Source organism: Neomicrococcus aestuarii (assembly GCF_014201135.1).
Taxonomy (GTDB): Bacteria; Actinomycetota; Actinomycetes; order Actinomycetales; family Micrococcaceae; genus Neomicrococcus; species Neomicrococcus aestuarii.
This window is the reverse complement of the sequence record NZ_JACHDR010000001.1, coordinates 173,015-288,357: the sequence shown is the minus strand read 5'-3', so window position 1 is coordinate 288,357 and position 115,343 is coordinate 173,015. Positions and strand designations below refer to the sequence as shown.

Annotated in this window: 107 protein-coding genes, 2 tRNA genes, 1 pseudogene and 2 riboswitches (2 of these 112 running past the window's edge); of the genes and pseudogenes, 46 read left to right on the top strand and 64 right to left on the bottom strand. The window is 58.4% G+C overall.

Annotated features, from left to right (window positions below; translation table 11 throughout):
- The 3 genes from pdhA to HD598_RS01280 all read right to left on the bottom strand — a co-directional run.
- Positions 1–364, bottom strand: partial view of a pyruvate dehydrogenase (acetyl-transferring) E1 component subunit alpha gene (pdhA, locus tag HD598_RS01290; protein WP_183666460.1) — the 5' end (the start) only. The gene continues 785 nt to the left of window position 1, outside the view; 364 of the gene's 1,149 nt are visible here — the first part of the coding sequence; it begins with the start codon at positions 362–364; its stop codon lies off the left edge, out of view.
- Positions 365–695: 331 nt separating this feature from the next.
- On the bottom strand, positions 696–2,318 hold the full coding sequence (locus HD598_RS01285; RefSeq protein WP_183663277.1) for a solute symporter family protein: 1,623 nt from the start codon (positions 2,316–2,318) through the stop codon (positions 696–698).
- Positions 2,319–2,675 carry a DUF485 domain-containing protein gene (locus tag HD598_RS01280; RefSeq protein WP_071893854.1) on the bottom strand — a complete coding sequence of 119 codons (357 nt, stop codon included), beginning with the start codon at positions 2,673–2,675 and terminating at the stop codon, positions 2,319–2,321.
- Positions 2,676–2,842: 167 nt separating this feature from the next.
- Between HD598_RS01280 and HD598_RS01275 the strand changes: the two genes are divergently transcribed.
- The 4 genes from HD598_RS01275 to HD598_RS01260 are packed head-to-tail and all read left to right on the top strand — an operon-like array spanning position 2,843 to position 6,646.
- Positions 2,843–4,039, top strand: coding sequence for a sensor histidine kinase (locus HD598_RS01275; RefSeq protein ID WP_183663275.1), 1,197 nt, complete (start codon positions 2,843–2,845; stop codon positions 4,037–4,039).
- Between the two features lie 5 nt (positions 4,040–4,044).
- Complete coding sequence (locus HD598_RS01270; RefSeq protein WP_183663274.1) at positions 4,045–4,764, top strand: LytR/AlgR family response regulator transcription factor; 720 nt, start codon at positions 4,045–4,047, stop codon at positions 4,762–4,764.
- The gene (locus tag HD598_RS01265; RefSeq protein WP_221244568.1) at positions 4,761–5,171 is read left to right on the top strand and encodes a hypothetical protein; all 411 of its coding nucleotides are present in this window, start codon (positions 4,761–4,763) and stop codon (positions 5,169–5,171) included. Before HD598_RS01270 ends, HD598_RS01265 begins: the two co-directional genes overlap by 4 nt.
- Positions 5,168–6,646, top strand: a complete 1,479-nt coding sequence (locus tag HD598_RS01260) for a sodium/solute symporter (RefSeq protein WP_183663272.1) — start codon at positions 5,168–5,170, stop codon at positions 6,644–6,646. Before HD598_RS01265 ends, HD598_RS01260 begins: the two co-directional genes overlap by 4 nt.
- Here the strand turns inward: HD598_RS01260 and HD598_RS01255 are convergent.
- The 6 genes from HD598_RS01255 to rpsB form a co-directional block, all read right to left on the bottom strand.
- Positions 6,643–7,284 carry a DivIVA domain-containing protein gene (locus HD598_RS01255; RefSeq protein ID WP_183663270.1) on the bottom strand — a complete coding sequence of 214 codons (642 nt, stop codon included), beginning with the start codon at positions 7,282–7,284 and terminating at the stop codon, positions 6,643–6,645. The two genes, HD598_RS01260 and HD598_RS01255, sit on opposite strands and share 4 nt — an antisense overlap.
- A gap of 63 nt (positions 7,285–7,347) precedes the next feature.
- The gene (locus tag HD598_RS01250) at positions 7,348–8,193 is read right to left on the bottom strand and encodes a phosphatidate cytidylyltransferase (protein ID WP_232318114.1); all 846 of its coding nucleotides are present in this window, start codon (positions 8,191–8,193) and stop codon (positions 7,348–7,350) included.
- Between the two features lie 74 nt (positions 8,194–8,267).
- Positions 8,268–8,825, bottom strand: a complete 558-nt coding sequence (gene frr / locus HD598_RS01245; protein WP_071893859.1) for a ribosome recycling factor — start codon at positions 8,823–8,825, stop codon at positions 8,268–8,270.
- A 59-nt stretch (positions 8,826–8,884) separates the two neighbouring features.
- Positions 8,885–9,655, bottom strand: coding sequence for a UMP kinase (gene pyrH, locus HD598_RS01240; RefSeq protein WP_183663268.1), 771 nt, complete (start codon positions 9,653–9,655; stop codon positions 8,885–8,887).
- Between the two features lie 173 nt (positions 9,656–9,828).
- The gene (tsf, locus tag HD598_RS01235; protein WP_183666455.1) at positions 9,829–10,668 is read right to left on the bottom strand and encodes a translation elongation factor Ts; all 840 of its coding nucleotides are present in this window, start codon (positions 10,666–10,668) and stop codon (positions 9,829–9,831) included.
- Positions 10,669–10,803: 135 nt separating this feature from the next.
- The gene (gene rpsB, locus HD598_RS01230) at positions 10,804–11,652 is read right to left on the bottom strand and encodes a 30S ribosomal protein S2 (protein ID WP_071893861.1); all 849 of its coding nucleotides are present in this window, start codon (positions 11,650–11,652) and stop codon (positions 10,804–10,806) included.
- A 442-nt stretch (positions 11,653–12,094) separates the two neighbouring features.
- Here rpsB and HD598_RS01225 point away from each other — a divergent pair, with 442 nt between their 5' ends.
- On the top strand, positions 12,095–12,643 hold the full coding sequence (locus HD598_RS01225) for a M23 family metallopeptidase (protein ID WP_183663267.1): 549 nt from the start codon (positions 12,095–12,097) through the stop codon (positions 12,641–12,643).
- On the opposite strand, the gene HD598_RS01220 is transcribed toward HD598_RS01225, so the two are convergent.
- The 6 genes from HD598_RS01220 to HD598_RS01195 form a co-directional block, all read right to left on the bottom strand.
- Positions 12,640–13,848: a glycosyltransferase gene (locus HD598_RS01220; protein WP_311538910.1), complete on the bottom strand. Its 1,209-nt coding sequence runs from the start codon at positions 13,846–13,848 to the stop codon at positions 12,640–12,642. The two genes, HD598_RS01225 and HD598_RS01220, sit on opposite strands and share 4 nt — an antisense overlap.
- A gap of 95 nt (positions 13,849–13,943) precedes the next feature.
- Positions 13,944–14,020, bottom strand: a tRNA-Ile gene (locus HD598_RS01215).
- A 98-nt stretch (positions 14,021–14,118) separates the two neighbouring features.
- Positions 14,119–15,324: a glycosyltransferase gene (locus HD598_RS01210; protein WP_221244567.1), complete on the bottom strand. Its 1,206-nt coding sequence runs from the start codon at positions 15,322–15,324 to the stop codon at positions 14,119–14,121.
- An 88-nt stretch (positions 15,325–15,412) separates the two neighbouring features.
- Entirely contained in the window at positions 15,413–16,348 is a 936-nt protein-coding gene (locus tag HD598_RS01205) for a DMT family transporter (RefSeq protein ID WP_311538909.1), read from the bottom strand.
- Entirely contained in the window at positions 16,348–17,007 is a 660-nt protein-coding gene (locus tag HD598_RS01200; RefSeq protein ID WP_183663262.1) for a CDP-alcohol phosphatidyltransferase family protein, read from the bottom strand. The genes HD598_RS01205 and HD598_RS01200 overlap by 1 nt, the downstream gene beginning before the upstream one ends.
- 157 nt (positions 17,008–17,164) lie before the next feature.
- The gene (locus HD598_RS01195) at positions 17,165–18,052 is read right to left on the bottom strand and encodes a phage holin family protein (RefSeq protein ID WP_183663260.1); all 888 of its coding nucleotides are present in this window, start codon (positions 18,050–18,052) and stop codon (positions 17,165–17,167) included.
- Between the two features lie 200 nt (positions 18,053–18,252).
- Here HD598_RS01195 and HD598_RS01190 point away from each other — a divergent pair, with 200 nt between their 5' ends.
- Together HD598_RS01190 and HD598_RS01185 are read left to right on the top strand one after the other, a co-directional pair.
- A complete protein-coding gene (locus HD598_RS01190; protein ID WP_183663258.1) occupies positions 18,253–19,392 on the top strand; it encodes an alanine racemase in 1,140 nt (379 codons plus the stop codon).
- Between the two features lie 246 nt (positions 19,393–19,638).
- The gene (locus HD598_RS01185) at positions 19,639–20,685 is read left to right on the top strand and encodes an acyltransferase family protein (protein WP_183663257.1); all 1,047 of its coding nucleotides are present in this window, start codon (positions 19,639–19,641) and stop codon (positions 20,683–20,685) included.
- Between the two features lie 105 nt (positions 20,686–20,790).
- Here the strand turns inward: HD598_RS01185 and HD598_RS01180 are convergent, their stop codons facing one another.
- Genes HD598_RS01180 through HD598_RS01165 form a run of 4 tightly spaced genes read right to left on the bottom strand, consistent with a single transcriptional unit; the run spans position 20,791 to position 24,294 of the window.
- On the bottom strand, positions 20,791–21,180 hold the full coding sequence (locus HD598_RS01180) for a universal stress protein (protein WP_071893867.1): 390 nt from the start codon (positions 21,178–21,180) through the stop codon (positions 20,791–20,793).
- Positions 21,177–22,772, bottom strand: coding sequence for a tripartite tricarboxylate transporter permease (locus HD598_RS01175; RefSeq protein WP_183663255.1), 1,596 nt, complete (start codon positions 22,770–22,772; stop codon positions 21,177–21,179). Before HD598_RS01175 ends, HD598_RS01180 begins: the two co-directional genes overlap by 4 nt.
- Entirely contained in the window at positions 22,772–23,275 is a 504-nt protein-coding gene (locus HD598_RS01170; RefSeq protein WP_183663252.1) for a tripartite tricarboxylate transporter TctB family protein, read from the bottom strand. The genes HD598_RS01175 and HD598_RS01170 overlap by 1 nt, the downstream gene beginning before the upstream one ends.
- Complete coding sequence (locus HD598_RS01165; RefSeq protein ID WP_183663249.1) at positions 23,272–24,294, bottom strand: Bug family tripartite tricarboxylate transporter substrate binding protein; 1,023 nt, start codon at positions 24,292–24,294, stop codon at positions 23,272–23,274. The genes HD598_RS01170 and HD598_RS01165 overlap by 4 nt, the downstream gene beginning before the upstream one ends.
- A gap of 145 nt (positions 24,295–24,439) precedes the next feature.
- Between HD598_RS01165 and HD598_RS01160 the strand changes: the two genes are divergently transcribed.
- Positions 24,440–26,146 (top strand): sensor histidine kinase, encoded by a 1,707-nt coding sequence (locus HD598_RS01160; RefSeq protein ID WP_260170453.1) that lies wholly within the window; start codon positions 24,440–24,442, stop codon positions 26,144–26,146.
- Positions 26,143–26,808: a response regulator gene (locus tag HD598_RS01155; RefSeq protein WP_183663246.1), complete on the top strand. Its 666-nt coding sequence runs from the start codon at positions 26,143–26,145 to the stop codon at positions 26,806–26,808. Before HD598_RS01160 ends, HD598_RS01155 begins: the two co-directional genes overlap by 4 nt.
- 6 nt (positions 26,809–26,814) lie before the next feature.
- Here HD598_RS01155 and HD598_RS01150 read toward each other — a convergent pair whose 3' ends face one another.
- A complete protein-coding gene (locus HD598_RS01150; protein WP_183663243.1) occupies positions 26,815–27,879 on the bottom strand; it encodes a DUF2332 domain-containing protein in 1,065 nt (354 codons plus the stop codon).
- Positions 27,880–27,916: 37 nt separating this feature from the next.
- Between HD598_RS01150 and HD598_RS01145 the strand changes: the two genes are divergently transcribed.
- Positions 27,917–28,375 carry a GNAT family N-acetyltransferase gene (locus HD598_RS01145; protein WP_221244566.1) on the top strand — a complete coding sequence of 153 codons (459 nt, stop codon included), beginning with the start codon at positions 27,917–27,919 and terminating at the stop codon, positions 28,373–28,375.
- Between the two features lie 2 nt (positions 28,376–28,377).
- Here the strand turns inward: HD598_RS01145 and HD598_RS01140 are convergent, their stop codons facing one another.
- Positions 28,378–28,653, bottom strand: a complete 276-nt coding sequence (locus HD598_RS01140; RefSeq protein ID WP_183663237.1) for a hypothetical protein — start codon at positions 28,651–28,653, stop codon at positions 28,378–28,380.
- Between the two features lie 414 nt (positions 28,654–29,067).
- Complete coding sequence (locus HD598_RS01135; protein WP_183663234.1) at positions 29,068–30,264, bottom strand: IS110-like element ISAar17 family transposase; 1,197 nt, start codon at positions 30,262–30,264, stop codon at positions 29,068–29,070.
- 677 nt (positions 30,265–30,941) lie between these two features.
- Here HD598_RS01135 and aqpZ point away from each other — a divergent pair.
- Complete coding sequence (aqpZ, locus tag HD598_RS01130) at positions 30,942–31,706, top strand: aquaporin Z (RefSeq protein ID WP_183663231.1); 765 nt, start codon at positions 30,942–30,944, stop codon at positions 31,704–31,706.
- A gap of 139 nt (positions 31,707–31,845) precedes the next feature.
- Here the strand turns inward: aqpZ and HD598_RS01125 are convergent, their stop codons facing one another.
- Complete coding sequence (locus HD598_RS01125) at positions 31,846–33,042, bottom strand: IS110 family RNA-guided transposase (protein WP_183663228.1); 1,197 nt, start codon at positions 33,040–33,042, stop codon at positions 31,846–31,848.
- 260 nt (positions 33,043–33,302) lie between these two features.
- Here HD598_RS01125 and HD598_RS13275 point away from each other — a divergent pair, with 260 nt between their 5' ends.
- The 5 genes from HD598_RS13275 (at position 33,303) to HD598_RS01110 (ending at position 38,401) form a co-directional block, all read left to right on the top strand.
- A complete protein-coding gene (locus HD598_RS13275; protein WP_221244565.1) occupies positions 33,303–34,304 on the top strand; it encodes an AMP-binding protein in 1,002 nt (333 codons plus the stop codon).
- A 400-nt stretch (positions 34,305–34,704) separates the two neighbouring features.
- Positions 34,705–36,537, top strand: coding sequence for a hypothetical protein (locus tag HD598_RS13270; protein ID WP_221244564.1), 1,833 nt, complete (start codon positions 34,705–34,707; stop codon positions 36,535–36,537).
- Positions 36,534–37,193 (top strand): hypothetical protein, encoded by a 660-nt coding sequence (locus HD598_RS13265; protein WP_221244563.1) that lies wholly within the window; start codon positions 36,534–36,536, stop codon positions 37,191–37,193. The genes HD598_RS13270 and HD598_RS13265 overlap by 4 nt, the downstream gene beginning before the upstream one ends.
- Entirely contained in the window at positions 37,186–37,683 is a 498-nt protein-coding gene (locus HD598_RS01115; RefSeq protein ID WP_183663224.1) for a heparan-alpha-glucosaminide N-acetyltransferase domain-containing protein, read from the top strand. Before HD598_RS13265 ends, HD598_RS01115 begins: the two co-directional genes overlap by 8 nt.
- Before the next feature lie 34 nt (positions 37,684–37,717).
- Entirely contained in the window at positions 37,718–38,401 is a 684-nt protein-coding gene (locus HD598_RS01110; RefSeq protein ID WP_183663222.1) for a hypothetical protein, read from the top strand.
- A gap of 81 nt (positions 38,402–38,482) precedes the next feature.
- On the opposite strand, the gene HD598_RS01105 is transcribed toward HD598_RS01110, so the two are convergent.
- The 8 genes from HD598_RS01105 to dusB form a co-directional block, all read right to left on the bottom strand.
- Positions 38,483–39,952 carry a cytochrome b/b6 domain-containing protein gene (locus HD598_RS01105; protein WP_183663219.1) on the bottom strand — a complete coding sequence of 490 codons (1,470 nt, stop codon included), beginning with the start codon at positions 39,950–39,952 and terminating at the stop codon, positions 38,483–38,485.
- A 5-nt stretch (positions 39,953–39,957) separates the two neighbouring features.
- Positions 39,958–40,953: an electron transfer flavoprotein subunit alpha/FixB family protein gene (locus HD598_RS01100; RefSeq protein WP_183663216.1), complete on the bottom strand. Its 996-nt coding sequence runs from the start codon at positions 40,951–40,953 to the stop codon at positions 39,958–39,960.
- An 11-nt stretch (positions 40,954–40,964) separates the two neighbouring features.
- The gene (locus HD598_RS01095; protein ID WP_183663213.1) at positions 40,965–41,741 is read right to left on the bottom strand and encodes an electron transfer flavoprotein subunit beta/FixA family protein; all 777 of its coding nucleotides are present in this window, start codon (positions 41,739–41,741) and stop codon (positions 40,965–40,967) included.
- Positions 41,742–42,066: 325 nt separating this feature from the next.
- On the bottom strand, positions 42,067–42,768 hold the full coding sequence (locus HD598_RS01090; RefSeq protein ID WP_183663209.1) for a reprolysin-like metallopeptidase: 702 nt from the start codon (positions 42,766–42,768) through the stop codon (positions 42,067–42,069).
- A gap of 320 nt (positions 42,769–43,088) precedes the next feature.
- Positions 43,089–43,164 (bottom strand) — tRNA-Asn (locus HD598_RS01085).
- Positions 43,165–43,287: 123 nt separating this feature from the next.
- Positions 43,288–45,192 carry a DNA primase gene (gene dnaG / locus HD598_RS01080; protein ID WP_183663206.1) on the bottom strand — a complete coding sequence of 635 codons (1,905 nt, stop codon included), beginning with the start codon at positions 45,190–45,192 and terminating at the stop codon, positions 43,288–43,290.
- Between the two features lie 72 nt (positions 45,193–45,264).
- On the bottom strand, positions 45,265–46,569 hold the full coding sequence (locus HD598_RS01075) for a deoxyguanosinetriphosphate triphosphohydrolase (RefSeq protein WP_221244562.1): 1,305 nt from the start codon (positions 46,567–46,569) through the stop codon (positions 45,265–45,267).
- Between the two features lie 4 nt (positions 46,570–46,573).
- Positions 46,574–47,752: a tRNA dihydrouridine synthase DusB gene (gene dusB / locus HD598_RS01070; RefSeq protein WP_221244660.1), complete on the bottom strand. Its 1,179-nt coding sequence runs from the start codon at positions 47,750–47,752 to the stop codon at positions 46,574–46,576.
- A gap of 282 nt (positions 47,753–48,034) precedes the next feature.
- Here dusB and HD598_RS01065 point away from each other — a divergent pair, with 282 nt between their 5' ends.
- From HD598_RS01065 to HD598_RS01045, 5 genes are all read left to right on the top strand, one after another.
- A complete protein-coding gene (locus tag HD598_RS01065) occupies positions 48,035–49,213 on the top strand; it encodes a TM2 domain-containing protein (RefSeq protein ID WP_183663197.1) in 1,179 nt (392 codons plus the stop codon).
- A 220-nt stretch (positions 49,214–49,433) separates the two neighbouring features.
- Positions 49,434–49,526, top strand: a riboswitch (SAM riboswitch).
- 90 nt (positions 49,527–49,616) lie between these two features.
- On the top strand, positions 49,617–50,810 hold the full coding sequence (sfnG, locus tag HD598_RS01060) for a dimethylsulfone monooxygenase SfnG (protein ID WP_183663193.1): 1,194 nt from the start codon (positions 49,617–49,619) through the stop codon (positions 50,808–50,810).
- Positions 50,811–50,967: 157 nt separating this feature from the next.
- Positions 50,968–52,038 carry a methionine ABC transporter ATP-binding protein gene (locus HD598_RS01055; protein WP_183663190.1) on the top strand — a complete coding sequence of 357 codons (1,071 nt, stop codon included), beginning with the start codon at positions 50,968–50,970 and terminating at the stop codon, positions 52,036–52,038.
- On the top strand, positions 52,029–52,787 hold the full coding sequence (locus HD598_RS01050) for a methionine ABC transporter permease (RefSeq protein ID WP_311538907.1): 759 nt from the start codon (positions 52,029–52,031) through the stop codon (positions 52,785–52,787). Before HD598_RS01055 ends, HD598_RS01050 begins: the two co-directional genes overlap by 10 nt.
- Positions 52,788–52,850: 63 nt before the next feature.
- Positions 52,851–53,762, top strand: coding sequence for a MetQ/NlpA family ABC transporter substrate-binding protein (locus tag HD598_RS01045; protein WP_183663187.1), 912 nt, complete (start codon positions 52,851–52,853; stop codon positions 53,760–53,762).
- 105 nt (positions 53,763–53,867) lie between these two features.
- On the opposite strand, the gene HD598_RS01040 is transcribed toward HD598_RS01045, so the two are convergent.
- The 4 genes from HD598_RS01040 to HD598_RS01025 all read right to left on the bottom strand — a co-directional run bounded on the left by HD598_RS01040 (position 53,868) and on the right by HD598_RS01025 (position 58,433).
- Entirely contained in the window at positions 53,868–54,866 is a 999-nt protein-coding gene (locus HD598_RS01040; RefSeq protein ID WP_183663184.1) for a GNAT family N-acetyltransferase, read from the bottom strand.
- Positions 54,867–54,872: 6 nt separating this feature from the next.
- Entirely contained in the window at positions 54,873–56,261 is a 1,389-nt protein-coding gene (locus HD598_RS01035; RefSeq protein WP_183663181.1) for a glycine--tRNA ligase, read from the bottom strand.
- Between the two features lie 129 nt (positions 56,262–56,390).
- On the bottom strand, positions 56,391–57,371 hold the full coding sequence (locus HD598_RS01030) for a DMT family transporter (protein WP_311538906.1): 981 nt from the start codon (positions 57,369–57,371) through the stop codon (positions 56,391–56,393).
- Positions 57,372–57,416: 45 nt separating this feature from the next.
- Positions 57,417–58,433 (bottom strand): DMT family transporter, encoded by a 1,017-nt coding sequence (locus HD598_RS01025; protein ID WP_183663178.1) that lies wholly within the window; start codon positions 58,431–58,433, stop codon positions 57,417–57,419.
- On the opposite strand from HD598_RS01025, the gene HD598_RS01020 reads away from it, so the two are divergent.
- Complete coding sequence (locus HD598_RS01020) at positions 58,432–58,671, top strand: RNA-binding S4 domain-containing protein (protein ID WP_071893885.1); 240 nt, start codon at positions 58,432–58,434, stop codon at positions 58,669–58,671. The genes HD598_RS01025 and HD598_RS01020 overlap by 2 nt on opposite strands.
- 32 nt (positions 58,672–58,703) lie before the next feature.
- Here HD598_RS01020 and HD598_RS01015 read toward each other — a convergent pair whose 3' ends face one another.
- A complete protein-coding gene (locus tag HD598_RS01015; RefSeq protein WP_183663174.1) occupies positions 58,704–59,375 on the bottom strand; it encodes an alpha/beta hydrolase in 672 nt (223 codons plus the stop codon).
- A gap of 125 nt (positions 59,376–59,500) precedes the next feature.
- On the opposite strand from HD598_RS01015, the gene HD598_RS01010 reads away from it, so the two are divergent.
- The 3 genes from HD598_RS01010 to HD598_RS01000 all read left to right on the top strand — a co-directional run bounded on the left by HD598_RS01010 (position 59,501) and on the right by HD598_RS01000 (position 60,996).
- Positions 59,501–60,358: an SGNH/GDSL hydrolase family protein gene (locus HD598_RS01010; protein WP_311538905.1), complete on the top strand. Its 858-nt coding sequence runs from the start codon at positions 59,501–59,503 to the stop codon at positions 60,356–60,358.
- Positions 60,359–60,398: 40 nt separating this feature from the next.
- Complete coding sequence (locus HD598_RS01005; protein ID WP_183663171.1) at positions 60,399–60,713, top strand: SHOCT domain-containing protein; 315 nt, start codon at positions 60,399–60,401, stop codon at positions 60,711–60,713.
- 142 nt (positions 60,714–60,855) lie between these two features.
- Positions 60,856–60,996, top strand: coding sequence for a hypothetical protein (locus HD598_RS01000; RefSeq protein ID WP_183663168.1), 141 nt, complete (start codon positions 60,856–60,858; stop codon positions 60,994–60,996).
- A gap of 28 nt (positions 60,997–61,024) precedes the next feature.
- Here HD598_RS01000 and HD598_RS00995 read toward each other — a convergent pair whose 3' ends face one another.
- The 3 genes from HD598_RS00995 to HD598_RS00985 all read right to left on the bottom strand — a co-directional run bounded on the left by HD598_RS00995 (position 61,025) and on the right by HD598_RS00985 (position 64,207).
- Complete coding sequence (locus HD598_RS00995) at positions 61,025–61,606, bottom strand: hypothetical protein (protein WP_183663164.1); 582 nt, start codon at positions 61,604–61,606, stop codon at positions 61,025–61,027.
- 79 nt (positions 61,607–61,685) lie between these two features.
- A complete protein-coding gene (gene metX, locus HD598_RS00990; protein ID WP_221244658.1) occupies positions 61,686–62,840 on the bottom strand; it encodes a homoserine O-acetyltransferase MetX in 1,155 nt (384 codons plus the stop codon).
- A 2-nt stretch (positions 62,841–62,842) separates the two neighbouring features.
- Positions 62,843–64,207 (bottom strand): bifunctional o-acetylhomoserine/o-acetylserine sulfhydrylase, encoded by a 1,365-nt coding sequence (locus HD598_RS00985; protein WP_183663160.1) that lies wholly within the window; start codon positions 64,205–64,207, stop codon positions 62,843–62,845.
- A 42-nt stretch (positions 64,208–64,249) separates the two neighbouring features.
- A riboswitch (SAM riboswitch) is annotated at positions 64,250–64,364 on the bottom strand.
- 163 nt (positions 64,365–64,527) lie between these two features.
- Here HD598_RS00985 and HD598_RS00980 point away from each other — a divergent pair.
- Positions 64,528–65,169, top strand: a complete 642-nt coding sequence (locus HD598_RS00980) for a VOC family protein (protein WP_183663158.1) — start codon at positions 64,528–64,530, stop codon at positions 65,167–65,169.
- 94 nt (positions 65,170–65,263) lie between these two features.
- Positions 65,264–65,986 carry a glycosyltransferase family 2 protein gene (locus tag HD598_RS00975; protein WP_183663155.1) on the top strand — a complete coding sequence of 241 codons (723 nt, stop codon included), beginning with the start codon at positions 65,264–65,266 and terminating at the stop codon, positions 65,984–65,986.
- A 71-nt stretch (positions 65,987–66,057) separates the two neighbouring features.
- Here the strand turns inward: HD598_RS00975 and HD598_RS00970 are convergent, their stop codons facing one another.
- On the bottom strand, positions 66,058–66,885 hold the full coding sequence (locus tag HD598_RS00970) for a CPBP family intramembrane glutamic endopeptidase (RefSeq protein ID WP_183663152.1): 828 nt from the start codon (positions 66,883–66,885) through the stop codon (positions 66,058–66,060).
- Between the two features lie 26 nt (positions 66,886–66,911).
- Positions 66,912–67,409: a thiol peroxidase gene (gene tpx / locus HD598_RS00965; protein ID WP_183663150.1), complete on the bottom strand. Its 498-nt coding sequence runs from the start codon at positions 67,407–67,409 to the stop codon at positions 66,912–66,914.
- A gap of 56 nt (positions 67,410–67,465) precedes the next feature.
- On the opposite strand from tpx, the gene HD598_RS00960 reads away from it, so the two are divergent.
- A complete protein-coding gene (locus HD598_RS00960; protein WP_183663147.1) occupies positions 67,466–68,062 on the top strand; it encodes an isochorismatase family protein in 597 nt (198 codons plus the stop codon).
- Between the two features lie 14 nt (positions 68,063–68,076).
- On the opposite strand, the gene HD598_RS00955 is transcribed toward HD598_RS00960, so the two are convergent.
- The 5 genes from HD598_RS00955 to HD598_RS00935 all read right to left on the bottom strand — a co-directional run bounded on the left by HD598_RS00955 (position 68,077) and on the right by HD598_RS00935 (position 74,302).
- A complete protein-coding gene (locus tag HD598_RS00955; protein ID WP_183663144.1) occupies positions 68,077–69,297 on the bottom strand; it encodes an amidohydrolase family protein in 1,221 nt (406 codons plus the stop codon).
- Positions 69,294–70,550, bottom strand: a complete 1,257-nt coding sequence (locus tag HD598_RS00950; protein WP_183663141.1) for a formimidoylglutamate deiminase — start codon at positions 70,548–70,550, stop codon at positions 69,294–69,296. Before HD598_RS00950 ends, HD598_RS00955 begins: the two co-directional genes overlap by 4 nt.
- Positions 70,551–70,552: 2 nt before the next feature.
- Positions 70,553–71,848, bottom strand: a complete 1,296-nt coding sequence (locus tag HD598_RS00945; RefSeq protein ID WP_183663138.1) for an allantoate amidohydrolase — start codon at positions 71,846–71,848, stop codon at positions 70,553–70,555.
- Complete coding sequence (gene hutU, locus HD598_RS00940; RefSeq protein WP_183663134.1) at positions 71,841–73,553, bottom strand: urocanate hydratase; 1,713 nt, start codon at positions 73,551–73,553, stop codon at positions 71,841–71,843. The genes HD598_RS00945 and hutU overlap by 8 nt, the downstream gene beginning before the upstream one ends.
- A gap of 95 nt (positions 73,554–73,648) precedes the next feature.
- Complete coding sequence (locus tag HD598_RS00935) at positions 73,649–74,302, bottom strand: IclR family transcriptional regulator (protein WP_232318086.1); 654 nt, start codon at positions 74,300–74,302, stop codon at positions 73,649–73,651.
- Positions 74,303–74,469: 167 nt separating this feature from the next.
- Between HD598_RS00935 and HD598_RS00930 the strand changes: the two genes are divergently transcribed.
- Both HD598_RS00930 and hutH read left to right on the top strand, forming a co-directional pair.
- Positions 74,470–75,486 (top strand): ABC transporter substrate-binding protein, encoded by a 1,017-nt coding sequence (locus HD598_RS00930; protein ID WP_183663131.1) that lies wholly within the window; start codon positions 74,470–74,472, stop codon positions 75,484–75,486.
- 101 nt (positions 75,487–75,587) lie between these two features.
- Positions 75,588–77,117, top strand: a complete 1,530-nt coding sequence (gene hutH / locus HD598_RS00925; protein ID WP_183663127.1) for a histidine ammonia-lyase — start codon at positions 75,588–75,590, stop codon at positions 77,115–77,117.
- A gap of 243 nt (positions 77,118–77,360) precedes the next feature.
- Here hutH and HD598_RS13820 read toward each other — a convergent pair whose 3' ends face one another.
- Genes HD598_RS13820 through HD598_RS00910 form a run of 3 tightly spaced genes read right to left on the bottom strand, consistent with a single transcriptional unit; the run spans position 77,361 to position 78,023 of the window.
- On the bottom strand, positions 77,361–77,654 hold the full coding sequence (locus HD598_RS13820) for a galactosyltransferase-related protein (RefSeq protein ID WP_409366194.1): 294 nt from the start codon (positions 77,652–77,654) through the stop codon (positions 77,361–77,363).
- 39 nt (positions 77,655–77,693) lie between these two features.
- Positions 77,694–77,831, bottom strand: coding sequence for a glycosyltransferase (locus tag HD598_RS13815; RefSeq protein WP_183666438.1), 138 nt, complete (start codon positions 77,829–77,831; stop codon positions 77,694–77,696).
- A gap of 9 nt (positions 77,832–77,840) precedes the next feature.
- Positions 77,841–78,023 (bottom strand): glycosyltransferase, encoded by a 183-nt coding sequence (locus HD598_RS00910; RefSeq protein WP_183663121.1) that lies wholly within the window; start codon positions 78,021–78,023, stop codon positions 77,841–77,843.
- A gap of 427 nt (positions 78,024–78,450) precedes the next feature.
- Here HD598_RS00910 and HD598_RS00905 point away from each other — a divergent pair, with 427 nt between their 5' ends.
- The 4 genes from HD598_RS00905 (at position 78,451) to HD598_RS13810 (ending at position 82,831) form a co-directional block, all read left to right on the top strand.
- Entirely contained in the window at positions 78,451–79,149 is a 699-nt protein-coding gene (locus HD598_RS00905) for a glycosyltransferase family 2 protein (protein WP_183663117.1), read from the top strand.
- A gap of 66 nt (positions 79,150–79,215) precedes the next feature.
- Complete coding sequence (locus tag HD598_RS00900; RefSeq protein ID WP_183663112.1) at positions 79,216–80,472, top strand: polysaccharide pyruvyl transferase family protein; 1,257 nt, start codon at positions 79,216–79,218, stop codon at positions 80,470–80,472.
- A gap of 379 nt (positions 80,473–80,851) precedes the next feature.
- Entirely contained in the window at positions 80,852–81,712 is an 861-nt protein-coding gene (locus HD598_RS00895) for a glycosyltransferase family 32 protein (protein ID WP_183663109.1), read from the top strand.
- A gap of 561 nt (positions 81,713–82,273) precedes the next feature.
- Complete coding sequence (locus tag HD598_RS13810; RefSeq protein ID WP_409366163.1) at positions 82,274–82,831, top strand: polysaccharide pyruvyl transferase family protein; 558 nt, start codon at positions 82,274–82,276, stop codon at positions 82,829–82,831.
- Between the two features lie 118 nt (positions 82,832–82,949).
- Here HD598_RS13810 and HD598_RS00885 read toward each other — a convergent pair whose 3' ends face one another.
- Positions 82,950–83,801, bottom strand: a complete 852-nt coding sequence (locus HD598_RS00885) for a hypothetical protein (RefSeq protein ID WP_183663103.1) — start codon at positions 83,799–83,801, stop codon at positions 82,950–82,952.
- Between the two features lie 163 nt (positions 83,802–83,964).
- On the opposite strand from HD598_RS00885, the gene tdh reads away from it, so the two are divergent.
- The gene (gene tdh, locus HD598_RS00880) at positions 83,965–85,008 is read left to right on the top strand and encodes an L-threonine 3-dehydrogenase (RefSeq protein WP_183663101.1); all 1,044 of its coding nucleotides are present in this window, start codon (positions 83,965–83,967) and stop codon (positions 85,006–85,008) included.
- Positions 85,009–85,010: 2 nt separating this feature from the next.
- On the top strand, positions 85,011–86,249 hold the full coding sequence (locus tag HD598_RS00875; RefSeq protein WP_409366162.1) for a glycine C-acetyltransferase: 1,239 nt from the start codon (positions 85,011–85,013) through the stop codon (positions 86,247–86,249).
- A gap of 73 nt (positions 86,250–86,322) precedes the next feature.
- Here HD598_RS00875 and gatB read toward each other — a convergent pair whose 3' ends face one another.
- The 10 genes from gatB to HD598_RS00820 form a co-directional block, all read right to left on the bottom strand.
- Positions 86,323–87,834 carry an Asp-tRNA(Asn)/Glu-tRNA(Gln) amidotransferase subunit GatB gene (gene gatB / locus HD598_RS00870; RefSeq protein WP_183663099.1) on the bottom strand — a complete coding sequence of 504 codons (1,512 nt, stop codon included), beginning with the start codon at positions 87,832–87,834 and terminating at the stop codon, positions 86,323–86,325.
- Positions 87,835–89,394, bottom strand: a complete 1,560-nt coding sequence (gatA, locus tag HD598_RS00865; RefSeq protein WP_183663097.1) for an Asp-tRNA(Asn)/Glu-tRNA(Gln) amidotransferase subunit GatA — start codon at positions 89,392–89,394, stop codon at positions 87,835–87,837.
- Positions 89,384–89,680, bottom strand: a complete 297-nt coding sequence (gatC, locus tag HD598_RS00860) for an Asp-tRNA(Asn)/Glu-tRNA(Gln) amidotransferase subunit GatC (protein WP_071893907.1) — start codon at positions 89,678–89,680, stop codon at positions 89,384–89,386. The genes gatA and gatC overlap by 11 nt, the downstream gene beginning before the upstream one ends.
- 42 nt (positions 89,681–89,722) lie before the next feature.
- Positions 89,723–91,117, bottom strand: coding sequence for an inositol monophosphatase family protein (locus HD598_RS13680; protein ID WP_311538903.1), 1,395 nt, complete (start codon positions 91,115–91,117; stop codon positions 89,723–89,725).
- Positions 91,114–93,345 (bottom strand): NAD-dependent DNA ligase LigA, encoded by a 2,232-nt coding sequence (gene ligA, locus HD598_RS00845; RefSeq protein ID WP_183663095.1) that lies wholly within the window; start codon positions 93,343–93,345, stop codon positions 91,114–91,116. The genes HD598_RS13680 and ligA overlap by 4 nt, the downstream gene beginning before the upstream one ends.
- On the bottom strand, positions 93,345–94,124 hold the full coding sequence (locus HD598_RS00840; protein ID WP_183663093.1) for a PP2C family protein-serine/threonine phosphatase: 780 nt from the start codon (positions 94,122–94,124) through the stop codon (positions 93,345–93,347). The genes ligA and HD598_RS00840 overlap by 1 nt, the downstream gene beginning before the upstream one ends.
- A 96-nt stretch (positions 94,125–94,220) precedes the next feature.
- Positions 94,221–95,372 (bottom strand): adenylate/guanylate cyclase domain-containing protein, encoded by a 1,152-nt coding sequence (locus tag HD598_RS00835; protein WP_409366161.1) that lies wholly within the window; start codon positions 95,370–95,372, stop codon positions 94,221–94,223.
- Complete coding sequence (locus tag HD598_RS00830) at positions 95,369–95,884, bottom strand: PH domain-containing protein (protein ID WP_183663086.1); 516 nt, start codon at positions 95,882–95,884, stop codon at positions 95,369–95,371. The genes HD598_RS00835 and HD598_RS00830 overlap by 4 nt, the downstream gene beginning before the upstream one ends.
- Positions 95,885–95,954: 70 nt before the next feature.
- A complete protein-coding gene (locus HD598_RS00825; RefSeq protein ID WP_183663073.1) occupies positions 95,955–96,767 on the bottom strand; it encodes a biotin--[acetyl-CoA-carboxylase] ligase in 813 nt (270 codons plus the stop codon).
- A 34-nt stretch (positions 96,768–96,801) separates the two neighbouring features.
- On the bottom strand, positions 96,802–97,638 hold the full coding sequence (locus HD598_RS00820) for an SDR family oxidoreductase (RefSeq protein ID WP_183663070.1): 837 nt from the start codon (positions 97,636–97,638) through the stop codon (positions 96,802–96,804).
- 206 nt (positions 97,639–97,844) lie between these two features.
- Between HD598_RS00820 and HD598_RS00815 the strand changes: the two genes are divergently transcribed.
- Genes HD598_RS00815 through HD598_RS00800 form a run of 4 tightly spaced genes read left to right on the top strand, consistent with a single transcriptional unit; the run spans position 97,845 to position 102,896 of the window.
- Positions 97,845–99,476 (top strand): acyl-CoA carboxylase subunit beta, encoded by a 1,632-nt coding sequence (locus HD598_RS00815; protein WP_183663066.1) that lies wholly within the window; start codon positions 97,845–97,847, stop codon positions 99,474–99,476.
- On the top strand, positions 99,473–99,730 hold the full coding sequence (locus HD598_RS00810) for an acyl-CoA carboxylase subunit epsilon (RefSeq protein WP_183663063.1): 258 nt from the start codon (positions 99,473–99,475) through the stop codon (positions 99,728–99,730). Before HD598_RS00815 ends, HD598_RS00810 begins: the two co-directional genes overlap by 4 nt.
- A gap of 60 nt (positions 99,731–99,790) precedes the next feature.
- Entirely contained in the window at positions 99,791–101,467 is a 1,677-nt protein-coding gene (locus HD598_RS00805) for a DUF885 domain-containing protein (RefSeq protein ID WP_183663061.1), read from the top strand.
- A gap of 52 nt (positions 101,468–101,519) precedes the next feature.
- On the top strand, positions 101,520–102,896 hold the full coding sequence (locus tag HD598_RS00800) for a dicarboxylate/amino acid:cation symporter (protein WP_183663058.1): 1,377 nt from the start codon (positions 101,520–101,522) through the stop codon (positions 102,894–102,896).
- A 60-nt stretch (positions 102,897–102,956) separates the two neighbouring features.
- Here the strand turns inward: HD598_RS00800 and HD598_RS00795 are convergent, their stop codons facing one another.
- Complete coding sequence (locus HD598_RS00795; protein ID WP_183663055.1) at positions 102,957–104,645, bottom strand: ABC transporter ATP-binding protein; 1,689 nt, start codon at positions 104,643–104,645, stop codon at positions 102,957–102,959.
- A 275-nt stretch (positions 104,646–104,920) separates the two neighbouring features.
- On the opposite strand from HD598_RS00795, the gene HD598_RS00790 reads away from it, so the two are divergent.
- The 5 genes and pseudogenes from HD598_RS00790 to HD598_RS00770 all read left to right on the top strand — a co-directional run bounded on the left by HD598_RS00790 (position 104,921) and on the right by HD598_RS00770 (position 112,705).
- Positions 104,921–105,904, top strand: a complete 984-nt coding sequence (locus tag HD598_RS00790) for a glycosyltransferase family 2 protein (protein WP_183663052.1) — start codon at positions 104,921–104,923, stop codon at positions 105,902–105,904.
- A gap of 45 nt (positions 105,905–105,949) precedes the next feature.
- The gene (locus tag HD598_RS00785) at positions 105,950–106,573 is read left to right on the top strand and encodes a TetR family transcriptional regulator (RefSeq protein ID WP_183663049.1); all 624 of its coding nucleotides are present in this window, start codon (positions 105,950–105,952) and stop codon (positions 106,571–106,573) included.
- Between the two features lie 1,625 nt (positions 106,574–108,198).
- Positions 108,199–110,190: pseudogene (locus tag HD598_RS13885) on the top strand (MMPL family transporter); the annotation flags it as partial.
- Complete coding sequence (locus HD598_RS00775) at positions 110,187–110,813, top strand: Maf family protein (protein WP_183663042.1); 627 nt, start codon at positions 110,187–110,189, stop codon at positions 110,811–110,813. The pseudogene HD598_RS13885 and the gene HD598_RS00775, both read left to right, overlap by 4 nt.
- 110 nt (positions 110,814–110,923) lie before the next feature.
- Positions 110,924–112,705 carry an acetyl/propionyl/methylcrotonyl-CoA carboxylase subunit alpha gene (locus tag HD598_RS00770; protein ID WP_183663039.1) on the top strand — a complete coding sequence of 594 codons (1,782 nt, stop codon included), beginning with the start codon at positions 110,924–110,926 and terminating at the stop codon, positions 112,703–112,705.
- Here the strand turns inward: HD598_RS00770 and HD598_RS00765 are convergent.
- From HD598_RS00765 to HD598_RS00755, 3 genes are read right to left on the bottom strand one after another with little or no spacing between them, the layout of a single operon-like run.
- Positions 112,702–113,631, bottom strand: coding sequence for a glycosyltransferase family 2 protein (locus tag HD598_RS00765; protein WP_183663036.1), 930 nt, complete (start codon positions 113,629–113,631; stop codon positions 112,702–112,704). The genes HD598_RS00770 and HD598_RS00765 overlap by 4 nt on opposite strands.
- Entirely contained in the window at positions 113,628–114,164 is a 537-nt protein-coding gene (locus tag HD598_RS00760) for a DapH/DapD/GlmU-related protein (protein WP_183663033.1), read from the bottom strand. Before HD598_RS00760 ends, HD598_RS00765 begins: the two co-directional genes overlap by 4 nt.
- Positions 114,161–115,126 (bottom strand): glycosyltransferase family 2 protein, encoded by a 966-nt coding sequence (locus tag HD598_RS00755; RefSeq protein ID WP_183663030.1) that lies wholly within the window; start codon positions 115,124–115,126, stop codon positions 114,161–114,163. The genes HD598_RS00760 and HD598_RS00755 overlap by 4 nt, the downstream gene beginning before the upstream one ends.
- Before the next feature lie 78 nt (positions 115,127–115,204).
- On the opposite strand from HD598_RS00755, the gene HD598_RS00750 reads away from it, so the two are divergent.
- Positions 115,205–115,343, top strand: partial view of an alpha-1,2-fucosyltransferase gene (locus HD598_RS00750; protein WP_183663028.1) — the beginning only. 683 nt of this gene lie beyond the right edge of the window; the window shows 139 of its 822 coding nt (coding positions 1–139); the start codon lies at positions 115,205–115,207; its stop codon lies off the right edge, out of view.

The window sequence follows — 115,343 nt, the reverse complement described above, 5'->3', positions numbered from 1 at the left end:
TAGTGGTACTGGATCCTCGCCACACTCGCATCAACTCCGTGGGGCTGACGCCCCGAAGCACTAGGACGCCGCTTTCGCGATACGAGGGGAAGATGAAGTCTTTATTTTGCAGGGCCCGGGCCGCTCCCACCTGGGAGGCTTCTTGACCTAGCAGTGGCGGCCAGAGGGCTAGTTCGCCTTGCCGCTGAAGCGCCGTCGCCTCAGTGTCTAGCCGGCGAATCACCACCATGTCCTGGTAGAGGCTGGCTAAGTCTGCGTCGGTGAGATCGTTGATCCACCGGTCATTGAGTGGGTTGGGGACTCGTTCGCCGCACGGTTTCAGCATCTGCTCGAAGTGGTCATCTCCGGCAGCGCTCAATTCCATATGTGCTGATCGATCAGTTTGTAGGGACACGGTTAGCACCCTTCTTCAGGTCGGAACCGCCTGGTGCTTGTAAGCCCAAGACAGTCGCAAGTACGCGGGGGTACCCGCGATGATGTGACCCTACTCACAAAATACCGGCTTGGCAACGTTCCCCCGCCCAGCCCCACGAAAACTCGCGCTCGGGCACTCGCGCACGCCTGCGTCGTCGTACTCCCAAAAAGAAAGTCCGCTGCCGCACCCCTTGCGGGATGCGAACAGCGGACTGTCAGCGGGAGTTCCACACACGATCAACGCGACCAACGTGCCGGAAAGGAAAACCCTGATGGAGTGCTTAGTGAGACGTAGCCTTTTCAGCACCCACGCCGGTCAGCGAGCGAACTTCCATTTCGGCCTGCTTCGCAGGATCCTCGCCCGTCTTATCCAAGACCGAGACAATCCAGCCCACGAAGAACGCGAGCGGAATCGAGACGATGCCAGGGTTCTTCAGTGGGAAGATCGCGAAGTTCGCGCCCTGGATCATGGAGGTTGCATCGCCGGAAACCACTGGGGACAGTGCGATCAGCAACAGCGCCGAGATCAAACCGGTGTACATCGAGGCAACAGCACCCTTGGTGGTGAAGCCCTTCCAGAACAGCGAGTAAAGGATCGTCGGAAGGTTAGCCGAAGCAGCCACCGCGAAGGCCAAGGCCACGAGGAAGGCGATGTTCTGCCCCTGCGCACCAATGCCGCCGATGATGGACAAGATACCGATCACCACAACGGTGCGGCGAGCAACCTTGACTTCAGTCTCCGGGCTGACCTTGTCCTTGGCGATCACCGAGGAGTAGATGTCATGCGCGAAGGAGGCAGCCGCGGTAATGGTCAAACCTGCGACCACCGCGAGGATGGTTGCGAATGCCACGGCGGAGATGATGCCCAAGAGGATCGGTCCGCCGAGCTCGAAGGCCAGCAACGGAGCCGCGGAGTTCACGCCACCCGGAGCAGCCTTGATGGTGTCTGGGCCAATGAGTGCGCCAGCGGCGTAGCCAAGGACCAAGGTGAAGAGGTAGAAAGCGCCAATGAGCCAGATCGCCCACACCACGGAACGACGAGCTTCCTTAGCAGTCGGAACCGTGTAGAAGCGCATGAGCACGTGGGGAAGACCAGCGGTACCCAAAACTAGGGCGAGGCCCAGAGAAATGAAGTCCAACTTGGTGGTGGCGTTCTTGCCGTATTGAAGACCTGGGTTCAAGATGGCCTCGTTGCCGCCGGCCGTGACAACTGCGTCAGAGAGCAAAGCGGAGAAGTTGAAGCCGTACATTGCCAACACCCAGACCGTCATCACAGCAGCGCCAGCGATGAGCAAGCACGCCTTGATGATCTGCACCCAGGTGGTGCCCTTCATGCCGCCCACGAGTACGTAGAGGATCATGAGTGCGCCAACAACGGTGATAACGATCGACTGGCCGGCCTTGTCATTGATGCCGAGCAAGAGCGACACGAGTCCGCCAGCGCCGGCCATCTGAGCCAAGAGGTAGAACAAGCAGACCGCAAGGGTGGTGATAGCCGCAGCAATGCGGATAGGGCGCTGCTTCAAACGGAAGGAGAGCACATCGGCCATGGTGAACTTGCCGGTGTTGCGCAAGAGCTCGGCGACGAGCAACAGGGCCACCAACCAGGCTACGAGGAAGCCGATCGAGTACAAGAAGCCGTCGTAACCGTTGACGGCAATAGCGCCAACAATGCCCAAGAAGGAAGCGGCGGAGAGGTAGTCACCAGCGATGGCGGTACCGTTCTGTCCGCCAGAGAAGGAACGACCACCAGCGTAGTAATCTGCGGCGGTCTTGTTGTTTCGGCTAGCGCGGAGCACCACGAACAACGTGACACCCACGAACAAACCGAAGATCAGCATATTGAGCCAGGGTTCGCCCACGCTGGCTGGAGCGCCAGCGGCGAGGAGGCGTGAAGCGTCCATTTACTTTCCTTCCTCAGCCAAACGGGCTTCAAGATCGTTGCGGATAACTTCCGCTTTAGGGTCTAGCTTCTTGTTTGCAAAGGACACATACATCGCCGTAATGATGAACGTTGAAACGAACTGAAGCAGACCAAGAACAATTCCGAGGTTGATATTTCCCAGGACCTTGATGGCCATAAATTCTGGGAAGTACGCGGCGACGAAGACGTACGCCAAGTACCAGACCAAGAAGACAACTGTCATAGGGAACACGAAGCTACGGTGCGTCGTGCGTAGTTCTTGAAATTCAGGGCTTGCTTGGACTTCTTGGAAGTCCACCCCTGGGGTGGCATTCACGCCATTGTGGATCTGGGTCATTTTTCCTCCTGATTACCACTGTGATCAGTACCACAATGCGGCATGACGTAGGTCACAGCTAACTCCAAGGAAGAGGTTTCCGCTGAACGGCTCAATGTGTGCGCTAAGTGGTCACTGATGACGACGAACGGCGCGCGAACACGGGCGTTTGCCGCATAGGCTAAAGCATGCCCGAATCCGCTTTTCAGACGATCCTGCTCACTTCCGTGGTGGCGATCGCCGTAGCGCTGGTGTTCTTGGTGGGTTATCACTGGGTGAAATCCCAGCGCGATCTTGGCACCGACGCCGACCGCGCCACCTTTGAGACCCTGCACATCGTGTCCCTTGCCGCACCGTACTTCCGCGCCGGTCTGACGCGCGAGGGTTCCTCGAAAGCGGTCAAACATTTGCGCACGCTGCTGGGGTCCCGAGGCGTCGCGATCACCGATGCCGCGCGGGTACTGGCAACGGACGGCGACTTTCCGGTGGGCGTGCGGAGCGAGGGAGATTCCACGGACGCTGCCCTCTTCGGGTTGGCCCAGAAAACGCTCGAAGGCGGGCGGACGCGGGTGATTCGTAAGGGAGATTACGACGCCGTGTGCGCACCTATCCAGATCCAGGACCGGTTAGTGGGAACTGTCATTGCAGTAACTGACCGTGCAGATCCTGGATTGGTGCGAGCCGTGACGGAAACCGCGGCGTGGGTTGCTTCGCAGATTGCGGTGGCTGAGCTGAACGAGTCGCGCGCGAAACTGACCGAGGCTGAGCTCAAGGCGTTGCGCGCCCAGATCAGCCCGCATTTTATTTACAACTCCCTCAACGCCATCGCGTCCTTCATCATCACGGATCCGGATCGCGCACGGGATTTGGTGGTGGAATTCGCCGATTTCACGCGCTACTCGTTTCGGCGCCACGGCGACTTCACCACCTTCAAAGAAGAGCTCGAAGCCATCCACCGCTACCTGTTGTTGGAGCAGGCGCGGTTTGGCGAGCGCATCAAAGTGAAATTGGCCATCGCGCCTGAAGTGTTGCCGATTGTCATTCCGTTCTTGAGCATCCAACCGCTCGTGGAGAACGCCGTCCGCCACGGCCTCGAGAAAAAGCCCGAGGGCGGTACCGTCATCATCACAGCTCACGATGTGGGAGAGTTCGCTGAAATTTCCATTGAGGATGACGGTGTGGGCATGGATCCAGGATCCCTCAAAGCGACGCTCGCGGGGACCACGGAAGGCATCCACGTGGGCCTTCGCAACGTCGACGTACGCTTGCGCCAAATCTATGGGCCGCAGCATGGTTTGGTAGTGGAAACCGCGCCCGGGCACGGAACACTGATCACGTTACGCATCCCGAAGTTCCACCCTGAAGCCACTCCGGCGCTAACCTAATATTCATGATCAATGTGATCGTCGCCGATGACGAGATCCCCGCCGTTGAAGAGATCAGCTATCTCTTGGCTCAGGACCCGCGGATCGGAGAAATTCACCGTGCCTCGAGCGGCGCCGCGGCACTCAAAGCCCTCGAAGAATTCCCAGTGGACGCCATGTTCTTGGACATCCACATGCCCGCTCTCTCCGGCCTGGATATTGCCCGCGTTATTTCCCGTTTCGCCAAACCACCGGTCATCGTTTTTGTCACCGCGGATGAAGCTCAAGCGCTCGAGGCTTTCGAACTCGCAGCCGTGGATTACATCCTCAAGCCCGTACGCCGTGAACGCCTCTACGAATCCGTGCGACGCATCGCCGAAATTGTGGAGGATTCAACGCCCGCTCGGGCAGACCTAGTAACCGTGGATCAGGGCGGCGTCACCAAAATGATTCCCCGATCCGAGATCCGCTTTGTGCAGGCCCAGGGCGACTACGTCCAGCTCCACACCAAGGACGCAAAATACTTAGTCCGCGTCACCCTGAATGATCTCGAAGAACAGTGGGCTGCTCGCGGATTCCTGCGCATCCACCGCTCCTTCTTGGTTTCGATTGATCACGTAGACCACATCCGCATCCGAGACGGCAAAGCGACCGTCGCGATCAACGGCGCCGAACTCCCAGTCAGCCGTCGCTCGCTGCCGAGCGTCCGCGACCGGCTCGAAGCAACCCGCGTGAGGCCCTCGTGAGCCAGCCACCGTCTGACGCTCAAGCAACACCCGAGCCGCAGGGTGCCCCGGAGACTGTCGCTGCGCCGTCGTACCGCGTCCGCGTTGTGGCACCCGCTGACTACTTCCCCGCGACCGCACCGAAAGCAAAAACCGGTGCCGACGAGGCTTACTTCGTGCGATCCCTCGTGCGCGCGCAACTACGGCTAGCGCTCATGGTGGCCGGCGGCTTTGTGGTGATTCTGGTGGGCATCGCGCTCATCGTGGCGTTTTGGCCCGAAATCCGGGAGCTCACGCTGTTCCACATTCCGCTGTCCTGGCTGGTGCTGGGCGTAGGCGTGTACCCGATTCTGATGTTCGCCGCGGTGCTGTTTTCACGCGGCGCCACCAAGAATGAGCGCATGTACCGCGACTTGGTGAAGCGGTGACGCCGGAAGGATCGCTCATTGCGATCGCCGTCGTGTGCGCCGCCACCGTCCTCATCGCCGGCTATGGACTGCGTTTTTCGCGCACCACCAGCGATTTCTACGTGGCCTCCCGCACGGTCAAACCGTGGTGGAACGCCAGCTCGATTGGCGGCGAATACCTTTCGGCCGCGAGCTTCCTCGGCGTCGCCGGGCTCATTGTGCTTTCCGGCCAGGATGCGCTCTGGTTTCCCATCGGTTACACCGCCGGCTACTTGATGCTGCTCCTGTTCGTGGCCGCTCCCCTGCGCCGCTCCGGCGCCTACACCCTGCCCGACTTCGCGCAGATCCGCTTCAACTCACGGGCCGTCCGCTCAAGCATGAGCGTCCTGGTGGTGTTGGTGGGATGGATGTACATCATTCCCCAATTGCACGGAGCCGCGCTCACCTTCCGCGTCGCCACGGGCCTGCCTGGCTGGTCCGGCGCACTGCTGGTGTCGCTGGTGGTGTGCTTGACCGTGCTGGCCGGCGGCATGCGCTCCATCACCTTCGTGCAGGCATTCCAGTACTGGCTCAAGCTTTGCGCGCTCGCGATCCCCACCTTCATGATCTTGGAAACCCTCGGCGCCAGCAGCAGCCTCGAGACGGTCCTGCAGGACGGCTTCGGCCCCGAATCCGTGAGCGATGACATGGGACTCTTGGGCACCATCTCCCTCATCATTGCGCTGCTGTTCGGGACGCTCGGCCTGCCGCACGTCCTGGTCCGGTTCTATACCAATCCGGACGGCCCCTCGGCCCGCCGCACCACGGTGATTGTGTTGGCGCTCGTCTCCTTCTTTTACCTCTTCCCGGTCACCTTGGGGACACTGGGGCGCGGGCTTTTGCCGGGGCTTTCCCCGGACGACGCCGATGCTACCGTCCTGCTTCTGCCCTCGGCTGTGTTTTCTGGCCCGGTAGCGAGCGTGCTGTCGGCAATCGTGATGGGTGGCGCGTTCGCGGCCTTCTTATCCACGAGCTCGGGGCTGGTGGTGTCTCTGGCAGGAGTGCTGAGCCAAGGCTTGTTCAAGGGAACCGTCAATGGGTTCCGGGCCGGAACGGTCATCGCGGTAGCGGTCCCCACCTTCTTGGCGCTGCTGGCAGAAACGGCTGGTCTCGCCGGTGCGGTGGGGGCAGTGTTTGCCTTTACGGCGTCCACCATTGCGCCGGTGCTCTTGCTGGGGATCTGGTGGCGTGGGCTCACGAGTGTCGGTGCGATTAGCGGCATGGTCACCGGTGCTGTGACGTGTTTGGTGCCGCTTGGGCTGTCCGTCGTGGAGCTGGGTTGGGATAGCGAAATCGTGAGCGTTCTGTCTCAGCCAGCGGTATGGTCCGTACCGGCGGCCTTCGCGGCTGCCGTGCTCGGTTCCTTGGTCGGCAAGAGCCGCCGACCGTCATCCGATGCCGTGGACGCCGTTATGCGTCGACTCCACGTTCCCGAGGAATTCGGGAGTAGGAACTAGCGGGCGTCGAGCTCTTCGGCGACGCGCTCCAAGAATCCATCAACCTGAGCTTCTTCGTAGCCTTCGGCGCCTCGAGTCACGCGGAACGTGACAGCCCGAATAGCCCTGGACGTCAACGCCCCGGGCTCGGTCAGCAGTCGGTCACACAGTGCGTCGACGTCTTCGACGTTGTAGGAATTCGCGTTGTCATCGCTCGGTGCGCGGAAGCGCTCCCCCGCGGACCGCTCAAGGCGTCCCTGAACTGCAGCACTGAATTCGACGGGATCCCCGTCAGTAGGTATTTCTGTCACGGCCTGCGTGACGGAAGCTGCGTCGTCGTACTCAGAAACTGGGCTCACCGCGGCCGCTGCACCCGCGGTCTTGCGCTGATTCCGCGCCGCGAAAGCCTCCTCAAGGCGCTCGAGGGCCTCGTCCACCTCGGTGGCGTCGTAGCCGCCCTGCGCCGGGAGGAACGTGATGTCACGAATGTCCTGTGTGCTCAGAATTCCCGCCGTGCCCTCGGGCGCGGAGAAGCTCTCCCGCGCACGCGCAAGGAACGCGTCCACCTCATCCACGGCGTAGCCGTACTCGCTACCGCTCACCTTGCCGAACTGGGCGTGGCGGGAAGCCTGATCTGAAGGGAAATTCTGGGTGCTCACAAACTCAACTTTCTCGAAAATCATGCATCGAGGCAAGACCCACGCCTCACAGGCACATGGGATCTAGATAGAACCTGGCATCGTCAAGAGCGCCAGCACATAAGCGACGGGGGATGCGAAAACAATGGAATCGAGGCGGTCCATCACACCACCGTGACCGGGCAGGATGTTGCTCATGTCCTTGATGCCAAGCTCACGCTTGACGAGGGACTCGGACAAGTCACCGGTGGTAGCTGCCGCAACGGTTGCCACAGCCAACAGGAGGCCGGACCACCACGGGGTGTCCAGAACGAACACGCTTGCGAGAACGCCCACCACAATCGCGCCGGCAACGCTGCCCGCGAAGCCCTCCCACGATTTCTTCGGGCTGATCTTCGGCGCCATGGGGTGCTTTCCGAAGGACGCACCCACCAAGTAGCCGAAGGTGTCATTGGCGACCACGAGCAACAGAAGAGTCGCCACTTTGAGGTGGCCGTCCTGTTCGTTGAACAACAGCACCGCGAAGCTGATCATCAGCGGCACCCACAGGGCCGTGAACGTGCCAGCCATGAGGGAACGCAACAAGTGCGGCGGCCGGGCCACCACGTTCCACAGCAACAACACAGTGATGGACACAATGGTGGCGAAACCCAAACCTTCGGGACCCGCGAGGGCTGCCGCTACCGGCAGCGCACCGGCGGCAAGCACCAGCGGCCTCATGGGAACGCGAGTATTGGAACGCTGGAAAGCGCGTGACACCTCCCAACATCCCACCATCGCGAACATGGTCACGAGGATGATGAAAGCTATCGGAAACCAAAACAGGCCCACCAGTACCACTGCGAGGAGAAAAACTCCCACGAGAATGGCGGCTGGTAAATCACGGCCGGCTTTGGAGGCTCGGCCGCGTTCGGCGCGAGCATCTCGCATCGCTTCATACTCGTGCACAAGGTCCATGGGACCTGTGGAGTGGTGCTGGGGGCGCTGTTGTGGATCGGTCATATTTAGACCTCGAGAAGCTCAGCTTCCTTCTTCTTCAACATTTCGTCGATCTGGTCAACGTGCTTCTTCGTAAGCGCGTCCAGTTCCTTCTCACCACGTGAGCCATCATCTTCACCGATTTCGCTGTCCTTGACGAGCTTGTCGATAGCTTCCTTGGCCTTGCGGCGGTGGTTACGGATGGCAACCTTAGCGTCTTCGCCCTTACCCTTGACGACCTTCACGTATTCCTTGCGGCGCTCTTGCGTGAGTTCCGGCATGACAATACGAATGGTCTTGCCATCGTTAGACGGGTTAGCGCCTACTTCCGAGTCACCCAAAGCCTTCTCGATTTCGCGAAGAGCCGTGGTGTCATACGGGGTGATGAGGATGGTACGAGCATCAGGGGTAGCGAAGGATGCCAACTGCTGCAAAGGCGTCGGGGAACCGTAGTAGTCCACCATGACCTTGGCGTACAGGTTGGGGTTAGCGCGGCCGGTGCGGACCGATGCGAAATCTTCGCGGGCCGCCTCGATAGTGCGTTCCATTTTGTCAGCGGCTTCGCTGAGGGTTTCCTCAATCACGATGTCTCCTTTTGCCCGTCCCAGGGCGTAAATCTACTGAAAATAATACTTACTTCATCCTAGACGGTGACGCGTGTTCCCATGCGTTCGCCCAAGATGGCACGAGTGACGTTGCCCTGGCCTTCCATGCCAAAGACCATCATTTCAAGCTTGTTGTCCTTGCACATGGTCATCGCGGTCTGGTCCATCACGCGAAGGTTGCGCTGCAGCGCCTCGTCGTACGTGAGGTTCTCGATGAGTTCAGCGTCCGGGTTGGTCTTCGGATCTGCGGTGTACACGCCGTCAACGCCGCTCTTAGCCATGAGCACCACGTCAGCGCCCACTTCGAGGGCGCGCTGAGCAGCGACGGTGTCCGTCGAGAAGTATGGCAATCCGGCACCAGCACCGAAGATCACGACGCGGTCCTTTTCCATGTGGCGGATGGCGCGGCGTGGGATGTACGCCTCAGCAACCTGTGCCATGGAGATCGCGGACTGCACACGGGTGTCAACGCCGGCTTGCTCCAAGAAATCCTGCAAAGCCAAGCAGTTCATGACCGTGCCGAGCATGCCCATGTAGTCGGCGCGGCTGCGGTCCATGCCGGCCTGGCTGAGTTCGGCGCCGCGGAAGAAGTTTCCGCCGCCCACCACAATGGCCACTTCAACCTTGCCCACGGTGGAGGCGATCTGTTCTGCGATGTTGCGAACGGTCGTGGTGTCCAAGCCCACCTTGCCGCCGCCAAAAACTTCTCCGGAAAGCTTTAGGAGAACGCGGCGACGCTTCTGTTCCGACTCGTTTCCTTGGGGTGCGTTAGCGGTGGTGTCGGTGTTGGTGGTGTCTGCCGTGCTCATAAGTTTTCCTCCCGTGCCGCGTCAATCGCGGCCAAACGTGCTTCTGCTGCGCAGAGAAAAGGGGCGGTCACTTTCGTGACCACCCCTAACTCTTGCATATTTTTTGCCCGTGACGATGCTGTTGAATCGATCAGACTCTTCAGTGTCTCCGGACGGTTATGGTGTTGGAACCCTTAGGCGCCAACGCGGAAACGAACGAATGCGGTTGCATTTGCGTTTGCTTCCTTAAGAACAGCGCCAACGCTCTTCTTGGCATCCTTAGCGAAGGCCTGGTCAACCAGAACGCCTTCCTTGAAGAAGCCGGTCAAACGGCCTTCAACGATCTTCGTCATTGCAGCTTCCGGCTTGCCCTCGGCGCGAGCGGTCTCTTCAGCGATACGACGCTCGTTCTCAACCAAGTCAGCTGGAACTTCTTCGCGGCTGAGGTAGGTAGGAGCCATTGCAGCGGTGTGCACAGCAACGTCGTGTGCAACGGAGCGTGCAGCGGCAGAGTCAGCGTCTACAGCGATGAGAACGCCAACCTGTGCAGGAAGGTCCTTGGAGGTCTTGTGGAGGTAAGCCTCAACAGCTGCACCTTCAACGCGAGCGGTGCGGCGAACCACAATCTTCTCGCCCAAGACAGCGCCTTCTTCGATCACGTAGTCAGCAAGCTTCTTGCCTTCAACGTCAGCTGCCAAAACGGTCTCGAGGTCGCCGGAGCCGGAAGCCACAGCGGTTTCAAGAACCTTGTTTGCAAGCTGGATGAACTTGTCGCTCTTAGCAACGAAGTCCGTCTCGCAGTTAACCTCTACGAGGTAGCCAATCTTGCCTTCAACAACCTGAGCGGCAACGAGGCCCTCGGCGGTCGAACGGCCTTCGCGCTTGGTAGCGCCCTTAAGACCCTTGATGCGGATGATCTCGATTGCCTTCTCAGCGTCGCCATTAGCTTCGTCGAGAGCCTTCTTGACATCCATCATGCCAGCGCCGGTGCGCTCGCGAAGTTCCTTGATGTCTGCTGCCGTGTAGTTGGCCATGTTCAACCCCATTCGTTGAAAGTAGTAACTGTGGGGCTGGGCTCCTTGTTAGGAGCTCAGCCGTGCCGAACACGCGGACGCATCACGAGTGAGTGGCGCGTCCGCGTGTTCGGTTGGTAGTTGGGTTTTCGCTGGTTACTTTTCTTCCGCAGCAGCTTCAGCCGGAGCTTCAGCGGCTGGTGCGGCCTCTTCGGTGGCAGGAGCAGCTTCTTCAGCAGCCTTGCCTTCGAGCAATTCGCGCTCCCACTCAGCAAGTGGCTCAGCGGCCTGCTCGGTGGAGTTGGAGTTGCGGTTGTGACGAGCGATCAAGCCTTCAGCAACAGCGTCAGCGATCACGCGGGTCAACAGGTTGACCGAGCGGATGGCGTCATCGTTACCTGGGATTGGGAAGTCAACTTCGTCAGGATCGCAGTTGGTGTCAAGGATTGCTACCACTGGGATGCCGAGCTTCTTAGCTTCGTCAACCGCGAGGTGTTCCTTCTTGGTGTCAACAACCCAGATGATGGAAGGCGTCTTGGTGAGGTTGCGGATACCACCGAGGTTTGCCTGCAACTTGTCGAGCTCGCGCTTGAGAAGCAACAGTTCCTTCTTGGTGTGTCCGGAGCCTGCAACGTCCTCGAAGTTGATTTCTTCGAGTTCCTTCATGCGGGAAACGCGCTTGGAAACGGTCTGGAAGTTCGTGAGCATACCGCCCAACCAACGGTGGTTGACGTATGGCTGGTTCACGCGGGTAGCCTGCTCGGCAATTGCTTCCTGAGCCTGCTTCTTGGTGCCGACGAAGAGAACGGTTCCGCCGTGAGCGACCGTTTCCTTCACGAACTCGTAAGCGCGGTCAATGAAGGACAGCGACTGCTGCAAGTCAATGATGTAGATGCCGTTGCGCTCGGTGAAGATGAAACGCTTCATCTTCGGGTTCCAACGACGGGTCTGGTGACCGAAGTGAACGCCGCTATCAAGAAGCTGGCGCATAGTTACGACTGGCATGTCGCATTCCTTTCGGCAGTAGCGGCCGGTTCTTGTGAACCGCGGTAACTGCACTGGTGTTAGTGGTTTGACGGTATCTCCAGTGTGGAGAACCCCTAGCTAACCGCCCCGATAAAACCGAGCACTCCACCCCTTCCGGAAACCGGACCACGGGAGGCGCGTTGCATCGATCGAGATTTCAGGTGAATTCTTGATCTTTGCTCGCGATTAGCGCGAAGTCAGCCCCCTAGCGCATTGAACCCGTGCGGGCACAGTGCATCCAAGGAAAACTGCTGTTCCAATAGTACTACAGCTCTGCTTCACTCACAGCACCGAGAAACGTGCTCCACGGCACGTCGTTATCCCCACTTTGGCGGTGCGATCCCCGCCGATTTCCTGAGCTCGCAAGTATGGTTCCAAACAACCGATTCCTGCGGGTTCAAGACGAGGAAAGGACCACCGAATGCAGTTGCTGCCCCGCTCGCTGATACTTCTTTCGCTCCTGCTGACATCGTGGATGACGACGACGCAGCTTGCGTCTAGTGCGCCGGCAACGGAAGCGCCGGGGTCATGGAAATGGCCCTTGCCCGTGGTGGGTTCCGCATCTGAGGCACCGGGCTATCTCACGCCAGTGATTCTGGAACCCTACGATCAGCCCGAATTCAAGTGGTCTCCCGGGCATCGCGGGATCGACCTCAAAGGCAATACCCCTGAGGTGGCGACGGCTCCCGCGGCGGGCCGGGTCTCCTATCGAGGAACCGTCGTGGACCGCCCAGTGCTGTCACTGGATCACGGCAACGGATACGTCTCTTCGTTTGAGCCGATCTCCTCCGAGCTCAAAGTCGGCGACCCTGTCAGTCAGGGTCAAGCGGTGGGAACCATCTCGACCGGCGGGCATTGCACGAATGCGTGCTTGCATTGGGGCGTTCGCCTCAACGGTGAATACGTGGATCCCATGCTGTTCGTCGTGGATACCAGGCCATCTATTCTGTTGCCGTGGGTCAGCGACTAAGCGTGTGCCCGCTCCCCCAGCGCTTCGCGGTACACCTCAAGCATCAGATCAGTCTTAGCACTTTGGAAGAAGCTGGTCGGATTATACGCAGCGGTCGAAGGGCCGGAACCGTTCCGAATATCGTCAACAGCAACCGCGAGTGCTTGTGCCAGTCCGGGCACGTCATCGCCAGGGGTCAGCCAGAAGCAATCTGCCGGAAGATCGGCCGCGATGCGGTGATCCGCCAACACGGACGGTGTACCGAGAGCCGCCGCTTCAAAGACGGCCATGCCCTGAGACTCAAACCCAATGGACGTCTGAATGAGCGCATCCGCTTTCTGGAGTTCTTCCAGCATGGTGGGGTACGGGACCGAGCCACGGAAGTTGATGGTCGCCGGCTGCATCGAAGCCGCGATAGTTTCGGCTTGTTTGCGGAGCGCGCCGTTTCCGAAGATATGGATATCTGCGTCGATGCCACTGACCTTCACCGCCTCAAGGAATGGAATCAGCCGCTTTTCCTGACTGAACCGGCCCGTCCACACCAAGCGAGGACGCCCGTGATGTTCGGTGCCAGACGCAGTACTCTCCGCAGTCGCGAGCAGATCCTTGGCGATGTCATCATCTAAACCGTTAGACACCACACGCACCGGCGAATACACGCCGCGTTCTTCCAACAGCGCCGCGAAATGCGAGGACGGTGCGGTGACGGCGTTGGCCCGCTTCGCAAAGTTGCCCAAGAACTCCCACGCGGTCTTCGCTCCGGGCCCGCGAATCCCCAGCGTCGCCTTCTGCCACGCACCGAGGCCTCGAACCACCAGCCCGGGTGCTGGCATGGTGGCCTCAATGCCAACATCTACTCGGTTATGCATGGTGTGAACTACGGGGATGCGGCGCTGTTCGGCCAGCTGATACCCGGCGATGGCCGCCCAGAAATCGCCCTGCACGTGAATCAGATCAACCGGCGGCAACGTTGCCAAGGCTTTGTCCAGAGCACGCCGCGTCAGCACGCTGGGAAGGACAATCGAATACTCGCCGGGTCCAGCAGGGAGTGACGGCAACTCGATCGTGTCGGCATCCGGTGCGTGATTTCCCCGAACGCCGGGCGAGACCAGCGTGACTCGGTGCCCGAGTTTTTCGAGAAATTTCTTCTGCAATCGCACGGAGGTCTGCATGCCGCCGAGCGTCTCCGCGTGCTGGTCAATAAAGATGACGATGTGAAGGGACACGTGAATCCTTTTCTGGAGCAGGTGCTATCACCGTATCGAATGTGCCAGAGTGTCCGCTGGACCCTCTCATTGAGCTCATTGAGAGGGTCCATAAGTGGTAGGGAGTGCGGGGCTTGAACCCGCGACCAAAGGATTATGAGTCCTCTGCTCTGACCAACTGAGCTAACTCCCCGAGGTGGTCACGCCCCGCTCTCGCCAAGACGCGACCTCTATCCTATAGGCAATTACCGTGCGCTTTGAGGCATTTGCCGGGTGGTATGACGGCTGGTATTACGACGACGCCGGCTCACTCGTGCGGTTCGGATCCTCGTTGAGGAACGGTTTGGCGCTCGATCCTCGGTAGAGAGCCTCGAAGGTGTCGAGCGTTTTCTGCATCGAGTGGCGGACGGCCTTCTGGTGGCCCTTTTCGCCCATCGCAGCGCGTTCCTCCGGGCTCTTGCCCAAGATTTGGTCAATCTTTTCGGCAAGATCCCGCGTGTTTCCGGGCTCGAACAAGTAGCCGTTCTCACCGTTGTCCACGAGGTGTGGGAGCGCCATGGCGTTAGCCAACACCACGGGACGTGAAGCGGAGAGCGCCTCGAGCGTCACAAGCGACTGCAGCTCGGCGGTACCAGGCTGGCAGAAGACATCGCACGCCAAGTACGCTTCGCGGAGCTCTTGGTCGGACACGTGGCCGCGGAAGTCCACGCGATCGGAGACGCCCAAGTCGGCCGCTTTTTTCTCCAAATGGGGGCGCTGCTCACCGCCGCCAATCACCACGAGGCGAGGCTGCGGCGTCGTCCTAGAAAGTGAAATTGCCTCGATCAACTGATCCACGTTCTTCTCTACCGCAAGCCGGCCCGCGAACAGGACCACCGGGTAGTCCGGCTTCTCGATGACTTCGCCCTCGTGGAGTTCGTAGTGGCTCGAATCGATGCCGTTTGAGAGCGGGAGGACTTCGTTGAGTCGCGCGTAGTCCTTCATGGCTTTGGCAGCAAGCGGGGTGGGGGTGGTGACCACGTCGGCCTTGCCCATGATCTTGCCCATGTCGCGCCACGAGTTCTTCGAAATGAAGTCCAGCACAAACTGTGGGAACGGCAAGAACGGCTCGAGGTTCTCAGGCATGAAGTGGTTGGTGGCGATGACGCGGATGCCGCGGCGCTTGGCTTCCTTCACGGCGGCCTGGCCAATCATGTAGTGGCACTGCACGTGCACCACGTCAGGCTGCACTTCATCAAGAATTTTGCCGATGTCGCGGGTGGCGTCCCACGGCAGGCACAAGCGGTAGCTTTCGTGGGTGAACGCCTTGTGGGACTTCAAGCGGTGAACCATGGCTTCGGGCTGCTGCACCGTGGTGTTGGGGCCGGGCTCGTTGCGTGCCGCAATCACGTGAATTTCGTGGCCACGCGCATGCATGGCAGTGGCGAGCCGGAAGCAAAAAACCGCCGCCCCATTCACATCTGGCGGGTACGTATCCGCTGCAATGAGAATCTTCAAGGACTTCTTTGCGACCACGTGTACGCGCTCCTGAGGCTACCGACGACTGTTTACGGTGCGCGCGGCTCGGGCCGTGAGAGTGGCTGGGCTAATCCTCTGCCCGAATCGTAGCCACCGGATGATGCCCGGCTTCTTGACGACGCCGTTGAATATCCGGATGATGACGAGCCAGCGCGGCGACTCCAACGATAGCAACCAGACCCGCGATGATCATGGATATCGAGACCCAGAGAGGCACATTCGCCTCAAGTTCACCCAAAATGATGATGCCAATCAGGATGCCGACGATCGGGTCAATCACCGTCAATCCAGCAATGACGAGCTCGGGCGGGCCGCTCGAGTAAGCATTCTGGACGAAGTATGTCCCCAAAAGACCGGCTACGGCAATGGCGGCGTATTCCCACCAGGACACGTTCGCGAACATGCGGCCGTTAGGGTCGGTGACTTCAATAGCGAGCGTGCGCACCATGACCGCGCAGAATCCGAAGAGAACTCCCGCCGCCACAATGTAGAAGACCGGCTGGTGATGGTGACGGGTCACGAACCACACAATGATGCTGACAATCACCACCGCCGCGAGGATGTACACGGTGGTGAGTTCTTGGCGTTGTGAAATCCGGTGCACTTCCCGGGTGGCCCGCAAGGCGAGCAGCACGAAGGCCACGGATCCCAGCAAGCATAAGGCGATAGCCCACATGGTCTCTTTGTTGATCTTGTGGCCTTGGTCTTTCGCGTTGACCACGGTGGTAATCACCAGAGCCACCGCCCCCAAAGGTTGCACCACTGTCAACGGCGCAGTCGCGAGGGCGTAGATGTTCAGCACCATGCCGATCACCGTCAAGAGCAAGCCAAAGAGCCACGGCGGATTCTTCACGAGTCCTACAAAGTGTGAGCCGCTGACCCGCAGACTCTTAGAGCCCTTACGTACCGCTTTGGATTGTTGCTGTGCTCCCAGCGCAAGAAACACGGCACCGATCAGCGCGCAGCCGATCGCGACAAACATGGCGATACGTTCTGGAGACACTAGCTCTGCTCTCCCTGCGTTGGGGACGGGGTAGACGCTGCGGACGGCGCGGCTGCCATAGCCTGCGCACGGTGCTTAGCCCGCGCTTTGAAGAAGTAGTCAATCGAGGCCACCCAGTGCAAAATGCACGCAACCGCGAGCAAGAGGGTCGCGACGAGGGTGACGGTTAGCTGATGAGGACCGGCAACGAGCGCCACCATCAGGAAAGGAACGGCGATCATCAGCAGGGCCGTGCGCACTTTTCCGATCACGGTCACGGGGAGATCCGGGGAGCCGCGGAAGAGCAGCCACGAGTTCAGTGCGAGCACCACATCCGGGATCAGGATGGCCCAGACCAACCACATGGGTGCAATGCCGGTCAGTACCAAGGTTGCCGAGACAATCAGCAAGGAGAGTCGGTCCGCGAGAGGATCCAGCCACATCCCAACAGTTGAGATCATGTTGAAACGCCGCGCGATGTACCCGTCTATCCAGTCCGTGGAGAACAGGACTATCAGGACAATGGTTGCCGGCCAATAGTCGGCCGCGAAAGCGGTGAGGTATACGAAAACTGGCACCAAAAGAAAACGCACCACGGTGATGATGTTTGGAATAGTCCAAAATCTGTCAGTCACGGTGTAGTCAAATCCGTCTTGAGTGCCTGCGCCAATCAGTCGCATGTTCCTCCTCCCCCATTACGGCCTATTCTAGGCAAGAAATTGAAATAACAGTTGCTTCTAGGGCGTATTTAGCGCACGAAGAGGGCGGATCATCATTTCGGATGATCCGCCCTCTGACGCTTCCAATCCAGCGATTACCGCTGAGTTGAAGAAGAGACTACTTTTCGCCGAGCTTCCTGATGAAGTACGCCATGGCCGCGAGAGAGCCGCCCATGACTGCTAGCGGCTGCCAGCGATCCTTGACGAGCTTTGCGGCGTCGTCGCGGATGGGCTGGGAGGTGTCAGAGAATGCCACGATTCCGCGGTCAAGCTTCTCTTGTGCCGTTCCTACGAGTGCGGTCGCGCGCTGTGCTGCCGACGGTCCAGAGTTCTGGGGTGCCGTGGTTTTGTGCGCGGCGCGTTCTGCTTGAAAGCGTGCCTTAGTTCCAGCGAACTGGGACTTCACGTCGACCTTTTCGCCCAGACCGTCACGAAGTTCGGTCAGGTGCTGGCGGCGACGATTAGCGCGCGTCAAGAGCTCGTTGTAGGACGGTGCTTGAGGCTTGACCTCGTGAGCCTGGGCAGCCTTTTCACGCTGCTTTGCGGCCTTCTTCTTGGCTTCTTCTGCAGGATCCTTGTCCAACGTGCGAGCGTCGAACGAAGAACCCTCCTTCAGAATGCCGAGGTCGTACTTGATGCCACGGATGGCATCTTCGGGGACCAAGGGAAGTGCTGCTTTCACGCGAGTCGCGGCGATGGCGCCGAGAATCGCAGCGATGATCAGAAATACGCCAGCCACAATGAGCGCTGCGGCCCATGGCTGGAAAATGTTGGAAAGTCCGGCAATGATTGCCACGATGAGCGCGATGGCCATGAAGGCGAGAAGAACCAACGCGACGGCGCCAAAGGCACCAGCAATACCAACCTGCACGCCCTTTTTCTTCATTTGCTGAAGAGCGAGCTGCCCTTCGTCGATCAGCTGCTTTGGCGCAAGGCGTCCAGCAACTTTGACCGTCGAGAGCAAGGACAATCCCAATCGCGATTTTCGTGTTGGGCTGTTTGCCATGAGTAAGTCCTCCTCAAACTTCCGGCCCTTTGGTAGACCGGCACACGTAGCAAAACTACCACTTCGACACGCTCGTAATAACGAAAAATGGCTAATCTGAGCCGATCATGGCACAGGATCACAAATTTTCTTGCGGTTCGCGGAGAAAAGTTCAGTCGCAGACCTGTTCGCTGGGTGAGCTGGTGTGATGTGCTTGGGCCATGTTCCACGATCAGCCCACACCATTCCTGGCCGTCGATAAATCGGTGATGACGGCCAATAGTTTGCGCATGGCTCGCTTCGCAGCAGCACGCGGGGTGAAGCTTCGCCCGCACGCTAAGACGCATAAATCGTGGGAGATTGCTCGGCTTCAGCTCCTGCATGGGGCGGTGGGGCTGACGGTTGCGACCGTCTCTGAAGCAGAGAGCTTCGCTCGCGGTGGCTTCCTCGATATTTTTATTGCCTACCCGCTGTGGGTGGACGCGGCGAAGGCGGCGCGCATCGCAGCCCTTTTAAGTACGACGACGCAGCTCACCCTGGGTGTGGATTCCTCCGAAGGTGCCACTCGGCTCGGCGAGGCTCTGCGCGAGATCAACCTGAGCTCTGAACTTCAGGACCGCTTGCGCGTACGAGTAGAGGTGGATTCTGGTCATCACCGCTCCGGGCTCATCCCGGAGCGCTCCGGTGATGTGGCGCTTGCGGCTCAGCGCGCGGGCCTGACGGTGGACGGAGTCTTCACATTCCCCGGGCACGGTTATGGCTTGGACCGCACGCGTGAACGAGCCGCTCAGGATGAAGCCCGTGCCCTCACCTTGGCACGAGACTCCCTCCTAACCTCCGGAGTGAATTGCAAAGTGGTCAGCGGCGGCTCCACCCCCACGGCTTCGCTCGTGAATCCTGAACAGTCATCGCTCGATCCGGTGATTAACGAAATGCGGCCGGGGGTGTACGTCTTCAACGATGCGCAACAGTGGGAGATGGGATCATGCCAGCCTGATCAGATCGCTCTCACGGTGGCGGCCACGGTGGTGAGCAAACGCGGCCAGAACGTGATCGTGGATGCCGGCAGCAAAATTCTTGGTGCAGACAAAGCGCCGTGGGCGTCCGGCTATGGTCGAGTGCTGGACTTCCCAGACGCACGCATCACGGCACTCTCCGAGCACCACGCGACCATCGAGGTCGCTTCGGAAGAGGAAGCTAACAACCCAGCCTTCGCTCTGGGAACTCGACTTCGGCTAGTTCCCAATCACGTCTGCAACACCGTGAACCTCGTGGATCACTTCTTCACGTTCTCGAGCGCCTCGGACGCGCCCTCCCTCGAGGAACGCTGGCACGTCAACGCTCGCGGGGCCAACACGTAAAGCACACGGCGCAACCACTCATAGTCCGAACCGCCGTGAGATGAGGCGCCGCGGGACCTCGTTAATACTGGGTACTCGTGGTGTGCGTTTTGGTGTTGTGCAGTGATGGTTGCGGTACATTGAATCGCGGTCCGACACGCCTTATCGGGCCGGGATGCTGAGCAGGGGTCGGCTTCCCAAGCAGGACACGCGGGTTCATATCCCGTCGCCCGCTCTCGTTTCTCCCCCGCAGATCGAAGGAGCGGCATGTCCTCTACACGGTTCCGAGAACTCGACGGGCTCAGGGGTATCGCTGCCCTCGCAGTCGTCCTGCTCCACTTCACGGTGGTCTTCGAACAGATCTTTCCTGGTCACGAGCCTCTGGGCGTCTCCTTCCCGTACGGCGGGCTCGGCGTACAACTCTTCTTCTTGATCAGTGGCTACGTGATCCTGATGACCAGCCGCCGGTATGGCCACCCGGGTGAATTCTTGCGGGCGCGAGCCATCCGCCTGTACCCAACCTATTGGGTGTCGCTGACCTTGACCGTGCTGGTGGTCTTCGGCCTCGGAGTCGATCGGCTCTTCCGCCCTTTCTGGGAGATTGCCTCTAACTACACAATGTTCCAGAGCTTCGTGGGGATACGTGACTTCGACGGCGTCTACTGGTCGTTGGCCCGCGAGATGGTCTTTTACCTTCTGATCGCGCTGACCTTGTGGGTCTGCCGTCGCAAGGTCCCAGACTGGTTCGTCCACTGGTTCTCGTTGGCGTGGGCCGTCGGCGGACTGGCCTTGATTGCCGCTTACGCAGCGACCGACAGTTCATTGGTGCGTGTGTTGGTGCTGGCGTCCGTGGCGCAGTACGCCCCGTTATTTGGCTTGGGCATGAACTTCTACCTCTACGCGACCACAGGGAAGATGCATCCGGTCGTCTATCCCCTCGGCGCCCTGGTAATCGTCAACGAAGGGCTAATGACCAACTGGGTAAACGGCTTGCTGTGTGGCGGGCTGGTGTTACTCTTCGCGTGGGTCATCGTGGTGAAGGACGTCCCGGTGCTGCGGAACCCCGTGCTGGTCTGGCTGGGAGCAGTGTCCTACCCGCTGTACCTGCTCCACCAGAACATCGGCTACTCGATCATGGATCAAACGATCGACACCATTGGACCGTGGCCCGCGCGCATTCTGGCTCTAGCGGTCGTGTTGCTGTTGGCATGGGCCGTCCACGAGCTCGTCGAAGTGCGACTGAGCCGCGCCCTCAACCGACGAATTAGCAAGGGACGCAAACCAGCCGTCACGGTGGACAAAGCAGAAGCTTAAAAAGTAAACGCCGCCCACCTTCCGCATTGACCTTTATCCGCAATGAATTGCGAACTAAAGAAAAAGCGAGAAGTGAGCGGCGTCGTCGTAATGGAGTAACTGAAGCTAAGCCTTGACGGCCAGCACCGGGGATTCAGCCTGCAGCAGGATGCGCTGGGCCGTGGAGCCCATGAGCAATTTGCCGACCGGTGAGCGCTTGCGCAAGCCGATCACAATGAGTGACGCGTTGCGGCGCCCGGCCAACTCCAGGATCTCGTCGGCCGGATCGTGACCGCGCAGGGGTTGCAGGATCTCATGATCCAAGCCCTCGGCGGTGAGCCGGGAAGCAACCTCTGCAAGCTCATCTTCTTGAGCGAAATTCTGATCCACGAGTCGGTCGCCACGCGTGGTGTTCAACACCAACAGCTTCTCCCCCGTGAGTTTCGCATGAGAAATGGCAGCCTCGAACGCGGCTTCGCCTTCATCGGATGAAATGTAGCCAACCACGATGGTCATCGGTTGTCCTCCTCAGGGGTGTTCTTGTTGATAGCAGCTGATCGAGTCTCGATTGCGGTGTCAGCATCTGGAATGTCTCCAGCCATGACCTCAGCGAGCGCGGACTGCGGGTGGGACTTGCGGTACATCTTGATGAAGATGGGAGCAATCAGCACCAGGACAATGATCACGTAGCACGCTATGGCTACAGGTTCACTGAACAAGCCGCTGACCTCGCCCGAGCTCAACTGCAAAGACTTACGCAATTGCTCTTCAGCGCGGGGGCCAAGAATCACACCGATGATGAGTGGCAACACGGGCAAGCCGTAGCGGCGCATCAGGAAGCCCAGCGCGCCAAGCACAATCAAGATGATGAGGTCGAAGGTTTGCAGGTTCACCGCGTACGCGCCAAGCGTCGCGAAGAACAAGATGCCGGCGTACAGGTACGGACGCGGGATCTGCAGCAAGCGGGCCCACATGGGTGCTAGCGGCAAGTTGATCAAAAGCAAGAGCGTGTTGCCGATGAAGAGGCTCGCGATGAGCGCCCAAATCAGGTCCGGTTCCTTTTCAAAGAGCAACGGGCCTGGCTGGATGCCGAACTGCACGAAGGCGGCCAGCATGACGGCTGCCGTGGCGTTCGTAGGCAAACCGAGCGCCAACATAGGCGTCAGCGTGCCAGCGGCGGCCGCATTGTTTGCAGCCTCCGGACCAGCAACACCTTCAATAGCGCCGTGACCGAATTCTTCAGGGTGCTTCGAGAGCTTCTTCTCCGTGATGTAGGAGAGGAAGGTAGGAATCTCAGCGCCACCGGCAGGAAGAGCGCCGAATGGGAAACCGTACGCGGTGCCGCGCAACCATGGCTTCCACGAACGCTTCCAGTCCTCTTTGCCCATCCACGGACGGCCCACAGGAATGGTCTTGAGCGGAGTGCGGCGCAAGTGCGCGGCAATCCAGAGAGCCTCGCCGATCGCGAAGATAGCCACGGCGACCACCACAATGTCCAGGCCGTCGTTCAGGAATGGGATGCCGAAGACCAAGCGCTGCTGGCCGGTCACACGGTCAATACCAATCAGACCAATGGCCAAGCCCAGACCCAGAGACGCGAAACCGCGAATCTTCGACTTACCCAGCACCGCGGTGACGGCCACGAGGGCCAACAGCATGATGGCGAGGTAGCTCGGCGAGCCCAGGCTCACCGCGAACTGCACCACGAGTGGAGCGAACGCCACCAGCAGTGCGGTACCGATGGTGCCAGCGACGAAGGAGCCGATGGCTGCGGTGGCCAGCGCTTGAGCAGCGCGGCCGGCCTTTGCCATCTTGTGGCCTTCGAGGGCGGTAATCACCGTTGCTGATTCACCCGGGGTGTTCAGCAAGATGGAGGTGGTCGAGCCGCCGTACATGCCGCCGTAGTAGATGCCCGCGAACATGATGAACGCGCTCGTGGGTTCCATCGCGTAGGTAACAGGCAGGAGCAGTGCAATGGACATGGCCGGGCCGATACCGGGCAGCACGCCAACAGCGGTTCCCAGCATGACGCCGATCGCCGCGAAAAGTAGGTTCATGGGCGTCGCCGCAGTGGCGAAGCCATCCATGAGGAGTCCCCAAGTATCCATTAGAGAATCCCTCCCAACAGGCCGGCAGGAAGCTTAATTCCCAGGCCAAGATAGAAACCATAGAAGGACACGAGGGCCAGAACTATGGAGATGATGGCCATGCGGATGTAGCTGCGTCCACCAAGGGCCCACACGCTAGAGAAGAACAGGATGCTTCCAGAAATCACCCATCCCAGGGTGTCGATGAGCAAAATGTTGAGCACAAACGCTCCCACGAGAGGGAGCAGAGTTTTCCAGTCGGTACCGGAGGCGAGATCTACATCCTCGCCGTCTTCTGCCTCACCGTGTCCGCCGCGCCACACATCGATCGCCAGTAGGACCGCGACCACCACAAGCAAACTGCCAATGATGAACGGGAAGGCGCGCGGCCCTACCGGATCGGTGTGAGAGAACGGTGCCGTCATGGTGGCACCGTTCCAGAGAACGACGGCGCCCACTACAAAGAGGAACGCCGCCACTCCCAGCTCGGACCGGCCTTTGAGGCTGGTCGTTGCGTTGGTCATCCGAGACCCAGTTCCTTCAGAACGTCCGCAACGCGGGTGTCCTGATCGGTCAAGAAGGTCTTGAATTCATCGCCCGTGATGAAGGCGTCGGTCCAGCCGCGCGTCTTGAGCTCGGCCTTCCACTCGTCAGATTCGTGCATCTTGGTCAGTGCGTCGATCCACTTCTGGCGATCCTCATCAGAGACCTCGGGTGGAAGGACAACGCCGCGCCAGTTAGTGAACTCGAAGTCGATGTTGGACTCTTTGAACGTCGGTGCGTCAATGCCCTCAAGTCGCTCGTCGCCCGAGACAGCGAGAACGCGCACGGAGCCCTTCTCGATCTGGTCCACGTACTCGCCAGCGCCGGAGGCTGCGAAGCCCACCTTGTTGCCCAAGATGGCAGGAAGCAAGTCGCCGCCGCCGTCGTAGGACACGTAGTTCACGGTGGTGGGATCAATGCCAACAGCCTGTGCAAGCTGCATCGGGAGCAAGTGGTCCGGTCCACCAGCGGAAGAGCCGCCGCCGACGGAAATCTTGGAAGGATCAGCCTTCCAAGCCTTCACAAGATCATCGATGGTCTTGTACGGGGAATCCTTGGAAACCATGATGGCGCCTGGCTCTTCAATGAGCTTGGCGATCGGCGTGGTGTCCGTCAGCTTCGATGGGGACTTGTTGGTGTAGGAAGCACCCACCACGCCAAGGCCCATGAGCATGCCGAGATCGCCATTGCCCTTTTCGTTGACAAGGCGAGCAAGGCCCACAGTGCCGCCGGCTCCAGCGAGGTTGAACACCTCGGTGTTCTTAGCAACGTCAGCATCTTCCATCACCTTCGCGGCAACGCGAGCGGTGGTGTCATAGCCACCACCAGCAGTGTTGGGCACCATGATGCGCAAGTCGGTAACGGGTCCAGCAGCAGCGGAGGAACCGGAGTTGTTAGCGGAGCTCTGCGTTGAGCCTCCGCTAGTGACGCCACAGCCTGTGACGGCGAGAATCATCGCCGAGGCCACGGCTGCGAGCCGAAGCTTCTTTCCAGCGAACATGTTTTTTCCTTTCAAGGAAAGTGAGAGAGAACACAAGAAATCTACGTTCACTTGTGACCGAGGTCATACTTGCGTTCGCAATGGTCTTTATGAACATTGTGTAAACGCGATCTATGTCACTAAAGCGCGGTAATCTCGAACAGCCATGTCTGCCACCCCAGCACTCCCCCACGCAACGATGCCAGCGGTCCGCCGCGAGCGTCGTCGTACTTCGCGCCATCTCACCCTCGCCAGCCAGTTCTTGCTCTTGCAACTGCTCATCGTGGCAGCCGTCGTCGTGGGCACTATGGGATTCTCCCTTGCCCAGTCAACGGCCGCTTTCGAACGCACGGAAAGCCGGCGAGCGCTCGCCGTCGCCGAGACTTTGGCGAGCGTGCCTACCGTGCGCACGCTCATGCAGGACCCCGCCACGCGTCACAGCGCAGCCCTTCCCGCCGTCACCCAATCAACGTCCGGCACCTCCGGCTTCGAGTACGTGTTCCTCGCCGACTTGGACGGCACCATTGTGAGCTCCTCCCAGCCCACGCTTCTGGATGACACACTCCCTATCGATTCGTGGGCAGAAGACCTCGGCCGCGGCGTCACGGGTTCGCTGGACATCGACCGAACCCAAATCCTGATGGCCCGGGTGCCCATCATGAATGACAGTGGCCGCATGGTGGGCCTCGCGGGTGTCGCGCGCACGTATCCGTCCTTGTCAGAGCGCGTTGAGCAATCCCTGCCGAACGTCATGATTTACGGCGGCCTAGCGCTTGCGATCGGCGCCATTGGATCGCTCTTGCTCTCCCAGCGCATCAAACGCCAGACCTTCGGCATGGAGCCCCAGGAAATCGCGGATTTGGCCACGCACTTGGATACCGTGGTCAACGGCGTCAAGGAAGGCATCGTGGCCCTGGACGCCGCAGAGCGAGTGAGCCTCGTGAACCAGCCGGCGCAGGATCTGTTGCGGCTGCCTACCGAGGTGATCGGCGAGCGCATCGATCAGATTGCGCCGAATCCGTTGGTAGCCAAGCTGCTCACCTCAGACCAGTCCACCCCGGACAGTTTGGTGATTGTGGGTCAACGGCTGCTCGCGTTCAACCGCAAACCGCTGATGTCCTTCGGCAAACCTGTAGGTTCCGTCACCACTATTCGCGACCACACGGAGCTAGCGACGCTGGAACGGGAACTCGGCATGCAGAGTGTGAGCACGGAGATGATGCGCGCGCAGACCCACGAATTCGCGAACCAGCTTCACACCATCTCCGGACTGATCCAGCTGGGCGAGTACGACGAAGTGGTGAAGTTTGTGGACGGTATCCGCTGGAGCATGACGCGCTTGAATGAGGACGTCACCTCCATGATTCACGAACCCGCGATCGCCGCCCTCCTGATCGCCAAGGCCAGCATTGCCGCCGAGCGCAACATCGACTTTGACCTCACCGAAGATTCCTCGCTCCCCCGCTTGCCGGATACCCTGGCTCGCGAGCTTTCCACTGTGGTGGGCAACCTGATTGACAACGCAATGGACGCCGTCCATCATGAGACGGATCGCCATGTCAGCGTCACTATTAGCGCCGAGGAGGACGCGATTCACGTGACGGTTCGCGACTCTGGCGCCGGGGTGGCGGAGGATTTGTTGGACCGCATTTTTGTGCAGGGATTTTCAACGAAGGACGACGCCGCAGCTCCCCACGCGCAGCGCGGCTTCGGTTTGGCGCTAACTAAGTTGGTGTGCGAACGCCACGGCGGTAGCGTGACGGTCCGTAACGGCGGAAACCTGCTCACCTCCGATCATCACGGCCCGGGCGCGATTTTCGAGGCGCACCTTCCGTTCAAACCCGCAACAGTAAGTGAGAACCACTCGTCATGATCAAGGTACTGGTAGTCGATGACGACTTCATGGTGGCCAAAGTCAACGCAGGTTTCGTCAGTCAAGTCCCCGGGTTCACCGTCATTGGGGCCACGCACACGGGTGCTGCCGCTTTGGAAGCGGTGCGCGCGTATGCTCCGGATCTGGTGCTTCTAGATATCTACTTGCCGGACATGAGCGGTCTAGAGCTCTTGCAGAAGCTACGTGAGCTGGACCCGGAGCTTGATGTGTTGATCATCAGCGCGGCCCGCGAAGTGGACACGGTTCGCAAGGCGTTACGCGGCGGCATTGTGCACTACTTGATGAAGCCGTTCTCCGCCGCTGACCTGCGCGAACGCTTAGTCCATTACCAAAACACCTACCACCCGCTTTCCCAGGTCTCTGAGACTGCGGATCAGCAAGACATCGACAAGATCTTTGGCTTCAGCGTCCCGGACAAGAGGCTCCCGAAGGGCTTCAGTTCCGAGACCCTGGAGAAGGTCGTGGAGATCTTGAAAGCAGCAGACGCGAACATCTCTGCAGCCGAAGCCGCCGATCTGTTGGGCACCTCTCGCGTGAGCGCCCGCCGTTATCTCGAGTACCTCAATGAGCAAGGCAAGGTGGAGATTGATCTGCGGTACGGAATTGGTCGTCCTGAGCGCCGCTACGGCTGGAAGCGCTAACGCCTACTAGAGCCGGTCAGCCCAGTACCCCCACGGGTGCGCTTGAAGCACTGGATCACCCTCGCTTGAGAGCACAAAGGCATACCCGGGAACATCGGCGCGATCCTCGGCCAAGCGCTGCTGAATCAGCGGCAATACCTTCTGCCCTTCGAGCGCTTGCCAGCGCACGCGCGATCCCAACGAGTCAATGAGTGTCTCGAATTCGGACGGATCTGGCAAGTACGCAATCACGGCCGTGTGGATCACCACGATGGTGGCCCGTGGCGCTTCGCGTTCGGCGCGTTCCACGAGGGCCGGCAGTTCTTTGAGCAAATCCCCCGTCACTGACACCCAGGGTCCCTTAGCACGCGCTTCGGCGGCGGCTGCCGCGGCGTGCGGCAAAATGCGAGCGCGATGCTCATGCCCTGGCCAGATCAGCGCCTTCATCCACTGGATCTGGTCGCGGCCCGCTTCGGTCTCCGGATTCAGTTCGAGCGGATTCAAGTCAATGCCAGCGCGCCACACAATCTGTGGCACTGAGGTCGGCGCCGACCATGTCTGCGGGAGGTCACCGCGCAGCTCGCACGTCAGCTCTACGGCTGAGGGGCCCTCGCTAGGATCGGCCCGAGCAATTTCCTCACCGGACTCATCCACGTAGCGGTAGGAATAGTGATCAGGGATCAGCGTCAGACCAGCAGAGTGCCCCACCTCAATGAGGGCGATCGGCCCGCTGATCTCCGCAAAGAGCAGGTTATGGATCGCGCAGCGACCGGCCTCGTTCGTTTGCGTTGAGCGTTCCAGGATGATCGGACGAATCTGATCCCACTGCTGCTTCAGGAACGCAATAAAAGCGGCACCGTCCGCGGTATCGAGAGCCCACGCTGCGTCGTCGTGCGGGCCGGAAAGAAACCGCGCCGCCGCGAAAACCAAATTCGGCTGGCGCTTCATCTCGGGAAGCCCCGCAAGCAATTCTTGGGCCGCCGCGGACTCCACCACGGCAAGGCACCACTCCACGTACACGGGCGCGTTGAGGATCTCCCGCTCCGCGAAGCGTCGATAGCTCGAGGCAACGTCCTCGAAGTTCATGTCCATACTGTGACTCTAGTCTCCAATGGGAGAATCTATGGCTATGGAAATCTTTCGCGCCGAAGCATCGCATGCGGCTCTGATTGGGCAACTTTTGTGGGACTTCAACTCAGAATTTGGGAGTACGACGACGCCTGCTAGCGATTTCGCTGCCCGTTTCGAAACGCTGTTGGAGCGCGAGGACGTGCTGGTTTACGTGTCCGGGACCCCGGATTCGCCTACAGGTTTCGCGTATTTCACGCTACGGCCCACCCCCTATTTTGATGGGCCGTTAGCGCAACTCGAGGAACTCTATGTGGTGCCGGAGTTCCGTAACCATGGTCTTGGCACGCTCTTAGTGGGCATGGCACAAGAAGACTTAATGGACCTCGATTGTCGAGAAATTCATATCAATGTTGACGAAATTGATACGGATACCCGCAGGTTTTATGAAGGCTTGGGATTCTCCAATATCCAGCCAGGCGAGGATTACCGCATGCTGTGCTATCTCAAGGAGCTATAGCGCTACGGGTTGACCACTTCATGGCGCAACAAGACCGGAAGCGACAAAGAGACAATGCCTTTTACGGTACGGCGAATATCGGCTCGTGTGGCGGAATCGAGGTCTTCCCACGGGCGTGAAAGGTTCATGCCCCGCGAATAATTGCTGGCGATTTCGTCAATCATTTCCGGAGAAATTTCGTCCATCAGGACTTGCGGGTTTGCGTAAAACGCTTCCCGATCTTCGACTATTGGGCTTGCGAATTCTTCGAAAGTTGCAAGTTTGGTCCCTTGGTTCATGATGCGCTCCTATGTGCATGCCGCCCCGTAGCCCGGGAACGTCCAAGCTTCGAAGCGGCGATCTGAACCCCAACGCAAATATTCTAGGGGCGGAGTCAGCCAAACCGCTTGACCATTCGTCTAAAGATGCCCTGGCACCCCTTTCTCCGTGTATTTCCGGCGCCCCGCGAGACCCTGCTCGATTGTTCCACAATAGTTGGATTACAACGTATATATATCTTCGCATAGGTGACGATTAATATGATGGATGATTTTCCAACTTACCTTTAATCCACTGTTAAACATGCTCTGACTATGAGTTATATGTGCTTCATGAATTTGTTTAACTATTGAGGTGGCGAAAAATTGCACAGTCGCCAAATCCTCCGTTAGGCTACGAGTAATGATCCTGGGGGGGTGCCTCTATGTTCTGTGTCAAGCTATTTTCAGCTCCGGAACATCATAAAGTGAGCCATCCCGGATCATCGCAAACAGGACCGTCGGTCGACGGTGCGCCAACGCGATGAGCGCCTGGTTATGGCGTTTACCTTGAGCTCGTTTCCGGTCGTAATATTCCCGGCTGGCTGGATCGAAACGGATGGCCGCGAACGCCGAAAGGAAGAGCGCACGTTTCAATCCTTTGTTGCCTGAATGGCTGACTCGCTCGGACTTGATCGAAGTCCCTGACTGGCGCGTGGTCGGTGCCAAACCAGCGTAGGAAGACAACGCTGCGGCGCTGGTGAAGGTCTTGCCGGAGATCTCGGCGATGATGATCGCGGCGGTCCTGACAGCGACCCCTGGCATGGATGTCAGGACCGGGTAAAGAGGGTGGGCCTCCACCATGGTTTCAAGATGTGCAGCAACATCAGCTCGCTGTGCGTGCAAGGAAATCATTTGTCGTGCTAGGTGAGGGATGACCAAGCCTGCGGCGTCGGTGCCGACCACGATGACGCTCTGTTCATCCAAGGCGTCGATGACGGTTGAAGCCCACGCTGTGTGCCGGCGAGCTCCGTATTTCTTCAGCTTCGCATCGATCCGGGCTTTGCCGGCATGCCTCAGCGCGGCTGGGGTGGGCCAGGCTGCGAGGACTTCAAGTACCGCGTCGTGTTCCAGCCATGGGCCGAGGATTCGTTCAAGTGGTGGGTGGATTTGGGTCAACAGTCCGCGGATCCTGTTGCTGGTTTGGGTGATCTGCCTGGCTAGATCCAGATCAAATCCGGTGAGCATGCCCAAGGTGGCTTCATCCTCATCAGAGACCTGGATGCTGCGCAGCGTGTGCGGCATGGTGCGGGCCGCGTCCGCGATGATGAACGCGTCTTTTTCGTCGGTTTTCGCCGTGCCGGGATACATATCTGCGATCCGCCGCATCGAAAGTCCGGGCAGGTAGGCCACCGGAATACCGAGGTTCTGGGCGACCGCAACAGCGAGGGCTCCGATGGTAGCTGGCTGGTCCACGACGACCAGGACGGTGCCTTTGGCACTGAGATTCTGGTAGACCGAGACGAGTTTGGCTTCGTCGTTAGGCAGGGTCTTGTTCCAGATTTTGGTGCCGTCCTTAGTGACGGCGCAGGCCCAGTGGTCGGTTTTCCCTACGTCGAGTCCGAGGAAAATATCGATGTCCGTGGTGATCATGGCTAGTGCTCCTTTGAACTAGTTTTTGTTCAAGGTCGACCAACCGTCGGTAGCGAAGTCTTACATCCACGTTATGACAGGCGTCCATTTTCTGGCGCCGCGCCCCTCATCAGCAATCACCACGCTGCCATCCCAATCTCGGTGGCAACACCCCCCGGATCATTGGTTAGACAGGGGCAAGACACCATGCCGAGATTGGTCGGCCGACAGTCCCTATGATCCTCTTTTTAGGGACTATCAAAAAGATAACGAGGCTGCTCCGGCATGTGCATGCCACGGCGGTGGAATGAGTGGTGGGTTCTTGCCATTTCGAACCTGCCGGTGGAGATAGCTCGTACGTTCATTTGCTTCTGAAGCTGTATTTCAGCACGTTCATTCCCATGCGTGCACTTCTGGCACTGGTCACCGGGATCAATCCGGGCGCTCTAGATTGAGCTCTGGGGGGGCGGAATCGGGTTCAGTGCCAATCCCGAGCCAGCCGCCATGACGTTTCTGCGCCGTTCGGGTGGTGCTGTTCATTATGGATTTTGTATCCGAGTTCGAATCCTGGAGGATCCGATGGAAAGGAAAAGAGATTGAAAAACGTGCGACTATTTCCGTTTCGATTTACCGGTAGCAGCGGGTGAAGGTTTACGCTGGTGCTGAACTCGCGAACTCATCGAGGAAGGAAACGAAGCATGTCAGATGAATCAGTGCCGACAACCGGCGCAAAGCTCGCGGCCGAATTCCTGGGCACTTTTGTGCTCGTACTCGGCGGTTGCGGCTCAGCTATTTTCGCCGCAAAAGTTATCGCAGACGACACCGTGAACATGGGGATCGGATTCCTGGGCGTAGCCCTGGCCTTCGGTCTGACCGTATTGATCATGGCCTATGCGGTGGGCCATATTTCCGGTGGACACTTCAATCCAGCGGTTACTGTTGGCACAGCATTAGCTGGCCGTACGCCGTGGAAGGATGTTGCCCCGTACATCATCACGCAAATCATCGCCGCTAGTGTGGCAGGTGCTGCATTGTTCACCATTGCCTCGGGCAAGGACGGATTCAACGCGGTTGAATCAGGATTCGCTTCCAACGGCTATGGCGATCGTTCACCGGATGGCTACTCCCTGATGGCTGGCCTGATTGCGGAAATTATCTTGACCGCGATTTTCCTTTTTGTGATCCTCGGATCCACCGACAAGCGTGCTCCACAAGGATTCGCGCCGATTGCAATCGGCTTGTCCCTGACACTGATCCACCTGGTCGCAATCCCAATCACCAATACCTCGGTGAACCCTGCACGTTCGTTAGGCGTGGCATGGTTTGCGGGCCCGGAAGCGCTGGGGCAGGTATGGCTGTTTATCGTGGCACCAATCATTGGTGCTGCGATTGCCGGCGTCAGCTACAAGATGCTGTTCCCAGCTTTTGTCGATAAGGCGCGTGAGGGATTCGATAAGAACTAGCGTGCATCCGTCAGGTCGTTACCTGCACGGCACGGACTCCCGGAGCAGTTCAAATTTCGCTGCGCCGGGAGTCCGTTTTATGCGTTCGAATAGAAATTCCGCGTCGGACCGGCTCACGGGGGTGCCCCTATGTTCTGTGTCAAGCGATTTTCTGCTCGGGAGTTTCGTATAGTGACCCGTCGCGGATCATGGCGAACAAGACGGTGAGCCGTCGGTGAGCCAATGCGATGAGCGCTTGGTTGTGACGTTTACCTTGAGCTCGTTTCCGGTCGTAATATTCCCGGCTGGCTGGATCGAAACGGATGGCCGCGAACGCCGAAAGGAAGAGCGCACGTTTCAATCCTTTATTGCCTGAATGGCTGACTCGCTCGGACTTGATCGAAGTCCCTGACTGGCGCGTGGTCGGTGCCAAACCAGCGTAGGAAGACAACGCTGCGGCGCTGGTGAAGGTCTTGCCGGAGGTCTCGGCGATGATGATCGCGGCGGTCCTGACAGCGACCCCTGGCATGGACGTCAAGACCGGGTAAAGAGGGTGTGCCTCCACCATGGTTTCAAGATGTGTGGCAACGTCATCGCGTTGGGAATGCAAGGAAATCAGCTGCCGGGCAAGGTGAGGGATGACTAGACCTGCCGCGTCGGTGCCTACCACGACGACGCTCTGTTCATCCAAGGCGTCGATGACGGTTGAAGCCCACGCGGTGTGCCGGCGTGCTCCGTGCTTCTTGAGCTTCGCATCGATCCGGGCTTTGCCCGCATGCTTTAGCAGTGCTGGGGTTGGCCAGGTTGCGAGAACTTCCAACACCGCGTCGTGTTCCAGCCAGGGGCCGAGGATACGTTCTAGCGGTGGGTGGATTTGGGTCAACAGTCCGCGGATCCTGTTGCTGGTCTGTGTGATCTGCCTGGCTAGATCCAGATCAAATCCGGTGAGCATACCCAATGTGGCTTCGTCTTCGTCGGATACCTCAATGCTGCGCAAGGTATGCGGCATGGTGCGGGCCGCGTCCGCGATGATGAACGCGTCTTTTTCGTCTGTTTTCGCGTTTCCTGGGTACATGTCAGCGATGCGCCGCATCGAAAGTCCAGGCAGGTAGGCAACAGTGATTCCCAATTGCTGGGCGACCGCGACGGCCAGCGCACCAATGGTGGCGGGCTGATAAACAACAACCAGCACGCGGCCCTTGGTGCTGAGATTTTCATAGATAGCGGTGAGTTTGGCTTCGTCGTTGGGCAGGGTTTTGTTCCAAATTTTGGTGCCGTCTTTGGAGACGGCGCAGGCCCAGTGATCGCTTTTCCCCACGTCGAGGCCAAGGAATATGTCGATATCCGTGGTTTTCATGGCTAGTGCTCCTTTGAACTCGTTCCTGTTCAAGGTCGACCAACCGTCGGTAGCAAAGTCTTACATCCACGTTATGACAGGCGACCGTATCTTGGCGCCACGCCCCTCATCAGCAATCACCTTGCTGCCATCCCAATCTCGGTGGCAACACCCCCCCCGGATCATTGGTTAGACAGGGGCAAGACACCATGCCGAGATTGGCCGGCCGACAGTCCCTATAATCCACTACTAGGGGCCGTCAACAACATAACGGGAAACTAATGACTGAGTTGTTGGGAAATAAATATGCCGACAATCCGTACTTTGAGGATCTGAGTCGGCATTTGGAAGCTGGCCTGAACGGCACAGACGACCATGAAGATGTCGCCATTTTCGGGGCAGAAGAACCTGTACCAAGCCGCACGTTGCCAGACATCTTCCGGGCAACCGCCAAGGAATTTCCGCACGCTACCGCACTCGAAGGCAGCGATGCATCGCTGACCTATGCGGAGCTCTCTGAACTACTAGACCTGCATGTCAGCCGGCTTCGCGATGCCGGCGTGGGACGTGGCGACCGCGTGGGACTGCGCGTCCCGTCCGGCACCACCGATCTTTACACCGCCATTCTGGCGATCCTCTTCGCCGGAGCAGCTTACGTTCCCGTGGATTGGGATGACCCAGACTCTCGCGCTGACACGGTCTTCACTGAGGCCAACGTGTGCGCCGTCATCGGTGCCAATCTGGAAATCACCCCACGCATTGACGGTCACCGCAACATGGATCACAGCGAGCCGTCCATTCACGACGACGCGTGGATCATCTTCACTTCCGGCACCACCGGTGTGCCCAAAGGTGTGGCAGTCACACACCGATCAGCGGCCGCACTCGTGGACACTGAGGCAACGTTCTATCTCAGCGAGGAGCCACTGAACCCAGATGATCGCGTCATGGCCGGCCTCTCCGTTGCCTTCGACGCCTCGTGTGAGGAAATGTGGCTCGCATGGCGCCACGGCGCCACCTTGGTCGCCGCGTCCCGCGACACCGTCCGCTCCGGCGAAGACCTTGGATTGTGGATCCGAGACCACCACATCACCGCTATCTCCACCGTCCCAACCCTTGCCTCGATGTGTCCGGCCGACTCTATGGAACAAGTTCGTCTCCTGATCTTTTGCGGCGAAGCCTGTCCCCCAGAGCTGATCGAACGGCTCTCCGTTCCCGGTCGCGAAGTATGGAACACCTACGGCCCCACGGAAGCAACCGTCATCGCAACGGCGGCACTGTAGGAACCAGGCGACGTCGTCCGGATTGGCCGCCCCTTGCGGGGCTGGAACCTCGCCGTCGTGGACAGCGAAGGATTCCCCGTGCGCTGGGGCGACACCGGCGAACTGGTAATCGGCGGCGTAGGACTGGGCCGTTACCTCGATGACGCCAAAGACGCGGAAAAGTATGCACCGCTGCTTGCTCTTGGGTGGGACCGTGCTTACCGGACCGGCGACCATGTGGTGGCCGACCCCGAGGGTCTCGTGTGTTTGCCGGCCGCATTGACGATCAAATCAAGATGGGCGGCCGTCGCCTGGAACTTGGCGAGATCGACGAAGCGATCACTTCCCTTCCTGCGGTTCTTGTGGGCGCTGCTACGAAGCAGACACCAACGGTGGCTCAGATGTCCTTGTGGGCTACTTCGTGTCTCGCACCGGCGAAAAATTGGATGTCAGCGAGCTTCGTTCGGCACTGTCCAGCAAACTGCCGGGCGGTGTGGCTCCATCCTTGTGCCAGCTGGATTCCATGCCGCTGAAAACCTCGTGCAAGGTGGACCGTAAGGCGCTGCCGTGGCCGCTGCCCTTCGCCGACGATGTGGATGACGAGCCCATCGATGAATCTCTCGAGTGGCTCCGCGACGAGTGGGTTGACCTGCTAGGGCCCATTCCTTTGAACGCCGAGAGCGACTTCTTTGCCAACGGCGGAAGCTCCGTGTTGGTGGCGAACCTGTTGACCCGCGTTCGCGCGAAGTTCCCGGACGCAACCATCGCCGGGATGTACGCGAATTCGAGCCTCCAAGCTATGGGCTTCTATTTGCAGGGAATCGGAGACGGTTCGGGAGGAGGCGGCGGCGAACGCGCGCCGCGAGACGAACCGCAGGCGCCCCGCGCCTCCGCGGGCTGGTACCAAACCGCGTTTTTGGGCTTCCTCTACGCGATCACCGGCTTGCGCTACGTGGCGGCTGCTCTTGCAGTGGTGTGGATTCTGGCAGCCTTCTTCCGAGCTGGCTGGGTTCCACTGCCCGAGTGTTACATCGCGCTCACACCATGGCTCCTGTTCTTCACGTTGCCGGCTCGCGTGTTCTGGACGTCACTGGGGGTCCGCTTCTTCAACTCCTTCGTCAAGCCTGGGGACGTTGAACGCGGCTCCTGGCCGCACTTGTGCCTCTGGAGCGCCGAACGACTCCTCACGTTCCAGAAGCTTGATGTCCTCTACGGAACTCCGTTCAACACCCCGTTGCACCGTCTCTTTGGCAACAAGGTGGGAGACGACGCGGTGCTCTACAACGCACCTCCGGTAGCGGGACTTGCGAGCATTGGCAATCAAGCGTCCGTTGAAGTGGAAGCAGACTTGAGCGGCTACTGGATCGACGGCGACACCGTGCACGTCGGCAAGGTCACCATTGGGGATCGCGCCCGAATTGGTGCTCGTTCCATCGCCCCGCCGGATGTCACCATCGGTGACGACGCAGAAATTGAATCGGGTTCCCACTTTCACGGCACTGTTCCGGCCGGAGAGTTCTGGGGCGGTTCGCCGTTCCACATCATTGGGGTGGCCGGAGAATCGTGGCCTCGTGAATCCTCCACGGCCGAACCACGTGTTCAGTGCTGGAGCGAACGCAAGTACCGTCGAGCATCCGCTCTGGCGATCTTCTATGTCTCCTTCATTCCGATGCTGGCCATCATCCCTGGTGGCGCCATCATCATGACCTTGCAGATCGACACGCAGTACTACGAAGACGTGTTTGTAGCGTTGGCTTGGTATGTCCCGATTTTCACGATCCTCACTGCGTTGACGTTGCTGACCTTGATTGTGGCAACCGTCCGCGTGGTGACGGGCGACCTTCGGCCAGGGTACTTCTCCGTGCGCAGCCGTGAGGGTCTCTCGGCGTGGATCACATGGTCGTTGTTGCAGAGGTCCTTGATTCAGGCCTACCCCATTTACGCGTCCTGGTTCACCCCCACGTTCTTGCGGTTGTTGGGAGCTCGCGTGGGAAAGAACGTGGAGATTTCCACGATCGAAACCATTCCGCACCTGACCCGCTTGGATGACGGCTGCTTCATTGCCGATCACGCCTCGCTGACCAGTACGCGGCCCCGGACAAGCCAGCTCAGGGCACCACCTGGATTGGCAAGACCGCCACGGAGATCCCGCGCGCTCAGGTGGAAGCGGACGCCGAGAAAACGTACAACCCGTCCCGCTCCCTCAAGAGGAAGCGCGTCTTTGTGGAGTTGTGCCGCCTCATTCCGCTCATGATCACCTCCTGGGTGGATCTGTTCGTGATCTATTGGCTCACGATGATCTACATGAACGGAGACTCTCCGCTGGATGGGCTCATCGCGGCCATCTTGGCATCCCCGTTTGTGGCGATGGTGGCAGCCAGCATCTTTGCCATCATCCCGCTCATCCTCAAATGGGTACTGATTGGTCACTACCCTGTGGGGGATCGTCCGCTCTTTAGCTCCTTCGTGTGGCGAGGAGAGCTTGTGGACGTGTTTGTTGAACAGCTAGCAGTTCCGTCCTTCGTGCGTCATGCCTTGGGTTCACCGCTGTTCAACGTGTATCAGCGCCTCATGGGCGTGAAAATCGGTCGCGGCGCGTGGGTGGAATCGTGGTGGCTTCCTGAATTTGACCTCGTGAACATCGGCGAGCGCGCCACCATCAACCGCGGCACCGTCCTTCAAACCCACCTTTTCCAAGACCGAGTGATGTCCATGGAGCGCGTCTACGTGCACGATGGCGCCACGCTGGGCCCGAACTCCTTCATTTTGCCGGGCTCATCTATTTGCGAACGAAGCACTGTAGGACCGGGCTCTCTGGTCCTAAGACAAGAAGTGATCCCGCCTGATGGCTATTGGGCGGGTAACCCAGCACAACGAGTTAATGAGCAGGAGCTGGTCCACCATGGCTGAACCAAAGACCGAACTCATGGAGCAAGTCTCTTCGTCCCACCCGCAACCAGGACCTCGGCCCGCGCATTCCATTTGGGTGGGCGGCGAAGGACCCGCGCCTCGCGAAGCAACGAATACTGACGCCCGGCCTTTCGCTACGGAAACTCACGACCAGTTCACCGAAGTTAGCCCCAACTACCGCGGTCGGCATAATGCGAAGCGCCGCAAGAGGAAGCGCACCATGAAAGAGAACGTTCCACAGAAACGGTTGCGCGGCGTTGACGTCGCCCGAGGAATCGCCTTTATTGGCATGGTGGTCATTCACACGTTGCCGTCCTACGACCGGACCACGGGCGAACCGACTGCCGCGTGGTCCATCTTCTCCGGCAACGCTTCAGCACTCTTCGCTCTGCTGGCCGGAGTGAGCCTCGCGTTCATGACCGGCGGTTCCAACCCGTACCACGGCGATAAACGCGTTCGCGGTCTACCACGCCTACCAGGCCGGATTTGAACCGCTCACTGGTAATCCCACGTTGACAGATCTGATGGCGAGCCCCGGCGATGTCGCGATGATCTTGACTCTGACGGGTACCTATCCAGCGGTCACGTGGGCTGCCTATGTTTGCTTGGGCATCGCGATTGGCCGTTTGTCTTTGCATCGCGAACGGACTCAGGTTGCCGTGATGATCACTGGCTTGGTGGTTGCTGTTCTCAGCAAGATCGCCACGTACATCTTGCTGATCCGTCAGGACGGCCTGCAGCAAATCATGAATGCCACCGAGGGACTCACTCGCGAAGAGCTCCGCTCCTACCAAATCTTCGGCGCCGAAAGCTACTTCCCTACCACCACCTACTGGTGGCTAGCGCTGGATGCACCGCACACCAACACGGCGTTCTCCATTGCGTTCGGCGCAGGCCTGGCCATGTTCGTCTTGGGCTTGGTCTTGATCCTGAGCAAATACATCATGAGCTGGCTGGGTGTTTTCGCGGCCATGGGCACCATGACCCTGACTTTGTACTCGGCTCACTTGGTGTTCGTCAATCTCATCAACGTCCGCGAGAATTACGTCATCTACTTCATCGCGCAGATTGTTGTAGCTGCGGTCTTCGCCATGGCGTGGGCGAAGATTCGCGGCACTGGCCCGCTGGAATTCTTGGTCTCCAAGTCTTCCAAGGCAGTGGGCGCAGCCTTCGTTCCCGAACGAAAAGATCGGTCTACCAGGGCGTAGTTCTCCGCCAGTAACCACAAAGAGCCGGCAACCAGTCATCCTCACAAGGATCTGGTTGCCGGCTCTTTTGCGCAGTTATCGTTATCGACTACTCACTTTGCCGAACAGTCGAGCGATCGGCGCCACCACACTGGGTCGCGCTACGATCCACGCGCCAGCGATGATCACCATGGCTCCCACGAAGAACCAGAATCCGGTCCAATCCCCCGCGAGCGCCGCCGCATCCACCGAGCCGCGAGCGGCAAACATGTGGTTGAGATTCCTCAGTGCACCCGTGGCGAAGACCAGGGCCACGTGCACCACAATGAACGCGACGAAGTAGATCATGACGGGGAAATGCAGTTTGCGGGCGATCTCCGCTGGGTAGAGCTTCGCGAGCGTCTTGTTCTTTTCCGGCCACAGCGTGCTCATGCGGAAACCGGTGATCGCAGCCAGCGGCGCAGCGATGAACACCGTGACAAAGTACGTGAGTTGCTGAAGCCCGTTGTAATGCACCCATCCGTTCTCGGTGGGCCAGTAGAGCGTCGCGTACTGAAGCCCTGCGGAGATGGCGTTCGGGAACACATCCCAACTGGTGGGCACAATCTTCATCCACTGCCCCGTGGCGAACAGCAGAATCACAAAGATCAGCCCGTTCACCAGCCACAACACATCGAGCGCCTGGTGTAGCCAAATGGTCAGGCTGACTTTCTTGGACGATCCCTTCGGCGTCCAGTACGCGGCCGGCTTAGTTTCGCGGCGAACCTGCAGACCCGATCGAATAATCAGCACCATCAAAAACATGTTCAAGAAGTGCTGCCACGCGAGCCACGCGGGCACTCCCACGGGCGCGCTCTCGGGCAGTTCGGAATGCCCCGGGTACGTCTGCACGAAGTTCTGCACTGCGTCGATCTGCATCAGCCCGCGTGCCACGAGCACCACCACAAGCGCCAGAATCTGGAGTCCCACGATGACCGCGGCGATGGTTCCAATCCACTGCCTCAGCGTGTAGGCGCCGTATCGCTTCGGTTCGGCCTGCTTCGGTTCGGGTTTGCCTGCCGGCTTTGGGTTCGCTTCTGCCTTCTTTACCGGCGAGGACGACGACGCAGCTTGCGTCCGCGACTCCACCTGCGGTGTCGCCGGGCTTACCACCGGTGGTGCAACGACCGGCGCCGCAACCGAAGCCTGAGCCACTGCAGGTTCTGCCACAACGGGCTCTGAAACGAGTGGTTTGGCAACTGCGGGCTCAGCAAAGACGGGCTCATCGACTGCAGGCTCTGCGACGACCGGCTGAGAGACTTCCTGTTTGACCTCGATCGGTTCGGCCGGTGCCGGAACCACAGGAGTCGAAGTTGCCGTTGCGTCCAGCGGCGGCCACGCGGGACCTCCGGCAACGCGAGGCAAGCCCTGACGTAAGGAAATCTGCAGGGCCGGGGCTGCGTCGTCGTACTCAGGTTTTGTACTTGCCGCAACCGTGCTGGTCGCCGCAGAAGCAACAGCGGGCGGCCACGGATCGCCGCCGGGAGTGCGCGGCAAGCCGCGGCGCAAGGACAGTGGCGTGTCAGTAGTCATTTCGCCTACTTCTTCCGCGCATCGAGAGCGTCAATGAGGGCGGGCACTACCGTGAAAACGTCCCCGACCACACCGAAATCTGCGATCTCGAAGATCGGAGCGTCCGCGTCCTGGTTGATGGCGACGATGGTCTTGGCGGTCTGCATGCCGGCGCGGTGCTGAATGGCGCCGGAGATGCCCAAGGCAACGTACAACTGCGGCGAAACATACACGCCGGTCTGTCCCACTTGCGACGACGGTTGCGTGAACCCAGCGTCGACAGCTGCTCGCGAAGCACCGACCGCGGCGCCCAAAGCGTCGGCGAGTTGTTCTACGAGCTTGAAGCCCTCCTCAGAACCCATGCCGCGGCCACCAGAGACTACCTTCTGGGCGCCGCGGAGATCGGGGCGTTCGGAGACTGCAGTCTGCGCCTCAGCCGATTCGATGGTGACCGAACGACGCTGCGTGCGCTCCACCGTCAGGCTCTCCTGAGTTGCCTGTGCCGGTTGTGGACGGTGTTCCACCGTGCCGCGGCGCAGCGTGATGACCGGGGCGTTCAGCGTGACGGCGGCAGTTACTTGGTACGCGCCGCCAAAAGCCGAGTGTTGGGCAATGATGCCCTCTTCGTCCCGTGCAACTCCCACTACGTCCGTGAGGAGACCGCGGCGATGCCTGGCCGCAAAGCGCGCAGCAACGTCACGTCCTTCGGCGGAATGGGCCACCAGGATAGCGTCCGGTTCTGTTTGGGCAGCCACGTGTTTCTCTGCAGCCGTCAGCAGGTCAACGAGTTCGTTGGGATCCTGCAGATGCTGCACCTCGCCGGTGAGGATTGCGGCGGCACCGAACTGTCCAAGCTGCTGGACGGCGTCTTCGGTGGTAGTTCCGGCGGTGTGCGGGAGAACCGCCACAGGGGTGCCGATCTGCGCTGCGGCACCCATCAGCTCCGCGACGGATGCGTCAATGTGCCCGTCCAGCGTGGTGCCGACGAGGACAAGGATGGATTCTTTCGCAAACTCAGTCATGAGAGGTCCTCCTAGGCCAGTCGGTTCGAAATCAAGAAGTCGGCGAGCTGCTGCGCGGCATCGCCTTCGTCAACGATTTTCACGCCGGCCTCACGCGACGGGCGCTCGGAGACGGCCGTCATGATGGCGCGCGGAACGCTGAAATCTTCCGCATCGATCCCGAGCTCTTTGAGAGACATGACCTCAAACGGCTTCTTTTTGGCCGCCATGATGCCCTTGAAGTTGGGGAATCGTCCCTCCGGAAAGGCTTCGGTCACGGCGACGAGTGCTGGGAGTTCGGCGCTGAGCGTGTACGTCGCCGTATCCGTGACGCGGGTGCCACGGACTGTTTGTCCTTCGAGCGCTACTGAGGCCAGATCCGTGAGCGCCGGAAGATCCAGGAGTTCTGAAATCATGGACGGGACCACCCCGCCGGCACCATCTGTGGACTGGTTTCCGGTGATCACGAGGTCAAAAGGTTTGGTCTTCAGAGCCGCGGCAAGAACCTCGGCGGTCAGGGTGTTATCTGCACCCACGAGCGTGGGATCCACGACCTGGACGGCGCTATCGGCGCCCATGGCCAGACCTTTACGGATCACTGACAGTGCCTCCTCTGGAGCCACGGACAACAACTCCACAGTGGAATCCGGCACCGTTGCTGCGATCGTCAGCGCGGCTTCAACGGCGCGCTCATTGATCTCATCTAGCACTTGATCACCCGAGGTGCGGTCTGTGAGACCGGTTTCGAGATTAAGCTTCCGGTCCCCATTCGTGTCGGGAACGCTCTTTACCAGCACGACGATGCGCATCGTCGCTCCTTTCCACAGTCAGAGGTCACGTCCAATGTAGCGGAGGACAGGCCTGTGTTCGCGGCTTGTATGCGCGAGCTTGATCCATCTTTCCAAATTCTGGCGGAAAGTCGGAATTTCCGCGGCGCCGCTTGGATCAGTTCATCCTGTTCCAGACAGTGAATGCTCCGGAAATCCGTGGACTTGCGGGGCATTCACTGCGTTCACCTTAGGGCTGCGGGACAGACTCCACCGAAGCTTCCTGAATGTAGGACTTTCTGGACTTTGATTCACTCACCTCTGCTGCACCGTACGCTCGCTCGAGAGCCGCATATTCATCTGCTGATTAAAGGGTCTCGAATTCGTAGTAGTTCATGACGCCATACGGGCTGTGCTTGTGGGACAGGCCGAATGCGTGGCCGATTTCGTGCGCTATGGTCTTCGCGTTGGATCCGCGCCATGACTGTCGCGTCGTGAAAACGCGTGGGTTGAAAGCCACTTCCACCGCGTTGGTTCCCACCGTCTGCGCGTAGCCCGCGTAGGACGCATCCGTGCTCCAGTAGGTGAAGTCCACAATGGAAATGCACGTGGCCTCTGGATGTGCCGCGCAGGTGCCGGTGGTGACGTTGAGCGCGGTCTTCGAGTTGACCGCGTTCATGACTGGCGCGAAGTCGAGTTTGAAGGTGGCATGCTCCACGCGCCGATCCTCAATCACGAAGTCTTGCTTCCCGGTGTCGTCGGCCTTGCGCGGCTTCATCTCCACCATGGACGCGTACCAATAGTGGGGACCCTCGCCCCAATAGCTGGTATCAAACCAGTTGGACGCCGCCGTTCCGTAGAGGCCCGAATTCATGTCTTCCACCCAGTTGGGCTGAAGATCGTCGTAGAGCGGCTGAACAAATCCCGAGCGCGATGGCCCATAGGGATCATTGACATCTTCCGGTGAGAGCTTGGACGGACCCGCGTGGGCGACGCCCGCGCCCAAGAGAGAAGCGCTCAATACAGCGAGTGAGGCGAGTGCCGCACCAGTCTTGGCAAGCACTGACATAGTGAAGACCTTTCGGATAGTCGGGTTGCCCCGGCGATCCCCCAACCTTCTTTATGTAAGTGCAGTACGTCAGCTAACCCCAAAAAGTTCAGGAATGTGACGTTGACTTGGCTGCTTTCATCTCCGCACGGCTCGTGACCCGCACACATGGTGACGTAGCGATTGTTGCGTCGTCCAATCCACGCGTAGCTGGAGTTGCGTGATCGTCCGTTCAGCGCCGACGTGTACGCAACATTCCGGACGTGCGGGTGATCTGTTGGTCCGCCACACGAGTTTTTGGGCAAAGAAAAACCCCGGAAATCCGTGGATCTCCGGGGCATTGGCTCCCCCGACTGGACTCGAACCAGTAACCCTTCGATTAACAGTCGAATGCTCTGCCAATTGAGCTACGGGGGAAAGCAACAGAGAATACTCTATAACAACTTTGGGCCAGAATAAAAATCGAGGGCTCTTTTCAGCCTATGACCTCCATCACGCGATTGTTCGTGAACAATGAATCGCTGGTGGTCAGCCGCGTTTCTAGGACTGATCTGTTTCGTGGAGGGCTCGTCGTTCCAGCTCAAGCTCGAAAAGCTCCCGGTTCAACTGCGTGAATTTCTCGCCGTCCGCGGTGGGATCAAGACGTTGCAAACGCCCCAGCAAATCTTCCTTGCGATGGCGAATCTGTAGCTCTTGGAGCCGGGACATGATGTCCGAGCAGTACCGCGCGAGCGCATCCTCGTTGCGTGCAGGCAGAGGCTGCACGGCCAGTTCGGACACGTAGTTGTGCAGTTCCGCTGGAGCAGCCTCACGGATGGCTTCTACCCAGAGCGCCGCGGCAGTCCCCGCGGCCGCAGCAGTCCGAATCGCCTCATGAATGGCAGTGTGTGCAGGGGCCACAAATCGCGATCCGTAGAACGCATGCCATTGCGCTTCCGTCACGAGCCCAGGCTGTTGAAGCACCACTTCGAGCGACTCACGTTCCATGCGCACCATGGGATCGCGGGCGTCCGGTTTCTCCAGCAACGGCCGAGGCGCCTCCCCCGGGTTGGGTGCGGGCTCGTTTTCTTCCCGTACGACGACGCTGCTTGCGTCCGCGGCATCGCTCAGTTTGCGGGGTTGCTGGCTTGCGAGGTGGACTGCTCGGTTCACTTCGTTCAGGTCCATGCCCAGCCAGCTGGAGAGCTCGCGCGCGTAAGCGGGACGCATCGCGTGATCGCGGATGGCGGCCACGATAGGCGCTGCCGCGCGTAGCGCGTTGACGCGACCTTCAACGGTGTCGAGGTCGAACTTCTTCAGGCTCGCTTTGATGGCGAATTCGAAGAGCGGGCGTTTGGAATCGATGAGTTCCCGAACGGCGGTGGCCCCGCGTTCTTGGCGAAGATCGCACGGGTCCAGCCCGTTGGGCTCCACGGCCACGTAGGTTTGGGCCAGGAAGCGTTGGTCTTCATCGAACGCGCGGAGGGCGGCTTTTTGGCCGGCGGCATCACCGTCGAAGGTGAAAATCACGGAGCCGCCGGTGCCGTCATCGGAAAGCAGTCGACGAACAATTTTGATGTGGTCGGTTCCGAAGGCAGTGCCACAGGTTGCTACCGCGGTGTCGATGCCGGAGAGGTGGCAGGCCATGACGTCTGTGTAGCCTTCCACCACCACGAGTTCACGGTTCTTGGTGATGGCTCGCTTGGCGAGGTCTACTCCATACAGGACTTGGCTCTTTTTGTAGAGCTGAGTCTCTGGGGTGTTGAGGTACTTGGGGCCTTTGTCATCGTCAAAGAGCTTTCGCGCGCCGAAGCCGATGGTGGCACCGGAGAGATCTCGAATAGGCCAGATGAGTCGACCCCTGAAGCGGTCATAGATTCCGCGCTGGCCTTCGGAGAACATTCCGGTGGCTTGAAGTTCCTCGGTAGTGAAGCCTTTGCCCGTCAGGTGCTTCAGAAGTGCGTCCCAGCCTTGAGGCGCGTATCCCACACCGAATTGAGCGGCTGCAGCGGGATCAAAGCCGCGACCGGCGAGGAACCGTTGAGCGGTGACCGCACGACGATCTTGGAGCTGGGCACGGAAGAATTCTTCGGCAATCTTGTGGGCGTCCAGCAGGCGTTGACGCCGGCCGGTTTCTTGCTTTGAGGGACCGGTACCGCCGTCTTCGTAATGCAGCTCGATTCCCAAGCGACCTGCCAGGCGCTCTACGGTTTCGGAGAACGTAGTGTGGTCCATCTTCATAACGAAGGAGATGACGTCTCCGGATTCGCCGCAACCGAAGCAGTGGTACGTGCCTACTTGTGGGCGGACGTGGAACGAAGGTGAGCGTTCATCGTGGAAGGGGCATAGTCCCTTGAAGGAACCGATGCCTGCGGAACGGAGGGTGACGTAGCCTTCAATGACTTCTTTGATGTCACTGCGGGCGCGGACTTCATCAATATCTTCACGCTTGATCAGTCCCGCCATGGCTTGTGGCCCCGTGTCCTTTCGTTATCTCTGATATCAACAGTCTCATGTGTTCTGACTTTGCCGGAAACGTCAGAACAGTTCAGTGCGGTAGCTCTTTCCCTGCACTAGGGTGGAGTGCCATTCGATGGCGCTCGCATCCGTCAACGACGCCACTTGGTCGATGATCGCTCTCAATCGGGCTTCGTCGGTGTCGGCTTCGTTCCAGTCCGCGGCGAACATCGGCTCCAGGTATTGATCCCCGGTGTCTTGCAAGAGCGCTACGAGCTCCCCGAGTGCTTCGCGCTGGCGCACGTAAATGGGTTGACGCTCTTCCGAGGTCATCACGTACGCGGTAGCGAGACCCTTCATGGCGGCAATCTCAAACTCGGTTTCCCGAGGCACAATCAGTTGGGCGTTGAAGCGCGTCAGGGGCTCATCGCCGTATTCTTTGCGCGTCGCCACGAGGGCAGCGGTGCTGAAGCGGCCAATGAACTGGCTGGTCATATCTTTCAGCGCGGCCAAGGACCGGCGAGATCCGTTGACAGCGGGCACCCACTCTTGGGTTGCTTCGAGGCGTTTGAGCGCGGCGTCGATTTCGTCGTCGTCCGCTCCCGGCAAATACCAACGGCGCGTGTACTCGATAACGCGAGCACGCTGGTCCGGATCTGTAATCCAGCGCAACTGGAAGCGTCCAGCGACAACCGAGTCTTCGACGTCGTGCACAGAATACGAAATGTCATCGGCCAGGTCCATGACTTGGGCTTCAATGCACCGGACGCCGGAGTATTTTTCGTTGCCGGAGCGCAGCCAGTCGAACACTGGAAGGTCATCTTCGTAGACGCCGAACTTCCGGGTTTGACGGCCATCTGCTTGCAGCGGCGCGTCCTGACGCGTCCACGGGTATTTGCAGACCGCGTCCAGGCTCGCGCGGGAGAGGTTCAGGCCGGCGGATCGTCCATCCGCGCGGAACTTCTTGGTTTCCAGGCGCGTGAGCAGACGGAGCGTTTGGGCATTTCCTTCGAAACCGCCAATGCCCGCGGCTAGTTCGTTGAGGGCTGTCTCGCCGTTGTGACCGAAGGGCGGGTGGCCGAGGTCGTGCGAGAGGCACGCTGCGTCCACTACGTCCGGGTCACAGCCGAGAGCTTGACCCAGCTCGCGGCCCACTTGTGCCACTTCGAGGGAGTGCGTCAAGCGGGTGCGCACAAAGTCGTCACTGTAGGGAGCAACAACCTGAGTCTTGGCGCCCAAACGTCGAAGCGCCGACGAGTGAAGGATGCGCGCGCGATCCCGCTCGAACGAGGTGCGGTACGCCTTCTTGGGTGGTTCTTCTACCCAACGCTCTTCATCTGCTGCGGTGTATCCGGGAATGGCCCGGGCATCAGTCCTGTTTGGCAAGCGATTAACCACCCGAAACGTCGAGCTCGGCGGCCGAGATCATGGCGCGGTGGTTCTCGTCCAACTCGCGTGAATTAAGCCAACCGTCCGGTAGTGCTGGGCGCTTTGGCGTTCCGGCACGACCACGCGGACCCTCGGCATCCTTGCCGGGGTAAGGCGCGCTCGAGTCGAGCTGGCTCAAGAGTTCTCGGAGCACTTCGAGGCTAGGAACCGTGGCGAGCGCGGCGCGTAGATCGCCACCCACTTGGTAGCCCTTGAAGTACCAGGCCACGTGCTTGCGGATATCGCGTAGCGCCTGAAGTTCGTCCTCGAAGTAGTCCACCAGAAGTTCCGCGTGGCGGTAGAACGTGTCCGCAACCGTGGAAAGACCTGGCGTGAAGCGATCCTCGCGGCCTTCGAAGGCGGCTTGAAGATCGCCGAAGAGCCAGGGGCGTCCTTGGCATCCGCGGCCAATGACAACACCATCGACGCCGGTCTCGCGGACCAGGCGCACAGCATCCTCGGCGCTCCAAATATCGCCGTTGCCCAGCACTGGAACGTCCGGCAACGCTTCACGCAGTGTTGCGATGGCGCTCCAGTCTGCGGTGCCCGAGTAGAACTGATTGGTGGTGCGGCCGTGCAAAGCTACCGCGGCAACACCGTGATCGCGCGCGATCTTGCCGGCGTCCAGATACGTCAAGTGGTCTTCGTCGATGCCCTTGCGCATTTTGATGGTCAGCGGGATATCACCCTTGGCGGCCTCTTCCGTGGCGGACTTGATGATGGCCGTGAAGAGATCCGTCTTCCAGGGAAGCGCTGAGCCGCCGCCCTTGCGAGTCACCTTGGGGACCGGACAGCCGAAGTTCAAATCGATATGGTCGGCGCGGTCCTCCTCCACCAGCAAGCGCACTGCAGCGCCCACCGTTTTGGGATCCACACCGTAGAGCTGCACTGAACGCACCTTTTCATCATCGTCATGGGAGATGATGCGGAAGGAAGTCTTGTTGCGTTCCACGAGCGCGCGACTCGTGACCATTTCCGTCACGTAGAGACCGCCACCGTATTCGCGGCACAACCGGCGGTACGCCTTGTTAGTAATACCCGCCATCGGCGCCAGGACCACGGGTACGTCAACAGTGAGCTTCCCCAATTTCAGGGGTGGAAGCTCGAGTCGAGCGGTGCTGGCGGAGTTATCGGCGGTCAAAGTCACCTATCCATTCTCCCAAATACCACCAAATCAAACCATCAACGCACGGCGCACTGGGCAAAAGGTGGCGCAACTTACCATTCACCTACCGCCTGTGGGTGAAACAAAAGTGGCGTTTCGCGATTCTCAAAGACCTCCCGAGCCACACTCTCAGTTCTAAATGTCATAGCTCGTTCGCATGCTTGAGAGGTGTTCAGGGCACGGCAGGACAGCGGAAACGCCGCCTCCGTTTTCTGAGAACACGCTTCCCTTTTCACCACTCAATCTAAGGAGCAACAGGTGTCTAACACTTCGTATCCTTCCGGCGCAGCTTCCTCTCCGGACTACGCCGAACAACCAAATCCATACGCGACTAATCCCTACGCGGCTGGCCCGCAGCAGTATCCTTCGGCTTCTGGCAAGTCCTTCCTTGTCACGTGGCTCTTGTCCTTGTTGATCGGCTACTTCGGCGCCGACCGCTTCTACCTCGGCAAGATCGGCACGGGCGTTCTCAAGCTCGTGACCCTCGGTGGGCTCGGCATCTGGTACCTCGTGGATCTGATCATGACCCTCGCGGGTGCCACGCGGGACAAGGCGGGTCGTCGCCTTGAAGGCTATGAGAAGCAAAAGAAGGTCGCGTGGATTGTCTCGGCAATCGTCGTGGTGTTCGGCATGATCACCGGCCAGCAGAACTTTGATGGCGGTACGTCGTCCTCGTTTAGTTCTTCGGCTTCAGATTCCAGTACGACGACGCCTGCTGCGGCCGCGTCGTCAGCTCCGGCTGATGCGGCCTCGGCTTCTGCGGAAACTGCCGTTGAAACGACCGTGACCGAAACTCCGGCAGCGGAAGAAACAGCAGCCGAGGAAACGGTTGCTGAAGAAGCAGTTGCTGAAGAAACTTTGGCCGAGGAGCCCGAAGGCTCTGGTGCCGCCGCCTGGGCCGCCGGAAAGTTCGGCGAGTTCGCCACCATCACCAAGAAAGGCACGGGCGATACCGTCATCAAGTTGCCCGCTGGCGTGACCACCGCGATGGTGACGGCAACCTACAACGGTGAAGGCAACTTCGCGGTGATCGGACTGGATGAGGCGAATGATTCCACCGATCTGCTCGTGAACACTATCGGCTCCTACAAGGGCACCACGGCCCTCGGCGTAAACGCGTTCCAAGAGGTGAAGAGCCTTCAGGTTCAAGCGAGCGGTCCGTGGACTCTGAGCATCGAAACGCTCGGCAACGCCAAGGCTTTCGCATCGAAGGGTTCCGGTGACGCCGTGATGTTGTACGAAGGTTCTTCGGCAACGCTCACCGCAACACATAGGGGCGAAGGCAACTTCGCTGTCTTCGAGGAAAACGACGAGCTCTTCAACATGGGCTTGCTGGTCAACGAGATCGGCAACTACTCCGGCACGGTACCCCTGTCATCCGGACCGTCGTTGATCATCGTCCAGGCGGACGGATCGTGGACACTCGCCACTGAATAACCGCGACGCCGGCGAGTGAGAGTCGCCGGCACCACTGGCTCAACGCCAGAAAACCATGCCGAGAGTGACCGAGTTGGGGTGCGGCCACTCTCGGCACCTTGCGCTTTAACGCAAGCCAGCGTCGTCGTTCTGGAAATCGAATAATCTACGATCCACAACACACAGCGTCACAATTTCCGGAACAAGCTTTCACAATCGCAAGAAATGTGGTCAAATTGTTTCACCATCCCGAGCGGCCGAGAGATCTGGTTCTATGACGCCGCAGCAACTCCCGGCCCACCCGGATAAGTGCTACCGCCAGAAACGATGGAGAAAGCACAAGCTTTCATGGACGTGCGCGCTACCTGCGCACTGACGCCGTTGTACGGGATTCCTCACGAATATTGCCCCAAGGAATCACAACATGAGCCAAGTTGATGTCACCCCAGTAGCCGACCTCGAGACGCCACTGAAGTTCGCGTACTGGGTACCCAACGTCTCCGGTGGACTAGTCATCTCCACCATCGAACAGCGCACCAGCTGGGACTTCGAATACAACAAGAAGCTCGCGCGCATCGCCGAAAACGTCGGCTTCGAATACGCGCTCTCCCAGACCCGCTACGCCGCGAGCTACGGTGCTGCCAAGCAGCACGAGGCCACCGCCTTCACGCTCGGCCTCCTCGGCGCCACCGAACGCCTCAAGATCATCGCCGCCGTTCACCCCGGCATGTGGCACCCCGGCGTGCTCGCCAAGTGGCTCATCACCGCAGATCACATTTCCAACGGCCGCGCCGCCGTGAACATCGTGTCCGGCTGGCTCAAGGACGAATTCACGAACTTCGGTCTTCCGTGGCTTGAGCACGATGAGCGCTACGTTCGCACCGAAGAATTCATCTCCATCCTGCGCGGACTGCTCACGGAGAAGGACTTCTCCTTCGAGGGCAAGTACTACAACATCAAGGACTTCACGCTCTCCCCCGCGCCGCTGGATATCCCAGGTCGCCCGCACCCGGAGATCTTCTTCGGCGGAAACTCCACCGCGGCTCAGGCTGCCGCCGGCCACACCGCTGACTGGTACTTCTCCAATGGCCGCTCGCTGGAAGGTTTCCGCGACAACATCGCAGGCGTCGTGGCGGCCGCCGAATCCGGCAAGCGCACGGCACCGCAGAAGCCACGCTTTGGCATCAACGGTTTCGTGATCGCTCGCGATACGGAGAAGGAAGCCACCGAGACCTTGCGCGAGATCATCGCGAAGGCGCACCGCCCAGCCGTTGAGGGCTTCGCATCCGCGGTCAAGGAAGCCGGCCAGTCCACGAAGGACGGCAAGGGCATGTGGGAGGACTCGAGCTTCGAGGATCTTGTCCAGTACAACGATGGTTTCCGCAGCGAACTCATTGGCACTCCGGAACAGATCGCCGAACGCATTGTGGACTTCAAGAAGATCGGCGTGAACCTGGTTCTCACCGGCTATTTGCACTTCCAGGAAGAGGTTGAGTCTTTCGGTCGCGACGTGCTGCCGATCGTGCGCGAACTCGAGGCTGACTTGGCCCGCAAGAACGGCACCGAGCTCAACACCAGCCTCCTGCCCGTCGTAAACCTCGAAGGCGCCTCCGCTTAGTCGCGATGATCTGGGCGCTGCCTGATTCTTGCGCAGCGCCCTCCAAGCGCCGTTGAGTACCACTTTGTACGACGACGCAGCTCGGTTTTCGAGCGACCCTCAGCTCCCGCTGTCCTTCAGTGCGCCCAGAATCGGGCTCCAACGAGAGAAATTTTTGATGATTAGTCTGCGCCAACTCACGAAAGTGTATGGTCACGGCCCTGATGCCGTGACGGTGCTGGAAAACCTCGATATTGAGGTTGCTTCCGGCGAAATCCTGGCTGTTGTGGGCCCTTCGGGTGCCGGTAAGAGCACCCTTGCCCAGTGCATCAGTCTGCTGGAACGCCCGACGTCCGGCAGCGTGATCGTCAACGGCGAAGAGCTGTCCGGTCTGTCCGAGGCAAAACTACGCGTGGCGCGCCGTCGTATTGGCACCGTGTTCCAATCCGCAAGCCTCCTCTCCCGCAAAACCGCAGCCGAGAATGTTGCGTTGCCGCTCGAGTACTTGGGCGTCACGAAAGCCGAAACTAAGGCTCGCGTGGACGAGCTGTTGGACCGAGTGGGCTTGTCCCACCGCGCCAACCACTACCCGTTCGAACTTTCCGGCGGACAACGTCAGCGCGTGGGCATTGCCCGCGCTCTGGCCTTGCGACCCAGCGTGTTGCTCTCTGATGAGGCCACCTCCGGGCTGGATCCTGAGACCACCCGTTCGGTGGTCAAGCTGGTGCGGGAACTGCGCGATGATCTGAACTTGGCGGTGGTGTTCATTACTCACGAGATGGACACCGTGCTTCAGGTAGCGGACTCCGCGGCGCGTCTTGATCACGGCAGGATTGTGGAGCAGGGGCGTCTGGTCGATCTGCTGACGAATCACGATTCGGCTCTGGGCCGCGCACTTCAGCCCAACCTGAACCCGTCCGCTCCCCTGCTGGGAACTCGCTCCTGGGTGGTCACGTACGATTCGCGCACCGTTCCCGCCGACTGGTTGCAACGGGTCTCGGCGGATATTGGCGAGCCGGTGGCCTTGCTGGCGGCAACTATCCAGAGCATCGACGGCGTCGGCACCGGAAACGCCACGGTTGGCGTTGCTGCCAGCGATGACGTTGCCGTGGAGCTGGCGTTCGCGAGGTACGGATTGCAGGCGACGCTCTTGACGTCGGCCGAAGCCGCCTCCGCGACGAACTCAGCCGCCGGCTCCTCCTCTACCTCTGCAACTCCGGACACGAAGGAGGCCGCGCTGTGGGCGTAACTTCATCACTTCTTCCAAGCACTCTCATCGGCTCCGTTGTCGCCGGAGGCCCTCGGCCTGCGAGCGCGCTCTCTGACACGGCGCTTGCGGATCTTCCGGCGCTGTTGCTTCCCGCGCTCGGGGAAACGTTGACCATGGTGGGCATCGTGATGGTGCTCGTGGTGGCTATCGGCACCCCGATCGCCGTGTGTCTTCACAACATGGCGCCGGGCGGACTGTTTGAGAATCCCAAGGTGTACGGAATTCTCAGCTGGATCGTCAACATTGGCCGGTCCTTACCGTTCTTGGTCCTCATGGCCGCCATCGTGCCGTTCACGCGCTTCATCACGGGAACGAACATCGGCATCGCCGCTGCAGTAGTTCCCATGACGCTGGCAGGTATCCCGTTCTTCGCGCGCATTGTGGAGAACTCGCTGCGCGATGTTCCACGGTCGGTCACCCAGGCTGCGAAAGCGTCCGGAGGTTCCACCCTGCAGATCATCCGTACCGCTCAGCTTGGCGAAGCGGTGCCGGCGATCATGGGCGGCCTGACCATCAACACCATCGCGATGATCGAGTACTCGGCCATCGCAGGAACCATCGGTGCCGGTGGAATCGGCTACGTCGCCGTGACCTACGGCTACCAGCGCTTTGACAACACGGTCATGCTCGCGACCGTCATCCTCTTGATCCTTCTTGTTACCACCGTCCAGTTGGTAGGCGACCGGCTGGTGAAGGTCACCACGCCGCATTTGCGTCGTCGCGCCTAATAACCACCTCCCAAGTTTCACCGTACGTATCTCTCAACCCCTCTCCCGCTGAAAGGCGACATCATGACCATCACAGAAGAACGCACTACCGAGCCTTCGGGCGAACACGGCTTCACCATCACCAAGAAAAAGAAGTGGCCGTGGGCCGTGGGTGGCGTCGTCGCTATCGCGGCGATCGCGGCCGGCATTGCCTTCGGTGCAAACTCAGGCGCCAAGTCCCCTAACGAAATCGCGGGCGCAACCCTCACCGTCGTCACCGCCGAAGGTAACCACGCTGAGCAGGCCCTCGTGAACTACGTTGCCGAGGAAATTGCACCGAAGTACGGCATCAAGGTGGAATTCAAGGGTCTCGCCGATTCCACCACGCTAAACCGCGCGGTCTCCACGGGCGAGGTTGCGGCGACCGTCTATCAGCACAAGCTCTGGCTGGCCCAGGTTCTTGAAGCCAACCCGGATTTCAAGGAAGAAGCAGCCATCCCCGTGTTCCGATGGGGCTTTGGCATCTGGAGTGAGAAGTACAAGAGCGTCGAGGACATCCCGAACGGCGCCACCATCTCGCTCTACTCGGATCCAGCTAATGAGGCTCAGGGTCTCTGGTTGCTCGAGCGCGCCGGCCTGATCACCCTCAAGGATGGCATCAACAAGTGGGAAGCCACCCAGAAGGACATCGCCGAGAACCCGAAGAACATCAAGTTCAAGCTCCTCGACTTCGCGGCACAGTCCCGCTCCTTGCCTGACTTGGGTGCAGCCGTGGGTTACACCGAGTACTACGTCTCCGCGAAGGTGGACATCTCCAAGCAGATCTTCGCCCCACCAGCACCGGATGAGTTCGCCGGCCAGCTGACCATCGGTTCCGAGTACAAGGACACCGAGAACATTCAGAACCTCATCAAGGCGTTCCAGGATCCCGCCGTGCAGGAATACTTGCGCACTGATCCAGCCGTGAAAGATCTCTTGTTGCCGGTGGACAACTAAACCGTTAGTTTCCACTACGAAAATGCCCGCCCCGGCTAGAGCCTAAGTGCTCAGCCGGGGCGGGCGTTGTTTCGTGGGCATCACTCGATGCCACTTGAGAAGGTACTAGTCAGCGTCCGCTTCCGAGGCGTCAACGGAGCTTTCCTCACCGGAGTTCTCCCCGGCATCCGTGGCTACCACAATGGTCGCGGCGATCACGGTGGCTGATCCGCTTACCAAGAGCGCATCCACCAGATCGGAGAGCGGCTCCATGGAATCGTCCACTTCTACCTGCACCGGATATTGGTGGACCAGCATGGCCAGCAGGCCGCGCACGCTGTCGCGGATATCTACGTCGGCGAGCGCGGGATCCCACCCAATGAGCACATCGGCGGGGGCGTCCACGCGAGCGGGCTCGTAGCTCACGGCGAACGTGAGAATCCGGCCGCCCTGCGCCTTGGGCTTGTCGCGAAGAACAATGCAACCCTTGGCGCCGGTGTGATCGCCCAGCAACATGGTTTGCGCGCGGCCTAGCGTCATCTCGGAACGATCCCACGCGTGCGTCGCGTTGTAGAAATCCGCCACCACACGCGTGAGCTCCACGGATCCGGTCGCGATTTCTTCGAGCGTGAGCCCGTTGTCATCGAACACCGGCAAGGACAGTGCCTCGGGTTCCACCACTACCAGGCGCGAACGCATGATGGGTGCCATCCCCATGGCCATCGTGAATACTTCGGCCGGATTCGCGTCCTCACCGGTTCCGGCGGCGAACGTGAAGCGGGTTTTCACTTCGGTGGAGGACGACGACGCAGCTTCAGCACGCAGCTGACGCATCAGTTCCGTACCAATTCCTTGGCGACGGTGCTCGCGAGCGACTTCCACGTAGACCCAGTTGCGGTCCGGGTGCAGTGAGGAAGCGTAGATGGTTCCGGCGGCGACCGGGATTCCCTGATCCTCGACTACAAGAGTGCGCGCCCAGGGTTCGTTCGAGTTGGCGCGCAACATGGTGCGGTCTTCGTGAGCCTGCGGGCTCGTGGGATCGCCCCACACCTCAAGGAGGCGCAGGTCATCCCCGTCTTCCCACGGACGAATCGTAAAACCTTCGGGCAGTGTTGCGGAATCCATGCTCACCTACTTCTGGCCACCTACCAAGCGTGCCGCGAGATAGGACGTCACCTGATCCAAGGACACGCGCTCTTGGGTCATGGTGTCACGCTCGCGAATGGTCACTGCCTGATCTTCGAGGGTGTCGAAGTCAACGGTGATGCAGAATGGCGTACCAATTTCATCTTGGCGGCGGTAACGGCGGCCGATCGCGCCAGCGTCGTCGTAATCAACGTTCCACTGCTTACGCAACTGGGCCGCCAAATCCTTCGCCTTCGGGGACAAATCCTCGTTACGGGACAACGGCAAAACCGCAGCCTTCACGGGAGCCAAACGCGGATCCAACTTCAAGACGGTGCGCTTGTCCACGCCGCCCTTCGCGTTCGGAGCCTCGTCCTCGGTGTAAGCGTCCACGAGGAACGCCATCATGGAGCGGGTCAAGCCGAAGGACGGCTCGATCACGAACGGGGTGTAGCGCTCGCCCGAGGTCTGGTCGAAGAACGCGAGGTCCGTGCCGGAAGCCTTCGAGTGGCTGGAAAGGTCATAGTCGGTGCGGTTGGCAACGCCCATGAGCTCGCCCCACTCGTTTCCGGAGAAGCCAAAGCGGTACTCGAAGTCGATGGTGCCGGCGGAGTAGTGCGCGCGCTCGTCCTCAGGGACGTCGAAGCGGCGCATGTTCTCTGGGTTAATGCCCAAGTCGATGAACCAGTTCCAGCAGTCCTCAACCCAACGCTTGAACCACTCGTCAGCTTCGGTAGGAGCGGTGAAGAACTCGATTTCCATCTGTTCGAACTCGCGCGTGCGGAAGATGAAGTTTCCGGGTGTGATCTCGTTACGGAAGGACTTACCGATCTGGCCGATGCCGAACGGCGGCTTCTTACGGGAGACCGTAAGGACGTTGTTGAAGTTCACGAAGATGCCCTGGGCGGTTTCCGGGCGCATGTAGTGCAGGCCGGATTCGTTGTCCACGGGGCCGAGGTAGGTCTTCATGAGGCCGGAGAACAGCTGTGGTTCGGTCCATTCGCCGCGCGTGCCACAGTCTGGGCAGACGATTTCTTCCATGCCCGTGGCTGGGCGCTTCTTCTTGGCCTCGAACGCCTCCATGAGGTGATCTTGGCGGTGACGCTTGTGGCAGTTGGTGCATTCCACGAGTGGGTCCGTGAAGGTGGCGACGTGTCCGGAGGCTTCCCAGACGGCCTTTGGCAAGATGATGGAGGAGTCTAGGCCCACCATGTCTTCGCGTCCGCGGACAAAGTTCTGCCACCATTCGCGCTTGATGTTCTCTTTGAGTTCGGTACCGAGTGGTCCGTAGTCCCAGGCGGAGCGGGAACCACCGTAGATCTCACCGGCCTGGAAGACGAATCCGCGGCGCTTCGCCAGCGAGATAACCAGGTCGAGGGTGGACTGAGGTGCCATGTAAATACGCTCCCAAAAGTAACGCGGCCGCTGGATGCGGTCCGTTCTGCGGTTGATTGTGCTCGGCGTTCGCATCCGGGTGATGCGGTGACGGGACGAGCGTGCGCCAGCTGGGCGCACCCGTTAAGACTAGCGTTTCTCCCACGGCATGCGCGCGCTGGACGGAATACTGGCGATCATCACGGCCACGAGCGTGAGGGCGGTCCCCCACAAAGTATTCGCATCTACGACGGATCCGGGGACGGGCGCGAACAAGTCCAGGGCTAGGCTGCCTAGCAGCTGGCCGGCGACGAGTCCCAAGCCAGTGAGCAGCACGCCCATGTGGCGGACCAGGATAGCGCCCGTGGCGATGAATACGTTTCCGAAGGCGCCGCCGAGGTACATCCACCACTCAGTTGGGAAGTGGCCCGGTAGCGGATTGCCGAAGGACGTGATGAGAACTACGACGCCGAGCGCTAGCGTTCCTGCGGCAAAGTTGAAGAAGGTAGCTGGTAACGGCGTGCGGTAGTAGCGCGTTTGGGTGCCGTTCATGGCTTGCTGGAAGGCGAAGAGCAGACCTGCGGAGAGCGGGAAAAGCACCGGGAGCAGCCAGTCACCGCTGGCTCCTTGCACCGCGATTTTCGGCCAGACTGCCCAGAGCACGCCCACGATCGCCAGAAATGAACCAATGAACCGGATGCCCGTGATGGGGCGTTTCCCGCCGGGGCCGAAGCCGATCGCGTCCGTGAAAAGCCCGGAGATGGTTTGACCCGCTACGTTCGCCACCGTAAAGAGCGCGACTCCCAAAAGCGTGATGGTCAGGCCCTGACCCAACACAAAGTAGGCGCCGATGACACCGGCGAGCATGTACCACCAAGGGAAGCGCTTTTCATTGAGGAACGTGGGCAGCTGCTTGATGGAAGAGCGGCTCTTGGGAAAGATGAGGACGCCGAGGCCCACGATCACCAGACCTACCGTAAAACTGACGAGCGCCGCGAGCGTGCCGCTACCGAGCTCTGCGGCAAGGGCGCCGTTGACGCGGCCCTGAGCGGGCATCGCGATACCTGCCACTGTGGCGAGCAGAAGTCCTAGCGGGGTAGGAATGGAACGCTCTTGAGCTGCAGTGGTCACGCCGGATCAGCTTTCTCTTGTTTAGCTGTAATTGCCTACTGGTAGTTAGCGGCGCTTAATAAAGCGCTGCGTGGGCAATGATGCCACGATGATCGCGAGCACGGTGATTGCCACTCCCAGCACTTCGGTGACTTGCACGTGTTCGGGCGCTACGAGGTAATCGAGGAGCAGCGATCCCACCAGCTGTCCGGTGACCAAGCCGATTCCGGTCAGCAAGGAACCCAGGATCGGGACCAGGGTGATACCGGTGGTGACAAACAGGATTCCCAGCGGGCCGGCGAGGAAGTGCCACCACTCTGGCGGTTGCTGCGCAAAGGCGGCGGGCACGTGAAGAAGTGCGAGGATCACTCCAATAATCAAAAGTGTCACGACGGCCACGAGGTTGTTGATGGCGGTGACGGTGGTGGTGGATTTGTACGCTTTACCAGCGTGGCCGTTCATGGACTGCTGCACGGAAAGAAGCGCGCCAATAATGGCCGAGAGCACCAGCACCACCCAGGTCATGGGTGAGTTTTCGGCGCGGGCGCCGGCACCGGAGGAAGCCACGACGGCCCCGACTAGTAGCAGCGCGGCGCTGAGCGCACGTTGCCTCGTCAGTGGCTGCTTTCCTGCGGGGCTGAAGCCTTTGATGTCGATCACCATGGAGGAAATGGTGCGCATGGCGACGATGCAGACTGCGAAGATTGCCAGCCCAATGGTGTCCAGCGCGGCGGCCATGATCATGAGGTAGCACGCACCGATCACGCCGGCGAGCAGGAAGTAGCGAGGGATGGTGCGTTCTTTCCAGATGGTCACGCCTCGCGCCCAGGCTTGCCGGCCCTTCGCGGTAAACAGCGACGTGACCAGCAGCAGGACGAACGCCGTACCCAGCGATACCACTGCCGCCCACAGCACGCTTCCCATGTGCGTTCCGGCGCGGCCCACAATGAGTCCCTGCACGGGCATGAGCGCACCGGCGAACGCGGCGAACGCCAGCGGCAACGCGGGCGAAGGGCCTTGCGAGGTGGCTCGCGAGGCGCGTGGCGAAGTGGCGCCCGTGGTTTCTTCTAAACTCTTACTCATGAGCACTTCTCACCCAGATGACATCCTTATTCGCGACGAATCCATTCGACTTGGGCAGTTGCTCAAGCTTGCTAACCTCGCCGAGGACGGTCTGGAAGCCAAAGCGTTCATCGAGCACGGTGCCGTCAATGTCAATGGCGAGGTTGAAACGCGCCGCGGCCGCCAAGTTCGCCACGGTGATGTGGTGGAACTCGACGGCCACGCAATTCGCGTTGTGTCTGAAGCGCAAGCCAACTAACTCTCAGGCTTGCACGTCAGCGCTGGGGAAACTTACGCGGAGAGTACTTTCACGCGCAGGTACTCGTTGATGTGCGCGATCTCCTGAGCGGAGATGGAGTGCATCATGTTGGAGTAGTTGATCTTGGTCAGGTCCACGTGAGCGCGTGACCACTCGTTGGTGTATTCCACCTTGTCCTGGGTGATCACTGGATCTTGCTGATCGCGGCCCCAGAACATGGGCGGCTTGCGCTCGGCTACGGCAGCGTCATTGAAGAAGTCGTCGCCGTGGGCGTCAATGGCGAAGCCCGAGCAACCGATAACAGCTTCGTACTCGTCTGGGCGGTGGCGCAGGAGCGAGGTGGCCATTGCCATACCCATCGAGAAGCCGAAGAGCACAATCTTGGAGTGATTCGCCTTGACCTCATCGAGCCACTTCAGTGCGAGGTTCACGGAGTTCTTGACCTGATCAAACGAGTAGTCCGGGGTGTGCACCAGGCTGAACCACTTGTAACCCATGCCTTCGCGCATGGGGGCACGCAAGGATGCGATCGTGAATTCTTCGGGCAAGTGTGGTGCCAGGCCAATGAGATCAGCTTCGTTGGAGCCGTAGCCGTGGAACATCACCAGCAGTGGGGTGCCAGCGCGCTCTTCTTCGGGCTTGGACCACTGGACAATAAGATCTTCGCCGAGGTTTCCGGCAGCGTATTGCGTGTTTTCAGACATATTGAACATTCAACCATTCTTGCCGCGTGGGCAACAGTGCTAACGGGCTTTCGTGCCCATTCTCACGTATAGGTCGCAAACTCTGCCACTTCCCTACGCGGCGTAATAGGTGCAAGTATGAAGGCGTGAACGATGTATCTCTTCAGCACACCATTCCACCCGTACCTCTTACTACCGAAACTCACCCTTGGCGCCGCTACGTAGCCATCGGAGATTCCTTTACCGAGGGAATCGGCGATCCTGATGAGAATTCACCGGGTGGACATCGTGGCTGGGCGGACCGCGTGGCTGAAGAACTTGGTCAGAGCGTGGACGATTTCGCGTACGCCAACTTGGCCATTCGCGGCCGCTTGCTCCAGCAGATCATGGACGAGCAAGTAGCCCCCGCACTCGAACTCAAGCCGGACCTCATCACCATCTGCGCCGGCGGAAATGATTCATTGCGCCGCGGCGCGGATCCCGACGCGCTCGCCGAACGATTCGATGCCATGGTCCGCATCTTGGGAACCTCCGGCGCCACCATTGTGGTGTTCACCGGCCCCGATATTGGAAATACCCCCGTGCTGGGATCTGTGCGCGGTCGCGTGGCGATCTACAACGAGAATCTGCGCGCAGTAGCCCAGCGTCACGACGCCATCGTGGCCGACATGTGGGCTCTTCGCGACCTGCAGCAGCCAGAGATGTGGGCCGAGGATCGGCTGCACTTCTCCGCCGTGGGCCACCACACCATCGCCGCGATGGTCCTTGATTCTTTGGGCGTGGAGCATACGCTCAAGCCGTTTGAGGCTAAGCCCGCTGTTGCTAAGAGCTGGCGGACGGCTCGCACGGAGGATCTGGTCTGGGCGCGCACGCACTTGGTTCCGTGGGTGGTTCGCCGTATTCGTCACCAGTCCAGCGGTGACGGCATCACGGCGAAGCGCCCTGCCGCCAGCCCGGTTTTCGGTGGCGCTATGCCTCCGGGCCACGCTATTTCCGACAGCTAGTCGGCATCCCTTCAGCCCCCTACAACACAAAGGAATTCTCATGTTTGGAGCAGACAGCTTTGGACCCCCAGCCTGGTTTCCTCTGATTTTTGGGCTGGTGAGCTTACTGGTTGTTGCTGCCTTCATCTTTGTGATTGTGGTGATGGTCCGCAACGCCTCCGCCGCCCGGCGCCAGGGCTACGATCCCGTCACAATGCAGACTGACATTGCGGGGCAGTTCGGCAACAACCTGCGCAATAGTGCGCCAAAGTCCGCTCAGGAGCGGCTTGCGGAGTTGGATGCCTTGCGTGATTCTCAAGCGATTTCGGCTGCGGAGTACGACGACGCTCGCTCGCGTATTCTGCGCGATCTCTAGTTCCACACGGGGTTGCGTCGGTTCCCTAGTTTCGGCACGATTTCTTTTATCCCTCGGATATAGATTTAGCCCTCCACTACGTCTATAGTGGATTTAGAGGAGCCCCGATTGGGTCTTCGAACACCCTGCTTGAGGAACCACCATGTTTAGCATTGAGCCCATTATTTGGGTCCTAGGGATCATCACCGTTATTGCCGTTGTCATCGTCGCCACCGCAACCATCCTGATTGTTTCGCTTGTCCGGAATTACCAATCAACCGCATCTAACCCGTATAAGTTTTAGGCGTCTAAACCAGATTTTCGCGCGGAGATTAGTCCTCCTGCGCAGATTCTGCCGTGACCACCCAGCGGCCTTCATAATCGGCCTCGGAGACAACGCCTCCGGATTCCACCGTCATCAGCATCAAGGTTTGTGATTCCGGCGCGCTCATCTCCGCGCTTGCTTCGGGAACCGTCAAGACGCCTTCATTCTCGACCGGCTCACTCGACGTGACAGTGAATTCTTGTTGCTCATCCCCGTCGAAGTACGTGATGGAATCGCCCTGAACTAAGCGAAAAATAGCGCTGAAGTCCTTTGTGGATAGGACTCCGTCATCGCCTGGCTCGCTCACGTGCGCAGCGACAAACAGGCGCTTCTGATCGTCACCAAGATCCACCAAGGCAGCGGTGCCTTCGGGCACGTCAAGACGGTCTCCGGTTGCAACACCTTGCTCGACCAGCTGAACGGCAGTAAGAACTGCTCCTGCATGAGTCACCACCAGCGACTGGTCCACGGATACATCCGGTGTGGACGCGCTCGGCTGAGGCGTGCTTGGCGCTTGGGAGACCGAGCTTCCGCCTGCCGAACCCGGGCCGACGGAGACAGAGCCTTGATCACTAGCGCAACCGGACATCAGCACCGCGGTAACTGTTGCTGTTATAAATCCAGAGGCACGTAATAACCCGCCGCGTCCCTCGTTTGAAGAATCTTCGTCAGTTGCCCTGCGGCGCCTTGCTGGCGCTGAAAACCTGTTCATTGAGCACCGGCCCGAGTTGATGGATATCCGTTAAGAACCCATCATGCCCGATTGGGGAGTCAATAATAAATACTCCATCGCCGTGTGAAACGTGGTTAACGATTTCATCCGATTGAGCCGGCCAGTAGAGCCGATCCGAGTTCACAGCAGCCACCATAAAGTGAACGTTATCGGCGCTAGTCAGGGCCGCTTCGACCCCGCCGCGCGAGCGTCCAACGTCATGACTCATGAGCGCTTCCGTCAATACCACATACGAGTTTGCGTCGAAGCGATCCACTAACTTGTTGGCCTGGTGGTCCAGGTAGCTTTCCACGGCGTAACGACCCCGCGTGTGCGCGAGGGTTTCGCCGTCGAACGGGTTTTCCTCATGCTGGTTCTGACGGCTAAAGCGCGCCTCAAGCTCCATCTCCGAACGGTACGTCACGTGCGCAATCCGCCGGGCAATGCCGAGACCCGCGGAAGGCGAGCTGGCGGCGTCGTAATAATCCCCGGAACGGTACTGCGGATCCAAACGAATCGCGGCCGTCTGAGCCTGAGCGAAAGCGATCTGCTCGGCGGTGGACTTCGCGCATGCCGCAACGACGACGCAGTGGTTTACTTTTTCCGGCGCCGTGACAGCCCATTCAAGAGCTCGCGCGCCACCCATCGAACCACCCAGAACAGCGTGGAACCTGGTGATTCCCAGCTTCTCGGCCAAACGCAGCTCGAGATTCACTGAGTCGCGAATGGTGGTGAAGGGGAAGCGACTCCCCCACGGTCGACCGTCCGGAGCGATCGAGGCCGGACCGGTGGATCCGTAGCAAGAACCGATCATGTTGGGAGCCACCACAAAGTAATGGTCGGTATCAACAATCCCGCCAGGGCCTACGAGCTGATCCCACCATCCGGGTTCAGCCGACTCGCCGCGTGCAACGTGGGTGTCACCCGTGAGCGCGTGAAGCAACAGCACCGCATTGGACGCGTCCGCATTCAGCGTTCCCCACGTCTCGAACGCAAGCTTGACGTTCGGCAGGTAACCACCGGTTTCGAAGGTGTAATCCCCCACCTCGACGAATTGGAGGTGACCGTCGGGGGTGGGCTGCTCTTGCGAGTCGATCTCTCTAATCGTCAAGGTCACGCGCTCTCCCCTGCAACCACTGGGCCTGTCTGAATCCCCTGATCGCGACCCTTCAGGACGCGCTCGAAGCCGAGCTTGAGGTCATTGATGATGTCAGTGATGTTCTCGATTCCCACTGACAAGCGAACCAATCCCGGGTGCACGCCAGCCTGTAGCTGCTCTTCCTCGGTGAGCTGGGAGTGCGTGGTGGAAGCGGGGTGAACCACGAGCGATCGAACGTCGCCGAGGTTCGCCACGTGGGAGTGCAGTTCCAGCGAATCAACGAAGAGCTGGCCTGCGTCCTTGCCACCCTTGATGTTGAACGCCACGATGGCGCCCGAGCCCTTCGGCGCATACTTCTTTCCAAGCTCGTGCCACGGGCTCGAGGGTAGACCTACGTACTGGACGCTTTCTACCTGTTCGTGGCTTTCAAGGAATTCTGCGACCTGCTGCGCGTTCGAAACGTGGCGTTCCATGCGCAGGCTCAGCGTTTCCAAGCCCTGCTCAATGATGAAGGCGTTGAAAGGGCTCAGCGAGGAGCCGAGGTCACGCAGCAACTGGACGCGTGCCTTCAGGATGTAAGCGAGATTGGCGCCAAGGGCACCGTTGACGCCCAAGTCTCTCGCGAAAACCAAGCCGTTGTAGGACTCGTCAGGGGTGTTGAATCCCGGATACTTCTCTGGATCCTTGCCGAAATCGAAGTTGCCGGAGTCCACAATGACGCCACCAATAACGGTTCCGTGCCCACCCAAGTACTTGGTTGCACTGTGCACCACAATGTCCGCGCCGTGCTCGATAGGACGGATGAGGAATGGTGTGGCCAGCGTGTTGTCAACGATCAGCGGGACGCCAGCTTCGTGAGCAACGTCAGCGACCTTCTGGATGTCCAGAACATCCTGGCGAGGGTTGGAGACGGTCTCGGCGAAGAAGGCCTTGGTGTTGGGCTTGACGGCTTGCTTCCACGATTCGATGTCATCCGGGTTCTCAACGAAGGTGACCTCGATGCCAAGCTTCTTGAGCGAATGCTTGAAGAGGTTCTGCGTTCCACCGTAGAGAGACGGGCTCGCAACGAGGTGATCGCCAACTTCAGCCAAGTTCAGGATGGAGAAGGTTGTGGCTGCTTGACCGGACGCCAGCAAGAGCGCGCCGACTCCACCTTCAAGGGCTGCGATGCGCTGCTCCACCACGTCCTGCGTGGGATTGCCAATGCGCGTGTAGATAGGTCCAAGATCCTGCAGTGCAAACCGGGCGGCCGCCGTTGAGGCGCTCGGAAACTGAAAGGACGTGGAAAGGTAAATAGGGAGCGCGCGAGCACCCGTGCTGGGATCGGGCGTCTGACCTGCGTGAATCTGAAGCGTTTCGAAGTTCCATTGCTGGGACATGTCCATCTCCTCAAAAATCTGAGGGTGCTCCCATGAATGGTTGCACCGCGTTTGTCCTGCACACTTCGTGCAGGGCCTGGTCTTCACCCGGGGCACCCCACCGCGGTTGGAGGGTTGCCGGCCAGCAAGCCGGGGCTATCTGCTGGCACTCATGACCTAGTTCATTTTCACTGGTGGATCGAGGCTTTTCAAGCCAGAGCCAATATTGCTTCATACTGCTCAACGAATTTTGGGCCTCCAATCTTTCGTCACTTCACATCACGATGTAACTTAGGCCACCCTAATTCGTGCCTCAATTCTGTAAGTGCCAAGATGGAGCAATGAGACTTGATCACGTTTCCTATGCATGTGGCCCTGACGGACTTGAGAAGACCGCCAACCGGATTTCCGAGGCGCTAGGACTCGAGTTCGTCAAAGGCGGTGTTCACCCGCGATTCGGCACGCGCAATGTGATCTTCCCGTTGAAGAACAGCCAGTACCTCGAAGTCGTTGAGGTCTTGGACCACCCGTCTTCTTTGAAGGCGCCTTTCGGTCAGGCCGTTCGCGCTCGCTCCGAAATGGGCGGCGGATGGATGAGCTGGGTCATCGCCGTCGATGATTTGGCACCTTTCGAGGAACGCCTCGGCCGCGGCTCCGTCCCCGGCAACCGTCGCTTCCCTGACGGCCGTGAACTCTTGTGGCAGCAGATCGGCATCAATGACGTGATCGCTGATCCGCAGGTTCCTTACCTTCTCCGTTGGGACGAAAGCACCAAGGAGCTGCACCCGTCTGGGGCGCTCGAAGCCGTGGGCAGCATCGACCGCATCACCATTGCAGGCTCCGCTTCGCGCGTACGCGAATGGCTTGATTTGCCGGCCGACGATGTGGTGGAAGAAGTCACCGTGGAGTTTGTGGCGCCTTCCGGCGCTCCGGGCATTCTGTCCGTGGAGTTTGAGACGCCTAAGGGTACGGTCACGCTTTAGTGGGCCACGGTCCCAAGTACTTCACGATGTCATTTGTGGGACGGTTTTCTGTCACAAAAGCTCTTCCTGAAGTATCCATAAATAGAATCCAAATGTGAATAATAGCGTGGGCTTAGAAGTCTTTTCTGTCATTATCCCGACTTTGCAACGCTCTGGAGATCTGCGCGCGATAGTGAATCAGTGCGCTAAGCATCCACTAGTTCTTGAGATTCTAGTTATTAACAACTCATCGACGCCATTGTTCTGGGAGTCGCCCAAAGTACGCGTCTTACAACAGGACGAGAACATTTTCGTGAACCCCGCCTGGAACTTGGGCGCAAGAGAAGCGCAAGGAAAGTACCTTGCTATTGTCAACGACGATGTTCGCTTTGATGACGAAATTTTCGACTACTGCGCCAAGATCTTAGACAGAGGCCTATATGGGATGATCGGAATCGACGGTTCCATCATCAATCAGAAGTCGACGGCTAAGATAACGCACCGTTTGGCGACGTATGAGCATGTGGCGATTGGTTTTGGCACATTCATGGCAATGCGACGAAATGCATACGTTCCCGTTCCTGACCCCATGAAGATTTGGGGCGGCGACGATTGGCTATTCCTCTCCCAAAGTCGTCCCAACGCAGTTCTTCGAAATACCAAATTCGAGACAGATATGAGCATTACAAGCGGTTCACCCGAATTCCAACGGATGCGGATGGAAGAACTTCGAATTACCAATCATCATCTAGGATCAATCGTCGGCAAGAAATGGTGGCACCGCCCGACGCGGATCGTAGGATCTCTTCGCAGATTTAGGGCTAGCTTGGGCAAATAGCCAGTTAGGGTGGGCCGTCTTTGTCCCACGGAGCCATCACCGAACAATCACATACCCCGCGAGACCCAGGTCTACGTCCCAAACCCGATCGCCGGGCCAAGCAGTGCGAAGCCGACGAACCCGACGGCATCGAGCAAGAAGTGCGCATAGACGAGCGGCATCACGCGGCGGTACTTCAGGTAGAACGCGCCAAACACCAGCCCCATCGCGAAGTTGCCAACGAACGGCCCTATCCCTTGGTATAGGTGGTAGGAACCGCGAACCAGCGCGCTCACCAGAATGACGGCTACGGGCCCCCACGCCAAACGGCGCAGCCGGTCAAAGAACCAGCCAACAATCACCACTTCTTCAAGTACCGCATGACGACCAGCGGAGAGCAAGAGAACCGGAACGGTCCACCAATACTCGTCCAAAGCAGAAGGGACAATCGCGGTGGTAACACCCAATGCCCGTCCGGCGGCATAGACGCCAAGAGTTCCCAACCCCATCGTCAGAAATAACAAGAAGCCCCACAACAAGTCAAGCTTCCAGTGTGCAAAATCGAACCCCAGCAAGCGGAACGGCGACACTCTCAGGGACATAAACAGCAAGAACAGCACCAGCACCACAGGCACCAGGGTGAAGAAGATATCTAAGATCTGGTAGGTCAGATCAAAGATCTCGCGGCTGTTCAAAGAATTATTCAGCGACGTGGTCTGAGAGCCCAACGGCGCCCGTGTGGCTTTATCAAGAAGATTCACGACGGCATACACGCCGGATTTGCCCAGCGAGAGCGCCAGGACAATCAGAATTTCCCAGATCAGTACTCGCCTTAGCAGTGCCCGCGAAGAACCCTCCGAGGAGGGCCCTGCAAGAGACGACAAACCCCACACATCCTCGGAAGAAACACGTGGATGCATGGGGTCAGTCAAACGCAACGCAGGACTTAGCTCAGAGCTGCGAGGGCGGCGTCGTAATCAGGTTCTGAGGAAATCTGGGGAACCAGCTCAGAGTGAATGACCTTGCCGTCTTCATCAAGGACCACGACGGAGCGGGACAAGAGTCCCTCCATTGCGGTGTCCACGAGCGTCACACCGAAGTCTTCACCGAACGACGAGCGGAACGAGGACGTAGGCACAACGTTCTCAATACCTTCAGCACCACAGAAGCGGCCCAAAGCGAAGGGAAGGTCTTCGGAGACGGTGACCACGGTGGTGTTCTCGAGGCCAGCGGCGATCTCGTTGAACTTACGCACCGAGGCGGCGCAGACGCCGGTGTCGATGGACGGGAAGATGTTGAGAACCACGCGCTTGCCGCGGAGGTCTTCGGAGGAGATGGTGCCGAGGTCGGCGCCGGTTAGTTCAAAGGTGGGTGAGTTCTCGCCAACGGTAGGGAGGTCGCCAACGGTGTTTGCGGGTGTTCCGCGGAATTTAACTGTAGCCATACCTCTTTACTACCACGACTCCTGACGTGCGCGCTGAGAAGTGGCAGGATGATGAAATGACGGCAACTAAGGCACTTGTGATTGTGGATGTCCAGAATGACTTCGTCGAAGGCGGCGCGTTGGGCGTAACCGGTGGAAATGCGGCAGCGGGTGGGATCGCCGATTTCCTAGCGAACCGTGCTGACGAGTACGCGGTGATCGCTACCAGTCAGGACTGGCATATTGAGCCCGGGGAGCATTTCACGCGCTGGCCGGTGCATTGCGTTGCGGGTACTCCCGGCGCCGAATTGGTAGAACCATTGAAGAAGGCGCTGCGGCTTATGGAGGTGCCTTTGCGCCATTTTCACAAGGGTCAGTACGACGACGGCTACTCGGCTATGTGGGCCGTTCCCGCTGGTACGGAGCCCGGTAATCCGCTGACGCTAGCGGTGGTGCTCGCCGATTTTGGGGTGACCGAGATTGACGTTGTGGGCATCGCTACGGATCATTGCGTGCGCGCCACTGCGTTCGATCTTGCCGCGAGCGCGGAGCCTAAGTTCAACGCTGTGACAGTTCTTGAGGATCTCGTAGCAGGCGTGTCCGCCGAAGATTCTGCCAAGCTACTCGCGCGCGGGTTCGGTGCTGCGGGCGTGAACGTTAAGCGTTCGGCCTAATTTCAGGGACTCGCCTATGCACGCGGTCCGTGGACCATCTGCCCGCGCTTCCACGTTTGGTAGGTCAATGGCATGCCTGGCCGGTAGGCCAAGTGCACCGCTGAGGGCGCGTTGAGGACATGCAGGTCGGCGAACTTTCCTACTTCAATGGAGCCGGTCTCGCGCTCGACTCCGAGTGCGATTGCGCCCGAATGCGTTGCCGCACGAAGAGCTTCGGCCACGGTGAGACGCATCTGCAAAACAGCCGTGGTCACGCAGTAATTCACCGATGACGTGAAGCTCGTACCGGGATTGCAGTTACTTGCAATGGCCACCACTACCCCGGCGTCCAAAAGTTCCCGTGCTGGAGCCAGCGGTTCTCGAGTGGAGAGGTCGCAGGCCGGAAGAACGGTTGCGACAGTTCCCCGCACGGACGCGGCTGGAGAAGTCGGGTTTGAAGCGTCCGAAACAGAGTAGCCGCTCCATGAATCTGCGAGCGCGGCAAAGTCATGAGCGCTCAAGTGGTTGACGTGATCCACGCTCGCGGCGCCGAGCTCCACGGCAAGGCGGACACCGGGGCCTTCGCCCAGCTGATTTCCGTGGACGCGAAGACCTAGTCCCGCTGCCTTGCCTGCTTCGAGCACCGCTAATGATTGCTCGCGATTGAACGCACCGGTTTCGCAGAAGACATCGATCCATTCCACGTACGGCCTAACGGCATCAAGCATCGGGCCGGTTACGAGGCGCGTGTACTCGTCGGCGTCCCATCCTGCGGGGACCACGTGCGCTCCTAGGTAGGTGACGGTGTCCGCGATGGTAGAGGCGAGGCGCGCGTGGCGGGCTTCTTCATCCACGGTCAGGCCGTAGCCGGTCTTGGTTTCCAGCGTGGTGGTTCCGCCAGCAGCGGCTTCCGCACAACGGCCCAACAACAAACGCGTGAGATCGTAATCGCCCACCGCGCGGGTGGCTTCGGTGGTGCCGCGAATGCCACCGGCGGCGTACTTCTCCCCCGCCATGCGCGCTTCGAATTCTGCCGAGCGGTCCCCGGCGAACACCATGTGCGAGTGCGAATCCACCCAGCCAGGTAGTACGGTTCTGCCTCCGGCGTCAACGATATCGTCGGCAGCCGGTGCGTCAGCGGCCGCGCCTACCCACGCAATTCGTTCTCCCTCAACAACGAGGGCCGCATCGCGTATAACGGTGTCTTCGGAGTCGATGGTGCGTAGTTCAGCGATGTTGGTGATGAGCAGGCTCATTGAAACTCCGGGTGTTCGGCCATGAAGGCGCAGTAGAGTTCTTCAACGCTACCGAGTTGGGCGTGGACACCATTTTCCGCGACCACGCGTTGGTTGATAACCACTTGCTGCACGTCGGCGGCGGTGGCCGTCAGTGGAAGCTGAGAGACGCGCGATCCGAACGTGCGCATCGATTCGCAATCCACCATGAGGTAGTCATCGAGGTCGGTGGAATCCGTGGCAGGGCTAGCCAGTCCAAGGCTCCGTGCGCCACCAGAAACAGCAGCGTCTAAAAGCTCGGCAGGTTGGAATCGGCCCCGCTGACCGGTAGACAAACGTTCCCCGTGTTCAAGGGCGCGCATCTCCAAATACGGATCGATCGACGCGTGCTGATCCGTTCCGAGAGCGATGGTTGCTCCGGCATCCGCGAGCGCGCGTGCAGGACCAATTCCGTCCGCAAGATCCGCTTCGGTAGAAGGACACATGACGATGGTTGAGCCGCTCGAACCGAGTAGCTCAATGTCATGGGGCGTCAGGTGCGTTGCATGCACGGCACTGAAGTTGGGCCCTAACAGGCCAGAAAAGGACAACAGCTCGGTAGGCGTCACGCCGTAGGCCGCGAGGCAGGCTTCGTTCTCGGCGGGTTGCTCGGATACGTGCGCGTGCAACACCGTGCCGGCAGGCAGTTCAGCACCGATCCGTTCAAGTTCGATCTTCGGCACTGCCCGCACCGAGTGTACGGCGGCCCCAAGAGTCACCAGCGGCGAGTTGATCTCGGCTATCACGTCGTGAAGCGCATTCCACCGTTTCAGCCACCCCTCAGCGCTGCCGTCCGAGAACCGCGACTGCACTTCGTTGAGCGGAATCGCTTCACCTGCCGCGGACAGTCCGCCTTGCAGGTAGCACGTGTCCAGGAGCGTGAGTCGAATTCCGGCAGCGACCGCGGCGTTGATGAGCGCGCGTTCCATCGCAAGCGGTTCGCTCAGCGTCCCGGCGGTCTGCCCACGGTGCACGTAGTGGAACTCCCCCACCGCGGTCCACCCGCACGTCACCATTTCGGCGAAAACGGCGGTTGCGAGTTGCTCGTAGGCTTCCGGGCTTAAATACGACGCCGCCGCGTACATTTGGGTGCGCCACGTCCAGAAGTTATCCGTTGAGTAAGTGACGCTGGTTTCGCTACGCTCATGAGTTCGCCCACGCAGAACGCGGTGGAACGCGTGCGAGTGGGCGTTCACCAATCCTGGTACTTGAACTAATCGGGATGAAGAAGACATGGTCAGTTCTGTGGTTCCTCGGTCAGTAGATCAGCCAAAGCAAGGGTCAGTGCTTTCACGCCGTGCTGGGCGTCGGCGTCTTCCACGTATTCTTCAGGGGCATGGGAGATGCCCGTCGGGTTGCGTGTGAAGATCATGCCGGTGGGAACGGCGGACGCAAGAATTCCGGCGTCGTGCCCTGCACCGGAGGGAAGTAACTGCGCACCCGGGGCTACGCGCTCCACGGAATTGAGTAGTCCGCGCGCTAATTCGCCGTCGAAGTTCACCGTTCCCGTCATCGATTCCTCGGACATCGTTACGGTGCAACCCTCAGCAGCAGCGAGAGCCGTCGCACGGTGATGCAACCGCTCCACCAGACCAGCGGTCACGACATCATCCGGATGCCTAACATCCAGCCACACATCCACGCGAGATGCGACCACGTTCGTGCCACCCGGGATCGGTTCGAGTCGGCCCACAGTTCCGCGCGCCCCAGACTCGGCAGAAACCTCGTCCCGCACGGCCACCACGAATGCTGCTGCGGCGATCATGGGATCGTGACGGTCCGCCATGAGCGTGGTGCCGGCGTGGTTGCCCTGCCCTGCGAAGCTGAAGCGCCAGCGTCCATGGCCCAGGATCGAGCTTGCGACGGCGACGGCCGGCCCCAGGGGATCCTTACCGAGGAACTTGCCCTGCTCAACATGCAACTCAAGGAATGCATCGAGTCCAGAAAGGCGTGCGGGGTCGGCACCCATGTGCTCTGGGTTCAATCCCACGGCACGAGCAGCGTCCGCAAATGAGCTGCCGTCCCGGTCAGTGAGTGCTAGCGCGCGCTGTGGCGTGATAGCACCTGTGATGAGCCGCGAGCCGAGGCATGCGACACCGAAACGGGATCCCTCTTCCTCCGGGAAGACAGCGATGACCAGGGGCTTAGTGCGACGTAAGGTCCCGTTTCGCTCTTGTTCTTGCAGCTGATCCAGACTGGCGAGCGCTGACGCGACGCCCAGCGGCCCGTCGAAGGCGCCACCACCCGGTACCGAATCCAGATGAGATCCGGTAGCGATCGCGTGGGCACGGTTCGGCTTGTCATCGGAGTCTGCGGCAGAACTGGCGGCTGATTCCGGCAGGTCCCACCAGGCCCACGTGATGCCGTTGCGGTCGCGTTCGATGTCGAGTCCCCGAGACTCAGCCTCGGCCACGAACCACTCGAGCAGCCTGAGCTCGTGGGTCCCGAATCCCGGCCGCGAGTAACCGCCGCGAAGCGGATCGCGGCCGATGGATTCGAGATCGCCCATGAGCTGGGCGACGTTCTTAGTCATCCGTGGCTACTCGGTTATCGATCATGGGAACCTTGACGCCGCGTTCGCGGGCAACATCAACGGCTCGGTTGTAGCCGGCGTCCACGTGGCGGATTACGCCCATGCCTGGATCGTTGGTCAACAAGGCCTTGAGCTTGGCTGCGGCAAGCTCGGTGCCGTCTGCAACGGATACCTGGCCTGCGTGGATGGAACGTCCAATGCCTACACCGCCGCCGTGGTGGATCGAGACCCACGTGGCACCGGAGGAGGCTGCGGTCAGGGCGTTCAGAAGTGGCCAGTCGGCAATCGCGTCTGAACCATCTGCCATGGCTTCGGTTTCGCGGTATGGAGATGCCACGGAGCCGGAGTCCAAGTGGTCGCGGCCGATCACAATCGGCGCCTTGACCTTGCCTTCGGCAACAAGCTGGTTGAAGAGCAAGCCGGCCTTGTCGCGTTCGCCGTAGCCGAGCCAGCAGATGCGTGCCGGGAGGCCTTCGAATTCAACGAACTCGCTCGCGGCGTCGATCCAACGGTGCAAGTGCTTGTTCTCTGGGAAGAGTTCCTTGATGGCTTCGTCCGTGACGCGGATATCCTCTGGGTCTCCGGACAGCGCAACCCAACGGAACGGGCCGAGTCCTTCGCAGAACAACGGGCGGATGTAGGCCGGCACGAATCCGGGGAAAGAGAAGGCGTTTTCGAGTCCACCCTTGCGGGCTTCGTCGCGGATGGAGTTTCCGTAATCGAAGACTTCGGCACCAATTTCCTGGAATCCCACCATCGCTTCTACGTGGCGTGCCATGGCTGCTTGAGCCTTCTTGGTGAATCCCACGGGATCGGCCTTTGCTTCGGCGTCCCACTGGTCAATGGTGAATTCCACTGGCAGGTAGGACAGCGGATCGTGTGCCGAGGTCTGATCGGTGACGATATCGATCGCGATTTCACCGGCCTGTTGGCGGCGCAAGAGCTCCGGGAAGACTTCGGCTGCGTTGCCCACGTAGCCCACGGAGAGGGCGCGCTTTTCGGCCTTAGCGCTCATGACTTTTTCAAGAGCGGCATCGAGATCCAACTCAACGTCGTCGAGGTAACGCTTGGACAGGCGTCGTCGTAATCTCTCCTCCGACACGTCAACAATCAACACCGCGCCACCGTTCAAGGTGACCGCAAGCGGCTGCGCGCCGCCCATGCCACCGCAACCACCGGTCAAGGTCAGCGTTCCGGCCAGCGTTCCGTTGTAGCGCTTGCGGCCAATGGCGGCGAAGGTCTCGTAGGTGCCTTGGAGGATGCCCTGCGTACCGATATAAATCCACGAACCGGCCGTCATTTGGCCGTACATCATGAGCTCATCGGCCTCGAGCTTGCGGAAGTACTCCCAGTTCGCCCAGTCGCCCACCAGGTTGGAGTTCGCGATCAGCACGCGAGGAGCCCACTCGTTGGTGCGGAAGATACCCACGGGCTTTCCGGACTGCACCAAGAGGGTCTCGTCCGCTTCCAGGTCTTTGAGGGAAGCGATGATCGCGTCGAAGGATTCCCAAGAACGCGCTGCACGACCGGTTCCGCCGTAGACCACAAGGTCCTCGGGGCGCTCGGCAACCTCGGGGTCAAGGTTATTCATCAGCATGCGCATCGGCGCCTCGGTCTGCCAGGACTTGGCGGAAAGCTCGGTGCCGCGCGGTGAGCGGATCTCGCGGGACGGATCGTGCTGTGTAAAGGACTGATGACGTGCCATGGTGGGCCTTTCAATCAAGGAGCTCAGCGTAGGAGCGGAAATAGAGGAAAACTGCCTGGCGAGATCGCCGGGGTGGAACTTTGGATCAGGTAAAGCTAGGAATTCAGTGAGGCCGCGGCTCGCACCAGCGCTTCGCCATGGAGTTTCGCGGTGGTCTTGTTGGTGCGGTAGCTAGGGGCTACTACGGAGAGGGAGGCTACGACGGCGCCTCCGATTACTACTGGAGCTGCGATGGCGGTGACGTCTTCTTCCACAAAGTTGGACTCCATGGCGTATTCGTTGGCAGGAATTTCGTTCCTGAGAACCTCCCCGGAGGCCGCACCGGCTAAGGGGAAACGTCGTCCTACCCAGTTGATGTGGCGGACCGATTGCGTGCCCTCTTCAATCGCAAGGTAGAGCCCGGTTTCTGCATCCGCCCGAATGGAGAGGTAGCAGGATTCGCCGGTGGAAGCTACGACGTCCCGCATGATGGGCCGGCAGGTTTCCACGAGGGACTCGTGGCTCAGTGCGGAAACGCCGAGTTGCACCATCCGGAAGCCTGGGCGATATTCGCCCTTCTCTTCCCGGCGGGTGACAAATCCTTTAGCCTCGAGAGTGCGGAGCAATCGCAAGGCCGTTGACGCCGAAAGTTCCGTGGCTTTGGCGGCATCCGCTAAGCGAATTCCGTCCGAAGATTCACAGACCACTCGCAACAGATCAAGTACTCGATCTGCCGCCCGGGTGGTGGCGTCTGCCTTTTCTTCTGCCACGTTTCCTCCTGCTGTCATCACCGGTGATTCATTGCATCTAATAAAACACGAATTTCACTGTGCGGCAAGAGTTTTTCAAAAAATGCTTGACGGGAGCTTTTGAATAGGGTGTCATTTAGTGACACACACATTTTATGGTGTGAAACACGTCATCAGGAGAGGACCTCATGAACTCGCTCAACTCAGCAGTTACACGCCGCACTTTCGGCGCCATCGCCCTCTCAGCAGCAGGAGCGCTTGCGCTCTCAGCTTGCGGTCAAGGCTCTCCATCCGCGTCCAGCAGCGGCGCTAGCTCCAGCTCCGGCGCTGGCGGAACGCTCACCAAGATCACCATCGGCGTCCTGCCGATCACCGACGTGGCTCCCATCTACTTGGGACAGAAGCAAGGCTTCTTCGAAAAGCACGGCCTTGAACTGGACATCCAGATCGCGGAAAGTGGCGCAGCCATCCTTCCGGCAGTCACCACGGGCGACTACGTGATTGGCTACTCCAACGTGGTGTCCTTGCTCATCGCCAAGGACAAGGGCTTGCCCATCAAGGTCATCCACAACGGTTCGAGTTCCACGAACAAGCCTGGCGCGGATGTCACCGAGGTGGCCGCGAAGCCTGCCGCCGGAATCACTGCCCCCAAGGATCTTGAAGGCAAGAAGATCGCCGTCAACGCGCTCAACAACTTCGCTGAGATCACCATCCGCAGCTCGGTCAAGAAGGCAGGCGGCGATCCGTCGAAGCTCAGCTTCGTGGAGCTCCCCTACCCGCAGATGCCAGCCGCCCTTGACCGCGGTGACGTGGATGCAGCCTGGACCACCGAGCCTTTCCGCACTCAGATTCTTGAAGCCGGCGGCAAGGTTGTAGCGAGCCCCATGACGGACATGGCGGAGAACTTCGATTCCGCGTTCTTCTTCACTTCGGAGCAGACCCTCACGGAAAAGGCCGACGTGATCGGTATGTTCCGCGCGGCACTCACCGAGGCCTTCGCGTATGCGAACGCCAACGAGGATGCCTTCCGCGAAATCATTCAGGATTACGCGAAGCTCACCCCCGAGCTCGCCGAGAAGGTTGTCATGTCCAAGTGGAACGAAAAGGTCAATCAAGAGGCCCTGACCACCCTCGCGGCTGCGGCCCAAGAGTTCGGGGTCATTTCCCAGGCACCCGACATCAGCGGACTGCTAGCTGAAAGCTAACGCAAGCAGGCGGCGTCGTACTATTTAGCGGTACGACGCCGCAGCTCACCCCCACTCCTCCCGCAGCGTCGCGCTGCACTCGCCTTCCGAACGAAAGAATTATGGAAACGCTACTGATCTCCCCCGCGCCGCTGACCGCTCTCGAACTGCAGCAGGTTGCGCGCGAGAATCGACCGATTGAGCTCTCTCCGGAGGCTCTCGCGTCGATGGAGCAGTCGCGCGCGGTGATCGATGCTTTGATCAATGACGAGCGTCCTCACTATGGCGTTTCCACTGGTTTCGGCGCCCTTGCAACCGTCCATATTCCGGTTCCGATGCGCGCGCAGTTGCAGCGTTCGTTGATTCGTTCGCATGCGGCGTCGAGCGGTGCTGAAGTGGACCGCGAGGTGATTCGCGGTCTCATGCTGAATCGTTTGCACACCATGGTGACAGGCCGAACCGGTGTGCGTCCGGTGGTTGCAGAGACGTACGCGGCGCTGTTGAACGCCGGAATCACGCCCGTGGTCGGCGAGTATGGATCGCTGGGTTGTTCCGGCGACCTGGCGCCCTTGTCACACTGCGCCCTGGCTGTCATGGGTGAAGGAACCGTGCGGGACGCTTCGGGCGTATCGATGCCAGCCGCCGAGGCTTTGGCTGCCGCAGGTATTGAACCTGTTGAACTTGCCGAGAAGGAGGGCTTGGCCCTCATCAACGGCACGGACGGCATGCTCGGCATGCTTGCGATGGCCTCCATTGACATTGAGCGACTCATTGCCATTGCAGACTTAGCTGCGGCCATGAGCGTTGAAGGCCTCTTGGGAACGGACGCGGTTTTCGCCGCCGATCTGCACGCCTTGCGCCCACAGTTTGGGCAGGCCGAATCAGCCGCCGCCATCACCGGTCACCTGGCAGGCTCTGCCTTGATCGAGTCCGTCAAGAACGGCGAACACTCATTTACGCGCGTTCAGGATGCGTATTCCTTACGATGCGCGCCTCAAGTTCACGGAGCCGTGCGCTCCACATTGGCGCACGCACAGTCCGTGGCGACCGCAGAATTCGGTTCCGCAATCGACAACCCAGTAGTCACCACCGACGGCCGCGTGGAGTCCAACGGCAACTTCCACGGCGCTCCTGTTGGATATGTGTTGGACTTTTTGGCCATCGCCGTTGCTGACCTCGCGTCCATGTCCGAGCGCCGCACGGACCGCTTCTTGGATAAGGCCCGCTCCCATGGGCTGAACCCATTCCTTGCCGACGATCCAGGAGTGGACTCCGGTCACATGATCGCCCAGTACACCGCAGCTGGAATCGTCTCTGAACTCAAGCGCCTCGCCGTGCCTGCGTCTGTTGATTCCATCCCATCTTCCGCGATGCAGGAAGACCATGTGTCCATGGGTTGGGCCGCGGGACTCAAACTCCGCAAGGCGATCGATGGCGCCGAGCGCGTCCTGGCCATCGAGATTCTGACGGCTGCTCGTGGTTTGGATATGCGCGACGGAGGCCTTGACTCTTCGCAATCTTCGCCGTCCATCACCGCCACTCGCCGCATTGTGCGATCCGTAGTGGAAGGACCAGGTCCAGACCGCTACATCTCGCCAGAGATTGAAGCCGTTACGCAGCTGGTGAAGAGCGGGGCACTGCTGGCGCGGTAGTGACTATTTGCGGTCGGCTGGGGGAATGAGTTCTGGGCTCCCCCAGCCATTTCGTTTTCCTTTGAGAACGCCGACGAGGTTTCCGAAGCTCGTGAGCCCTTGTCGAACGTATTGTCGATTCTTTATCAGAGCCGGGTTTTTCACGGCTCCAGTAACCCAGCTCGTAAATTGATGAGTTACCAGAGACAGATTCATTTAGCCTGGGAAAACTTCGGGATGTCTCGCCCACCTGCGGACGTCGGCCTATCCGGATTGCAATAATTTTCGAGAGAGCACCAATGTCTTTTCTGTCGGTGAGAACTTCACCTGCATGGGAGGGTAGAAGATTATTCGAAGGCCAGCAAGCCGAGCTCTAATAGAAAGTTCGCTATCTTCACGTCCATACTTGGCGAAGGACTCATCGAAACCGCCGATATACAGAAAAGCCTCCCTGATAAAGGCGCAGTTGCAATTTGGAACTGGAATTTTCGCTGTGTTCGTTTCCCGGATTACTTGTGTGTACTCTGCAACCGAGGGTTGAGCCGAATATCCGTGCACGAAGCCGGTAACGAAGTCCAAATCCAAGTTCAGCGCATCTCAGGCCGCTTGTAGCCAGCCGACTCCCACTTGGTCGTCCGCGTCGCAGAAAGCAATCACATCACCCTTCGCCTTAGTCACGCCAGCGTTACGCACGTACGCAGAGCCACGCTTTTCGTTCGCCTCAACGACGCGCAGAGGAACTGGCTAATGTCGTACCCAGGCTGAAACCAATTGTTGCGTTCTACCTGTGGAATTATTGCTGACCACAATCACTTCCCAGATGACTGTTACCTTCTGCCTAGGAAGCGCACGCAGTTGCGCGCCCAGCGTACCTGCAGCATGGCGGGCCGGAATGACAACGGAAATGTTAATATTGTCAGCGCTCACACCTTTCAGCTCGCTATTGATGCATCTATAGCTAAATTTGTCCGTTTAGATTCAAATTACCGTAATCACATTTACCTGAACCAATGAGCACTTACGTATGTACTCGTGTATTTCACGCGTAACCTGAGCAGTAGCCAGAGAATGATTTGAAGTATGAGCCGAAGATAAGTTCAAAGTGCAGACGTTGACCAGATACCGACCTGATTCGATCGAATTGGCACCGAGGCAACTAAACTGGACCGGACAGTACTTCGAACAATCCCCTGGGTAGTAGCATCGTGATTCGCGTTTCTGAGATTAGACATAGTTTCAACTCCGCCGCTTTTGTCGCAAACACGAAAATCCCTGCCGGAATCCTTCCCGCGGTTTCACCGCTGAATATTACGGTGATGTGTGGCATTGATGGAGCCGCAAATAGGATGGAATTATGAGCAGTCAGTTTGCGGGAAAGTTCTCAGTAGTCATTCCCACGCTACAAAGGTCCCATCTTCTGCGCGAGGTTGTTGAGCGAAGTGCAAGTCATCCACTTGTAGAAGAAGTCCTTGTTATTAACAATGCGCCTATACCGCTTGATTGGTCATCTCCGAAAATGAGAGTCCTACAACAAACCGAGAATATCTTCGTGAACCCGGCCTGGAACCTTGGTGCACGCGAGGCCAAATCGGAATTCTTAGCAATCGTTAACGACGATGTGCTTTTCGGTCCCGAAGTATTTGATGAGTGTGCTCGAATCCTACATCGAGGTCGTTTTTCCATGGCTGGTCCGGCAGAAAGCTGTTTTGGATACCCTAAGCAAGGAAAGATTGGACATCGCATTGCGCCATTTCGCAGCTTCAAAGGTCGATACGGGACGTTCATGGCCCTGAGACGAACCGATTACTGGGAAATTCCTGAGCAGATGAAAATCTGGGGCGGTGACGACTGGCTATTTCTAATGCAACGAAGGCCAAACGCTGTTTTGGTGAATACGAAATTTGAGACTGAAATGAGCGTCACTTCCGGTTCGCCTGAATTTAGTGCGACTCGAGAAGAGTCTCTGCGAATAGCTCGGCACGTCCTGCTTCCTCTCTATCGAACCCGTTGGTGGCATCGGGCCGTGGAGTATTTGGATAGAGTCCGGAGCTAAAGTTTCTAATCGCATTTCGATAATTTACTTAGATTCATACATAGTTGCGCACCTATACTGTGTAGCATGATCCTTAAGACTGATTTGCCCTTGATTATTGGGCTCACGGGCGCATTTGAGCGTGACAACTTCGGCGACTTACTGTATCCGATGTTACTCAATGACGCGTGGGGAAACGACCTGCAGGTTCGGCTCTTGAGTAGATTTCCAGCCGACACAGAAGCGCTCTTGGGATTGTCGATTAAAGATTTTGATAGCTCTTTGTTAGCAACGAGATTTGATGCACTCGTACTGGCCGGAGGAGCTTCCGTTCCGATCTCCATGGCACGCGCAGCCCAGCTGATGAACGGGGTTCCGGAAATTGCCAGTATTGACCCCTCCGGCCTGCCATATGTACCCGAAGTGCGAAATTCTAAGCTCAACAGAGATACTCCTGTGTTTGCGAGCTCCGTGGGAATCTGGCCGTCTGGTAGCTTAAGAATTCCCCACGGCCGTCGTCTACATCAGGCGCTAAAAGGCTCCCAAGGAATCACGGTCCGCGACCGTCCATCGCTAGCATTAGCTCACAAATGGGGAGTTCGCGCGAGCCTCGCTCCAGATACGATACATGCTATTTCATTGGCATGGCCAGAGTTGGGTAAGGCCGCGAAAGATCAAGTGGCCGTTCAGATCTCCGATGAGTTCATCCATGAACAAGGGTTCGAAACCACCACGCTTGGGCTGATTGAAGCTGCGCGAGTGGCTGCAGCACACGGATTGCGCACTGTAATCTTGTTCGCTGCTGGCGTTTCGCCGGGTCATGACAGCCTTGAAAACTTAAGCATCATCGCAGAACGCATGCGGGCAGCCTTGGAAGGGATCGATGTTCTTGTCTCGCATGACCGTCATCCCCGACAAATTGTGCAACTGATCGCTGAGTCACGGCTGGTGATTGGTCATTCCCTGCACGTGCGCATTGTTGCGGCGTCCTACAATGTTCCGCGGGTGAGCTTGCAAAGACCAAAGACCGAAATCTATTCTGCCGACTGGGATCCGACCATGCCGGCCGGGGTTTCGGCGAGAAAGCTTGCAGACGCAGTCCAGCAGTCCTTGTCTCTTGGAACTATTTCGTCCGCACGAATAGATTCGGAAAAATTGAAACAACGATCCATGGGAATGGTCAAGGAATTAGAAGTCTCCATCAAGACTTGGGCGTCGGCCCGCAATGCAGTAGCTTCTCAACGTCGCCTTATATACTGGCAATACGCCGCTCGGGCGCCGTTCGACACGTCTAAGTCAGCCGTTAGACGACTTCGTGCGCACCAGAAGCGGTCCGGTTCATAAATGTTTGCTGGTTCTGACAACTATGGAATGTTATCGCTGTCCTCAGGTGCTCATACGGTCCACGAAGACTCACGTTCATTTCTTCAGCTAGACCATTGTGGCTCATTCGCTACCGCATGATCATCGCCACCGTCGAAAGTTCGGTTCCTCGAATTTGTTCTTGTCTCTCAGGCGTTTCAGCTTCCTGTGCTACGGCACAGAGCAACTCACAAAAGACCAGTGCGGCTCACCCCGCTAGCATTTTAAGCGCTAAACAATGGCCCAAGTGTGGTTACCAGGCCTACGCTTTATGGTGGGGCCCTCCACATCAAGTCCTAATAAAACCCACTAAAATTCGAATGCAGTGCGTTCCCATTGTCACTGAGGAGATCTAATTTCTATGACTGCCATCGCAAATATCAAAAAAATTAAGCATCAATTATTCCTCGGAAAGAAAAAAGCCAAATTCCTGGCAGAAGAGCTTCGCGACACCGGGTATAGATTGCGGAGCAAGTTCGTCGACTTCCAATTTGATGCCAGCAATTACCCACTGGATTTCACGGCACTCCCTAGTACCCACGACCCATCTGTGAAGAGCGGGTTCCCTCATCGCATTTGGTGCGCATGGTTCGGGGAACAGGAAATGTCGGATAATAGGCGTTCTTGTTATGAGTCGATCCTGGCGCAGAATAGCGACTTAGACGTGCAACTAGTTACTTATCAGAATCTCGATACTTTCATCGTTGAGGGATCGCCCCTACACCCAGCCTTCAGACTATTGTCGGCAGTCCACCAATCTGATTACATCCACGCATACCTCATGCATCATCATGGTGGGGGCTTTACCGGTATCAAAAAGCATCCAGTTCCATGGAGGGATTCATTCGAAGCATTTGAGAAGGAAACGGATGCTTGGATTGCAGGCTATCGGCTACCACGCGTTAGTGAGGCAACATACTTTCCAGGCGAGCTTGCTCGAGATATCCATCGAAATTATTCACGTCTCATTGGATTTAGCGGCAAGCTAGTGCGTTCGAACACTCCGCTGACTCACGATTGGTTTCACGAAGTGAACAGGCGGGTCAGCTACTATCAAGACCTCTTGGAACAATTTCCAGGGGACGCATACGGAACAACGGACGGGTACCCGGTTCCTTGGACACGAATCGGGTCGCAAGTGTTTGAGCCCCTTTGTCTAAAATACAACACTCATCTGCGGATCGATAACCGTTTGAAGCCGCAATTGTGGGGTCACAGGTAAGCAAATATTCAGCAAGCAAGTTCAACTTGATTTTCTGGCAGTTTTGAAGAGTTGATCTGTCAAGCCAGATTATAATCGGTAGTCAGAAAGTTAGTTAGAACTTGTCAGCGCGGCCAATGCCCCAGTCCTCAATCCAACGAAAACGCGATTCCCCGATCGGGGAATCATGTTGCCAGACCGACCAGGATCTTCATGATCAGGAACATTGGCTCCTCCGACTAGGATTAAATCTATAAGACCTCGACGCCTCCCCATTTCTACTGCGACACGATGGAAAATTCGCAGTGCATTGATGCTGGCTAAGTCCCAAGTGCCACACGGTCTACGGCATCAAACTGTGCATCTGGGTTATTACAGCGGACGAAACTTTGGAGATGCTCTAAGCCCACTCATCACTAGTTTTGTATTGGGCGCGCCAGTAAGGGAAGCACACTATGCAGGCGCAGACCTTACGGCCGTTGGTTAGGTCCTTGACACATTCGAGAAGTATCGAAATCGGACAAATCCATACATCTGGGATCCGGATATATCCAAGATGGTCCGGCCTGGAGCGGAACAGCAGTGACGCCGTGCGCTGTTCGGGGAGCTCTTACGCGAGCGCGACTCCAACATCTCAGCGATTCGCCTATACCACTCGGAGACCCCGGGCTTCTGGTCAGTCGAATGTACCCCAGCCTTCAATCAGTCCAGAAGCGATATCGTGTAGGTATCATACCACACATTCGCGAAAAATATTCCGACAAGCTCAACGAGTTCCGAGGAAAATCCCCAGACATTCAAATTATCGACCCCGCAGCTGATCCCCGATTGGTCTTAGTGCAAATTGCTGCGAGTCAATTCATCGTTTCGTCGAGTCTCCACGGATTGGTGTGCTCAGACGCATTGGGCGTCCCCAATATCTGGACACCAATTAGTAGTGCCGTCGAAGGCGCAGGTTATAAGTTCCATGACTACTATTCCGCCTTCGGCATCGAAGCCCGTTCAATGTCGATCGACGTAGCCATACGATCGACTGACAACCTTATCGCTTCGTGGGAACAGCCGGTCCAAATCGAAAGTCTCGTCGACGGTTTGATCGAAGCCTTCCCCCGTGACGCGTTGAAGGCACGCTATAGATAAAGGGGCGCGTCAGAGCCGACCACATGATCTAGTAGCCACCTATCAGTGCATTTGTCATTTGAACTGAATATCGGCGCAACGCCTGGGGGTTTAGGCGCCGCGCCGACACTTTGTGCTCCTAGAAGCAAACCTTGAGATCACCAATTCCTACATATTGGTAGTTGCTGCTTGGAACCAGTGGAGTTGTACTAGCGTTGATATACGTGATGATTGGCGTAGCGGATGTCGGCGTAAGCGTCACCGGAATATAATTGCCCGCGCTGGTTGAGGTTTTCGTCCCTAATGATGACAAGCTTCCTGGTAACGCCTCGTAAATAGACGGGGCTCCTACCGCCGTCCCGTAGGTTGCCGTCGCTCCAGAGAAGCTCAGTGAATCCGTGTAGTAGGCGGCATTGTTCATATTGGTGAGCTGACTAGTCACGTCATACGCGTTGAAGGTAATCGATGTTGGCGTAAGAACCTTGCCAGTACTTGACTCAAAGGAGAACGTAAGCGTCTCTTGACCGCGGGTGGTTCCATTCGCCGACGTTGACGTTCCTTGATTCAAGGTGAGCACTGACGAACTGCTTCCTGCTGCAACCACGTAGAGCGAACTCTGGTTGCTTGTAACGCCGTTCGCCCACGCTTGCTGAGCCCCAGCCGCCGTTGCACTGAAGTCACCATAAATTGAAGTCGGCGCGGCTTTTCCCGAGTTGATGTCGCGGCCCGGCTGCCCGCCGATCCGATGCTGCGTCACCCTAACGGTCACAAGCGATCCCTCAGGAAGGGTGATGCTTCCAGTTCGGATTCCGCTCGTTCCCTGAGTTCCAGAAAGTGTTGTGTCTGTCCACTTCAACGTGGCACACCCACTCAGCCGAGACGCAGCCATTGCAGGCGCCGCTCCAGCGAGGGCAATGACGGGAACAGTCCACGCCATTGATTGGGCGATTTTTCGGCGCGAAATAGTAGGGCGCGTGGTGATTTCAGTCATGGGATTCTTCTCGAAAATTGTGTGAACGGTGAGTAAGTTGCTTCGAGCAACGCTCAAGCACAACATGAGAATAACAACGTTACAACTAAGAATCAAAACGGCGTTATCACGGCGTGTTGTGATGCAGCTTGCACCGTACGATTACGAGTGGTGGGATAGGTGAATGAAAGCCCTTCTCAAAGCTCTGCCGCGACCCGGCTTAGAGCTGACTGACGTCCCGGAGCCGCAAACCGGCCCGCATGACGTCAAAATTAGAGTCCACACGTCCGGCATTTGCGGCACGGACATTCACATCCTTAACTACGACGCCGCAGCTCAAGACTTGATTGCCACTCCCCTGATTCCGGGCCACGAGTTTTATGGCGAGGTTGTGGAGGTGGGCGAGTTAGCGACCCACGTTCGGGTCGGGGATCGGGTTTCAGGAGAAGGTCACGTGATGTGCGGGATGTGTCGCAACTGCCGAGCTGGCCGCAAACACATGTGCATCAACACCTCTTCTGTCGGAGTCCAGCGCAATGGTGCGTTTGCCGAATACGTGGTGATTCCAGAAGCCAATGTCTGGGTTCATAGAGATGAGAACATCACTCCCGAACTCGGCGCCATTTTCGATCCACTCGGGAATGCCGTTCACACCGCGCTTTCCTTCCCTCTCGTAGGAGAGGACGTCCTGATCACAGGTGCCGGCCCCATCGGACTGATGGCCGTGGCCGTTGCTCGCCATGCAGGTGCCCGAAAGATTGCCATCACTGATGTCTCAGAGGAGCGCTTGTCCCTGGCTCGCAAAATGGGCGCGGACCTTGCAGTCAACGTGGCCGAGCACCGAGTTAAGGAAGCTCAGAAACAATTGAGGATGGTTGAAGGCTTTGACGTAGGACTTGAAATGTCCGGTCGCTCTACTGCTCTTCGGGAAATGATCGAGAACATGAACCACGGCGGCCGTATCGCCCTCCTTGGATTGCCGAGTGAACCCGCCGTCTTCGACTGGCAAAAGGTTGTCACGCACATGCTGACACTCAGGGGCATCTATGGCCGTGAGATGTTTGAAACTTGGTACGCCATGAGCGCCATGCTGGAGTCCAACGCCATACTTCGCACCAACATCGCAAGCATTGTTACAGGCGTCTTCCCAGCGTCCCAATGGGAAACCGCTTTTGATACAGCTACCACTGGTCGAGGCGGAAAAGTCCTCATCGACTGGAGGTCCTAACCGTGGGCAAAGAGTCAATAATTTCAAGCATCGCCGAGGAAATATTCGGCATCAGGGAAGCTGGCCTCTATAAGATCGAGCGGCATATTGACTCCCCACAGGATTCCTCTATCCAGGCCGGCTCCATCGGATCCCCTGCGGCGCCCGTACTGAACTTTTGCGCCAACAACTATTTGGGTCTAGCCAACGATCCCCGCCTGATTGCCGCGGCCCACGCGGGCCTTGACGAACACGGCTTCGGCATGGCGTCAGTTCGTTTTATCTGCGGAACACAAGACATTCATTTGGCGCTCGAATCCGAGGTTTCAGAATTCCTGGGTACCGAAGCAACCATCTTGTTCTCCTCGTGCTTTGACGCGAACGGCGGAGTATTTGAAACACTTTTTGGCCCTGAAGATGCCATCATTTCCGATGCACTTAACCACGCCTCCATCATCGACGGAATTCGCCTGTCCAAGGCGAACCGTTTCCGCTATGCAAACCAAGATATGGCCGATTTACGGGCACAGTTGGAGGCAGCGCAAACGCTGAACGACGGTACTGGCCCGCGTCGAGCGGTAATCGTCACGGACGGCGTGTTCTCGATGGATGGATTCATCGCACCCCTTCGCGAAATTTGCGATCTTGCCGACGAATTCGGGGCATTGGTCATGGTTGATGATTCTCATGCTGTCGGATTCATGGGTCCAACCGGTGCCGGAATCCCCGAACATCTAGGAGTGAGCGAGCGTGTAGACATCTACACGGGAACCTTCGGCAAAGCTCTAGGCGGCGCATCCGGAGGATACGTGTCTGGGCGTGCGGAAATTGTCGAACTACTTCGACAGCGAGCACGGCCTTACCTCTTCTCTAATTCTTTGGCACCGGCCATTGTGCAGGCGACGCGCGAGGCACTCAACATCGTCAAAGCATCAGGAGAGTTGCGGGAAAAACTCTTCCGCATTGCCGCGAATTTTCGATCAGCCATGACACAGGCAGGATTCGAACTCTTGCCGGGTGAACACGCCATCGTCCCCGTGATGTTCGGCGACGCCCATAAGGCTTCGGCCGTTGCCGATGAAATGCTCAAGCTCGGCGTCTTCGTGACAGCTTTCAGCTACCCCGTTGTGCCGCGAGACGCGGCACGGATACGAGTGCAACTATCTGCCGGACATTCTCTACAGGAGATTGACCAATGCGTCCGTGCGTTTGTTACGGCCAGACAGGCTGTTGAAGACCGCTTTCTGAAGCAAACTAGATAATTCCAGCAAGAAAGGCGCGACCCGTTCCAATTTGGAAGAGGTCGCGCCTTTCTTGACACTATCGCTGGTCTATTTAGCCCTCGACACCGAGCTTCTCGAGCACAATCTCGCGCACGCGAGCAGCGTCGGCTTGGCCTCGGGTAGCCTTCATGACAGGGCCGATAAGCGCGCCGATAGCTTGAACCTTGCCGGACTGAATCTTGGCGACCACGTCAGGCATTTGGGCCATCGCTTCATCAATTGCAGCGCCCAATGCGGAGTCGTCATTCACCACAGCGAGGTTGCGCTTTTCAACAACCTCGGCTGGGGTGCCCTCTCCGGCTAAGACGAAGTCGAGAACCTGACGGGCGATCTTGTCGTTGATCTTCTTGGAGTCAATCAGCCCCTGAAGTTCAACGATAGTTGCAGGCGTTACACCAAGATCTGCTGCGTCAACATCCTGGGTCTTCGCCAGACCGGACACCACACCCATCCACCACTTACGAGCAACCGCTGGGGTTGCGCCGGCTGCGATGGTGTCGGTGATCAGGTCCGTCATTCCGGCGTTGACCACGTCACGGAACTCGGCGTCCGAGTAGCCCCATTCGGCTTTCAAGCGCTTGCGACGCTCGGCAGGAGGTTCCGGCAAACGAGCACGAAGCTCTTCGATCCATTCCGGCGTGGTCACCACAGGAACCAGATCAGGTTCCGGGAAGTAGCGGTAATCGTCGGCATCTGACTTCGGGCGCCCTGACGTGGTGGTACGAGTGTCCTCGTGCCAGTGACGGGTCTCCTGAACAACCTTCTGACCGGACTCAAGAACAGCCGCGTGACGCTCAATCTCGAAGTGAACAGCGTGCTCCACAGCGCGCAAAGAGTTCACGTTCTTGGTCTCTGAGCGGGTGCCGAACTTGTCGGCGCCCTTGAGCATCAAGGAGACGTTGGCATCGCAACGCACGTTGCCGCGTTCCATCTTGGCGTCAGAAACGTTGAGGTTCTTGACGATTTCACGGATGGCACCGACGTACGCGCGAGCCAGTTCAGGAGCACGCTTACCAGCGCCCACGATTGGCTTCGTCACGATCTCCACGAGCGGAACACCGGCACGGTTGTAGTCCACCAAGGAGAACTCGGCGCCTTGGATGCGTCCGGTGCTGCCACCCATGTGGGTCAGCTTTCCGGCGTCTTCTTCCATGTGAGCGCGCTCGATTTCCACGCGGAACACTTCGCCGTCTTCCAGCTCAATGTCGATGTAACCGTCGTAAGCGATCGGTTCATCGTACTGAGAGGTCTGGAAGTTCTTCGGGGTGTCCGGGTAGAAGTAGTTCTTGCGCGCGAAACGGCAGGATTCGGCAATCTTGCAGTTCAGGGCCAATCCAATGAGGATCGAGTACTCCACCGCGGTCTTGTTGACTACGGGCAAGACGCCCGGCAGGCCAAGATCAACCGGAGTGACGTTCGTGTTGGGCACATCGCCGAAGGCATTCGGTGCGTCAGAGAACATCTTGGTCTTGGTGTTGAGCTCAACGTGAACTTCAAAACCCAGCACCGGATCATACTTTTCGAGTGCTACGTCGAAATCTACAAGTTCTTCGGTCGTCGACACTTAGGCCACCTCACCCTGTCCCGCAGCTGCGATGGCAGCTTCAATATCTGGAGCCTGAGCCAGCAACGGCCCGCCCCACTGCTTTTCCAAGAGAGCTTCCAACGCGGCGCCCGCACGGTACATGCGTGCGTCCTCGTGCGCTGGAGCCAAGAACTGAATACCCACCGGCAATCCTTCGGACAGACCGCCAGGAACGGAGATACCCGGGATGCCGGCCATGTTCGCGGGGATCGTGGCAACGTCGTTCAAGTACATCGCCAACGGGTCATCCGACTTAGCGCCGAATTCGAACGCAACGGTCGGAGACGTTGGAGAAATCAAAACGTCTGCCTCGGCGAAGGCCGCCTCGAAGTCGCGCTGGATGAGCGTACGAACCTTCTGGGCGGAGCCGTAGTAGGCGTCGTAGTATCCGGCAGACAGAGCGTAGGTGCCCAAGATGATACGTCGCTTGACTTCGTCACCGAAGTTCGCTGCACGGGTGGATCCCATGACGCGCTCGATGGTCACGGGTCCCTCGGTAGGAACAACACGCTTGCCGTAACGGACACCGTCGAACTTCGCGAGGTTGGAAGAAACCTCGGACGGCATGATCAGGTAGTAGGCAGCCAGTGCGTATTGCAGGTTAGGGCAGGACACTTCAACAATGGAAGCGCCAGCGCCGCGAAGAAGTTCGAGAGCTTCGTCGAAACGCTGCTGAACGCCAGGCTCATACCCGTCGCCCTGAAGCTCGCGAATCACACCGATGCGCATTCCGCTCAAGTCCCCCGCAGCACCTTGCTCGGCTGCTGCAACGAGGGCTGGAACTGGCTCGTTCAAGGACGTCGAGTCCTTAGGATCATGGCCACCAATGAGCTCATGAAGCAACGCCGCGTCCATAACGGTGCGGGTTACTGGGCCAATTTGGTCCAACGAGGATGCCATGGCGATGGCTCCGTAGCGGGATACTCCGCCGTAGGTGGGCTTGGAGCCCACCGTGCCGGTGACTGCACCGGGCTGACGGATAGACCCACCCGTATCGGTTCCGAGCGCTAGAGGTGCTTCGAAGGCAGCAACTGCTGCTGCCGAACCGCCGCCGGATCCGCCCGGGATGCGTCCCAGATCCCACGGGTTGCGCGTATTTCCATACGCGGAGTGCTCGGTGGAGGAACCCATCGCGAACTCGTCCAAGTTGGTCTTACCCAGCATCGGAAGCTTCGCCTCGCGAATCTTTTCAATCACCGTGGCGTCGTACGGCGACATCCAGCCCTCAAGCATCTTGGAGCCAGCCGTGGTGGGCTGACCCTTCGTGACAATCAGGTCCTTAATAGCAATTGGGACGCCGGCCAAGGGGTGCAAGGTTTCGCCAGCGGCGCGCAAAGCGTCAACTTCCGCTGCAACGGCCAGCGCTTCTTCAGCGTTGACGTGCAGGTACGCGTGCACGCCGTTATCGCCCGGATCAACCGCAGCAATGCGGTCCAGATGTGCTTGAACGGCTTCCACCGACGTAACGGTTCCAGCCTGCAGGGCCGCGGCAAGTTCCGCGGCGCTCATACGAATGATGTCCAAATTCTTACTCCCCATCCAAAATTGCCGGCACCTTGAAACGTCCGTCTTCAGAATCCGGCGCGTTCAGCAAAGCCTCTTCTTGGGTCAGCGTTTGACCCACCACGTCTTCGCGGAAGACGTTCGTGAGCGGGATCGGGTGGCTTGTGGCAGGAACGTCATCGCCAGCGGCTTCGCTGACTACGGCGATCGAGTCCACAATGACAGCAAGTTCGCTCGCCATGGTTTCCAGCTCAGCTTCGGACATTTCCAGGTGCGCAAGACGAGCCAAGTGGGCTACGTCATCACGGCTAATGGCAGACATGAATCTCCCGATTTCGAGACGGTTGGATGATTATGGTCAATTCTAGTGCTCAGCTATTTCGTAAACGTAAACGATGAGCTTGATATCAGTTCCCGGAACAAACCAGTCTCGATCTGGAACGCGCGTAAATCCAAGGCGTTCGTACAAGGCATGGGCGGGAAGCCAGTCCGCTCCCGTCGTCAAACTCACGCGGTTTACGTCCGGAAGCGTCTTCGCGTACGCCACGATTCGTTCCACCAGGGCACTTCCGGCACCGCTGCGTTGAACGTTTGGATCCACGGCGAGGAGCCTGAATTCGAGTTCGTCTTCGCGGGCGATATCCGCCCATTTCTCCCCCGCACGGGCGATGGTGACTGATCCCACCACTTGGCCGTCGCGTTCAGCAACCCACATGAGGGCGTCTTCGTGACGGTCGGAGACGTTGCCGACGCGCTGCATGTACGGTTCTTCCGCGCTTCCGAAGTAGCCCCCGGAAATGTAGGCATCGTGGGTGATGCGGCGGATTTCCAAATAGTCATCCGGAAGAGCGTCCCGAACTACGACGACGCCGCTTGCGTTCCCAGCCTCGGCTTTGTGCTTGATGGGGTCATCGAGGATGGACTGCGGGTCTGGGGTGCGGCGCGGAGATTTGGGGACATTGACCTGACCTGCGACCATCCAGTCCGGCCAGCGTGTGCCATCGCCACTGGCCGGACGGCGGACTGGGGTGCCAGACTCTTCGGCGATCAATGCACCGGCTGCCCAGTCGAATTCCTGCGTGCCGAATTCGGCGTACGCATCGATCTTTCCTTCCGCCACCAGGCAGAGGTCCAAAGCCGCAGAACCGAGGCGGCGAATGTTCGCGAAGCCTGGGAGCATTTCTGCGAGCGCGGCCACTTGGTAAGCGCGGCGTGCAGCGTCGTATCCCAGGCCGGTCGCCAGAATGCGGGCGTCGGAGGTCTTGTCCGGGCCGTGCAAGCGGACGGGAGCGGCGTCGTCGTCATGAGTAGTGCGCATCCACGCACCGCCGCCGCGAGTGGCGAAGTATTCGACGTTGAGCGCAGGAGCAACCACGGCGCCAGCCAACCATGCGCCTTCAGGGGCATGGTCTGCCGGGCCGAAGACGGCGACCGAGCACCCGAAGAACGGGATGCCGCGAACAAAGTTGACGGTGCCATCGAGCGGATCGATGGACCAGCGGTAGCCGCTGGGGTTCTCTACCGTGGTGGTCTCATACTCTTCGCCGCTGATCTCATCATGAGGGCGAGCAGCGTGCAGGATCTCCCGCACGGCTTGCTCGGCGTTCCGGTCAAACTCGGTCACCCAGTCCCCCGCAGCGGACTTTGAATCCGTCTCAATGCGACCAGTTGCTGGTGAGAAACTTGCTCGAGCTGCGAGGACGGCTGCTCCTGCTCGTGCCGCCTTGAGAGTGAGCTCAAGGAAGTCTTCGGGTTTCATGCGGTGGTGACTCCTTCAGGGCCATCGGCCAATAGTGCGCGGAACCCGTCCTCATCGAGGACCGGCACTCCTAGCGCTTGGGCTTTATCGAGCTTAGTGCCAGCGGAATCGCCGGCGACTACAAAGCTGGTGTTTTTAGAGACGGATCCCGAGGCTTTGCCGCCGCGGCTGATGATGGCTTCTTTGGCCTCGTCGCGGCTGAAGTTCGGGAGCGTTCCGGTGACCACGATGGTCAGTCCTTCGAGGGTCCGTGGAATCGATTCATCCACTTCATCCTCCATACGCACACCAGCAGCTGCCCACTTCGCGACGATCTCTTGGTGCCAATCCACGGTGAACCATTCGGTGATGGATTCAGCGATGATGCTGCCCACCCCGTCAACGCTCGCAAGCTCTTCAACGCTTGCGGCGCGGATCTTGTCCATAGACCCGAATGCCGTTGCGAGAGCTCGGGAGGCAGTAGGGCCAACGTGGCGGATGGAGAGTGCCACGAGAACTCGCCAGAGCGGCTGGCTTTTCGCTTTCTCGAGTTCAGTGAAGAGCTTCTTGGTGGTCGCGCTTGGCTCGGAAGGCTTCTTCGCGGTGCCCTTCGTATAGAAGTACGGCACCAGTTCCATCTGGCCGGTGGGAACGCCGCGGCTCTTCTTCTCGCGTTCAATGAGGACGTCGCTCAGGTCCTCCGCCGTGAGATCAAAGAGATCAGCTTCGTTAACGAGCGGTCCAGGAGTGGGAGAGGCCGGCTGCGTCAGGGCGCGAGCTGCCTCATACCCCAGCGCTTCGATATCGAAAGCGCCGCGAGAGCCCAAGTGCGCCACGCGCTCGGTGAGCTGAGCGGGGCACGAGCGCGCGTTGAGGCAACGAATGTCCACGTCGCCTTCCTTCGCTGGGCTCAGCGGTTCACCGCAGGACGGGCAGTTGGTGGGCATGACGAACTCGTGCAGTTCGCTTTCGCGGCCCTCGCGCAACGGCAAGACTGGCCCCAAGATTTCCGGGATCACGTCCCCTGCTTTGCGCAGGATCACCACGTCACCGATGAGGAGGTTCTTGGCCTTCACCACGTCTTGGTTGTGAAGTGTTGCCATTTCCACGGTGGACCCGGCGACTTTTACCGGTTCCATGACGGCGAAGGGGGTCACGCGGCCGGTGCGGCCAACGTTGACCTGGATGTCCAGCAACTTAGTGTGAACTTCTTCTGGCGGGTACTTATAGGCGGCTGCCCAGCGTGGGACGCGGGAGGTGTAGCCGAGCGCTCGCTGGATAGCGAACGAATCGATCTTGACAACGATGCCGTCGATCTCGTGAAGGAGGTCATGGCGGTGTTCGCCCTTGTCCGCGATGAACGCGAGTACGTCTTCATACTTTTCGAAGGACGCCCAATACGGCGAGACGGGAAGGCCCCACGAGCGCATGAGCTCGTAGGTCTCGGACTGGCTGTGAGCTGTGAGTCCCTCGCGTGAGCCGATGCCGTGAACGAACATGGACAGCGGGCGTTTAGCGGTCTCGGCGGGGTCCTTTTGGCGGAGCGATCCGGCCGCTGCGTTGCGGGGGTTCGCGAGTGGCGCTTTGCCGTCCTCAATCAAGGCGTCGTTGAAGATCTTGAAATCTGCGGACGGTATGAAGATTTCTCCGCGCACTTCGAGCTCGGCTGGCCAGCCGGATCCCGCGAGTTCGGTGGGGATGGACTTGATGGTGAGGACGTTGTGAGTGACGTCTTCACCGGTGACACCGTCGCCGCGAGTCGCAGCCCGTTTGAGCTTGCCGTTCTCGTACAACAGGTTGATAGCAAGGCCATCGATCTTGACTTCCGTGAGCCAACGGATCTGATCTTGCGGAGCTTGGATGGCCGCATTCTTTTCGGCGCGGCGAGCCCACTCATCAAGTTCCTCGAGGGAGAACACATCCTCAAGGGAGTACATGCGTGTGACGTGCTTCGCAGGGGCAAACGCCACGGAGACTTCGCCGCCGACCTCTTGGGTGGGCGAATCGTTCGTGACCAGCTCCGGGTGCAGTGCCTCGAAGTTTTCCAGCTTGCGGTAGAGCTCATCGAACTCTGCGTCAGAGATGAGCGGGGCGTCCTCTTGGTAGTACGCCGTGCGGTGTTTACGCACGTCATCAACGAGGGCGTCGTATTCATCCCGCAACGTTTCCGCAGGCACCACTTGCTGCTCTTGAAGCTCTTGGAGGTTCTGGTCCGTTTGTTCAGTACTCACGAATACATCTTGCCGCATTAGTCTGCGGTTGAGTCCTCAAGAACATCCACCACAACCACCGAAATGTTGTCCCGACCGCCGGACTCAATAGCGAGAAGGATCAGCCGATCCGCAGCTTGTTGGGGATCGGCGTGTTGGGAGAGGACCTCGGCGATGGTCTCTTCGTGAACCTCGCCACTGAGCCCATCCGAACACACCAAGAACCGCTCCCCCGCAACAACGGGAAGGTTCCATAGGTCGGCTTCGGCGGCATCGCCCGCGCCGAGTGCCCGGGTAATCACGTGGCGTCGAGGGTGCACCGCCGCTTGTTCTTGCGTGAGTTGCCCCAGCGCTACGAGTTCTTGGACTTGAGAGTGGTCTCGGGTGATTTGAGCCAGCGCACCGCTGGGCGTCACGCGGTATGTGCGTGAATCGCCGACGTTGAACACGCACCACTGAAGATCTGCTTCGCCCGCCGTGCTGTCCGCTCCAGTAGCCGCAGTTTCCGCATCGGTTGTCACGAGCGCGAGTCCGCTTACGGTGGTGCCGCCGCGCGCGTGAATCGCTGTACGAATCGCGTCGTCAGCGCTCCGCAAGTAGCTCGCGACTAAAGCCGAGGTCGGGCGGTGAGCCGCGTCGTCGTACGCTTCCTTCAAGATATGAGCGCACATCCGGCTAGCAACCTCGCCGGCTTCGTGCCCGCCCATTCCGTCGCAGACACCAAAAATTCCATCCCCTAGCAGCAGCGAATCTTCGTTGAGCGGGCGCACAAGGCCGCGATCAGACCGCGCGCCAACGCGCAAGGTAAATGAGGTCACAGCTTCTCGAGGCACCTCCCCATCTTTTCAGACATTGCGACTCATTTTGCACACTATCCAAAAATAAATTGCCCCTAGTCCTGGGTGAGTCCATCGCTAATCCAGCGACAGGCCCTCGCCCTCGCCGCGAGCAAGAATGTACGGTGTGATTTCGCCGAAGCCGCGCACCTCATGACTTTGCTGCCGTTCCACGATGTAGCGCTTGTCGCCCGAGAGAGTGGACGCGGTCAACGCATCGCAGTACACCTTGCCCGGCTCCGAGAGCGCGGTGAGGCGTGCGGCGAGATTGACGGTGGGTCCATAAATGTCGCCCAAACGGGACAGCACGCGGCCCCACACCAGTGAGACGCGCGCATCCGGCAAGAAGTCATCGGCGCGGAATTCTTCTGCGAGCGCGAGCGAAATTTCCGCTCCGGCCTGCGGGGTTTCGGCCACGAACAGCACTTCGTCGCCGATGGTCTTGACCAAGCGGCCACCGCCCACGGCAATGATCTCGGCGCTCTTCTGTTCGAAACGCTGCACCAGTTGCGCCAAGGTTCGTTCGTTCATGCGGCGAGACAGAGACGTGTAGGAGACCAGATCCGCGAAGCCCACGGCGCGGGCCAACGGCAGCGGAGCGTCGTCCTCTTCGCCGGTGCGACCTTCCGCGGAGGCCTTGAGACCAGATTCCACGCGGAGCACTTGGCGCTGGATGGCGGAGTTCATTTGGCGCCGCCATGCGTACAAGAGCACGCTTTCCATCGGCTCAATGAGTGTGGGCAGAATCTTGAGAACTTGTTCACGCGCTTCGCGGTCCGTGAGCTTTTTGTTTTGGACTAGATCTTCCACGAGGGCTTCGATCTGCCAAATGACCATGCGGTCCGTCATCTGGCCGATGGAGCGCGTGATGGAGATTGCCGTCTCTTCTGACAGGTAGCCCTCGCGCACGTTTTCCACGATCGTCAGGATCGCTTCGAGGTCCCGCTCGGTGAACGCCACCTCATCATCGGTGAGGTTGGGAAATCCCAGGGCGCGCCATAATTTCTTGGCGGACAGCAAGGAGATACCAGCCCCAGCAGCAACCTCGCGTCGCTTGAGCGTACGCGGACCACCGAGCAGTCGCCGTTCAAGGCTTTTGGTAGCTTCGCGGTCGCTCGGCTCTTTGCTATTCACCGTGGGGGTACCCACCACAATGGGAGCCGAGTCAACGGCCGCTTGGGTTTGTGCGGCGTCTTCTGACGGCAGGATTTCTGGATGATCAATCGTCACAGGGCCCACCGATCTGTTGAAACCATGCGCGGCGCAAGGGCGTCGCGATATTCCACGACGAGGTCAGCGACCGTTTGCACTGCAGGAACATTGTAAATAATGCCGTTTCCTTGGGCTGTTCGAAGGATCAACGTTCCGGAGCGATTGATTTTCTGAGCCATTGACTGGCGCAGGTCAACTCCGAAAACATTCTCTAACGGTACTTCGCGATCCTTGCCTTGGCGATGCACAATCACACGTTGCGTGGTGAGGACAACGGAAGTGGACAGCCAGCGGATAATCGGCAAGAGCCCGTAACTCAAGGCCAGCAGAGCGCCGATGCCGATCACAATCCATTGCAGTACCGGAGCGATGGTGGCTAGTGGCTCGTTGTGTTGGCGGTTCAAAAAGCCAGCTCCGATGCTCGTGACCAGAATCAAGAGCATGAGCCGGACCACGGGCCACAGGATGGCGCGAAGGTGCGGTCGGGTACGGACAACCACTCGTTCGTTGTCTCGTAATCGAACTCGCACGCTGCATCCTTCCTGTGTGACCAGCTCTTATTTTGACAGCAGATCCTGAGAGAAACTCTAGAGCCGCCTCTTAGGCGTAGGCCCCGTCTGACCGGCGCAAGTGAATAATGTCGCCGGCGCTGATGGTGTGCCTTTGTCCGTCCGCGGATTCAATAATGAGCGCTCCCTGATTATCAAGGTCCACACATTGACCGTAGACGTGCCGACCGTTGGGTAGTTCTGCGCGAACGTCCATATTTAGAGAGCTCAGTTTGTTCTTCACGGCATCGCGCAACCAGGCGGCGGGTTGGTAGTTTCCCTGCTTGAACGTTTGGAAGGCTTCGCGAATGTTCTTCAGGAAGACTTCGCGGACTTGATCGATGCTCGCTTCGATGCCCTCTAACGCCAGGCTAGTGGCGGTGCGGACGGGGAGCTGATCTTGCGTCATCGAGATATTGGTTCCGATTCCCACTCCGACGCCGCTGCTCGTCTCTCGCTCAGTCCCTGCAGTTGCGCCGGGGTGAAGAGGGAGAAGAACAGAATGGAATTGAGCGAGGATGCCGGCGATCTTTTTACCGTTGACGAGGACATCATTGGGCCATTTCAAGCGCGCCGCGCGTTCGTCAGCCCCGAGTTCCTCCAGAGTGCGCGTAAGCGCCAGTGCGCAGAGGACCGAGAGCCACGTTGCCTCACTGGATGGGATTTCGCCGGGTTGGTCTACTCGGAAGAAAACGCTGAGCGCGAGGCTGGTACCGCGAGGCGCCACCCATTCGCGACCTAACCGGCCCGTGCCGGCGGTCTGATCCGCGGTGGCCACCCAGTCCAGCGTGTTCCACTGTTCTGGGTGGGCTCGGAATTGCTCGCCAATATAGGCGTTCGTTGAAGGGCACGAGTCCAGCATCATGCCTTGATCTTATCGAGATCCTGACCGTTCCGGTCTAGAGGAAGATATCGGGAAGGAGATCCGTGTTGCCGGGAGTGACAGCGTATTTGCTCAGGTCAGAGTGGCCTTTTTGCGCAAGGATGTCCTGGTCCACCAAGAATTGGCCAGTGAGTTCGCGTGGGTTGCTGGTCAGGATGGCGTGAGCCGCGTCCGCGACAATCGCCGCAGTCCGGCCTTGAGCTGCGAGCTTGTCACCGTGAGGCATAGCCCGGATGGCTGCTGTATCAATGAGCGTTGCTGGCCACAAGGAGTTGACGCCCACTCCGGCGCCTTTGAGTTCTTCGGCAAGGCCCAAGGTCACGAGGCTCATTGCGTACTTGGACATGGTGTAGCCCACGTGGAGTCCCGCCCAGCGCGGGTCCAAGTTGATAGGCGGGGACAACGTCAGGATGTGTGCGTGGTCCGATTCCAAGAGATGCGGAAGCGCAGACTTGGCCATCAGGAAGGAACCTCGAGCGTTGATATCCAACATGAGATCGAACTTCTTCATGGACAAGTCCGGCGTCTTGCTGAGGTCAATAGCGGAAGCGTTGTTGAGGACTATGTCAATGCCGCCGAAGGTTTCAACGGCCTGTGCAACAGCGGAAGCGACGTCGTCGTCATTTCGAACATCACCCACCACTGCGAGCGCCTTGCCGCCCGCCTCCTCGATCTGCGCTTGGGCCGTGAAGATGGTTCCCTCGAGCTTGTCGTGAGCCTGGGCAGTCTTCGCCAGCAACACGAGGTTTGCCCCGTCTGCTGCGGCGCGCAAAGCAATGGCGAGGCCAATGCCGCGGCTGCCGCCGCTCATGAGGATGGTTCGGTTCCGTAGGCTGATTGGCTCGGTAGTCATACAGACAGAATAGTGCGCCAGAACACATTTTGTTACTGGTGAGTAACAAAAATTTTGGATCAATGTTGCACTTTGTAGGTTTCATACGAACGTTGTCCGCAAAATGCTCACTAGACTAGCCAAGTTGCCGGATCCTGTTGTGCAATCTCTACAACGCCATGACGCGAACCGGCATTTGGTGAATCGATGATGGGAGAACCCTACTTATGACCGCTCCAGCTGCGAATGCCCGCGACGCCGGCGCCAGCAACGCCCCCAGCATCGACCTCACCACTACCGCCGGCAAAATCGCGGATTTCCGTCGCCGAGAGACTGAGTCACAACTCCCCTCAGGCCAAGCCGCGGTAGCCAAGCAGCATGATCGCGGCAAGCACACCGCCCGTGAGCGCATCGACTTGTTGCTGGATGAGAACTCCTTCGTTGAATTCGATGCCCTGGCCGTGCACCGCACCTCGGCTTTCGGCATGGACAAGAAGCGACCGCTGGGAGATGGCGTGGTCTCCGGGTACGGAACCATCGATGGCCGTCTTGTAGCGGTGTACTCACAGGACTTCACCGTGTACGGCGGTTCGCTCAGCCAGGTTAACGGCGAGAAGATCGTCAAGGTGCAGGAATTTGCGCTTCGCAACGCGTGCCCGGTCATTGGTATCAATGACGGCGGTGGCGCTCGCATTCAAGAAGGCGTGGCATCGCTAGCCATGTTCGCGGATATTTTCCGCAACAACGTTCATTCCTCGGGAGTCATCCCTCAGATTTCGCTCATCATGGGCCCCTGCGCCGGCGGCGCCGCCTACTCCCCCGCCCTCACGGATTACGTGGTGATGGTAGACAAGACCAGCCACATGTTCATCACCGGCCCGGACGTCATCAAGACCGTCACCGGCGAAGAAGTGGACATGGAAACCCTCGGCGGAGCCCGCCAGCACAACGCGGTCACCGGTACCTCCACCTACTTGGCAACCGACGAAGAAGACGCCATCGAGTTCGTCAAGGAGCTCCTGGACTTCCTGCCATCCAGCAACCTCTCCCCCACGCCCATGGAAGGCTTCGAGGAGAACCTGGAAATCACGGATATTGATGAAGCGCTGGACACGCTCATCCCTGACTCCGCGAATCAGCCCTATGACATGCGCGCCGTCATCGAGGCGATCGTGGACGACGGCCACTTCTTGGAGATGCAGTCCCTGTACGCGCCGAACGTGCTGATTGGATACGCTCGCGTTGAGGGCCGCCCCATTGGAATCGTGGCCAACCAGCCCATGCAGTTCGCCGGGACCCTCGACATTGCCGCCTCGGAGAAAGCAGCGCGCTTTGTCCGCAACTGCGACGCTTTCAACATCCCCATCCTGACCCTTGTTGATGTACCTGGCTTCTTGCCCGGCACGGACCAGGAGTTCCAAGGCATTATTCGTCGCGGCGCCAAGCTTCTCTACGCCTACGCTGAAGCGACTGTCCCGAAGATCACCATCATCACGCGCAAAGCCTACGGCGGTGCCTACATTGTGATGGGCTCCAAGAAGCTCGGCGCAGACCTGAACTTCGCGTGGCCCACCGCGCAAATTGGCGTCATGGGCGCTCAGGGAGCGGTCAACATTCTGTACCGCCGCGATTTGGCCGCCGTGGAAGCTAACGGTGGAGACGTCGAAGCGCGCCGCACGGAGATCATCGAAGGCTACGAAGCCGAGCTCTTGAACCCGTACCAGGCAGCTGAACTGGGTTACCTGGACGCCGTGATTGCGCCACAAGATACGCGCCTACAAGTAGTGCGCGGCCTTCGCGCACTACGCGATAAGCACGTCTCCAACCCTGCCAAGAAGCACGGAAACATTCCGCTATGAGTCTGGCGCCAAATACTCGCTCCTCCCGCTCGTGGGAAGGCGAAGCCGAAGAGGTTGAGAAACCGCTGTTCAAGGTGGTCTCGGGAGAACCGACCGCTGAAGAACTTGCGGCGCTGACCGCTTGCCTGATGGTCGCAACAGCCTCCACCGAGGAGCCGGAAGAGTCTCTCACGCGTAACGATTTGGTGCGCGAGGCCATCAAGCGAGGTCGGCATTTCATGCAGTTGCCGACCATCTGGCGAGGGAACCGCTAACACTGCTGCGGGCCTCCGGCCCGACTATTCAACATATATTTCAAGTTGTAGGGTTGTCTCATGACTCTTGAGACGCCCATCACACGAGCACCTAGTGCTATCGACGAAGCTTGCGAAAAGTTCTTCGCTGAATACCTGAAGCTGTCCCCCGAATTCGGCGCATCGCTAGGGCTACCAGGTTTTGAAGAAGCCTATGAGGACCGTTCTCCCGAGGGCCAGCGTCAAGTGCGGGATCTCATGCAACGCGCTCTCGACGAAATCATGGGAGCAACTCCGGTTGACTCGATTGATCAGGTCACGCAGCACGCCGTTCACGAACGCCTGAGCCTATGGATTGAAAACATCGATTCCGGCTGGACGCCACTGAACAACATTGCGTCTGCTCCGCAGAACATTCGCGCCGTCCTGGATCTCATGCCCACCGCCACAGCCGAGGACTGGGATCACATTGCCGGGCGCCTCGAAAATATCCCTGAGGCACTGAGCCAAGCTGCGGCGTCGTACAAGAAAAGCGCAAGCGACGGCAAAATTGCAGCCCGCCGCCAAGTGGACATTGTCCTAGGGCAGATCGCGGACTATACCAAGGCTGGCGGTTTCTTCGATGATCTAGTGGCGAGCGCACCCCAAATTTTCCGCACGGACGGCCTCCAAGCAAGTGCCGAAGCTGCAAAGTCGGGGTACGAGCAGTTTGCCGGGTTCTTGCGGACCGAGCTTCTACCGCTTGCGCCGGAGAAGGATGCCTTCGGCCGTGAACGCTACCTTCTTGCCAGCCGCGAGTTCTTGGGAACGTCCATCGACATCGACGAAACCTACGCCTGGGGCGTTGCCGAGCTGGACCGAATCATTGCCGAGCAAGAACGAGTTGCCAACGCCATCAAGCCTGGCGCCACCATCGAGGAAGCCAAAGCACTTCTCAATGCAGACTCCTCGCGCGTCCTGCACGGCACTGATGCTTTAAAGGCGTGGATGCAGGAGAAGTCCGATGCCGCCGTAGCGGCGTTGGGTGAGCAACACTTTGATATTCCAGAACCGGTTCGCAAACTCGAATGCATGATTGCGCCAACGCAAGAGGGCGGCATTTACTACACCGGACCCAGCGACGATTTCTCTCGCCCGGGTCAGATGTGGTGGTCCGTACCCGCCGGTGAAGACACGTTCCTCACGTGGTCAGAAACCAGCACGGTCTACCACGAGGGCGTCCCCGGTCACCACTTGCAGATTGGCACGGCCGTTTACCTCAAGGAAACCCTGAACTCCGTGCGTCGAAACTTCATTTGGGTTTCTGGCCACGGTGAAGGCTGGGCTTTATATGCCGAGCGGCTCATGCAAGAACTTGGCTACCTTGATGACCTGGGCGATTACCTAGGCATGCTCGATGCGCAGCGCATGAGGGCCGCGCGCGTGGTGTTCGATCTTGGCGTCCACTGCGAACTAGAAATCCCGGAACGGTGGGGTTCCGGCGTCTGGACTCCGGAAGCGGGCTATGAATTCTTGAAGAAGAATCTGGACACCTCCCCCGGCCAGCTGGATTTCGAGTTCAATCGCTACTTGGGATGGGCTGGTCAGGCGCCTGCCTACAAGATTGGTGAGCGTCTCTGGAACGATCTCCGGGATGAGGTCAAGCTAAGCGAAGGAGCTGCTTTCGATCTCAAGAAATTCCACCGTGAAGCACTCGCGCTAGGATCCGTGGGACTGGATACCTTGAAGTTCGCCTTGACCGAAGTCACAGTCGCGTAATATTTCGCAACATGGGGTTGGTCGGCGGGATAGTGCGACCCACACTTTTGGGATGACTAATCCTGCCGCCACCACCGCCCCACGGCGCCGTCTACCACAGTGGATGACGTCCTTCGGGCCCCAAATCATTGCCGCGCTTGCGCTTGGACTCCTTCTGGGACTCTGGGCTAAGCAGACCGGCCACACCGCTGAAACCCCGAACGCCCTTGGAGTGACCCTTCAGGTCATCGGTTCCAGCTATGTCAGCCTCTTGAAGGCCGCCGTGGTTCCGCTGGTGTTCTTCGCCGTCGTAGCGTCCATCGCGAACCTTGCACAAGTAACGAACGCTGCTCGCTTGGCGTGGAAGACGCTCTTGTGGTTCTGCATCACGGCCTTCATCGCCGTACTGATTGGCATCACCTTGGGGTTGGTGTTCCAGCCAGGCGTGGGAACCGGCCAGGCCGCTCCTTCCGATTACACCGGTAAGACTGGCTCTTGGTGGGGCTTCCTGCAGGGCCTCATCCCCGTGAACTTCTTGGGCCTCTCTGCTTCCAGCAAGGTAGCCGAAACGGGCGCCGTGACGACCTCTGTTTCCTTTGACGTCCTGCAGATCCTCGTGATCGCCATCGCCATCGGTGTAGCCGCCCTCAAGGTAGGCGCCGCTGCCGAGCCATTCATTTCCTTTAGCCGCTCAATCCTTGCCATCATCCAGAAGGTGCTGTGGTGGATCATCCGCATTGCACCGATTGGCACCGTTGGTTTGATCGGTAACGCCGTGGCAACCTACGGCTGGGACACCATGGGTTCCCTCGCCAAGTTCGTGGTGGCCATCTACGTTGGTCTGGCGCTGGTTCTCTTTGTGGTCTACCCCGTCATCGTGCGATCACACGGCTTGTCCGTCCGCCAGTACTTCTCCGGCGCGTGGCCGGCCATTCAGCTGGCTTTCGTGTCCCGCTCTTCCGTTGGCACCATGCCGCTCACGCAGCGCGTGACCGAACGCAACATGGGCGTTCCTAGCGGATACGCATCGTTTGCTGTCCCGCTGGGCGCAACCACCAAGATGGACGGCTGCGCTGCGATCTACCCCGCCATTGCAGCCATCTTCGTCGCCCAGTTCTTCGGCATCGAACTGAACTTCAGCCACTACCTGCTGATCGTCATCGTTTCCGTCCTAGGCTCCGCAGCTACCGCCGGCACCACTGGCGCAACCGTCATGTTGACGCTAACGCTATCCACCTTGGGTCTGCCACTAGCTGGCGTTGGCCTCTTGCTTGCCGTTGATCCTATTGTGGACATGGGCCGCACCGCCGTGAACGTCGCCGGCCAGGTTCTGGTTCCGACGATCGTTTCTAAGCGCGAAGGGATCTTGGACGAAACGCTGTACAACGCTGATCGTGATGGGGATCCGTTTAAGGACGAAGCAAAGGTTGCCGAGGAAGTAAGCGCCTAGAGGCATTTCCTAGGTTCAATAACGGGGCGAAACTATGACATAGTTTCGCCCCGAACTCTTTTAGTTGCTTTTTGTACTACCGATTCGGACAAGCTCTGCAAAGTCTGAATTGCTCTTTTGAAGATCCTCAAACTTGCCGCTGCCCGCAATCCGACCGTTTTTCATGAAGAAGATTTCATCGGCATTCTTCACCGTAGACAAGCGGTGCGCGACAATAATAATGGTTCGTTCGCCCGATAGGGACTTCATTGTTTCTGAGATTTGATACTCGGTGATGTTGTCGAGCGCAGAAGTTGCCTCGTCGAGAATTAGCACATCTGGATCGCGATAGAGTGCCCTCGCAATACCTACTCGCTGCCGCTGTCCGCCCGATAGCCTCACGCCACGTTCGCCGAGACGTGTTTCCAAACCTTCAGGAAGCTGAGAGACAGCTTCATCTAGTTGCGCCAACGAGACCACTTCACGAACTCTCGCCATATCAATCTGACCGGTTGGCGTTCCGTACGCTACATTTGCCGCGAGGGTGTCGTCCAATATGAAAATATCCTGAGAAACAATCGCGACAGTTCCATACCAAGGCCCAAGAGAATCATGGATATTTACCTTTCCATAGAGGACCTCACCCTTAGTTGGATGAAAGAGGCCAAGGAGGATGTCGAGGAGCGTACTTTTTCCAGCGCCACTTGAGCCCACGAATGCAACCGTAGATCCGGCCCTTATTGTTAGGCTAACCCCGGACACTACAAATTCTTCTGAATCCTCAAAGCGATACCACACATCATTTACTTGGATATCTTGATGTTTCTCCAAGGGAGTCTCGCTCGACAGGTCGACTTGTTTCGAAGAGTCAAGCTTGTCAAGCTCCGCAACCACAATTTGTAGCCCAGCATTGCTCATGCGAACGGATCCAACCGTTCCAGCAAATCGGTTCAATGTTGGAAGCAGCCTAGTAGCCGCGGCAACAAAGACGCCAAGTATGGAAAGAGCTTGGCCTTGGTCCTGCGTTGTGAAAAGCAAAACAGACAACGAACCAACTCCAACCACAAAGACAATTTCCAGAACATACCGTGGGAACTCCGAAAGTATCGACATCCGTCTCCCAGCTTGGGCTTGGCCACTTCGCGCGCCAAAGAATCGCTCAACAAACTCGGCTGAAGTCTTTGTAACTCTTGATTCGCGAAATCCATTGATACCTGGAAGTACGGCGTTCCACGCTGCAACCTGATGTTCCGCAATTTCTTCGCCGACACGTTGTTGCCTTTTTCGAAGCAGAGTTTGCATCCCCAGCATCACGGAGCCAAATATCAGGATGACCCCAAGCGTGGTCCATGGCGAAACGATACACAAAACAATGAGGATCAAAATAATTGTCAGGCCATCAGTTAATAGCGAAATGAGTCCTAGCAGTACTCCGTTAAATGCTTGCCCAATTGATTGCCCGATGTTCCGATGAATCTCGGACATGTTTCTTTCTCGGTGATCCGAGTAATCAGCATCGACATAGCGACGGAATAGCTCCGTTGAAGCTTCCGCTTCCAACCTAGATGTGTGGCCTGACAACCACCATTTAAAGGAGAGTTGCAGAACAGCTTTTGTAACGAAAGACCCGGCCACAAGACCAGAGACTATGATCAGTAAATCCTGCAAATCACGCGTACCCACTAGCTGGCTCAGTGTCACGATCGCGACGTTATCCGTTGATCCGGTCACCAGAAGCATGAGCGGCAACATCGCTGCGACGCCAAGCATGTCTAACCCAGCCACGAACAAAGAGCCCATCACTGCCGGTATTAGCCAACCGAGCCGCTGATTCCTCAAGAGATCAGTTACTCGTCGAAGATCTTTTAACAATTGGGGCCCCTTGCGCCATCACGTGCCATCTTCAATGCCCAAATTACTCTAACGCTGGTACTGAATTATGCTGTTATTGATCATAGGGGCGCCAAGGACGATAACCAGAATATGTGGCGCCGTGTAGATGCTTGACGGACAACTTAGAGCGTCAAACAAGCACTGAATCGAAAGTGACAATTTTGGATATCCCACACCACGAAAAGTCAGCACTTTCCAAGGTTTTGAGATTTTCCCGTGGTCAAGTGAGAAATTTTAGAGACTACGGTGGCTTCGCAAAGGCAACCACCCAACGGCATTTCTCCAAGGATCACCGCACTAGGATGGCCGCCATATCGGCGGGCGTCCGCCTCCCCGACCGATATCCCCGCTTAGGTACCGGATCGGTTGCTGCCGTAACGATGGTGCGAAATGAGGAAGACATCATTGAGCAGACCGTGAACCATCTGCTCGAACAAGGCGTGGACTATGTCCTCATTGCCGACAACAACTCGACGGACTCAACTCCTGAGATTCTCGCGAAATTGTCAAATAATCCCAGGATTGGCTTAGCGTTCGATAGCGTGCCCGCCTACTTCCAGTCGGAAAAGATGGAAAATTTGACGTCGTTCGCTCGTTCAATTGGAGCCACCTGGGTGATTCCGTTCGACGCGGACGAGTACTGGTATGCAGAAGGGCAGACGTTAGCCAGTTATCTTAGGAATAGCGACGGGAAACGTTTTCCTGCGTTGGTTCACAACGCCTTCCCCACACTCGATTCAGCACACGAGCTCTGGGTTGATGAAAGTCACGAAGTGCTTCCTAAGACAGCCTTCAAAAGTTTTCCATTTTCATATCCAACAATGGGCAACCACTTTGCAGGACGACCAGGGCAATTCCAAGGAGGACTACATATCATCCATCATCCGTGGCGTTCAAAGGCACAGATTCGGGAGAAATCTCGCAACGGTAGCTTGGCGCTAAAACTGGCGGGCTTTGAAACCCAATATGGCAGTCAATGGACTGGAATTGACGACAAATCAGATCTGATGGTTGATCAGATCTGGGAGTCAATACTGAGACAGGAACCAGATCCAGTACTTGGGCTTCGCGCCACCGGACCTTTCCATCTGGTCGATCCACGCAATATGTCCTCATGGAACTTGACAACCCCCTAATTTCAAAAGTTGCACATCATGCAAGCTTGCACGTAGTGTAAGAATGTGCTCCTTTCTAGACGTGCCCTCAATAAGGCCGAAACCCGGGCTTCAATCGCTCGATCGGCAATTTCAATCCTAAAAAATAGTGGGATCGAAGGTCTCACCGCAGACAAGATCGCAGAGAGTGCTGGCATCAGTCGCCGCACGTTCTTCAACTATTTCCCAACGGTGGATTCTGCGCTCAATGTTCCCGTCGAACAATTTATTGAAGCTGTTTTGTCCGCCGTAGAAGAACTCGATGATTCGGTTCCGCTCTCGGAAGCTGCCGTACTGGCAGTAAGTCAGATGCGCGATCTTGAGCTCTACCGCTCGGTTGCCGAGATGTTCTTGCTTGCACAAAGCCATCCCCCGCTTGCACGCTTGCAAACCGAAACGTGGGACTCCTGTTCACTGAGTCTTGCGGAATTCCTCAAAGAGCGATACTCACGTCCGCTCGATCTGGACTCTTTCGCGTTCGTTTTCGCAATTACTGGCGCTGGCAAGGCCGCTTTTGTCTATTGGGCGCAAGAGTCCGGTGGCGACCTTAGCGATGCTTCGTTGAAACTACTTCATTCGTATCTTGTTGACGCCCTTTCAACGTTAAGAGACGGATTCCCCACCATTCGCTCATTCTCTCGAGGGGCATAGTCATGGCTTCTTTTCTGTACCATCTAGGCAAGTTCTCTTACCGTCACCGTTGGCTAGTTGTTTCTATGTGGCTAGTGGCACTCTTGGCGATCGGCGGAAGCGCCGCAGCGTTCATGGGTAAGCTCAGCAATGAGTTCAGCATCCCTGGCACCGAGACTCAGCGCACACTTGACAAGCTCAAACAAGAAATGCCGGAATTCGCTGGCGGTAACGGCCGAATCGTATTCGAAACGGCGAATGGACAGAGCTTCACAAGCACTCAGGAAAAGGCCGTCGAAGACGCCGTCAGGCAACTCGACGAGCTCACCTTTGTTCGTACCGCGATGGATCCGTTTAGCACTCAAGAGCAACTCGATTCAGCTGCGCAGAAGGTAGCAGACGGGCAAAAAGAGCTCGATGCGGCTCGAAAGAAGCTAGAAGACGGTCGCGCTCAGCTGGCCGACGGTAAGCAACAACTTGCAGACGGTCAGAAGAAGATCGACGACGGACAAGCGCAGCTCGAGGACGCTACACAGCAGTGGAAGAGCGGAACCCAACAACTAGCTGACGCACGAGCGCAGCTTGCTGAAGGGCAGAAAGAGCTTGACGCCGCTCGAGCTCAGCTCAAGTCCGGTCAAGAAGCATTTGCCGCTGGTGAAAAGAAGATCGCCGATGGACAGGCACGGTACGACGCGGGCCTTGCCAAGGTGCGAGATGGCGAGAAGCAACTCGCGGCGGCACAGAAGACTCTAAGCGCAAAGGAAGCCGACTGGCTCGCAGGCCAGCAAAAGTACGAAGCGGGCGTCGAAAGTCTCACGTCGGGGCTCGGAGTCTCTTCCCTTAGCCAGGTTCCAAGCGCCATCGATGATGCAGAATCTCAGCTAAGTAGCGCTAAGAAGCAGGTGGCCGATGGGCAAGCACAGATTGATGCAGCTAAGAAAGATCTAGCCGCCAAGTCCTCTGAAGTCTCGAAGCAGGATTCCACTCTCAAGGCCTCGTTGGACAAGGTTAATTCCGGTTTGGCTCAGCTTCAACAACAAGAAGAAGCTGTAAAGGCAGACACATCATTGTCAGCGGCCGAGAAGGAAGCAGCTCTCGCGGAGATTGCCGCACAGCGCACCACGCTCAATGGTCAGAAAGCACAAATCGAGGCCGGCCTGGATCAAATTGCGGATGCTAAAGAGGAGATCGCAGCAGCTAACGACCAAATTGCCGCCAAGCAGGCGGAGATCGATTCTACTCAAGAGAAGATTTCGGCTAGCGCATCAAAGTTAGCAGCAGCAACTTCGGGATATCAGCAGCTACAAGGCGCGAAATCGACCTTGGACTCCGGCCGGAAGCAGCTCGATCAGGCCAAGTCCACCCTTGCTGCTAAGCAGAAAGAACTCCAGGACGGTAAAGCCGAACTCGCAACGGCGAAATCGACACTTGATGCTGGTAAGGCCGAGTTGGAGGCTAATCGAGTCAAGCTGGCAGAGGGTGCTGCAAAGATCGCATCTGGAGCAGCCACGTTAGCTGAAGGCGAGAAGTTGCTCGCCGCCAATCAGGCAAAGGCGGATGCTGGAGCCGAAAAGATTGCCGATTCTCAGCAACAATTGGCCGATGGCCAGACGACGTTGGATGAAAAGGCGGCTGAAATCCCTAAGGCGGAAGAGGAGATTGCCGACGGAGCCGAGAAGATCGAGACCGGTGAAGCCGATCTTGCGCTGGGACAACGTCAAGCCGAATCCACAGCCGGTATGCGTTTCGTGTCCTCCGATGGAACACTTGCCGCATCTCAGCTCACGTTTACCTCGTCTGCTGACGCGCTGACCTCTGCGGATCGTTCCCAAATTCAGGAAATTGCCAACGTTGTTGAGGCCGATGGCGTCAACCTTTACTACTCCAAAGAAATTGTGAGCGACTTGAACTCGATCTTCGGAACCGCCGAAGTTCTAGGTCTCTTGATTGCTGCAGTAGTCCTCTTCGTCATGCTGGGAACGCTCGTTGCCGCAGGGCTTCCACTGTTGATGGCGGTCCTCGGCGTCGCCGCTGGTGTCGGCGGAACGCTAGCATTCTCGTCACTCATTTCGATGGCTTCGATCACCCCTGCGCTCGCCTTGATGCTGGGTCTTGCAGTCGGAATCGACTATTCACTCTTCATTGTTCACCGCCATCGCCGGCAACTTTTGTCCGGGATGGACATGGAAGAGTCAATTGGACGAGCCACCGGAACGTCAGGCAACGCGGTAGTGTTCGCGGGCCTTACCGTGGTTATCGCATTGGCTGCTCTTGCAGTCCCTGGGTTGCCGTTCTTGGCGATCCTTGGAATTTCAGCAGCCGCGACAGTAGCTATCGCAGTGCTGATCGCACTGACGTTGACACCCGCGATGCTGGGAATAATCGGCAATCGGTTGATCAGTAAACGAGCGTGGGCCAAAGCCGCACGGGCAGAAGAGACTCCGGCCCATGCCGAACAGCAGGCCACCGGTAACCGTGGTTGGGGCGCTCTAGTGACGCGCTTCCCGTGGGTGGCCCTTGGCCTTGGAGCCATCCTCCTAGCACTGCTTGCCATTCCGGCTGCGAGTATGCGTACCGCCCTGCCGGACGGCTCCGCAGAGCCGGCCGGATCCAGCGCTTTCCTCGCTTACGAAAAGCTCGGCGATTCCTTCGGAGATGGCTACAACGGCCCCATGCTAGTGGTGGCAGACTTGCCGTCCGGGCTTGATGACCGTGCGGCAGAAATCCAGACCCTGGATGTAGCTGACCAGATTCGGTCTATCCCAGGCGTAGTCGCGGCAGTTCCTGCCGGCACTAACGACGCAAAGACTATTGGAATCATTCAAGTGATCCCTGAAGCGGGACCATCGTCGGCCGAAACGGAAGAATTGGTTCACACCATTCGCGATCAGGCTTCCCAGATTGAAGAAGCAACCGGATCACATATTGCGCTTGCAGGTCAGGTAGCGGCCCAGATTGATGTGTCCGAGCGCTTGAACGAAGTTTTGCCCCTGTACTTGGGAATTGTGGTGGGCCTTTCACTAGTACTCTTGCTCTTGGTATTCCGTTCCGTCGTCATTCCCGTACTTGCAACGGCGGGCTTCTTGCTCTCGCTTGCAGCGGCGTTTGGTGCAACGGTTGCGGTTTACCAGTGGGGTTGGCTTGGAAACATCTTTGACGTCAATGTTCCCGGCCCGATCATGAGCTTCATGCCGATCCTTTTGACCGGCATCTTGTTTGGACTGGCAATGGACTATCAAGTGTTCTTGGTCTCCGGAATGCGCGAATCTTATGCCCACGGTCAGGATGCACGTCTGGCTGTTCGTACAGGTTTTGTGCACTCAGCTCCGGTAGTGACGGCTGCAGCGCTAATCATGACCAGCGTGTTTGCAGGCTTCATCTTCAGCCACCTCACGATGATCCGAGCCATCGGTTTCTCGTTAGCCATCGGTGTTCTCTTGGACGCCTTTGTGGTTCGCATGACGCTGACACCAGCCATCATGCATCTCTTGGGTGAACGAGCTTGGTACATCCCACGCTGGCTAGACAGGATCCTGCCTGACGTGGACGTAGAAGGTGCAAAACTGGAACAAGAACGTGAAGCGAAAGCGGCACCAATGCAGCCCGTGACTCAAGAACAGGACACCATCCACGTATGACCTCGACAGCTCCCGCAGTAATCCTTGCCTCAACCAGCCCCGCTAGAGCGCGATTGCTCAAGAACGCTCTGATTCCGTTCCAGGTTCAGCCTTCGTCTGTAGACGAAGAGTCCGAACTGGCACGACACATTGAGGTTCACGGAAAACCTTCATCAGCTGATGAAGCGCTCTTCCTAGCAACTCTGAAAGCGGAAGCTGTGGCATCGGAAACTGCGGGAGCTCTGGTCATTGGATGCGATTCGGTGTTTGAAGTCGAGGGCGTGAGCTACGGAAAGCCCTACACCATCGATGAAACCGTTCGTCGTTGGTCCCTCATGAGCGGCAAGACAGGAATCTTGCATACAGGGCAAGTTGTCATCGATACGCGAACCAACAGCCACCGCAGTTCGCGAATTGTCTCCACCGAAGTTCGGTTTGCCAACGTCACTCCGGAGGAGGCACTAGCATACGCACAAACCGGAGAACCCCTGCAGTGCGCGGGAGCCTTCACGCTCGATGGTCGTGGGTCAACATTCGTGGCAGGCATTCGAGGCGACGCTAACGCAGTGATAGGAATTTCCACAGCTGCGCTTCGCGACCAATTCCTTGAGCTCGGTTATTCAGTTCCGCTGCTGACCTTGTAGAGGTCATACAAAAGACTCACGAAATTTCGACTCGAACGCCGCTAATTACCGTTGGAATCACACAAAAGGGGTAGGCTCCCAATGTACAAATAGAAGGAGTCTCCCCCTAGATGTCTTCATTGACTAAAGTTCTGATCGCAAATCGTGGCGAAATTGCTGTTCGTGTTATTCGGGCAGCCAAGGACGAAGGCATCGCCTCAGTCGCCGTCTACGCCGACTCTGACAGAGACGCTCCGCATGTACGTCTTGCCGACGAAGCCTACGCGCTCAACGGCACCTCGGCCGCCGAAACGTACTTGGTGGGGGAAAAGATCATCGAGATTGCCAAGCGCTCGGGCGCGGATGCAATCCACCCGGGATATGGCTTCCTCTCCGAGAACGCTGAGTTTGCGCAAAAGGTTCTGGACGCGGGCCTAACGTGGATTGGACCGTCTCCGGATGCGATCTCCACGCTCGGCGACAAAGTCGCAGCCCGTCATATCGCAGACAAGGTGGGGGCACCTCTTGCGCCTGGCTCCCCCGGTCCTGTGGAGACCGTTGAAGAAGTACTGAAGTTTGTTGACGAGTTCGGCCTGCCACTAGCCATCAAGGCTGCCTACGGAGGCGGCGGACGCGGCATCAAAGTCGCTCGAACCCGTGCCGAAGTACCCGAACTCTTCGAATCCGCTGTCCGCGAAGCCAAAGCAGCCTTCGGACGCGGCGATTGCTTCGTCGAACGATTCCTCGACTCACCGCGCCACGTCGAAACCCAATGTTTGGCAGATACGCAAGGCAACGTCGTCGTAATTTCCACCCGCGACTGCTCACTCCAGCGCCGCAATCAAAAGCTCGTTGAGGAAGCGCCCGCGCCATTCCTCACCCCTGAGCAACGCGATCGCCTCTACGAGGCTTCCAAGGCCATTTTGCGTGAAGCACAATACACCGGCGCTGGAACCTGCGAATTCCTAATTGGCCAAGACGGCATGATCACGTTCCTGGAAGTCAACACCCGCTTGCAAGTCGAGCACCCCGTCAGCGAAGAAGTAACGGGCATCGATCTGGTACGCGAGCAGTTCCGAATCGCCCGCGGCGAAGAGCTGGGATACAACGACCCCGAAGTTCGCGGACACTCTTTCGAGTTCCGCCTCAACGGTGAAGACCCAGGACGCTCCTTCATGCCCACCCCGGGAACCATCACGAAGCTCGCCTTCCCCACGGGACCGGGCATTCGTGTGGATTCAGGTATTGAGCAGGGTGATACCGTCTCCGGAAACTTCGATTCCATGATCGCCAAGATCATCGTCACCGGACGTACCCGCAACGAAGCAGCACAGCGTGCCCGCCGTGCGTTGAACGAGTTGGTAGTGGAAGGGATGCCCACAGTAGCGCCGTTCCACCGCGCCGTGATGGCAGACCCAGCATTCGTGCCGACCGATCCTGATCAGCCGTTCACCGTGCACACGCGGTGGATCGAAACTGAGTTCAAAAACGACATTGCCCCGTTCTCCGTGATCGAAGCCAGCGAGGCTGAGGATGCCGAATCCACGCGTTACACCGTTGAAGTCGGCGGAAAGCGCATTGAAGTGCTCTTGCCAGCTTCATTGACTGCTGGAAGCGCCTCTGGTCCACGCAACGGCGCCTCCAAGCCTAAGAAGCGCAACTTCGGCGGCCGACGCGGTGGCTCAACCTCTGGCGCATCGGGCGACGATCTCAAGTCACCCATGCAGGGAACCATCGTCAAGGTAGCCGTCAAGGACGGTGACACCGTCAAGGAAGGCGATCTGATCCTGGTGCTTGAAGCCATGAAGATGGAGCAGCCGCTGACCGCCCACAAGGACGGAGTCATTTCAGGGCTCGAGGCGACTGTTGGGTCGACGGTGAGTGCCGGAACTACGTTGGCGGTTATTCGCTAGTTTCGAGGGCGAATTTTGTTCTTCAGCGGTTCAAGGATTCGATACTTTGCCATTCCTTGAACCGCACCAATGTTCCCTCCAAGAATGCGTACAGCTCGGAGCCGCTCGGCTGAAGCTGCCGGGCTTGGATTGATTGCTCGAGGCAGGGACTTGAATATTTCTGTTATCGAGTACTTGATGCTTGGGCCGCTCATCGATGTGTCCTTGTATTGAGTCCATAGGAACACACGCGCGTACTGCTGAATTCGCTGTTGACGGAAAATTCCCCGTTTGTCTTGACGCAATCGATACTGCACTAGGGCCTTGGGAGCGGAAACGACTTTAATGCCGCTTCGCTGTACGCGCCATGAGAAGTCCGTTTCTTCTGACCCGCCAGGAAAATCCGGGTTCATTCCCCCTACGCTGAGATACGTCTTTCGATGGATTGCAAAATTGTTCCCAGCTACAGTGGGTAGATAATTTGCGAACGGCTGGGGATTCCACTCAACGTCAGGCAGTTCGTCAGTTGTGCGCGGTTCTCCCGGAATATCGTATGCTGCTCGAAGTACCGAAGTGTTGAAGCGGTCATGCCGCAGTGCCCCTGTCACAAGAGCGCCCTCTGTGGACTCCACGGCATTACTTAGTTCATGAACCCAGTTCTCATCGACAATATCGTCAGCGTCGCAGAACAGGAGAATATCCGCATTCGTAGTGGCCGCTCCAACGTTACGAGCATGGGAAGCTCCTGGCCGTTGCGAAGAGTCCATGAACCGAAGATTGAACGGCCATTCCCTGTAATCAGCGCAATTTCGAGTGCCGTCCGTACTTCCGTTATCGCTGACTACGACGTCAAATTCGGGCGCGTTCTTCTGCCCAGCAAGAGCCTCGAGCTGTTCCGGGAGCACCTCGGCAACGTTTCTGGCCGGGATAATTACACTAACTTTCATGAGGAAACCTCTTCTTCACCACGATCAGCGCCTTCCGGGAGTTCCCTCACAAGTTTTGCTGGCGATCCCACGTATAGTCCGTTCGGCGCACAGTCCTTAGTGACCACGGACCCTGCCCCAATGACACAACCTTTCCCGATCGTGACTCCGGGCAGAACAATTACGCCGGCGCCGATCCAAGTGCCGTCCCCAATACGAACAGGCTTTACGACCCCAGAGCCCGCGCGACGCGTTGGGTCTCCGATCTCGTGAGAAACGGTGACAATCATGGTCCGCTGTCCGATATATACGTTCTTGCCAAGGACGACTTCACCATAGTCAATAAAGACTCCACGATTCAGGTAGAAACCATCACCGAACCTCACCTCATCGGGAGATACGATTTCGACGTTTGCCCCGATGAAACCGTTCTTGAATTTCCTGAATCCAACCGCACCGAGAAATTTTGTTCTCTTGGCGTTGGGAATAAGCGAGGATGTCGCGAGACTCCAGCCAACTCTTTTGGTGATACCAGCACCAATGATCTTTTTCAAGACTCCGGCCTCTCTGGACTCGCACGTACTAGCCCCGTGCCTACTTGCGACGGTGGCATCTTGCCAAAAATCTGAAAAGTAAGCTTACCGACGCCCAAGCCGGACAAAGCGGCCACCCGACTGGCCAATCCATCCCAGTCCTTGGTCTTCCTTCCTGCCACCATGAGCATCGCTGAGCCGGCTACCCGAATAAGTTCATTGCCAAATTTGGGAAAGTTGGATTCCGTCCATGCTTCATATCTCGTGGCAATGAGTGCATGAGCTTTTGCTTGTCGAAAAGCCAATCTTCGGATAAATCGTGGATCCCATTTGCCTCGATACCCGATCCGTACTGATGGAGCGTTGGGATACTCAAATCCTGCTCGTCGGAAACGGAAACCCAAGTCATTGTCTTCGCCCGCACCCATGAAGGATTGGTCAAATCCATGCACACGTTCCAGAGCGGCTTTAGTCGCTCCAAAATTTCCACCCATCAGTACCGGAAAAGCGGTTGCTTTCCCAGCGATTGGGGGTTCGAAAGCGGGACTGTCGCCAAACGCACTGCGTATATCCTCTAGTGTTCCTGCGAACTGCTTGTCAGTGAGAAGAATTGCTGCACCGTTCCAGACTGGTGCGAAGTCAAAACATTGATAGCCCTGCGAAATCCACCATTTCGAGACGACATCATCGGCATCACAAAACATGATTTTCTCCGCCTGACTAGCGAGAATTCCGACATTTCGGGCATAGGAGACCCCTTGAAACTCAAGAGCATCAATATGGCGAACGGGTAAATACGTAGAGTCCTTAAAGCTGCGGATGACGTCTCTGGTGCCGTCTGTAGAGCCATTGTCAACCAAGACGATTTCGAATGCCGGCGCTGCCTCTTGATCTTCGAGCGCCCGCAGTTGAAGTTCAAGTGTTTTTTGAGCATTGAAGCATGGAATTACGACACTAATTTTCGGCTCAATCGGGGCACCCATATTTAGGATGATACGTCGAATGAGAAGTGGTCGCGTATATCCTTATGAAAGACTACGCGCCCCCTAAAGGAGAAATCGTTGAGCATCATTCGCACCGTATCGAATTCGTTGCTTTCGTTTCTTCGCCGGGGAGAGAACGGCGTCATTTGGTCTGCCGAAGGGAAACGTGGTGGAAACTATCTCTATGTTTGGATGCGTGCAGACAAGAATCTAAGCA

Excerpts from the sequence above, each read along its gene's own strand:
- HD598_RS01195 (WP_183663260.1), bottom strand. The coding sequence starts at position 18,052 with ATGGCAAACAGCCCAACACGAAAATCGCGATTGGGATTGTCCTTGCTC.
- HD598_RS00945 (WP_183663138.1), bottom strand. The coding sequence starts at position 71,848 with ATGACTAAGAACGTCGCCCAGCTCATGGGCGATCTCGAATCCATCGGC.
- HD598_RS01155 (WP_183663246.1), top strand. The coding sequence starts at position 26,143 with ATGATCAAGGTACTGGTAGTCGATGACGACTTCATGGTGGCCAAAGTC.
- HD598_RS01170 (WP_183663252.1), bottom strand. The coding sequence starts at position 23,275 with ATGACCAACGCAACGACCAGCCTCAAAGGCCGGTCCGAGCTGGGAGTG.
- HD598_RS01135 (WP_183663234.1), bottom strand. The coding sequence starts at position 30,264 with ATGATCACCACGGACATCGATATTTTCCTCGGACTCGACGTAGGGAAA.
- HD598_RS01185 (WP_183663257.1), top strand. The coding sequence starts at position 19,639 with ATGTCCTCTACACGGTTCCGAGAACTCGACGGGCTCAGGGGTATCGCT.
- tdh (WP_183663101.1), top strand. The coding sequence starts at position 83,965 with ATGAAAGCCCTTCTCAAAGCTCTGCCGCGACCCGGCTTAGAGCTGACT.
- HD598_RS00885 (WP_183663103.1), bottom strand. The coding sequence starts at position 83,801 with ATGACTGAAATCACCACGCGCCCTACTATTTCGCGCCGAAAAATCGCC.
- HD598_RS01090 (WP_183663209.1), bottom strand. The coding sequence starts at position 42,768 with ATGTCAGTGCTTGCCAAGACTGGTGCGGCACTCGCCTCACTCGCTGTA.
- pyrH (WP_183663268.1), bottom strand. The coding sequence starts at position 9,655 with ATGAGCACGGCAGACACCACCAACACCGACACCACCGCTAACGCACCC.
- HD598_RS00960 (WP_183663147.1), top strand. The coding sequence starts at position 67,466 with ATGACGGCAACTAAGGCACTTGTGATTGTGGATGTCCAGAATGACTTC.
- HD598_RS01100 (WP_183663216.1), bottom strand. The coding sequence starts at position 40,953 with ATGACTGAGTTTGCGAAAGAATCCATCCTTGTCCTCGTCGGCACCACG.
- HD598_RS13680 (WP_311538903.1), bottom strand. The coding sequence starts at position 91,117 with ATGAAACCCGAAGACTTCCTTGAGCTCACTCTCAAGGCGGCACGAGCA.
- HD598_RS00930 (WP_183663131.1), top strand. The coding sequence starts at position 74,470 with ATGAACTCGCTCAACTCAGCAGTTACACGCCGCACTTTCGGCGCCATC.
- HD598_RS01175 (WP_183663255.1), bottom strand. The coding sequence starts at position 22,772 with ATGGATACTTGGGGACTCCTCATGGATGGCTTCGCCACTGCGGCGACG.
- HD598_RS01285 (WP_183663277.1), bottom strand. The coding sequence starts at position 2,318 with ATGGACGCTTCACGCCTCCTCGCCGCTGGCGCTCCAGCCAGCGTGGGC.
- HD598_RS01005 (WP_183663171.1), top strand. The coding sequence starts at position 60,399 with ATGTTTGGAGCAGACAGCTTTGGACCCCCAGCCTGGTTTCCTCTGATT.
- hutH (WP_183663127.1), top strand. The coding sequence starts at position 75,588 with ATGGAAACGCTACTGATCTCCCCCGCGCCGCTGACCGCTCTCGAACTG.
- HD598_RS01160 (WP_260170453.1), top strand. The coding sequence starts at position 24,440 with ATGTCTGCCACCCCAGCACTCCCCCACGCAACGATGCCAGCGGTCCGC.
- HD598_RS00805 (WP_183663061.1), top strand. The coding sequence starts at position 99,791 with ATGACTCTTGAGACGCCCATCACACGAGCACCTAGTGCTATCGACGAA.
- HD598_RS13265 (WP_221244563.1), top strand. The coding sequence starts at position 36,534 with ATGATCACCTCCTGGGTGGATCTGTTCGTGATCTATTGGCTCACGATG.
- HD598_RS01020 (WP_071893885.1), top strand. The coding sequence starts at position 58,432 with ATGAGCACTTCTCACCCAGATGACATCCTTATTCGCGACGAATCCATT.
- HD598_RS01140 (WP_183663237.1), bottom strand. The coding sequence starts at position 28,653 with ATGAACCAAGGGACCAAACTTGCAACTTTCGAAGAATTCGCAAGCCCA.
- HD598_RS01125 (WP_183663228.1), bottom strand. The coding sequence starts at position 33,042 with ATGAAAACCACGGATATCGACATATTCCTTGGCCTCGACGTGGGGAAA.
- HD598_RS00980 (WP_183663158.1), top strand. The coding sequence starts at position 64,528 with ATGAGACTTGATCACGTTTCCTATGCATGTGGCCCTGACGGACTTGAG.
- HD598_RS00970 (WP_183663152.1), bottom strand. The coding sequence starts at position 66,885 with ATGCATCCACGTGTTTCTTCCGAGGATGTGTGGGGTTTGTCGTCTCTT.
- HD598_RS01000 (WP_183663168.1), top strand. The coding sequence starts at position 60,856 with ATGTTTAGCATTGAGCCCATTATTTGGGTCCTAGGGATCATCACCGTT.
- HD598_RS00800 (WP_183663058.1), top strand. The coding sequence starts at position 101,520 with ATGACTAATCCTGCCGCCACCACCGCCCCACGGCGCCGTCTACCACAG.
- HD598_RS01190 (WP_183663258.1), top strand. The coding sequence starts at position 18,253 with ATGTTCCACGATCAGCCCACACCATTCCTGGCCGTCGATAAATCGGTG.
- HD598_RS00765 (WP_183663036.1), bottom strand. The coding sequence starts at position 113,631 with ATGAAAGTTAGTGTAATTATCCCGGCCAGAAACGTTGCCGAGGTGCTC.
- HD598_RS01035 (WP_183663181.1), bottom strand. The coding sequence starts at position 56,261 with ATGGCACCTCAGTCCACCCTCGACCTGGTTATCTCGCTGGCGAAGCGC.
- hutU (WP_183663134.1), bottom strand. The coding sequence starts at position 73,553 with ATGGCACGTCATCAGTCCTTTACACAGCACGATCCGTCCCGCGAGATC.
- HD598_RS01115 (WP_183663224.1), top strand. The coding sequence starts at position 37,186 with ATGGCTGAACCAAAGACCGAACTCATGGAGCAAGTCTCTTCGTCCCAC.
- HD598_RS00905 (WP_183663117.1), top strand. The coding sequence starts at position 78,451 with ATGAGCAGTCAGTTTGCGGGAAAGTTCTCAGTAGTCATTCCCACGCTA.
- HD598_RS01105 (WP_183663219.1), bottom strand. The coding sequence starts at position 39,952 with ATGACTACTGACACGCCACTGTCCTTGCGCCGCGGCTTGCCGCGCACT.
- HD598_RS00950 (WP_183663141.1), bottom strand. The coding sequence starts at position 70,550 with ATGTCTTCTTCATCCCGATTAGTTCAAGTACCAGGATTGGTGAACGCC.
- HD598_RS00770 (WP_183663039.1), top strand. The coding sequence starts at position 110,924 with ATGTCTTCATTGACTAAAGTTCTGATCGCAAATCGTGGCGAAATTGCT.
- HD598_RS01025 (WP_183663178.1), bottom strand. The coding sequence starts at position 58,433 with ATGAGTAAGAGTTTAGAAGAAACCACGGGCGCCACTTCGCCACGCGCC.
- HD598_RS01280 (WP_071893854.1), bottom strand. The coding sequence starts at position 2,675 with ATGACCCAGATCCACAATGGCGTGAATGCCACCCCAGGGGTGGACTTC.
- HD598_RS01040 (WP_183663184.1), bottom strand. The coding sequence starts at position 54,866 with ATGGATTCCGCAACACTGCCCGAAGGTTTTACGATTCGTCCGTGGGAA.
- HD598_RS00995 (WP_183663164.1), bottom strand. The coding sequence starts at position 61,606 with ATGTCCGGTTGCGCTAGTGATCAAGGCTCTGTCTCCGTCGGCCCGGGT.
- gatA (WP_183663097.1), bottom strand. The coding sequence starts at position 89,394 with ATGGGGAGTAAGAATTTGGACATCATTCGTATGAGCGCCGCGGAACTT.
- HD598_RS01110 (WP_183663222.1), top strand. The coding sequence starts at position 37,718 with ATGGCGAGCCCCGGCGATGTCGCGATGATCTTGACTCTGACGGGTACC.
- HD598_RS00795 (WP_183663055.1), bottom strand. The coding sequence starts at position 104,645 with ATGCTTGGCGTCGCAGCGATGTTGCCGCTCATGCTTCTGGTGACCGGA.
- HD598_RS00755 (WP_183663030.1), bottom strand. The coding sequence starts at position 115,126 with ATGGGTGCCCCGATTGAGCCGAAAATTAGTGTCGTAATTCCATGCTTC.
- HD598_RS01200 (WP_183663262.1), bottom strand. The coding sequence starts at position 17,007 with ATGCGACTGATTGGCGCAGGCACTCAAGACGGATTTGACTACACCGTG.
- HD598_RS00810 (WP_183663063.1), top strand. The coding sequence starts at position 99,473 with ATGAGTCTGGCGCCAAATACTCGCTCCTCCCGCTCGTGGGAAGGCGAA.
- tpx (WP_183663150.1), bottom strand. The coding sequence starts at position 67,409 with ATGGCTACAGTTAAATTCCGCGGAACACCCGCAAACACCGTTGGCGAC.
- HD598_RS01270 (WP_183663274.1), top strand. The coding sequence starts at position 4,045 with ATGATCAATGTGATCGTCGCCGATGACGAGATCCCCGCCGTTGAAGAG.
- HD598_RS01095 (WP_183663213.1), bottom strand. The coding sequence starts at position 41,741 with ATGCGCATCGTCGTGCTGGTAAAGAGCGTTCCCGACACGAATGGGGAC.
- aqpZ (WP_183663231.1), top strand. The coding sequence starts at position 30,942 with ATGTCAGATGAATCAGTGCCGACAACCGGCGCAAAGCTCGCGGCCGAA.
- ligA (WP_183663095.1), bottom strand. The coding sequence starts at position 93,345 with ATGCGGCAAGATGTATTCGTGAGTACTGAACAAACGGACCAGAACCTC.
- HD598_RS00955 (WP_183663144.1), bottom strand. The coding sequence starts at position 69,297 with ATGAGCCTGCTCATCACCAACATCGCTGAACTACGCACCATCGACTCC.
- HD598_RS00775 (WP_183663042.1), top strand. The coding sequence starts at position 110,187 with ATGACCTCGACAGCTCCCGCAGTAATCCTTGCCTCAACCAGCCCCGCT.
- HD598_RS01150 (WP_183663243.1), bottom strand. The coding sequence starts at position 27,879 with ATGGACATGAACTTCGAGGACGTTGCCTCGAGCTATCGACGCTTCGCG.
- HD598_RS01145 (WP_221244566.1), top strand. The coding sequence starts at position 27,917 with ATGGAAATCTTTCGCGCCGAAGCATCGCATGCGGCTCTGATTGGGCAA.
- HD598_RS13275 (WP_221244565.1), top strand. The coding sequence starts at position 33,303 with ATGACTGAGTTGTTGGGAAATAAATATGCCGACAATCCGTACTTTGAG.
- HD598_RS00895 (WP_183663109.1), top strand. The coding sequence starts at position 80,852 with ATGACTGCCATCGCAAATATCAAAAAAATTAAGCATCAATTATTCCTC.
- HD598_RS00825 (WP_183663073.1), bottom strand. The coding sequence starts at position 96,767 with ATGATGCTGGACTCGTGCCCTTCAACGAACGCCTATATTGGCGAGCAA.
- HD598_RS01165 (WP_183663249.1), bottom strand. The coding sequence starts at position 24,294 with ATGTTCGCTGGAAAGAAGCTTCGGCTCGCAGCCGTGGCCTCGGCGATG.
- HD598_RS01275 (WP_183663275.1), top strand. The coding sequence starts at position 2,843 with ATGCCCGAATCCGCTTTTCAGACGATCCTGCTCACTTCCGTGGTGGCG.
- rpsB (WP_071893861.1), bottom strand. The coding sequence starts at position 11,652 with ATGCCAGTCGTAACTATGCGCCAGCTTCTTGATAGCGGCGTTCACTTC.
- dnaG (WP_183663206.1), bottom strand. The coding sequence starts at position 45,192 with ATGGCGGGACTGATCAAGCGTGAAGATATTGATGAAGTCCGCGCCCGC.
- HD598_RS01250 (WP_232318114.1), bottom strand. The coding sequence starts at position 8,193 with ATGCGAGATGCTCGCGCCGAACGCGGCCGAGCCTCCAAAGCCGGCCGT.
- tsf (WP_183666455.1), bottom strand. The coding sequence starts at position 10,668 with ATGGCCAACTACACGGCAGCAGACATCAAGGAACTTCGCGAGCGCACC.
- sfnG (WP_183663193.1), top strand. The coding sequence starts at position 49,617 with ATGAGCCAAGTTGATGTCACCCCAGTAGCCGACCTCGAGACGCCACTG.
- HD598_RS01055 (WP_183663190.1), top strand. The coding sequence starts at position 50,968 with ATGATTAGTCTGCGCCAACTCACGAAAGTGTATGGTCACGGCCCTGAT.
- HD598_RS01180 (WP_071893867.1), bottom strand. The coding sequence starts at position 21,180 with ATGACCATCGTGGTTGGCTACATTTCATCCGATGAAGGCGAAGCCGCG.
- HD598_RS01225 (WP_183663267.1), top strand. The coding sequence starts at position 12,095 with ATGCAGTTGCTGCCCCGCTCGCTGATACTTCTTTCGCTCCTGCTGACA.
- HD598_RS00900 (WP_183663112.1), top strand. The coding sequence starts at position 79,216 with ATGATCCTTAAGACTGATTTGCCCTTGATTATTGGGCTCACGGGCGCA.
- HD598_RS00985 (WP_183663160.1), bottom strand. The coding sequence starts at position 64,207 with ATGTCCCAGCAATGGAACTTCGAAACGCTTCAGATTCACGCAGGTCAG.
- gatC (WP_071893907.1), bottom strand. The coding sequence starts at position 89,680 with ATGTCTGCCATTAGCCGTGATGACGTAGCCCACTTGGCTCGTCTTGCG.
- HD598_RS01015 (WP_183663174.1), bottom strand. The coding sequence starts at position 59,375 with ATGTCTGAAAACACGCAATACGCTGCCGGAAACCTCGGCGAAGATCTT.
- HD598_RS00820 (WP_183663070.1), bottom strand. The coding sequence starts at position 97,638 with ATGACTACCGAGCCAATCAGCCTACGGAACCGAACCATCCTCATGAGC.
- HD598_RS00815 (WP_183663066.1), top strand. The coding sequence starts at position 97,845 with ATGACCGCTCCAGCTGCGAATGCCCGCGACGCCGGCGCCAGCAACGCC.
- HD598_RS01045 (WP_183663187.1), top strand. The coding sequence starts at position 52,851 with ATGACCATCACAGAAGAACGCACTACCGAGCCTTCGGGCGAACACGGC.